Origin of the sequence: Streptomyces cucumeris (assembly GCF_024295805.1) — a bacterium.
GTDB lineage: Bacteria > Actinomycetota > Actinomycetes > Streptomycetales > Streptomycetaceae > Streptomyces > Streptomyces cucumeris.
On sequence record NZ_JANCLX010000039.1, the window covers coordinates 1 to 82,834 of the forward strand.

Consider the following 82,834-nt stretch of genomic DNA (forward strand, 5'->3'; position numbering starts at 1 on the left):
CGGCCGCGCGCACATGCACAGCGTCCCGGTCCGGATCGGCGTAGACGGCCACGCTCGCGATCCCGGCATCCCGACAGGCACGGGCAACACGGACAGCGATCTCGCCACGGTTGGCGATGAGCACCTTCTGCATGCTCTCTCTTCCCTCTTCCCATCAGAAGTACCGCCCGGCGAGGACGGTCAAGGTTGCTACCCCAGGGCCCGCTCGAGGAAGTCCAGCACCACGCTCGCGTACGCCTCGGGATCGGTCTCCAGACCGAGCAGATGCCCGGCACCCGGCAGAACGTGGGTCTCGGCCTGCTCATAGCGTTCGGCCAGGGCGTCCACCGAGGACGGCGGCACGATCGCATCGTGCTCGCCGGACATGAACAGCAGCGGGATCTTGGCGAACGTGCCGGTCACCGGAGGCGGCCACTCGGCCCGCACCATCGCCGGGCCCACGGTGCACAGGGTCCGGGTCACCACCGAACGGGACGGCTCCGCGCTCAGCGGGGCGGGCACCGGCAGTGCCTCCGCCTCCAGGAACTTGCGCAGCAGCGGCGCCACATCATGTCCCGGCCCGCTGTCGCACACCAGCGCGTCGACTTCGAACCCGTCGTGCGTCAGCGCCCACATGGCCGAGAAGCACGAGAAGGCGAAGCCGTAGACGGCTATCCGCGCGGTGGCATAGCCATGGCGTTCGCGCAGCCGCTCCACCACGGCTATGACATCGCCGGCGAACCGGTCACCCAGGCCCAGCAGCGAGCGGTCATCGCCGCTGGCCCCGTGGTTGCGGTGGTCGAAGAGGCAGACCGTGTACCCGGCGTCGTGCAGGAACCGCGCGTGGCCAAGGCTGTGTTCCTTGCTCGTGCCCAGGCTGTGCCCGAGCACCACCACCCGGTCCGTGGCCCCGGGGCAGAGCCAGGCATGGACGTGCTTCCGGGGGCTGAACGGGATCTTCAGCTCGGTGTACGGCAGTCCGTGGTCGCCGGGGTTCGCCTGCTGTGCCCGGTTGCGCGGATGGAAGGCCAGATACGCCAGGGAGGCCCCGTACAGCGGGGCCACCGGAAGCACCGCGGCCGAGAGGGCGCGGGCCGCCAGCGAGGGCGGCCGCGCCGACTTCTGGCGAGGCTCGGGCATCTGCGTCCTCCAGGAGGGGATGGAGTGTCCGTCGGCGGTCAGGGCGGTCTCGTCTCAGATCAGGACGGGTGGGGGGTCGGTGGCCCGCGAGCGGCGCGGCGGCCTGAAGGAGAGGGGGAGGCGGTGGGTACGGGTGTCAGCCGCACCCTCCGGCATGCCCGTGGTCTGCGGAGCGGACCACGGCGGCACCGGCGCCGCCGGGTACCTCGTCCCCGGACGGCGGACCGGTCGCCGCGGTGGCGGCGGACCGGGCGCGGACCGCGTCGGCGAAGACGGCCAGCCGGTCCACCCCCCAGTACTTGTCGTAGCCCAGGGTGAAGAACGGCACGCCGAACGCCCCGTCCTCGCTCAGCGCGAGCAGGGCCGCGAGTCCGCGTCCGCCGCGCAGTTCCGCGTCATCGGCCGCGTCCGCCAGCGGACCGGCCGGGAGTCCCAGCTCCCCGGCGATCTCCGCGACGGTCCCGCGGTCGCAGATGTCCCGGCCCTCCTCCCAGCGCGCGCGGTAGACCCGTTCGACGTAGGCCGGGCCGAGCCCCGCGTCGGCGGCGAGGAAGTACGGCAGATGCGGCACCTCCCAGACCGGGTCCACATCCACCGGCCAGGTGACCGGCAGACCGCGGTCGGCGGTGAGCCTGCGCACGTCCTGGAGGACGTACAGGTGCTTGTCCCGCGACATCGCCGTGTACGGGAAGCGGCGGCGCCGCTCGGCCATCCGGCGTTCGCCGTCCGCGTCCGGCTCCCACCAGGGATGCCACTCCACCGCCTCTGCGACATCCGGATAGCGGTCCATCAGATCACGGTAGGCGATCCAGCTGTACGGGCTGCGGAAATTGAAGTAGAAGCGCGGCACTTTGCTGCGCTTGGCTGCCACGTCCGTCCCCCTCGTCGGTCCGTCGGGTCCTGTCCGGCTCGATCAGATGACCACACCGCCGTCCACCTGGAACACCGCGCCGGTCACATACTCCGCGGTGGTCAGGTACGCGACCATGTCGGCGACCTCCTCGGGACGGCCGAAGCGACGGAGCGGAATGCTCTGCTCGGCATCCTTGCGCACACTGTCCGGCAGCGACGCCGTCATGTCCGTCTCGACGAAGCCGGGGGCGACCACATTGGCCCGGATGCCGTACCGTCCGACCTCCTTGGCGAGCGACCTGGTGAAGCCGATGATCCCGGCCTTGGAGGCGGCGTAGTTGCTCTGGGTGGCGTGGCCGTGCACCCCCGCCACCGAGGATATGGTCACCACACACCCGGACTTGCGCTTCATCATTCCGAACACCACGGAGCGGCAGACATGGTAAGTGCCGTCCAGGTTCACATCCATGACATCCCGCCACTCCTCGTCCCGCATCAGCAGCAGCGGATTGTCCCGTGTGATGCCGGCCGAGGTCACCGCGACGTCGACGGGGCCCAGCTCGTCCTCGGTGAACGCGACCAGGTCCCGGACCGCCGCCATGTCCCGGACGTCCGTCTGTCTGCCGACCACCCGGCCGCCGTCCAGCTTCGCCGCCTCCTCCTCCAGGGTGCGGGCCGCCTCCGGGCCGGCGCCGTGGCAGAACACCACGTCGAACCCGTCCCGGGCCAGGCGCAGTACGGTCGCGCGGCCGATGCCGCGGGAGCCGCCGGAGACGAGTGCGACCCGTCGCTCGTTGTCGGACATGCGGTGTGGTTCCTTCCTAGGCGCCCGGGGCGTCGGTGAGCTCGGACGCCGGGCGCATCGTCATGGTCAGCCGCCCGACGGTCAGGGCGGTGGCGTCCCCGACCAGGCTCTCGCCCTCGAAGACATAGGTGTCGCCGACCCGGCGGGCCAGCCGTACATGGTGCTCCACCACGTCGCCGGGGAGGACGGGGCGGTGGAACGCGGTGTCGGTGACCCCGCCGAGCAGCATGGCCATCCCGGTGCGGACGTCCGGATTGGGCCGCTCCCGGGCCACCAGCACCCCGGCCACATGGCACCAGGACTCCAGCAGGACGGTCCACGGGTAGTGGTAGTCCTCCTCGGGTGCGTCGTCCGGCACCTCCGCGTACCAGGGCTCGTTGCAGGTGACCGCCTTCAGTCCGCTGGCCCGTTCGCCGGGGACGAGTTCGGTGACCCGGTCCACCAGCAGCATGGGATAGCGGTGCGGCAGGATCCGCTTGATCTCGCCGACCCCGATCATCCGGCGGCTCCCCGGCCGGTGAAGCGCAGCCGGATCTGGGCGGCGGGGCCGCGGCCGGTGGCCGCCTTGGCCCGACAGCGCCAGTCCTCGCCCTCCCGGGTCCAGCTCAGTTCAACGCTGAGCGTGTCCCCGGGGTAGACCGGGCTGAGGAAACGGGAGGACTCCAGGGCGGCCAGCCGCCACTGCCGGACCGGACCGGGCAGGGTGGCGCGGGCACCGCGCTGGACGTACTCCACGACGCACACCCCGGGCAGGATCGGGAACCCGGGGAAGTGCCCGGCGAGCACCCGCTCCGTCTCCGGGACCCGGACCTCGCACCGGGCGGGGCGCTCACCGGGAGCGCCGGGTTCGACGACGTCCACGGTGCCGTCGACCGGTCCGCACGCGGACGCCGTCGTCATCACTTCGCCAGCTTCGCGACGAGCAGGTCGTGCACCTTGCGCAGACAGGTGATGTCCTTCATCTCCCGCTCGTCCAGCTTGACCCCGTACTTCTTCTCCAGGACGACCATGACCTCCAGGGCCATGAGCGAGTCCACGCCGAGGGTCTTGACGAAGTCGGCGTCGTCGGTGAGGTCCGCCTCGTCCACGTCCAGTACGTCCGCGACGAACGTGCGCAGTTCTTCCTTGTCGAGGGTGGTGGTGTCAGCCATGGGGGTGTCTCCTTCCGCCGCGTCAGCGGGGATCGGTGGTGAGTTTGGCGAGCGCCTCGGGCGAGTCGACCGGGAGGGTCACGGCCCCCTCGACGGTCCGCCGGATCATCCCGGTGAGCTGGCGGCCGGGGCCGAGCTCCATGAACCGGGTACAGCCGAGATCCCCGGCCAGGGTGCGCACACCCGCCTCCCAGCGCACCGGGTGGGTGAGCTGGTCGAGTTCGAGCTCCCGCCAGCGGGCGCCGGTGCGGTACGCGCGGGCGTCCACGTTGGCGACCACGGGCAGATGCTCGGGGGCGAAGTGCACGGCGGCCAGGGCCTCGCGCAGTTCGTCGGTGGCGGCGGCCATCAGCGGGCTGTGGAAGGCGCCGCCGACGGCGAGCCGGATCACCTTGCCCTCGGCCTCGACGGCGAGCCCGGCGAGCCGGTCCACGCCCTCCGCGGTGCCCGAGACCACGATGGCACCGGGCGCGTTCACATTGGCGACCCAGATCTCCGGGCCCTCCTGCCGCACCGTTGCGACCAGGTCCTCCACGGTCTCCGGGCCGAGCCGCACCACGGCGGCCATGGTGCCCGGTGAGCGCTCGGCACAGGCGCGCATGGCCCGGCCGCGGGCGGCGACCAGCCGGGCGGCGTCGGCGAGCGGTACGGCCCCGGCCGCGTAGAGCGCGGTGTATTCGCCGAGGCTGTGCCCGGCGCAGGCCACCACCTCGCCCAGCACCCCGGCCTCGCTGGCCTCCCGGTGCACCAGCACCTCGGTGGTGAAGACCGCTATCTGCGCGAGATCGGTGCGGCGCAGCGTCTCGTCGTCCGCCTTGAGCAGCAGCTCCTCGACGTCGATACCGGTGTACTCGGAGATCCCGGCCACCAGCGGCCAGGACGTGGCGTCCCGCCAGGGCGCGCCCATGCCCGCCTTCTGCGCGCCCTGTCCGGGGAAGACCAGGGCGGTGCGTGGTGGCGTGTCCGCCGCTTCCCCGGCGGCCGTCTCACGGTCCGTCATGTCCATCAGCTCCTTGTGCGTGCGCTCGGGGCGGCCGGGGTCACCGGATCCGCAGCAGGGCCGCTCCGACGACGCCGTCCCGGTCGGCCGAGGTGACCAGGGCGTGCCCGCCGGTGGCGAGGTCCTTGCGCTCGGCGAGCGCGAGGACGGCGGCGATCTGGAAGGCCGCCGAGGCGGCGCAGGTGTCGCCGATGAGGTCGGCGGCCGAGATCACGGGCGGCGTTCCGCCGTCGAAGACCTCGGCGAGGGCGGCGCGTTCGGCCTCGCCCTCGGCGCCGGGGGCCCGGGAGTCGGCGAGCAGCCGCACCTCGCCGGGGGCCACCCCGGTACGGTCCAGCAGCCGCCGGACCACATCGGCGAGCACGGTGCGGACGGCGTCGGCGCCGGGTGCGCAGCCGAACTCAAGACCGGTGATCTCGGCGAGGGCCCGGCGGCCGTGTCCGGTGGCGGTGGCCTCCGGCTCCAGCAGCCAGACGGCCGCGCCCTCCCCGAGCACCGCGGTGGCGTCCTCGTCGGCGCGGGTGTGCCACTCCAGCCAGGCGCGGGCGGAGGAGAACTCCTCGACCGCGCCGCACAGCACCGGGCCCGCGCGTCCGGCGCGCTGGAGCCGCAGGGCGTACTGGAGGGCGAGCAGTCCGGTGGCGCGGCCCCCGGCGATGGTGGTGTTGGGGCCCTTGAGCCCGTGCCAGATGGCGGACTGTCCGGCCGCGCAGTTCATCACCGTGTTGGGGAAGCGGGCCGGGTCGACGAAGAAGGGCCGCTCGCTGACGAGCGAGTCACGGGTGAAGTCCATGATGCTCTGGGCGCTGCCGGTGCTGGTGCCCAGGGCGAGTCCGGTGTGCTCGTCCACGCCCGGCAGCCGTTCGCCCGCGCCGCTGCCGCCCTCGGCGGTGTGCTCGCCGTTCCCGCCGTACAGCAGCGCGCGGAGGGCGGTCACCGCCAGACCGGTGGCCCGGTCCATCGAGCGGGTGCCCTTGCGGCCCAGGATCTCCCGGATACGGAAACCGGGGACGAGGCACGCCTCCCGGAACGGCGCGGACCACTCCTCGGGGTCCAGCGCGGTACCGGCCTTGCGGCCGGACCGCAGCCCCGTGGTGAAGTCCGCCCCGCTCAGGCCCAGGGGCGAGACGGCGGTCCAGGCCGAGATGACCGGGACGGCCCCGGCGGCGGTGTTCATGGGTCCGTGGACTCCTTCGGTGGTGGCTTCGGTGGTTGCGGGCGCGGCGGGGACGGCGGGCGCGGTCACAGGAACCACACCTGTTCGTAGGCGGGCCAGCGGGACGCCAGCGCGCCGCCCTCGATGACGCGGACGCCCGGCAGCAGCCGGTCGCGCGCGGTGCGCCCAAGCGCGGTCAGCCCGTCCTCCTCGACCATGACGGTCACCCCGGCCGCCAGCACCCGGGTCACCGAGGCGGCCGGATCGGGCAGCGAGGCCAGGGTCCGGCCGCCGATGCGCAGCTCCGGGGTGAAGTCGGTGGTGAGGGCGTACCCGGCGGCGGGGCCGCGCAGCACCAGATCGCATCCCCCGCTCTGCCGGTGGAGTTCGGGGACGACGTAGAGGGCGTCGGCGTACCGGGTCTCCACCGAGCCCCGGTACGCCTTCTCCACGATCAGCAGCCAGCGTGCCTGGTCCGCCATGGCTCAGCACACCCCCATGAACAGGGTCTTGCCGGCGGCGCGGACATGCTCGGCGTAGACGAACAGCGACCGCTTGCGCACCTCGGGGATCTGCTCGGCCGCTCCGCGCTGATCGGCGCAGAAGCGGCAGACGTACCAGTACAGCCGGTCGGGGTGATCGGTGATCAGGTCGCGGATGACACGCGCCACCGAGGGGTGTTCACGCCCCGGGTCGGACAGGTCCCGCGGCGTGGTGTCGCCGAGCGCGGCACCGGTCAGCCGGGTGGCGTCGCCGCACACCCAGATCTGCACCCGGGCGCCGCGGTCGAGCAGCGCGGTCGCCAGCCGCAGCGCGGAGGTGACCAGATCGGTCTGGTGCGGTGCGCCGTGCAGGTTGAGCAGCACATCGGTAGGGGGCACGGGCCGGGGCATCAGTGCCACACCGCCCGTACCCGGGGCTCCAGCAGTTCGGCGGCCACCTCGTCCATCTCCACCATCCGGCAGGCGGGCAGCAGATCGGCGGCGGGCAGGGCGCGCTGGGCGGCCGAGAAGGTGTCCACCCAGAGCTCGCCGCCGTCCCGCAGCAGTGTCTCCACGGCCGGTGAGGCACCGGGCAGGGCGGCGGTCACCCCGTTCTCCACGAGGAACAGCACCACCCGGTGGCCGTCCCCGGCCAGCCGCACCGCGTCGCCGACGAACCGCTCGCAGGCGGGCCCGGTCTGCGGTCCGCCGGTCTCGATGAGCAGATGGTCAGTCATGTGCGTGTCCCGTCAGGTCAGGAGCTCGCCGCCGTCGACCCCGATCACATTGCCGGTGATCCATGAGGAGTCGGTGCGGGAGAGCAGGGAGACGGCCTCGGCCACGTCCTCGGGCCGGGTCAGCCGCCGGTGCGGATTGAGCCCGGTGGCGTAGGCGGCGATCCGCTCGCTGTCGGGGATCCGCTCCATGGACGGGGTCAGGGTCACCCCGGCGCGCAGGGCGTTGACGGCGATCCCCGACGGCGCGAGCTCCAGGGCGAGCTGGCGCACATGGGACTCCAGCGCGGCCTTGGCGGCGGACACCGCGCCGTAGTGCGGCATCACCCGGGTCCCTCCGGCGCTGGTCATCGCGTAGACCTTGGCGCCCGCTCCGAGCAGTCCCGCGGTGAACAGGTCCTGGGTCCAGTAGACGAGGGAGTGGGCCATCACATCGAGCGTCATGTTCATCTGACGTGAGGACAGCCCCTCGTCGCCGTCCTGCGCGATGTACGGCAGCAGGGTGCCGAAGGCCAGCGAGTGGACGACGATACGGATCCCGGTGTCCCCGGTCAGCTCGGCGAAGCGCGGCAGCAGCTCCTCACGGGTCCGCGCGGAGGCGGCGTTGGCGTTGAAGAAGTGCGCCTGGACGCCCTGGGCGCGCATCTCCTCGCGGGCCACCGCCGCCTTCTCCTGGCCGTCGGCGGTGTCGAAGTGCACGCCCAGGATGTTGACGCCCGCGCGGGCCAGCTCATGGCCGATGGCCAGGCCCATTCCGCTGGAGGCGCCGAGCACCAGGCACCAGGATCCTTCGAGTGAGGTGATCATCGGTCGTCCGCCCTCCGCGGTGTGCTCATCGGCTCTCCGTCCGCACTCACCCCGGCGCCGCCCGGGGTGACCAGGCAGACGGCGAGATGTCCCTCGGCGGCCGCGGTGACGACCGCGTGGGCCCGGCCCGGGGCGCCGTCCAGCGCCGCGGCGGCCCGCGCCACCGGGGCCAGCGCGCCCGCGCCCGCCGCGACCCGTTCGTACTTCTCGTCCGCCGTGAGCTCCTCCAGCGCCGCCGCGACCGCCTCCCCCACCGGGGAGCCGTCCAGCACGGCGGTGGCGCCGAGCGGGACGCCCGGCCGGTGGCCGAGGGCATCGAGCGCGTCCCGGACCAGCGCCGCCGCCCGTCCACTGCCGTCAGCGGCGGCGGCCATCGGCGGCGGCAGGAACGAGGTGCGGACGCCCAGCCGCCCCAGCGCCCGGCCGCCACGGGCCGCGACCGAGGCCGCGGGCTCCAGCAGCAGGGCCACCGCCCCGGCCTCCGCGGTGTCCGCGCCCGGCTCCCCCTCGGGCAGCGCCTCCTCGGTGGCCCCGGCGATCAGCAGCCGGGCCCGGCCCGCGGCCAGCGCGCGCTGACCGGTGCGGAGCGCCTCGAACCCGGCCACCCGGGGGGTGGTGAGGGTGAGGTTGAACCCCTTGAGGTCGTGTTCGGTGGCCAGCCGGCTGCCGAAGAGGTTGATGGAGAAGTAGGGCGCGGTGACCGGGCTCAGCCCCTCGGCCCCGCCTTCGGTGACCGTACGGTCCATGGCCCGGTGCAGCGCCAGGGCCGCGCTGTTGGTGCCCACCGCGGCGCCCCGCCGCTCGGGCTCCGTGGCCTCCAGCGCGTCCGGACCGGCCCCGGCCAGTGCGCGCTTGGCCGCGGCCAGGAAGTACTGGCTGGCCGGGGGCAGGTACTTGTAGCCGCGGCGGCCGAGCGCGGCGCGGAAGTCGAAGCCGTCGGCGCTCACCGTGCCGACGCCCGCGACCACCAGATCGGTGCCGCTCATGACCCGGCCTCCCCGAAGACGAGCGAGATGTTGTTGCCGCCGAACGCGTAGGCGTTGACCAGTCCGTAGGGCGCGGTGACCGGGGTCGGTCCGGCCGGCAGCCGCACCGGGCACTCGGGGTCGAGCGCGCCGACGGGCACATTGGACGGCACGGTCCCGTGGTGCAGCATCAGGACGGCGGCCAGCGCGGCGAACGCGCCCGCCGCCCCGCCGGTGTGGCCGATCAGCGCCTTCAGGCTGTACAGCGGCGCCCGGCTGTCGGCGCCACCGGCCAGCGCGTCCAGGATCCGGCTCTCCACCACGTCGTTCAGATCGGTGCCGGTGCCGTGCGGCACCACGAAGCCCAGGCCGCGCTCGCCCGGCGCGGCGGTCACCCCGGCCTGCCGCAGCGCCTCGCGCATCGCCCGCTCGATCTGGGCGCCGCCGGGCTCGGGCGCCGTCGGGTGGTGCGCGTCGCAGCTCCATCCGGCACCCGCCAGACGGCCGTAGACGGTACGGACGCCACGGGCGCGGGCGTGGGTCGCGGACTCCAGCACCAGGACGGCCGAGCCCTCGCCGAACAGGGTCCCGCCGCGGTCGGCGGCGAACGGGCGGCAGCGCTCGGGGTCGATCGCGCCCAGCCGGTTGAAACAGGCCAGCGCCACCCGGGAGTACGCTTCGGCGCCGCCCGCGATGACCACGTCCGCCTCACCGGAGCGGATCAGGTCGGCGCCCTCGGACAGTGCGTAGCCACTGGCCGAACAGGCGTTGCTGACACAGGTGGCGGACCCCTGCGCGCCGGTCAGCGAGGCGACCGCCGAGGCCATCGGATAGACCGGCGCCCAGCGGGCGGAGTCCGGCTCGGTGCCGGTCCACCAGCGCTCGTGGAGATCGGTGTCGCCCATCCCGCTGCCGAGGATCACGGCCATCCGGCGGGGGTCGGGCACCCCGCCCGCGCCGTCCAGCCCGGCGTCCCGGACGGCTTCCCGCGCGGCCTCCAGGGCGAACTGCGAACCCCGGCCGAGCGGGAGGCCGTCCAGCTCCTCCGGTCCGTCCGGCAGATCGGCCTCGGGCACCAGGTACATCAGCGGGTGGTCCATCCGGGCCAGCGGATCGGGCACCTTCACCGGAGCGGTGTCCGCGGTCCCCATCCCGCGCCAGAAGGCATCGACGCCCGAGCCCAGCGGGGACAGCGCCCCGAGCCCGGTGATCAGCACATCGTCCATCAGGGGGCACTCGCCTTCCCGCCGATGGCCTCCAGCACCCGCTGGTCGAAGGGGACCAGCCGCCAGTCACGGCGGTTCTCGATCAGCGCGTAGCCGTGCACGATGCGGCCGGTGGCGGTGAGCGAGAGGGCGCCGTCGCGCAGGACGTAGCAGTCCATCCGGGCGGTGTAGGTGAGGTCCTTGAAGACCTCCTCCACGGTGTAGACCGTGTAGAGGTCCTCCTCCATCAGCGCCTCACCGGTGATCCGCAGATCGGACCGCGGGACCACGGGGATCCACCTGCGGTCGTCCAGCAGGGTCTTGATGGAGATGCCGCGGGCGCCGACGAAACGGTCCTTGGCCTCCTCCATCAGCCGCAGATAGCCGGACATCTGGAGCCGCTCGGTGAAGTGGCAGTACGGGTAGGGGATCGTCCACTTCCAGGCATGGGCGTTACGGCCCTCGGTCAGCGCGGTGAGCACGGCCCGCTCGTCGGCGTCCGCGGGCAGCGCGGGCACCGGCACCCCGGCGGGCGGCGCGTCCGCGCCCAGCCGCGCGGTGGTGAAACGGGCCAGCTCACCGGGGGGCGGGCCGGGCGCGTCCAGGTAGGTGTCGGTGCGCAGCGCGACGCGCACGGTGGCGGTGACGGCCTTGAGGGACGAGCCGTCCCGGGTCACCCGCAGGACGACCCGGAAGCCGAGGGTGGTGTCGCCGTCGGAGGTGTCCGGGACCACCTCGGCCTCGGCCTCGTCGTCCATGTGGAAGGCGTGCAGGATCCGGGAGTTCAGGGTGACGATGTCCAGCCCGAGGCCGTGCTCCTCGAAGAGCAGCCGGGCGGGCGCCCCGCACCGGGCGAAGTGGATCAGCACGGCTTCCTCGACGAGGTAGTTGACGTGCTTGAACCCGATCCAGGTGCAGATGTTGGAGCCCTCGTAGCGCGGACGCAGCCGCACGCTGGTGGTGTCGGCCAGCAGGGCTTTGGTCCGCATCGGCGGGGCGGCGGCTGTCATCAGGGGCTCTCCATCGCTGAACTCGCTGAAATCGCAGATGTCACGGAACTCACCGCGCAGGGAGCGCCCGGGCCTGGGCCCCGGCCGGTGACCGGGCGCAGCAGCAGCCCGGCCACGGCGTCGGCGGTGTCGTCGCCGCAGGTGAGGAGGGCGTCCCCGGAGCCGCCCGCGGCCAGCCAGCCGACCGCGGCGGCGCACTGGAGGACGCCGAGGGCGCCGGAGGCGCGGCCGAAGGCGCGGCTGAGGTCGTGCCGGGGCACGGTGGCGGGCACCGGCCCTCCGGCGTCCGCGGGCTCCTCGTGGCGCTCGGGGGTGAACCAGATACCGGGGGGCGGGCCCTGGGGCAGCAGCGCCGCCACGCACGGGCCGAGCCCCGACCGCCGCTCGTACGGTCCGAGCACGGCGGCGGCCCGCGCCCCGCGCTCGCGCGCCCAGCGGGCGTCCTCCACGACGACGGCGGCGGCACCGTCCAGCAGCTCCGCGGCCGGGGCTCCGGTCAGGTCCTCCACGACCGGGTTGTGGGTCTCGACGCCGACCACCACGGCCCGGCGGACCCGTCCGGCGGAGACGAGCGTGGCGCCCCAGTGAAGGGCGTCAAGACCGGAGGTGGGCCCGTTGCACAGCATCAGGTTGGGGCCGCGCAGTCCGTGCCGGATCGCCACCCAGGAGGCGATCACATTGCTGGAGGCGTTGGGCAGGCTCATGGGGCTCAGACCGCAGGCCGACTCCTCGGCGATGGTGGCGGCGGTGAGACATGCGGTGTCCAGGTTGCCCAGGTTGGAGCTGCCGACCACACCCACGGTGACGCCCGGGACGGCCAGCGCCGCGTCCTCGCCGGTGACCAGGGCGGCGTCCCGCAGCGCATCGAGGGCGGCGCACAGCGCCAGCCGGGTGGCGCGGTCCTTGTAGCGGTGGCCGCGGTGGCCGATCCGGGGGGCGGTGTCGAAGGGTCCGGCGGCGGGGGCAGGTGCGCGAAGCAGCGCGTCCGGGGTGTCCGCGCCGGGCAGGGCGAGGCCGGCTCCGGTGACGACGACCGTGCCGGGGGCGGCGGTCACCGGCCGGCCCTCTCCACCACGGCCACCGCGTTGACCCCGCCGAAGCCGAACGCGTCGACCTGGGCGAGCTGCAGCCCCGCGCCGCTGACCGGCTCCCGGACGAAGCGGAACTCCGCGGCCTCCGGCAGCGGTTCGCTCAGATGCAGGGTGGGCGGCACCTGGCCGGTGGCCAGGGAGCGCAGCGCGACGATCAGGCTGAGCAGTCCGGAGCCGCCTGAGGTGTGCCCGGTCATGGACTTGATGGCGGTCATCAGCGGTCCGCCGACGTCCGTGCCGTAGACATCCGCCAGGGCGGTGGCCTCGGCGGTGTCATTGAGCTGGGTGCCGGTGCCGTGCAGCAGCACCAGGTCGATATCGCGCGGTTTGACGCCGGCGCGCCACTGCGCCTCGTGGACCGCCTCGGCGATGCCCTGGGCGTCGGGGGCGGTGACATGACGCGCGTCGCAGTTCATGCTGACGGCCAGCAGCCGTCCGAGCGCGGCGGTCGCGGCGCCGGGTTCCTCGCGGCGCAGCACCACCGCGGCGGCGCCGTCGCCCATCAGGACACCGCGGCGGGAGCGGTCGAAGGGCCTTACCCGGTCCGGGGGTTCACTGTTCACCCGGTCCAGCAGCCCGTACATGCTCTCGGTCAGGGTGTCGACCCCGGCGACGACGACGGCGTCCGCGGCGCCGCTCGCCAGCAGGTCGCTGCCGAGCGCGAGGGCGTAGAGCGAGGCCGAACAGGCCCCGGCGAAGGTGTGGGTGCGCACCGCGCCGAAACGCTTGTGCAGCGCGGGGCCGAAGTGCAGCCGCCCGATGTCGAACCCGGTGCGGTCGCGCCAGGCCAGCTCGGCCGAGCGCAGCTCCCGCAGCCCGGTGCCGACCAGCACCGGGACCTCGCTCAGGTCCTCGCCGAGACCGGCCTGGGACACGGCCTCCTCCACCGCGCGCAGCAGCCAGGCGGTGGCGCGGCCGGGCACGTCCGTCCCCGCGGTGGGGCGGTCGTCGATCTCATAGGCGTGGCGGCCCCGGTACCGGTCCTGGTCGAAGCCGCGCAGTTCATGGAGTCCGCTGGTGCCGGCGCACAGGGCCCGGAAGATCTCGTCGACGCCCTCGCCCACGCTCGCCACGGCGCCCGCGCCGGTCACCAGCTGGCTCATGATCCGACCGAACCGTGCTTGCCGAAGATCACCACGGCGTTGTTGCCGCCGAAGGCCAGACCGTTGTTCTGGACGACCCGCAGATCGGCCTCGACGGCCTGGTTGGGCACACAGTCCAGGGCGCATTCGGGGTCGGTCTCGACGTGGTTGATGGTCGGCGGGATGAACCCCTCGGTGATGGCGAGCGCGCAGGCGATGGAGGCCAGCGCCCCGGCCGCGCCCATGGAGTGGCCGATCATCGACTTGACGGAGACGGTGCGCGGTGCGGTGCGCTCGCCGAAGACCTGGTGGATGGCGCGGGCCTCGGTGATGTCATTGGCCCGGGTGCCGGTGCCGTGCGCGGAGATGAAGTCGACCTCGTCCGGCTTGACCTGCGCATTGTCCAGGGCCAGTTGCATACAGCGGGCCACGCTGTCCTGGTTGGGTGCCACCGGGTGGTCGGCGTCGCAGTTGAGGCCGTAGCCGAGGACCTCGGCATAGATCCGGGCGCCCCGGGCGAGCGCCGATTCCAGGCTCTCCAGCACCAGGATGCCCGCGCCCTCACCGGTGAGGATGCCCTTGCGGTCCTTGTCGAAGGGCTGGCAGCGCTCGGGGGCGATGGTGCCCAGCCGGTAGAAGCCGGTGAAGGTCTTGCGGCACAGGGCGTCGGCGCCGCCGCACAGGGCGATGTCCACGTCCCCGCCGCGGATGGCGTCGAAGCCGTAGCCGATCGCGTAGTTGCCCGCGGCGCAGGCGGTGGGCAGGGTGACGGCCTCGGCGCGGGTCAGGCCGAACTCATGGGCGACGGTGGCCGACAGCCGTCCGGCCGGGACCCGCCGGGCGATGACCGGGTCCATCTGCTCCGGGCCCAGGTCCACCTCCACCTCGACCAGGTGGTCCAGGTCCCTGGACTCACCGTCGGTGGTGCCCACGGATATCAGACAGGGCCGGTCCCGCAGTTCGTCCTCCGGGAGCCCGGCGTCCGCCACCGCCATCCGGGCGGCGGAGACGGCGAACTGGCTCGCCCGGCCCAGGGTGCGGGGCCGCACATTGCGGATCCACTGCTCGGGGTCGAAATCCGTGACCTCACATGCCACGGCGTGTTCGAAGCCCTCGGTGTCGAAGGCGGTGATGGGCTTGGCCGCGCTCTTCCCCGCGCGCAGCCCGGCGAGGAATTCGGCGGCGCCGATGCCTATGCCCGACACCGCTCCGAGACCCGTGACGACCACCCTGCGACCCGGCTCACCACGCATATCGCTCTGCCTTCCGACGAATCCGCCGAGAGTCCGTCACCAGCCCGCCGCGTCGGAAACCACCTCGTAGACGCCGCGCAGATTGACCATCCGGCTGAGCTCGGACTGATTGATGACAACGTTGAAGTTTTTCTCCAACGCCGCGAGAATTTCAATGGCGCGCAGTGAATCCGCGTCGTGCTCTTCCTTGAAGAGGCTGGCCTCTGTGACCTCGTCGGGATCTATCTCAAGGATATCCGTGACGATTTCCTTGATGGTTTCCCGGCGCTCTTCGACGATGGCGGACATTACCGCGCACCTCCATTTTTGGGCATGGGCAAAGCGGCGAACCTGCCAGTGACGCTATGCGCCGGTACCGGAGCCGACAACCCCAGAGTCCACTACCTGTCATGTGCCCGGGGAACCTTGGCGGTTGTCTGACACGGCTGTCATGAAGCTGCCGGAGGCGGCCGGTTACCGAAGCGTATGATCGCGGTTCGCGCAAGAAAGTGTCAGGAAGCTGACGCGCAGACCGTACATATCACCCGGAATCCGACCGCCCTCGTCGGCGGAGCTCAGTCGCCGTCGGGCTCCATGAGCCCGGCGCGCGCGGCGCGCACTCCGGCCTGGAACCGTGACTCGACCTTCAAGTCACGCATGATGTCGGCCACATAGCGCCGGTAGGTACGCACCGACAGGCCCAGCTTGCGGGCCGCCGCATCGTCCTTGTAACCCTCGGCCATCAGCGTCAGCACCTCGCGCAGCACCCGGCCGCGCGCACCGCCCTCGAAGGACAGCGGCCGCATCGGACGCTGGGCCGTGTCCCACATCCCGCACAGCAGTTGGTGCAGCATGTCCGCCACGGTCGAGTTCTGGATCATCGAGGCCCGGGATCCGCCCGGTTCCCCCGGGGAGGCGTCGGGCGCGATCACCGCTCCCCCGTCCACCACCACCAGTTCCTGCCGCACCCCGTCACAGACGCGGACGTCCAGCCGCTCCACCGTGCCGACCGAACGCTGCCAGGCGGCCCCGCGGATCACCCGCGCCGGGCACAGCATCCGCGTTCTGACGCCCTTGCCCGCGAGCTGGGTGAGCGTCTGCGCGATCAGCCGGGCATGCTCCTCGGACGCCACCTCCGGCAGACTCCAGATCACATCGCGCTCGGCCCGCAGCACCAGCCGCGCCACCCATCCGGCCACCGCTTCCCCGGCCACCGGCAGTTCGGCGGTGGCGGACGCCATGGCGCTGCGCCGATGATGGTGAACAGCCGACTCCAGCAGGCGTAACGCTTCGCCCAGAGCCCGCTCCAGGTTGTCCGACCTCGTGTCCGGCTCCCGGCGGACCGGTCCGTCCGTACCGCCCCCGTCAATAGCGTCGATACCGTCAATGCCCGTACGGTCGTTTAGTTGAATTCCGAAATGGCTCAAAGGACACCCCCGCTCCCTATTGCCGCACAGTAACGAGCCACCCCCCGCACGGCAAGGAAGATCGTTACTTATAGGACAGTTCTCGCCGGGAAATGCCCTCGCGTTCCGGGCGCTGAACAGGCCGGTGTCACCAAGGGGCTGCGCCTCAGCTCGGCCGATTGGTAACTTCCTCAATGAGCCAGCGCATGAGACAGCAAGCCGTCCCTTGACGTACGACGCGGACCCCCCTCCACCACCGTGGTCCCGAAAGGCGCCGCCCCCATGGCTGCACAGAACGCCGCGACGACCGACGCCGCACCGGCCGAACCACCGTCCTCACCGACCGGCCGCCAATGGCTCGCACTCTCGGTGCTCGTCCTGTCCCAGCTCGCGGTCTGGCTCGACAACACCGTGCTGAACGTCGCGCTCAAGACCCTGGCCGACCCCGACGAGGGGCTCGGCGCCAGCCCCAACCAGCTCCAGTGGAGCATCAGTTCCTACACCCTGGTCTTCGCGGTGCTGCTGTTCACCGGCGGGGTGCTCGCGGACCGCTACGGACACCGCAGGCTGCTGCTCACCGGCATGCTCGTCTTCGGCGCCGCCTCCGCCTGGGCCGGATACGCCGGCTCGGCCACCGAACTCATCATCGCCCGGGGCGTGATGGGCGTCGGCAGCGCGCTGATCATGCCCGCCACCCTCGCACTGCTGGCCCAGGTCTTCGACGAGCGGCACCGCGCCACCGCCATCGCCATCTGGTCCGGCTCCAGCGGGATCGCCATCGCCACCGGGCCGATGCTCAGCGGGGCGCTGCTGGACCACTTCTGGTGGGGTTCGGTCTTCCTGGTCAACGTGCCGATCGTGGTGCTGTGCGTGGCCGGGTCGCTGGTCTTCCTGCCCGGGGTGGCCCAGCGGGTCCGGCAGAAGTTCGACCCGCTGGGTGTGGTGCTCTCCACCGCCGGGCTGTTCGCCATCGTCTGGGGCGTCATCGAGGGCGGCCACCGCAACGACTGGACCGATCCGGCCATCCTCGCCGCGCTCATCGGGGGCGCACTGCTGGTGGTGGTGTTCGTCCTGGTCGAACTGCGGGTGACCAACCCCAGCTTCGACGTACGGCTGTTCCGCGACATCCGGTTCACCGGCGCCAGCGTGGCGGTGATGCTCACCTTCTTCGGCCTGAACGGCTCGATGTACTACACCAGCTTCTATCTCCAGGGGGTGCACGGCCAGACCCCGCTGGAGTGCGGACTGTCCATCGCCCCGGTGGCCCTGGGCGTCTTACTCGGTGCCCCGCTCTCCGCCAAGCTGGTCCGGGCGTACGGGGTCCGGGCGGTGGTCACCACGGCCATGCTCATCGCCACCACCGGCTTCTTCGCCTATGTCTTCCTCGACGAGCACAGCGGACTGCCGCTGTTCTGGGTCTTCCTCGTCCTCCAGGGCCTGGGGATGGGCGCGGCCGTGGCCCCCACCACCGAGGCCATCATGTCGGTGCTACCCACCGACCGCACCGGCGCCGGATCGGCCGTCAACAACGCGATGCGCCAGATCGGCGGTGTCCTCGGGGTCGCCGTCCTCGGCTCCGTCCTGGTCAGCGTCTACCGTGGCCAGATCACCCCCGGTCTGGACCGGCTCCCCCGGGGCACCGCCGACTCCGCGAAGGAGTCCCCCGAGGCCACCCGGATGATCAGCGACCGGCTGCGGATGCCGCATCTTTCCGACCTCGCCGACCAGGGGTTCGTCCACGCCATGCATGTCGCCTCCGTCGTCGGCGCGATCGCCGCGGCGGCCGGGGCCGGCATCATCTGGTGGACCTTCCGGCGCACCTCCTCGGCGTCAGGTTCCGGCCACTGATCCTTTCTTGCCACGGGTGACGCCGCGGCATAGCCTCCGGGCACAACGTCCTTGATCCGGAAGGCAGTTCCCATGCGCACCGCAGTCATCACCGCGCCAGGCCAGGTGGACATCAGAGAGATTCCTGTGCCCGACGTGGGCGACTCCGAGGTGCTCGTACGCATCGCGGCGTGCGGCATCTGCACCATGGAGGCCAATCTGTACGCCGGGCGCATGAACGTTTACCCGGCCGCCGCCGGCCATGAGATATCCGGCTGGGTGGAGAAGGTCGGGCCCAAGGCCGCCGATCTGGAGGACATGCCCGCCGTCGGCTCCCTGGTCACCCTGGACGGGCTCCCCCGCTGCGGCACCTGCCGGGCCTGCCGCCGTGGCCAGTCCGCCATCTGTGTCGCCCTCCAGGGCCAGGTCCGCGAGGACGGCGCCATCGCCATGGGCGCGGGCCTGGGCGAGTACATCGTGCTGCCCGCCTCCCGGGTGTGGTCCGTGGGCGACACCGACCCCGCCGTGGCCGCCATGGGCGAACCGCTGGCCTGTGTGGTCCACTCGCTGCGCCGCGGCGGATTCCGCGCCGGTGACCGGGTCACCGTGATCGGCGCGGGCTACATGGGCCAGCTGCACCTGGCCGTCGCCCGGCACCTCCAGGCCCGCGGCGTCTGTGTGGTCGAACGCGACGAGCGGCGGCTCGCCGCCATCGCCGGGGCCGGAGCCGACGCGGCCGTCACCCCCGGGGACGTCGACAGCCTCCCGCCCGCCGACGTGGTGTTCGTGACCATCGCGTCCCGGGAGTCCATCGCCTCCGCCCTGGCCGCCGTCGCCGACGGCGGCACCATCGTGCTCTTCGGCGGCGGCCCCGACGGCCCGCCCGCCGAACTGCCCGGCTACGAGGTGCACCGCCGCCAGCTCACCGTGACCGGCTCCTTCAGCCACGAGCCCGACGACTGGCGGGCCGCGGCCGAACTGCTGCGCGGCGGCGGCCTCTCCGAACGGCTCGAGTCGCTGGTGACCGCCCGCTACGCGCTCGACGAGGTGGAGAAGGCGCTCCGGCAGACCGCCGAGACCCCCGTCTACCGGGTCGTCGTCACCCCGTGACGGGGCGGCGTCCCGCACCCGTGACGGGGCGGCGTCCCGCACCGCGGCCGAACCACCCGAGCACCTCCGAGAAAGGACCGTCGTGTCCCTGCGCGTAGGCGTACAACTCCACCCCCAGCACACCGGTATCGCGGAACTGCGCACCGCCTGGCGCGAGGCCGACGACCTCGGCGTCGACTCCCTGTGGACCTGGGACCACTTCCTCCCGCACACCGGCGATCCGGCCGGACGCCACTACGAGTGCTGGTCGCTGCTGTCCGCGATGGCGGTCGAGACCCGGCGGGCCGCCATCGGCCCCCTGGTGAGCTGCACCGCCTTCCGCAATCCGCAGGTGCTCGCCGACATGGCCCGCACCGTGGACCAGCTCAGCGGCGGACGGCTGGTGCTGGGCCTGGGCGCGGGCTGGTTCGAGGCCGAGCACACCGAGTACGGCATCCCCTTCCCCGGTCCGGCCGCGCGCATGGACGCCTTCGCCACCGCCGTACGGACCGTCAAGGAGCGGCTGGCCCGGCTCAACCCCGGGCCCGCCGGGAAGCTGCCGGTGCTGATCGGCGGCGGCGGACGGCGGCGCACCCTGGAGCTGGTCGCCCGCGAGGCCGACTGGTGGAACTGGTACGGCTGGGCCTCCGAGGACCCGGTCGCCGAGTTCCGCGAGCTGAGCGGGGTGCTGGACCAGTGGTGCGAGCGGGTCGGCCGCGACCCCGGCGAGGTCGCCCGTACGGTCATGGTCAACCCGGACCAGCTCCCGCTGGTCGAGGGGTTCGCCGAGGCCGGGGCGGTGCACGTGGTGCTGTCCCTGCCCGCGCCCTACGACCTGCGCACGGTCGAGGAGCTGCTCAAGGTGCGCGCCGCGCTCGGCACGTGACCGGCACCGAATCCGGGGTGTCCGAGACCCGGTCCGCCGCCCGTACCCCCCTCGGGCGGCGGTTCACCCTGCTCATGGGCGTACTGCTGCTCTCCAGCGTGGGCAATGGGCTGTGCTTCCCGTTCACCTCGATCTACATCAGCCGGATGCTGGGGCTGGGCTCCGGGGCCGCGGGCGGCTACTTCATCGCGATGGCCGCGGCCAGCTTCGCCGCGGCCCTCCTCGGCGGTCCGCTGGCCGACCGCCGGGGCCCGCACCGGGTGGGGGCGATCGGCGGCGCCGCGCTGGCGGTGGGGTACGGACTGCTGGCCCCGGCCGACGGGGTGGCCCTGGTCCTGCTCTCCGGCGCCTGTGCCGGGGTCGGCTTCGGGCTGTTCTACGCCTCGGTCGTGGGCGTGGTGGACCTGGCCGTCCCGGAGAGCGGCCGCCGGACGGCGTTCACCGTCCGGCATATCGTCAACAACGCGGGGATCGGGTTCGGTTCGGTGGTCGCGGGCCTGGCGCTGCACGGCGCGGGCACCCCGGCCGGAATGCTGCGCTGGCTGTATCTGGCCAACGCGCTCGCGGCGGTGCCCCTCGTGGTGGTGATCCGGGCGCTGCGGCCGAAGGAGGCCGTCCGGGACCGGTCCGCGGAGCCGGGGACCGGCGGCGCGGCCGGGCCGACCTACCGCGCCCTGCTGCGGATCCGGCCGATGGCGCTGCTGGTCGTCGCCCAGGCGCTGTTCGCGATCGTCGGCTTCACCCAGATCGAGGCGACCGTACCGCTGCTGATGCATGACCATATGGGCGTCACCCTGGGCTGGGTGAGCGCCGTGGTGGCGGCCAACTCCTTCGCCCTGGTGGCCCTCCAGCCCGTGCTGAGCCGCCGGCTGGAACGGCTGCCGGAGACCGTGAGCCTGGCGGCCGGACCGGTGCTGTGGGCCGGGGCGTTCGGCTGTGGTCTGGGGGCGGCGCTGGCCGGTCCCACGGCCCCGGCCGCGCTGCGCCACGGGCTGCTGCTCGCCTTCGCGGTGGTGTTCGCGGCGGGTGAGCTGATGTACTCCTCGGCCTTCTACCCGCTGCTGCTGCGCTGGTCGGGCGAGGAGGCGACGGGCCGGGCGAGCGCGCTGGCCTCACTGGCCTGGAACCTGGGCACCGCCTCGGGCCCGGCCATCGGACTGTTCGTGATCTCCCAGTCCTCGGCGACGGGAAGCTGGGTGGCGCTGGCGGCCGGGGCCGGGGCGGCCTTCGCGGTGTCGGCGGCGCTGCACCGGCGGGCGGCGCACGGCGAACGGGCGGCGGGCACCTGAGCGCCCGCCGCCCGCGGCGGTCACCGGCTCTCCGGGCCCTACCGGCCCCGGCTCCGGCTCATGACTTCGGCAGATATGCGTTGTCGTAGGCGTCCTCGGGGGTCACGGCCTCCCCCAGCAGCCCCTGGTCGTACATGAAGTCCGCCATCCGGGTCCAGGTCTGCGGGTCGTTGACCCCCACCTCGCCCTGGTCGTTCTTCATCATCGGGATGGTGGCCTTCAGCACCGCCCGCGCGTTCTTCTGCTGCTTGTCACCGCGCAGGGTCGGTACGTACTTCTGGCTCAGCTCGATGGCCTCGTCCGGGTGGTCCGCCATGTACTGCAGACCGCGCAAGGAGGCGTCGACGAACTTCCGCATATCGTCACCGCGCTTGTCCAGCGTGCTCTTCTTGGCCCCCAGGCCCACGCCGACCAGCGGTTCTCCCTCATCGCCCGAGTCGAGGGTAATCGCCCGTACCGAGGTCCCGGCCTCCTTGAAGGCGATGGCGTCGTTATTCAGGTAACCCATCACGCCCTCGACCTTCTTTCCGGTCAGGGCGGCCTGCTGGGTGAAGCCGATGTTCTGGACCTTCGCGTCCTTGGCGGAAAGGCCGCCCTCCTTCAGGAGGGCCAGCAATCCGAAATAGGTCTCGCCAAAGGGGCCGGGGGTGCCGATCTTGCGGCCCTTGAGGTCCTCCGGTTTCCGGATGTCGGAGTCCTTGGGGACGATCAGACCCACCGGGTATTTCTGGTAAAAGGTGGCGATGTCCACGACCGGCACATTCTTGGAGCGGGCCTGGAGCATCTCGTCGCCGCCCGCGTAGACCGCGTCCTCCTTGCCCGACTTCAGCGCTCCGAAGAGGTCTTCCGCCGCACCATGATGACGTAGCGTCACCTGGAGTCCGGCGTCCTTGTAGAAGCCCTTTTCAGCGGCCACGTAAAACGGTGCGAACTGGATGTTGGGCGTGTACGTCAGCCCTACGGTGATGCCCTCGCCGCCCTTGCCCCCCGCGCTCTCCGGCTCCTCGGCGCATGAGGTCAGCATGGCCAGTGCCACGACCGACGCAAGAGCCGCCCCCGTGACCCGGTGTCTGCGGGCACGGCTCGTGGAGGTCTTCACAGAACGCACTACGTCTCCTCTTGAGTGAACGATGTCAGTCGCGCTGGACGAACTTCTCGGCCAGCCGGACGACCGTGTACTGGACGGCCGCGAGCAGGCAGAGCATGAGGAGCGTGGAGAACAGCCCCTCGGTGTCGGCCTCCTGGCGCTGGACCGTCATGAGCTGGCCCAGCCCCTCCCCGCCCATCACGAACTCACCGACGACGGCGCCGGTGATGGAGAGCGTGAGGCCGTTGCGCACCCCCGCGAGGATGCTGGGCAGGGCGAGCGGCAGCTCGATGTACCAGAGCATTCCCCACCACCCCACACCGTCCACCCGCGCGGCCCCCATCACGTCCTGGTCCAGTGAGCGCAAGCCCAGCGCGGTGTTGACCAGGATGGGGAAGAACACCAGCAGGGCGCAGAGCACCGCGATGGGCAGCAGTCCGTAGCCCAGCCAGATGGCGAACACCGGGGCCAGCGCCACCGCGGGCACGGCCTGCGAGGCGGCCACGTACGGCTCCAGCGCCGCGGCCGCCAGTTCGCTGCGGGCGATGAGGTAGCCCAGCGGCAGCGCCACCGCGATCCCCAGGCCGCCGCCCGCAAGCGCCTCCCACACCGTCTCCTTGGTGTAGTCCAGCAGCAGACCGTGTTGCACCTCATCGAGGAAACGGTCCGCCAACGCACCCGGGGCGGGCAGATAGAACTCCGCGATCATTCCGGTACGGGTGACGATGTCCCATACGAGAAGCAGCAACAGCCCGAATACCAGTGGCGGAAGCACCCGCTGGAAGATGGACCGGCGGCGCTTCACGGGAACACGACGGCCATGCGCGCCCCTGTTGTTTTGCCGTCCCCTGCCTCCGCGATGTGCGTTTCCGGCGGTGTTGCCGGACTTTCGCGCGCGTCCCGGTCGGGGTGAATGCGGCGCCGTGGTCCTCGGCCCGCCGCCCGCGGCCGCCGTGGCGGTCGCACCCCTTCCGTCCCCTTCGGTCATCCCCAAATCCCCTTGCATTACCGGCTGTTGCCTAGTCGGCACGCCCGCGTGCAACCTATCGCCCGTACGCCGCGGATTACAATGTCGTCGGGGAAAACGAAATAGTCACGTCGGTGGATTTCCATGTTTTCGCGCAGGCAGCGGGGCATGTTTGGTGCGCAGCATCTCCAGCGCCGCGATGAGGGTCTGCCGGGTGAGTGCCGGATCGATGACATCGTCCACGAGTCCGCGCTCGGCCGCGTAGTAGGGATGCATCAGCTCCGCCGCATACTCCTTGACCAGCTGGCCGCGTACGGTGCCGGGGTCCTCGGCGGCGGCGATCCGGCGGCGGAAGACCACATTGGCCGCGGCCTCGGCGCCCATCACCGCGATCTCGTTGGTCGGCCAGGCGAACGACAGATCGCAGCCGATGGAGCGGGAGTCCATCACGATGTACGCCCCGCCGTACGCCTTGCGCAGGATGAGCTGGATACGCGGCACGGTCGCGTTGCAGTACGCGTAGAGCAGCTTGGCGCCGTGCCGGATGATGCCGCCATGCTCCTGGTCCACACCGGGCAGGAAGCCGGGTACGTCCACCAGCGTGACCAGCGGGATGTTGAACGCGTCGCAGAACTGGACGAACCGGGCCGCCTTCTCGGAGGACTCGATGTCCAGCACCCCGGCCAGGGCCAGCGGCTGGTTGGCGACCACGCCCACCAGCCGGCCGTCCAGCCGGGCCAGGGTGCACAGCACACTGGTGGCCCAGCGCTCGTGCACCTCCATGTGCTCACCGTCGTCGACGATCTCCTCGATGACCGCGCGCATGTCGTACGGCTGGTTGCCGTGCAGCGGCACCAGGTCCAGCAGCGCGTCACAGCGGCGGTCGCGCGGATCGTCGCACGGCACCGGCGGCGGGGTCTCCCGGTTGCTCGCGGGCAGCAGCGAGAGCAGATAGCGCACCTCCTCCAGACAGCTCGCCTCGTCGTCGTAGGCGAAGTGGGCCACCCCGGAGGTTTCGGCGTGCACATCGGCGCCGCCGAGCCCGTTCTGCGAGACCTTCTCCCCCGTCACCGCCTGGACCACATCGGGTCCGGTGATGAACATCTGCGAGGTCTCCCGGACCATGAACACGAAGTCGGTGAGGGCCGGGGAGTACGCGGCGCCGCCCGCGCACGGCCCGAGCATCACGCTGATCTGCGGGATCACCCCCGAGGCACGGGTGTTGCGCTCGAAGATGCCGCCGTAGCCCGCGAGCGCGGAGACGCCCTCCTGGATGCGTGCGCCCGCGCCGTCGTTGAGGGAGACCAGCGGTGCCCCGGCGGCCAGCGCCCGGTCCATCAGCTTGTGGATCTTCTGGGCGTGGGCCTCGCCGAGCGCCCCGCCGAAGATCCGGAAGTCATGGGCGAAGGCGAAGACCGTACGGCCGTGCACCGTGCCCCAGCCGGTGATCACACCGTCGGTGTACGGCCGCTTGTCCTCCAGGCCGAACCCGCTGGCCCGGTGCCTGCGTAACGGCTCCAGCTCGGTGAACGACCCCTCGTCGAACAGCAGCGAGAGCCGTTCGCGCACGGTCAGCTTGCCCTTGCCGTGCTGGGCCGCGGTGGCCCGGGGGTCCCCCGCGCGCACCTCGTCCTTGAGCCGGTGCAGCGCGGCCACCCGGGTCCGGGCACCGGCCGTGTCGCTCTCCGCCATGAGACATCCCCCCGTGGATCTCCGGGCGCGCACGGTGTGCGGCCCGTCGTCAGGGTAGGAACGGGCTGTAAGCCGCTGGTAGAGAATCGCTCGAGGATGACCGCAAGAGGCCACCGGACCCCTTGCGCACCGGAGGGTGATGGCCACCGGATGTCAGCGGGCCGCGCTGTCGGGGGGCGAGGGGGGCGGCTTGGGCGGTTCGCCGAGTATGCCGAGTTCACCGGCTCGTACCCCCGCCTGGAAGCGGGAACTTGCCTCCAGCAGCTCCAGGATCCCGGTGACGTAGCGGCGGTAGGTGCGCACCGAGATCGCCAGATCGCGGGCCGCGGCCTCGTCGGTGACACCGTCCCGCAGCCGGGCCAGCACCCGGCGCACCATCTCGGTACGGGCCCGGTTGCCGAAGTCCAGGGGGCGGGCGGCGGGTACGGCGCCCGCCCAGATGGTCCCGAACATGCCGTACAGGGAGCCGACCACCAGCGGGTCCTGGACCACCGAGGTCCGCCGCCCCTCCTCGGTCTCGGTGCACACCAGCGCGGTCCGGCCGTCGGCGATGACCGCGGTGGGCAGGGCGACGGCCGCGGTACGCACCTGCGGGGGGCACGGGTGGGGGCTCCGGCCCCCGACACCCCCGCTCCCGCCCGCGCCCCCGCCCGGGTTTCCGCTCCCGCCCGCGCCGGACGTTCCGGTACGCGCCGCCCCGGAACCGGCCGCGCCGGACGCCCCGGACGCCCCCGCCGCGCCGTCCGCCGTCCGTTCGGCCCCCGGCAGCGGTACGGACACCGGGGCGGGCCCCGGCGGCGGACCGCCACCGGGGCCGGATCTGCCGCGCAGCACCCGCACCCGCACCCCGCCGTCGAGATCGGTCAGCAGCGCGCCCAGCGCCCCGTGGACCGGTGCCATCCGCGCCGAGGCGTCCGGGAACACCGCGTCCACCCCCCGCCGGGCCTGCGTGATCACTTGCTCAGCGGCGGCCAGAAAGGCGGAATCCTCTATTCCCACCTCGGTGAACTGCGCATGCCGGGAGCGCCGGGCGCGGTGTTCCACCACGGTGGACTCGATGAGCGCCCGCACCTCCCGCAGCGTCCGGTCCAGCACGTCCCCCGTATGCGTGGCCTCCGGCCCCGGATCGCGTCCGCGGTCGTCCATCTCCCCCACACTTCTTGCCCGAGTTCTGCCCGATGACGTGGTCAAGGTCGCGAGCACTGTCAGGGACGGCTGGGCAGCAGCCCCATTTCCACCGCCCGTACCCCTGCCTGGAAGCGGGAGTTGGCCCCCAGCTCCCGCATGATCTCCGCGACGTAGCGCCGATAGGTGCGCAGGGAAACCTGCATCTCCCGGGCCGCCACCTCATCGGTGTGGCCGGTGCGCAGACATTCCAGTATTTGGCGGGCCGAATCCCGGCACAGCCGTCCGCCGAGCCGCGGATATTCCGCGAGCCCCACCGCGTTCCCCCAGGCCCCGGTGAACATCAGCTCCAGGGCCCGCACCGTGGCGGGGTCCTCCACCAGGGTCGCCTGCCGTCCGCCGCCCCCGCCGCGTACGTAGACGAGCTGACCGTCGATCAGCAGGGCCTCGGTCGGCCCGCCGTCGCCGACCCGGACCTCGCACCGCGGATCGGTGCGCGCCAGCGCGCGTATCGCGTTGGCGGAGGCGGCCCGCTCCCTGCAGAGCAACCGCACCGCCACATTCCGGCGGGCTCCCCTGGCGGGCCGGGCGAGCGCCGCGCAGACGGCGTCCGTCTGCTCCTCGCCGCCCGACATGACCACCTGTACGGTCCGCTCGGCGCCGTCGACGAGTGTGTCGACGACCTCCGCGAGCGGCACCTTCTCCAGAGCCGTCCCCGCCCAGGAGTCCTGGGCCAGCTCCCGGCGGTGCCGTACGACCGTCGACTCGATCAGGTCGCGCGCGGCGAGCAGGGCGCGCTCCACGTAGTCGGGGGCCATGGCCGGAGCGGCTGCCGCACTCTCGGAAGGACGCTCGGATACGCGGACAAGACCTACCATGACTTCCCCAGAGGGCTTCAGAGACTTACTCTTTCAAATACCGGCCTGGTTCTCGTATTTCCATTGCCTCAAATAGCGAGGCAGCATTGCGCGAAATCAACATCGACAGTAATTCGCACACAGCGACGGCGTCAACGCGGGGCGTAAGGTAAAGAGTTGACCAAACGGTGCGTGGCGATCCGGCGTACATGACTCCGTACGCACCCGGATGATTCCAACTGTCAACAAGTTACGGGAACCGCGGGGGCGTACGCGGGGCGGACGCACACAGTGCAGCGGGCCCGCGACACCCCGCGACCGGCCGTGACCGGTCCTGTCCGGTTGCTGCCAGGGCCGTAACCAATGGGAGATCACCCCCGTCCGGGGGTGACAGCAGAGACTCGCGGCCCCTGCGGGCCTGGGGGTCAGCGGCCGCCGAAGCTGATCGGCCCGTTGAAGTCCCGGCCCTGGATGACCGGACCGGTGATGTGGGCGTCCCCGGAGACCGTGTTGTACACCGTGCTCGTCTCGTCCTCGCCGTCCGCAGCGCCGTACCGGCGCATCCACGCCGCGAGGTCACGTCCGAAGTCCGGGTCCTGACGGGCCCGTTCGGCCAGCAGCTCGGCCAGCCGGCGCAGCCGCTCGGCGTCGTCGCGCGGAATGACCACCGGTCCGGGGTCGTCGGCCGTGCCGTCCTCACCGCGCCGCAGCGCCCTGCGGGCCAGTGCGCCCAGGGAGTCCAGAGCTCGCCGTCCGGCCTCGCCCCCGGCCCCCGACACGGCCGCGTTGACCGCCGTGACCAGCGCGCCCGCCGTCACCGGATCCATGGTCCACCCCCTGCTTCAGGTCGCGGACACCACGCTACCGGCGCCGTGGGTCAGGGATCCACCGCTTCGGCGCGGAGGGTGAACCAGACCGTCTTGCCGGTGGGGGTGAGATCGGTGCCCCAGGTGTGGGCCGTCTTGCTCAGCAGGAACATCCCGCGCCCGCTCTCGGACAGGAAGTCGGGCTCCTTGACCACCGGCAGCCCCGACTCGGTGTCGCTGACCGCGGCGTATATCCCGTGCGGCCGCTCCTCCAGGGCGAGTACGCAGTCGGGCGAGGCGGCATGCTTGTGCACATTCGACAGCAGCTCGGTGACACACATCGCGGCGGCGGTGATCAGCTCGTCACGACCCCACAGACGCAGCCGCGCGCCCACCGCGCGGCGCACATCGGCGAGGGTCTGCGGATGGACGCGGAGGCGCAGTTCGTATCGCTGCCAGGTGTTCTCAGCCATATGGTCCGGGGCCCCTCCAACGCACGGCGCGTGCCGCCTCACCTGAGCGATCCTGTCCCATGCGCGTGCGACTCGCAATGTTTCGACCCGGCGGCGCAAGACTGGCATATGCCCTCAGCGCACCCCTTGTTGGCGATACGTCAGACTGGCGACATGTCCTACCAGCCAGTGCCCACGGTCCGGCGCAGGCGCCTGGGGTCCGCACTGCGCAGGCTGCGCACGGAGGCGGGGATGACGCTGGACGCGGCCGCCGACGCCCTGAACGCCGAGCAGAACGGCTCGGCGCACGCCCGCCACTGGACCGCGCCGAAGCTCTCCCGGATCGAGAACGCCAACGCCACGCTCCGCACCGCCGAGGTCGGCACCCTGCTGCGGGCGTACGCGATCGACGACGCCGACGTCCGTGCCGCGCTTGAGCTCCTGGCCGGCCAGGCGGCCAAGGACGCGGCGCAGCGCGGCTGGTGGCGGACCTACCGCGGGGTGGTCGCACCCGCCTACGCCGACTACATCTCCCTGGAGTCGGACGCGGAGTCCGTCCGCGACTACGCCCCGCTGGTCCTGCCGGGTCTGCTGCAGACACCCGACTACGCGCGCGCGACGATCGCCGCCCAGGCGGTGCCCCGCAGCGCCGCCGAGGTCGACGCGCTCGCCGAGGTGCGGCTCGCCCGCCAGGCCGTGCTCACCCGGCCGACCGCCCCGCTCAGACTCTGGGCCGTCATCCACGAGGCCACCCTGCGCCGCCGGTTCACCGGCCGCCCGGCCCTCATGGCCACCCAGCTCGGACGGCTGCTGGAGATGGCCCACTGGCCCACGGTCACGCTCCAGGTGATGGCGCTGGACGCCGCCCCCAACCCCGGTGACGCGGGCGCGTTCACCCTGGTCGGCTTCCGGGGTCCGCTGCCGGACGTGGTCACCCAGGAGAACGTCTGCGGTCCGACCTATGTCGAGGGCGCCGACGACGTCCACCTCTTCGCCGACGCCTTCGGCCGGATCGTGGACAGCGCGCTGTCGGCGGAGGCCACCGTGGCGCTGATCGCCGGCCTGGCCGGTGACGGTGCGGTGCCGTCCGGACGGCACCGCACCCCTGGCTCCCGCCTCGCTCAGAACTGGACGTCCGAGCAGGCGGAGGAAGCCTTGCCGGTGTGCGCGACCGTCCACACGGCGAGGATCAGATGCCTACCGCTCTTCCCGGCCGGCAGTGTGCCCGCATGGGAGAGCGAGGACGGCGGCCGCTGACCGTGGTACGGCACGGTCAGGAACGGCTGCGGCTCCAGGCTCGAACGGGACAGCCGCCGGCCGGGATCCCATCCGTTCCTGGTGATGTAGTAGCGGAAGTCGGTGGTCGCGTGCGAGGCGGTGAAGCGCCAGTTGAACGTGTAGCTCTGCCCCGCGCCGACCCGGGTCGCGGGCCAGTTGCCGCCCCGCGGATCGTCGAGCTGCGCGAACCGGCTGTTCCCGCCCGCGCAGATCAGCCCGTCCGCGGGCCCGCCCGCCGGGAACCCCTTCGGGCCCTCGACGCTCTGCGGTTCGTACTGGATGGCCCCGCACCCGGTGACGGTGCCGTTGGCACACAGCTTCTGGCGGCTGATGGGTGAGTCGGTGTACCCGTGGCTTGAAGCGCTGCCGCCGGTCGCGAGGACGGAGACCGCCGCGAGACCGATGCCGATGACAGCAGCGCGGATCTTCTTGCGCATGCTTCGCTCCTGAAGACGTGGGGAGTCCATGAGCCGTGCACTGCGGTCTAGACCAAGTCCGAGATTAGCGAGCAGTTTTGGACATGTCCATACCAATGAGCCGACCCCGCCCCTGACCCGACCCCACTGGTCAGGAGCACCCTCCGGGGTCCGGTAGGATTCACACGTCAGCAGGCGCCGCTAGCTCAGTTGGTTAGAGCAGCTGACTCTTAATCAGCGGGTCCGGGGTTCGAGTCCCTGGCGGCGCACCTTGGCTTACGCCACTGACCTGGGGTTTCTCGGTTCACCGAGAAACCCCAGTCGCATTTCCGGCCCCCACCGCCGACCCCGGCGCACCTCACCCCACCCCCCACACCACCTTGCCGTGCGCCGCCACCCGTATACACTCCGTGACGACCCTGTGCACGGCCATATCGAGTGGGGGATGAGATGGCACGGACCTGGGAGGCGGACCCCTCCGCGTCTCCCCGACCCCCCGCGCTCGCCCCCGAACGGGGCGAACGGCTCACCCGCGACGCCTACAAACGTGACTTCCGGGAGCGCGAGGCGAGTGTCCGCGACACCGCTTCATGGAAGCTGGAGCGCCGTCAGCACTTCGAGGAACAGGGCAGCCCCAGCCGGGAGGCCCTGCGACGGGGCGCGTGGGAGGAGGCACTCGCGCTCCTCGAAGACCGCCGCGACACCTTGCGCACGGTCGCCGAGGAGGACGCGCGGCGCGGCCACGCCTTCCACCGGGTGCGGGTGGTCGACCAGCCGCTGACGCCCTATGTGCAGTGGGAGCTCCACTCCCACCGTCAGCATGCCGAGCACGGGGAGCGCATCCGCGTCGTCACCACCGAACAGGTGGCATCCGCCGAAGCCGGCGGTCCGCTGCCGGAAATCGTGGTGCTCGGCGGCAGCACGCTCTTCCAGGTGCTCTACGACGACACCGGCGCCACCATCGGCGCGATCCGCTGGACCGACCCCGACGCCATCAAGCCATGGGCCCGGTACATCGAGGAGCTCTACGGCGCGGGTGAGGACATCGCGTCGTACTTCGACCGTGAGGTGACACCCCTGCAGCCGCCGCGATGCGGCACGGGCCAGGGCGGCTGACGTGGTGGAGCCCCGGCGCGCAGGCGCCGGGGCTCCGGGGTGTCCTGGTTCTGGATCAGCAGGAGGGGCAGGGGTCGCACTCGCGGACCCGGACGTCGTCGAGGACCGGTCCGGCGGATGTGTTGGTGGTGCTGGCGAACGACAGCGTCATGGTGGTGCCGGTGGCCACGAAGGACACCTCACGGGTCACATAGCCCATGTTCGTCGTGGACTTGCCCGTGGTGTCGAAGGTGAAGTCCTGGAAGTTCTGCCCGTCGACCAGGACCTTCCCGGTCTTCACGGCCGGACCGCCCCCGGGGTTGCCCGCGAGGGAGTACGTCACCGTGTACCGCTTGCCCGGGACCGTCGTGAACGTCTGCGACACGGTTCCCCCACTGGTGCCGCTGAGGTCGACCGACTGGTCGCCCTCGGCCGCCTGCCAGTACCCGGCACCGATCAGATCGACGCTCCCGGACGTGACCTTCCACGGGCCGATGGAACCGCCCGTGTTCAGCGTCTGGAACGAGTTGGCGGGCGCCCTGGGAGTCTCGAAGCTGCCGTCGTCGAAGCGGCTGGCGGCCACGGCCGAGGCTCCGGTTCCGGTACCGGCGAGAACCCCGGCGGCGACGACGGCGACGACTAACGCACGAATGCGCGACATATTCCCCTCCTGGAGGAAAGATGCGTGAGGGTCACGATTGACCCGCCGATGAATTTCCCGCATCCGGGGACCGGCGGCCAAGACCGGAACCCCGGCGCACCGGGGTGTGCGCCAGGGTCGGCCGCGCTGGTCACGCGGGGCGTGTACCCCTACGGATCTCGTCCTTCGAGCATGCCTCAAGTCGGTGCCCTGCCATGTGGGCCCGGCCCAGCTCGGCTACGACAGCAGGAGGATGCAGTCCCAGGTGTCGTTCGGTCCGGCTGACAACAGCCCGCTGAAGTCGGCGAGAGCCAGTGCGGTGCCTGCGCGCCCGGTGAGGAATCCGTGCGGGCGCGCATTCGTGACCTCGGCCAAGGTGGTGTGAGCGGCCGAGTCCGCCAGAGGGAGGCAGGAGAGGCGGAGAGCGCTTTGCAGGATGCCCGCGCTGCCATGGCAGAGGGCTGTGCCTTCGGTGTCCCAGTGCCCCGGCGCCCTGGCGGCGAGGCTGTTCATGGCCGCGCCGGCGGCGCGGTGGAGTGCCGGAAGGCCAAGGGCGTGGCTGGCGTTGGTGAGAGCGGCGGCGATGCCCGGGGTGCCGTAGCACCAGGCGGTGGTGCGCCCTATCAGGGGAGTAGCAGCGCCATGTGGGCTGTTGTCCAGGGTGGTACCGCTGACATGGGGTGGCCATGTCTGCTGAGGCGTTTGCCAGGTCAGGAGCCACTGAGCCGCGGTGTGGATCGCGTCGTTCTGGCCGGGAACGGTGTGTCCGGCCTGATGGGCTGTGGCCAGAAGGGTAAGCGGGCCGGCGATGCCGTGAGCGAGCCCGGTGGTGGCTGCGCCTGAGGGAGGAACCCGCACGGTGGGTGGATGAAGGTCTGCGGGCAGCCACCAACCTGGTCGGGTTCCGACGGTGTTGACAGTCAGGTGGGTGAGGGCTGTCAGAGCGGCGTCCAGTCCTGGTTCGGCTTCGGCGCTGTGGCCGCGGGAGTGGGCAGCGAGAAGGACGCGCCCAATGCCGGTGAGCCCCTTGATGGCGTCGTAGACCGCCCAAGGGGTTGCTTCCCCACGGGCGGCGCGTCGGTAGTGGTGGCGAGCGAGCGCGACGGCACGGGCAGAGAGCCAGGCTGTTGCGCGGGGCAGCAGGGGGTGGCGCTGGTCGTGAAAAGCCAGGTAACCGGTACCGATGATCAGGGAAGCGGCGAGGGCTCCGGGGCCGGTGTGGATGCCGTCCGGAGGTGCCCTGCCCAGCAGTCGGGCCGCGGCGTCCCAGTGGGCCGCAGCCGTCTCGGCCGAGCCGGGTTCCACCTCGGCAAGGCAGGCGTGCAGGAGTGCCGTACCTGCGAGCCCGTAGCACAGGGTGTGGGCGGCGCGGTCCGACAGGGAAGCGGTGACGTCGCCGGGAACACGTAGGTCGTGGGCGATGTCCAGGGCGCATGTGGCGGCCCGGGCGCGGAGGTCGGCTTCCATCAGTCGTGCAGGAGGTCGGCGGCCAAGGTCCGCATGATCCGTTCGGCTCCTCGGTCGAGGGAGAGCATGCGGTTGGCGTGCAGGTGGATCACATCACTGGCACAACGGGCGGCCAACCGCTGGGGAACGGCGTCACGGTAGGCGGTCAACGCGGCACGGACTGCCGCCAGATCGAAAGGGATGGGCGTCTCGGACTCGCCGACGGGACGGACGCGTAGGGCATCACGGTGACGGCGCTGCTCCCGGGTGAGGCGGCCAGGGTTCAGGGCCGAGCGGGCCTGGTCGGGAGCAAGAGTGCGGGCGATCTCGGCGGCGCCGGCGGCAGCGGCGAGGAAGCGCACGTCCTCGGTGTGGGCGAGGGCGGCCAGGGCGAGACGGCTGTCGGCGCAGAACAGGCGCTCGGCGGCTGTGATGGCCTGCGGTCCGCCGTAGCGTTCGAGCTCCTGCTCATACGGCTCCAGGCGCAGCATGCCGGGGCTGAGTAGGCCGCGATGCTGCAATCGCTCGGCTAGACCGGCCAGTTGTGGCTGGATGCGGGTGGCGAGCGTATGAGGGTCGGCGTGGAACCGCAGACGCAGGTGGGGCCCGAGAGCTGGGGTGCTGTAGCGCAGCCAGAACCAGCGGTCGACGTTGTCGGGGAGGCCGGCCAGCAGTGGGGCGAGCTCCGTGAGCACTGTGTCGTGGAGGCGACCGGGTGCACAGAGCACGGCGGAGAGCCAACAGCTACCCGGCAGGTGAGTGCCGGTGCCGACGGCGCGCAAAGCGGACCGCGGGTCGATGGCCACATGCTGGGGAGTGTGGCGCCGAGCGAGAGGGACGACGAGGTCGACCAGGTGGCCGGTTCCGTTCGGCCCCTCGACCACGGCCAGTTCATCGGGGGCGGCAAAGGGCTCTGCCAGCGTGCGGGTGCCACGGCGAATGCTGCGGCGCAGTAACTCGCGCTGATCGGACTGACGCAGGTCGAGCGGGAGGTGGCGGTCGGCCTCCTCGGCGACCAGGACGGGCGGCGGCGTCGGCCGCGTGTGGGTGCGCCACGCCATGAGGTGTGTTTCGAAAGTGACACGCTGGCCCGCGGATGCGGCGAGGGCGTCGGGCAAGCGCCAGCGGGCAGGGGCCAGAAGGACGTCGCGGTAGCGCACGCGCGGGGTGTAGGGCCAGCAGGACAGCGCGCCCCAGTTCCACGGGTGCCACGGCCGGGTTCCCGAGTGCCCGAGGAGGTGGAGGAAGTACGCGGCCGAGGGCAGGAGCCGGGGCGCGATGCGGTTGTGGAGCACCGGTATGACCGGCCGATCGTGGTGGGTGGACCACAGTTGCAGGTGCGTTCCGGTGGTAACGACAGCGAGGTCGTGGGGAAGGAGGTCGCGGGGGTGGGTGGGGACATCGATCGGGATGCGCCAGGGAGCGGAGCCGGTTTCGGCCGCCAGTCCTCCAGCGGCGGTACGGGGCCGGCAGACGATTTCCGCGATCATGGGGCCGCTTCCGGTGTCGGGCTGCTCCCGGGGGGCGAGGTCAGGGAGCCACCTGGCCCAGCGGCCGGGTGCGGCTCCGGCGTTCTGGGAGCCGGTACCGGGGCAGACCGCGATGCGCAGTCCGTTCGCGTCGCGCAGCAGTCGGATGTGGATCTCGGCGGTGCGCGGCGGCGGCAGGGGCGACGGGTTGGTGAGCCGGTCGATGTGCTGCTCGGTGAGGACGAGTTCGTCTTTGCCCTGCGACAAGGCGTCGGAGAGCAGTCCGGCCAGTGCGGCGGTGCGGTGTGCGTCGGGAACCCCGTCGGTACCGATCACGTCATGAGGTCCGGGTGATCCGAGGCCGGTGACGGGGTCGAGGACATCCAGCAGCGGCACGAGCCGATGGTGGCCGTAGGTGGCGCAGAAGCGCCGGTGATAGTCGGTCAACGGACCGGTCCGGTGACCGGTCCGCCAGAGCAGCGAGGCGGCTTCTGCGGCTTGCTCACCCACCGCGGGAGGCACGGCGATCTCGGCATCGGCAAGGGTGTCGACAACCAGCGGCCGACCCGTGCGATGCAGCGAGTCGGCCAGATCACAGGCTTCCTCCAGCAGCTTCCGCCTGCGCCGGTCGCCGGGCGGGTGTGCATCGCACTGGTTCAGCAGCTGGTCCAACCGGGTCAGAGAGGTCCGTGCTGACGCTGTGGCCGGGAGCTTGTCCAGCAAATGCCTCAGTGGGTCCGCGCGCATGTCGGTCGGGAGCAGGTCGGTCAGCAGCAGACCGGTATCGATCATGTCGACCAGGGCTCGCACGGCCTGGTGAGGAGCGGCGCCGGGATGGCGGCGGAGAAGGTCGGCGAGAAGGTCAGCGGCCGACGCCCCGGAGCGGCTGGCTTCCAGTAATCGGCACGAGACCTCGGTGGCTCGCACGCTGGCGAACCGTGGCCCTGCGGAGGAGGGGTTCTCGACTTCCAGACGATCCCCTCTGATGGCGGCTGAGGACGCGGCGGTCAGGGTGAGCGCGGGCAGCAGATCGGGCTCTTCGTGAAGCAGCCGGCCCGCTATGGCGGTCAGCCAGACCGGGCTGAGGGTGGTGACGGTCCGGTGGGCATCCCCCAGCCGCATGCTGGGAACAGGCGCGGCGAGCACAGCGGGGGCGACCCCGGCGAACACCCCGTGCGGGGTGGTACGCGTACGGGAGCGCAGATCGTAGGCACAGCGCGTCGCTCGCCCGCGATCCGTGCCCTCGTCAACCGCCTGAGCAACGCTCCGGCCGACCAGGAACACGCCTTCATCCAACACACCGTCACAGTCGCTGCCGACGGGATCGAGTAAGGGGCGTAGCGGAATCCGGGCCATCGCCACGGAGCAGGGGTCGAAGAGCCTTCGCATCACACCATCCCGTCGATGGGCCTGCCAGTGGCGGGCCGGGCGCGGTTGTGCACGCCCGGCCCCGGAGTACCGTCAGCAGCCGGTCGTCGGGCCCTGCGGTGGCGATTCCCCGCAGCCGTCCCCGGTGGTGTCGCCCTCGTCGTCATCACCGTCGCCGCCGAGCCAGACGCCCAGCCTGCCGATCTCCTCCTGGACAGGGTCCAGGTCGAAGACGTCCGCCAACCCTGCGGGAAGTCCGGCCAGTTCCTCAGTGGTCGGTGCTTGGGGTGTCGGTCGTGCCATCTTCACTCCCTCCACTCGGGCCTCCCGGGCTCGACCCCGGGAGGCGTGGGTCCGGACCGTCCCCGCGGGACCGTCCGAGTCTTCAGGTGATCACCAGACGCACGCTGGGCTTGTCGACCGTCACTTCACCCCGACCGGGGACCTGACCGTCACGGCGGTAGGCGCGCACGACGGGCTCCCCCTCGTACCTGGCCGCGTGGTCGAAGCGGACGACAGCGTCGGTCAGGCGGGCCGCGAGGCACTCGCGGTCCGGGCCGTGGGCGATGATCCCCAGTTCGTAACGCTCCTCCGCGGCCCGAGGGGCGTGGCGCAGCGTGACATACGCCAGCGAATCGCGGTCCCACACCGCGGGCGCCCCCCTGCCCAGCACCCAGCCGACCAAGCCACGCTCGGCCGCTGCCTGCGTGGCGCGTAACCTGCCATACGGGGCGACCGCGCCCGCGAGCCATACGTCCAGCCGCGGCAGCAGCCCTTCCGAGCCGCTCAGCTCCACCCCTGTCCACCGCTCATGCCGGGGGCCGGTGAACGCGGCGGTCAGCCCGTCGGCCTCGGCAGGCTGGTCCTCGTCGACCACCAGTCGCACGTCGCGCCCGGCCAGGCGTACGACACGTGGCGCATGCGCGCTGTCGCCCTGTATGGCGACAAAACCGGAGACGATGAGCGTGTCGCTGCGGAGATGATCCCGTTCGCGGGCGAAGGCGATGGTGCGGGAGAGCCCGCGGAACCGCAGTGGCACCACGAGCCTTCCCGCTGATGCGAGTTGGTCCAGCCAAGCCGACGACAGATCGGAGGCGCCCACAGTGACGACAATGCGATCGAATCCCCGGGCCGGAGCGTCCTGGAGCGGCCGGGCACCGTCCGCCTCCCTGACGCGCACCTGGCTGTAACCGGCTTCGGTGAGCAGCCTGCGCGCCCGCGCGGTGATGTCCGGATCGATGTCCATGGTGGTCACCGACCCCTGCTCACCGACCAACTCCGCCAGCAGCGCGGCATTGCACCCTCCGGAACCGATCTCCAGCACTCTCATGCCGGGAACCACTTGCGCCGCCTCCAGCATCCGGGCGTGCAGCCACGGAGCCGAGACCGAGCTGACCGGCTTCCCTTGCTCATCGCGCTTGGTGAAGACCGCCTCCGGTGCCCCGTAGGCTTCTTCGGCAGGCACCTCGGGGACGAAGAGGTGCCGCGGAACCCTACGGAAGGCGGCCTCCACAGCGGCCGAGGTGAGTGCCCCTCGCTCGCGTAACCCCTCCACCATCCGCTCGCGCAGCGCGGACGCCTTTGTGTCCGTACCGGCCTCGGCCATGTGGAACTTCCTCTCCGGGCGTCCTCACAGGCTCTCGTCACCGTACTGACGAGAACGTCGACGGGAAAGCCGCCATAGAACCACGCGCCGGGGTCCGCAGCACCACTTACCGGACATCCCGCGGCGCCGGCGGGCGGTAGACCGGGGCACGGCTACAACAGCACCCGGGCCCACACCGTCTTCCCCGGGCCCCGCCGGTCGCGGACGCCCCAGCGGTCGGCGAGGGCCTCGACCAGGAGCAGACCGCGGCCCTGTTCGTCGTCCGACGCGGGCAGTTTGGGGATGGGCTCCGCGTCATGGGTGTCGGAGACCTCGATCTCCAGACGGCCCGCCTCGTCGTCGTACCGCAGTAACAGGGTGAAGTCCCGCCCGGGGACGCGCCCGTGCAGCGCGGCGTTCGCAGACAGCTCGGCGACGATCAGCACGGCGGCGTCATGGCCGCCCACGATGCCCCAGTCGGCGAACTGCTGGACGGCCAGTCGCCGGGCGAGCCGGGCCCCGCGCCGAGTGGCGGAGAAGCGCTGCGCGAACGTACGTACGGTGACGGGGACTTGGCCCTGTGGTGCGGTCATGGCGGAAGCGTTCCGGTGACGACCGTCCGCCGGCCAGGTCCGACACCCACCCAGTTCGCGTTGTATCAGTTCACGCACTGGACGGGGTCGGTCACCGCCCGTGACGATGGACGGATGGCAGCAGACAACGGCGGCAGCCCGAACAGCGAACCCGAGATGTCGGACACGCTCAAGACCTTTGGCGCGGTTTTGAAGGCGCTGCGAGACGAAGCGGGCCTGACCCAGGAGCAGTTCGCCCCACGCGTGCAGTACTCGGTGCCATACATCGCCAAGATCGAGCAGGGCAAACGGTTCCCGCCGAGGGAGCTGATCGAACGGGCGGAGGAGGTGTTGGGTGCTCCAGCGGCGCGTGTGCTGGGCGCCGCCCACCGCAGTCTGACACGAAGGGTGGGACTCGCGTCATGGGTGCGCCACTGGGCAGGGATCGAAGAGCAGGCGGTGTCCCTCCTCGCCTATGAGTGCACGGTTGTACCAGGCTTGCTTCAGTCCGAGTCATACATTCGCGCGATCTTCGACCGCTACATCCCGCACACCCCTCAGGAACAGTGCGAACAGCAGGCCACCGCTCGGCTGGCGAGGCAGCGGCTCTTCACGGACTTGCCGAACACCTCGTTCTGCTTCGTCATCGAACAAGCCCTGCTGGATCGGGGATTCGGTGGGGTCGACGTCACCCGCACGCTTCTGGATCACCTCCTCGCGCAGCAGCATCGCCGGAATGTGGAAATCCAGATCATGCCGCGCCAACAGGAAGAACACTCCGGCGCCGAGGGTTCCATGCGTCTCGCCGAAACCATGGACCACCAGTGGGTTGGGTACGTTGAAGCGCATGACACGAGCGTCCTGATCACTGATCCAAAAGCCGTCAGTGCGATGCTCCAGCGCTATGGCAAACTGCGCTCACAAGCCCTGAGCCCTCAGGCCAGTACGAGCCTGCTGGAGCAGATGCGAGGAGCACTATGAGCAGCACCGAAGGCGACTGGTTCAAGAGCAGCTACAGCGGCGGCGGAGGCGGCGAGTGCATTGAGGTCGCCATAGACCCGGCCGTCGTCCGCATCCGCGACTCCAAGGACGTCGCCGGCGGCTCACTGGTCGTCACCCACGACGCCTGGACCGCCTTCACCGCCTTCGCCAAGGAACCCCGGTGAGCGCCGCCGAAGGCGACTGGTTCAAGAGCAGCTACAGCGGGAGCGAGGGCGACAACTGCGTCGAGGTCGCGATACGCCCCGACGCCGTCCACATCCGCGACTCCAAGGACACCACCACCGGCACCCTCGCCGTCACCCACGACGCCTGGACCGCCTTCCTCGCGCGGCTCTGACCGGTGTCGGCGCATACGCGGGGGATGGCCAGGGACCTCCAGGAACGCATCAAGCGGCTGATCGTCGACCGGCGGCTGACGTCGGGGGCTCCGCTGCCCACCGAGACCGAGCTGATGGAGCTGCTCGGGGTCAGCCGCAACTCCGTACGCGAGGCGCTCAAGGCGCTCCAGGCGATGGGGATCGTGGAGATCCGGCACGGCTTCGGGACCTATGTCGGACCCATGTCGATGGCCCCGATGATCGAGGGGCTGATCTTCCGCACCGTCGCCGGGCACTACCGGGGCGAGGAGAGCCTGCTCCAGTTGCTGGAGTTGCGCGAGGCCGTGGAGACCGGGCTGATAGCGCGGCTGGCCGGGCGGATACCGGAGGCGGACCTCGCCGAGCTGGACGCGCTCGTCCGGCGGATGGAGGCGGAGGCCGAGGGCGGGGCCGTGCGGGCGGAGACGGACCGGGCGTTCCACGCCGCGCTGTACCGGAGCCTGGACAACACCCTGCTGAGCGAGGTGCTGGAGGCGTTCTGGGACGCCTTCCACCGGGTGCGCACCGATCTGGTCGACATCCCGACCGACCCCAGGGTGACCTGTGCCCAGCACCGGCGGATCCTGGAGTCGGTGCGCTCGGGTGACGCGATGTGCGCGGAAGAGGCCGTCCGCGAGCACTTCGGAAACATCCGCACACGGCTCCGCTCACCGTTCTCCGGCGCCGAACAGCCCCCCGAGTAGTCGATTTTCGGCCACCGCGTGGCCACCTCCCCGTCATGGATTTGCCACCCCCGTCCCGGTTCGCCCCGGCGGCCCAGTGAATCCGGCCATCACGGGAACGAGTCGTTCCGTCACCCAACAACGACTCGCAACAGCAAAGTTGGTGGTCGAGGCGCTACCCGGACATGCGGGATCGACTTGTCAAGGATTTACTCAGCAAATAACCAGAAGATATTCCTTCCGCATCCGTACAGGTGTGTGCCTCCACTACTGTGCCGCCTACGGCCGAGGGGGGCGGTTCCGGCCGAACAGCACCGACGACACGCGCGCACGACCGCGCGCGTGCGGGGGGAATGACTCATGACGTCGACGCCTACCGGCGCCCGGCAGCCCGCGCACGAGCCCATCGAGCGGCAGCAGCCGTACGACTCGTCCACCACCACCCGCCTGCGGCTGCCGCGCCCGCTCCGGAACGGACCCGTCCGGCACCGGCGACGGCCCCTGCCGAAGTACGACTACGAGCACTACAGCAGGCTGGCCGGACCACTCACCCGGCCCGAGCCGGACCGGCCGTACCGGGTGCGCTACCGCAGTCTGCTCGCGGACGAACCGCACCGGGTGCGGGCCGCGCTGCTGCTGGGCGCCGCCCCGCTGCTGTCCCTGGGGCTGCTGATCTGGCTGATGCAGCCCTCGCACTGGACCCAGCGGGAGGGCGCCGGCTCGACCCTGGTCGTGATGGACACCGTCATGCTGGTCTCGATCGGGCTGATCGAGCTGTTCCGCACGATGAACGTGCTGTCCAACGCCCATGCCACGCTCGTCGCCCGCGACCCCGTGCCCGTCATCCCCGAGACCGGGACCAAGGTCGCCTTCATCACCACCTTCGTACCCGGCAAGGAGCCGCTGGAGATGGTGACCAAGACGCTGGAGGCGGCGATCCGGCTGCGCCACCGCGGCGTACTGCACATCTGGCTGCTGGACGAGGGCGACGACCCGGAGGTCAAGGAGGTCTGCCGGAGGCTGGGCGTCCATCACTTCTCCCGCAAGGGCGTGGCCGAGTGGAACCAGCCGAAAGGCCCGCACCGGGCCAAGACCAAGCACGGCAACTACAACGCCTGGCTGGAGGCCCACGGCGACGCCTATGACTTCTTCGCCTCGGTCGACACCGACCACGTCCCGCTGCCGAACTACCTGGAGCGGATGCTCGGCTACTTCCGCGACCCGGACGTGGCCTTCGTCGTCGGCCCGCAGGTCTACGGGAACTACGACACGGCCGTCACCAAGGCGGCCGAGAGCCAACAGTTCCTGTTCCACGCGCTGATCCAGCGGGCGGGGAACGCCTACCGCGGTCCGATGTTCGTGGGCACCAACAACGCGGTGCGGATCAGCGCCATCAAGGCGATCGGCGGACTGTACGACTCGATCACCGAGGACATGGCCACCGGTTTCGAGCTGCACCGGCACCGCAACCGGGCCACCGGCCGCCACTGGACCTCGGTCTACACCCCGGACGTCCTGGCGGTGGGCGAGGGCCCGACCGCCTGGACCGACTTCTTCACCCAGCAGCTTCGCTGGTCACGCGGTACCTACGAGACGATCCTCAAGCAGTTCTGGAAGGCGCCGTTCAGCCTGCCGCCGGGCAAGCTCTTCAACTACACCCTGATGGTGATCTTCTATCCGATGTCGGCGCTGAACTGGATCCTGGCCGCGCTGAGCTGTGCGCTGTTCCTGGGATTCGGGGCGTCCGGCATCGAGATCGACCCCGCCATCTGGATGATGCTCTACGGCAATGCCTCCGCCCTCCAGATCGGCCTCTACATCTGGAACCGCAGGCACAACGTCTCCCCGCATGAACCGGAAGGCTCCGGCGGGGTCGCCGGAATGGTGATGTCCGCGCTGGCCGCGCCGGTCTACGCCCGTTCGCTCTTCGATGCCGTACTGCGCCGCAAGAGCCGCTTCGTGGTGACCCCCAAGGGCGACTCCTCGAGTCCCGACACCCTCTTCGGTACGTTCCGGATCCATCTTTTCTTCCTGGTGGTCTTCGGCGGGTCGCTCGCCTCTTCCTTCTACTTCGGCCACAGTCATCCAGCGATGACCGTTTGGGCATCACTCGCCCTGGCTGTCTCAGCCGCGCCGATCATCGCCTGGTGGTGGACCGTCCGCCAGGAGAAACGGAAAACGCAGCCCGCCCTTGGGGGACGATAGAAAGTGAAGTACCGACCGAGTCGTCGCACCCGCCGCTTCGGGATCGGTGCGGCGGCGATCATCGTGGTGGCCGGGATGAACGGCCCGGCCCTCTATCGCTTCAGCTCCGAGAAGTACCACACCTACAAGATCAACCAACCGGAGTACAAAGCCGAGAACGGCCACTGGGACGTGGTGAACGTCCCGGAGGAGTACCGCATCAACACCATCCACGCGGCATTGCTCCACACGGGGAAGGTGCTGCTGGTCGCGGGCTCCGGCAACAACGCCAAGAACTTCGACGCCAAATCCTTCCGCAGCGTGCTGTGGGACCCGGAGAAGAACACCTACAAGAACATCCCGACCCCCAAGGACCTCTTCTGCGCCGGGCACACCCAGCTCCCGGACGGGAAGTTGCTGGTGGCGGGCGGCACCCAGCGCTATGAGAAGCTCCGGGGCGATGTCGAGAAGGCGGGCGGACTGATGTTCGTCCACAACGAGAACCCGGACAAGCCCAAGACCTTCCCGGCCGGCACCCGCTTCACCGGCAAGGAGACCGGCAGGACCTTCGAGTCCAAGGACCCGGTCCTGGTCCCGCGCGCCAAGAAGACCAAGAGCGCCAGGACCGGAAAGGTCAAGGTCTCCCCCAGTACCGCGCGGGTGTACGTCGAGGCGCTGCGGAAAGGCAAGAAGTACCAGACCGGCACCGAGGACAATTTCCGGATCGCCGGGCTCAAGGGCAAGGACAAGCGCAACTTCTACGGCATCGCGCAGAAGCTCTCGTTCGACAAGAAGGACTTCCAGGGCATCAAGGAAGCCTATGAATTCGATCCGGTGGCCGAGCGCTACATCACGGTCGACCCCATGAACGAGGCCCGCTGGTACCCGACGCTGACCACCCTTCAGGACGGCCGGGTGCTCTCGGTCTCCGGACTGGACGAGATCGGTCAGGTCGTGCCGGGCAAGAACGAGATCTACAACCCGAAGACCAAGAAGTGGAAGTACCTCAAGAAGAAGCGGTTCTTCCCGACCTATCCGGCGCTCTTCCTCACCGACAAGGGCCGCATCTTCTACACCGGGTCCAACGCCGGATACGGCCCCGACGACAAGGGCCGGGTCCCCGGCGTCTGGGACCTGAAGAGCAACAAGTTCGACGTGGTGCCGGGCATCAGTGACCCCGGGCTGCTGGAGACCTCGATGTCCGTACTGCTGCCCCCGGCACAGGACCAGCGGTACATGGTCCTCGGCGGCGGCGGGGTCGGCGAGGACTCCCGGGCCACCGCCAAGACCCGGATCGTCGATCTGCACGCGAACGATCCGCGCTTCAAGGACGGTCCGGACCTGTACGCCGAGGCCCGCTACCCCAGCAGTGTGGTCCTCCCCGATGACACCGTGCTGACCACCAACGGCTCGGGCGACTACCGCGGCCGCGGCGACAGCAACGTGCTCAAGGCCGAGATCTACGACCCGCGGACCAACACCTCGCGTTCGGTGGCCGACCCGCTGGTGGGCCGGAACTACCACTCCGGCGCGCTGCTGCTGCCGGACGGCCGGGTGATGACCTTCGGCTCGGACTCGCTCTTCAGCGACAAGGCCAACACCAAGCCGGGCGAGTTCCAGCAGCAGATCGACATCTACACCCCGCCGTACCTCTACCGGGACTCCCGGCCGAAGCTCACCGACACCGGCCCCCGGACGGTCCGGCGCGGCGGTACGACGACATACGCCACCTCCCGCCCCTCGGCGGTCAAGAAGGTGCGGCTGATCCGGCCCAGCTCCTTCACCCATGTCACCAATGTGGAGCAGCGGTCGATCGCGGTGGACTTCGAGCGGAAGAAGGACGGCATCACGGTCCGGCTGCCCAGGGAGTCCTCGCTGGTGCCGCCCGGCTGGTACATGCTCAACGCCGTCGACAAGGAGGGCACTCCGTCGGAGGCGGTCTGGGTGAAGGTGCCCGGCGGCAAGGCCGCCAAGGCCAAGGCCAAGGCGAAGAAGGGCGCCGGAGCCGGACGGGACTGAGCGGACCCGGCGGACAAGGTGGCGCCGTTCCGGCCGGAACGGCGCCACCGGCGCTCATGCGGCGTTAACGCCCATACGGCGTCGGCGCTTATACGGCGTCGGCGTTACGGACGAGGTCGAGCGCGTACCGCGGCCACCACTGACCGGCCTTGGGGCCGCCCTTGCAGGTGCCGTCCGACTCGCCCGGACGCTTGATCCACAGATAGGCGTCGACCCGGTCGTCCCCGGTGTCGGTGGTCGGGGACTCACCCAGCGCGCGGCCCGTGGGGTTGCACCACGCCTGGTGGTCCTTCCCCGGGGCCGGTCCGTTCCCGTTCCGGCTGGTGTCGATCACGAACGGCTTGCCGCCGACCATCGCCGACAGCTTCTTGCCGTAGGCGATGTTCTCCTTCGTGGTCTGGTAGTTGGAGATATTGAGCGCGAAGCCGTCGGCCTTGGCGATCCCCGCCCGCTTCAGCGGCTGCGCCATCCGGCGCGGATCGGTGATCCAGCGCGGGTTCCCGGCGTCCAGGTAGACCTTGGTGCGCGGCAGCCCCTTGAGCTTGTCGATCGCGCCGGTCAGCAGGTCGTACCGCTCCTCGTGGAACTTCTTGGGCGTACAGCCGTCCACCACGTGCGGCAGCGCGTCGGGCTCCAGGATGACGGTCGCGGAGCGATTGCCGATCCCACGGACCGCCTTGTCCAGCCAGGCGCGGTAGGCATTGCCGTCCGCGGCGCCGCCCTTGCTGTACTGCCCGCAGTCACGGTGCGGGATCTCGTAGAAGACCAGCAGCGCGCTGCGGTCGGCCGCGGCGGCGGCGTGGGTGAAACCGCTCGCCTGCCCCTCGGGGTTGTCCAGTCCGAGCCACTCCGCGACCGGCTGGTCGGCGATCTTCTCTATCAGCCGCGCCTGGCCCCGCTCGCCCTTCTTGCGGTACGCCGCGACCTGCTTGGCGGCGCTCCCGTCCGGGTTCACCCAGTACGGCACGGTGGCCTTGGGCCGCTGCCGGGACCGCTCGGCCGAGGCGGATCGGTCGCCGTCACCACCGCCCGAGGAGCCGAAGCAGCCGGAGAGCGTCACCAGCGACAGCAGGGCTCCGGCCGTCGAGACGGCACGGGTACGGCCACGGGCGCGACGGCTGCGAAGACGGACAACGTGATGCCGACGGCGCGTGTAACTGCCGTACATCCACTCCCCCTTGGGTGCACGCTGCGAGGAACACGCCGTGGTCCCCCGGCGGGACAAGACCGGTCGAATCAATCCTTACACAACGCGCCGGAGGCTCGGGGACGCATCGGCGACCCCGGCCCGCGTTTTCGCCCCGCCGCACTAAAAGCCCCGCGGGCGGAACCGTGACGTGCCGTCATACGTCCGCGCCCGCGTCACGGCTGGTCGAGCCCACGCGGCGGAGCCGGTACCTCCGCACAGCCCCGCGCCCCTCCGGGGTGCGACCGCCGGGCCTGTGCGTGGCGGGTCTCACACCGGGCGGTGGGGAGAACCCCGTCAGCGTGAGTCACCGCCCGCGGCGCCCACCGGATGCGCCGGCTTCCCGTCCGTACCCGTCAGATACGCGGAGACCACCACATTGGCGCTGTAGGACCGGGTCTCCGGGTCGAACCGGCCCCCGCAGGTGATCAGCCGCAGTTCGGCCCGGTCCCGGGTGTGCGCCCCGTACGCCCGCCGGGCGTCGAAGCGTTCATTGGGCATCAGCTCGACGCTCTCCACGGTGAACTCCGCCGTGGTGCCGTCGGTCCGCGCGATCCGCACGGCGGCCCCGCGCCGGAGGTCGCCCAGCCCGTGGAAGACCGCGGGCCGGGACCGAGTGTCGAGATGACCCACCAACAGGGCGGCGCCCGCGGAACCGGGTTCGGGGCCTGCGCGGTACCAGCCGACCGTACCGGCCCGGTCGTACGGCGGCGGTTTGAGCGCGCCCTCACGGTCCAGACCGCCGGCGACGACCGGCGCCCGGATCCCCGCCGCCTCGATCTCGACGCTCTTCGGGCGCGCGGACGGCAGCGGGGCGTGCGCCGGGGGCAGCGGATGCGCGGGCGGGCGTCCGACCGCGGCCACATCGCCGGTCATCGGCACCGATCCGCCCGTCCCCTCCGTGGTGTCCCGGCCCCACATCCACAGGCCGAGCAGCAGCACCGCCCAGGCGACGCCCATGGCCAGCCGTCCGGCGCCGCGGAACCTCCGGGCCCCGCTCCCGCCGTCCTCGTCCCCGGAGCCGCCGCCCCGGCCGCTTCCCGTTCCGTATCCGTATCCGTCCATCACGCCCGGCCCACCCTCGGACCGGAGGGACGGCGGCGGCGCCGGTGCACCGCGAGTCCGCCCACGGCGAGCGCCGTAGCGCCGGAGAGCGCCAGGCCGTACGCCTCCGCGCCGCCGAAGTCCTCGCGCATCCGCTCACCGGCGGGCGCGCTGCCCCCGCCGCCCGCGTGCGCCGGGGCGATGGGCGAGGGCGGGTGCTCGACGGCGACGGACACCTTCTCCCGCGCGTCCGCGGCGCTCGCCGGGTCACCGCAGTCCACGGTGACCCGGTGGGCGCCGCTCGTCGCGGTGGAGCGGATCGTCGCCTCGCTGAACAGCCCGTCCCCCTCCGGCGTCAGCTCGGCGTCGTCGACGAACACCGCGGACGAGGCGGTGGCCACCTTGCCGGGACAGCCGAAGGCGCGCACCTCCACCTCGGCACCGGCGGGAACGGCGAGCGGGCCGACCCGGATCGTGGCGGAACCGTCGTGCCGCTGACCGGCGAGAGCCGGAGCGGCGACGGAACAGAGAGTGACGGAGCCCAGAACGACGGAACAGAGAGTGAGGGCGACTGAGCGCATGGTGAACCTCCTCCACTCACGAGGCTCACGCGCCCGGCCGGGGCCCGCATCCGCTGCGGACCCCGAGTGCGCCGAACGGGTCGCCCGGCGTTCCGCGGAGGTTCAGGGAGGTCCGGACGAGTTCAGGGGTCCGGAGAGGTCCGGGGCGTTCAGCGGATGCGATCGACCAGGTCGGCGATGGAGTCGACCACGCTGGACGGCCGGTAGGGGAACCGGTCGACCTCCTCGCCCTTGGTGACCCCGGTGAGGACGAGGAAGGTCTCCATACCCGCCTCAAGCCCGGCCCGCACATCGGTGTCCATCCGGTCGCCGATCATCGCGCTGGACTCGGAGTGCGCGCCGATCACATTCAGCCCGGCCCGCATCATCAGCGGATTGGGCTTGCCGACGAAGTACGGCTCCTGGCCGGTCGCCCGGGTGATCAGCGCGGCCACCGACCCGGTGGCGGGCAGCGCGCCCTCGGCCGAGGGGCCGATCTCGTCGGGGTTGGTGGCGATGAACCGCGCACCGTCGTTGATCAGGCGGATGGCCTTGGTCAGCGACTCGAAGCTGTAGGTACGGGTCTCCCCCAGCACTACGTAGTCCGGCTCCACGTCGGTGAGGACGTAGCCGATGTCGTGCAGCGCGGTGGTCAGCCCCGCCTCACCGATGACATACGCGGTGCCGTCGGGCCGCTGCTCGTCCAGGAACTGGGCGGTGGCCAGCGCCGACGTCCAGATGTTGGCCACCGGCACATCGAGCCCGATCCGGGCCAGCCGGGCCTGGAGGTCGCGCGGGGTGTAGATGGAGTTGTTGGTCAACACGAGGAAGGGCGTACCGGTCTCCCGCAGCCGCTTCACGAAGGCGTCCGCACCCGGGACGGGTATCCCCTCGTGCATCAGCACGCCATCCATGTCGGTGAGCCATGACTCGATCGGCTTGCGCTCTGCCACTGATTGCTCTCCGCTCGGTTCGACCACTGAGGGCACTGAGGGTCGGCACGACCGCGGGGACCGGGCCGACCGGCTGGCGACGCCCTCAGCCTAACCGGGCAGGACAGCGGGGTAACCGGCCGCGTCACGGTGGGCCGCGGCCGTCCAGCGCGACAGACCCGCACAGGTGTCTGATCCTGAGGAGGGGTGGCTTCCGCCCCGAGGGGTGGCTTTCGCCCCTGGACGAGCCGGACCGTAAGGAGACCGTCATGGGCATGATGGACAAGCTGAAGGGCGCGCTCGGCAAGCACCCGGACAAGACCCGGCAGGCCGCGCGCAAGGGGGCCGACACGGCGGACAAGAAGACCGGCGGCAAGTACTCGGACCAGATCCAGACCGGCTCGGACAAGCTCGACGACGAGCTGCGCCGCCGGGGCGAGGGGCCCCGGGGCCAGTAACCGCCGTATCCGCCGTATCCGCCGTAGCCGCTCTCACCGCTCGGGGCGGCGGGACTTCACCAGGAGGACGGTGCCACCGGTCAGGAGCGCGACGCTGAGCGCGCCGAGTCCCGCGAGCACGGCGCCGCGGCCCGTCTCGGCGAGCTCGGGCGGCCGGTGGTGGGACTGGTGGTCACCGTCCTCCTGTCCGCCCTTGTCATAGCCGCCGTCGTCGCCGGTCCCGGTGTCTCCGGTGTCACCGGTCCCGGTGTCGCCGGTGTCACCGGGGTCGGTGGTGCCGGGGTCTTCCAGACCGGGGTCCTCGGTGCCGGTTCCGGTGTCTCCGGTGTCACCGGGATCGGTGGCGTCAGGGTCCTCCGTGCCCGGGTCTTCGAGGCCCGGGTCTTCGGTGGCCGGGTCTTCAAGGCCGGGGTCCTCGGTGGCCGGGTCCTCGGTGCCGGTTCCGGTGTCGCCCGTGTCACCGGGCTCGGTGGCATCGGGATCCTCCAGGCCCGGGTCCGTCGTACCGGGGTCCTCGACTCCGGTGTCGGTCTCGGGATCGATGCTGACCCCGGTGTCCTCGTCGTCACCGGTGCCGTCCGTGCCGGAGTCCTCCGGTGTGGTCTCGGACGTGGTCCCGGTGTCGTCCCCGTTCTCCGTCCCGGTGTCCGTGCTGGGCGGCACCGGGGCGGGGCTCTCCTCCGCGGTCCCGCTGCCACTGCCGCTGCCACTGCCTGACGACGCGGACGGACTCGGGCTCGGAGCCGACGGCTTCACGCGGGGCGAGGTCAGCCCCCGGGTGGACGGCGCGCTCGGGGCGGCCGTGGCCTTGGTGTCGTCAGGGTTCGCGGTACCGCTGGTGCTGCCGGAGTCCGCCGTACCGCCGGTACCGCCGGAGTCTCCCGCACCGCCGGGGTCAGACGTACCGCCCGTACCACCGGAGTCCACCTTGCCGCCGTTGTCACCCGTACCACCAGGGTCCGCCGTGCCACCAGTAGCGCCGGGATCCGCCGTACCGCCCGTACCACCAGGATCCGCCGTACCCCCGGTACCGCCGGGATCCACCTTGCCGCCGTTGTCACCCGTACCACCAGGGTCCGCCGTGCCACCGGTGCCACCGGTGTCTCCCGCACCGCCGGGGTCCGCCGTACCGCCCGTACCGCCAGAATCCTTGGGCGGCGTCGTGGCATCGGAGCCGGTGCCGTCCGTTCCGTCCGTCCCGCCGGAGGCATCCGCATCCGCATCCGCATCCGTGTCGCCGACGCTGAACTCGTAGTCGTTGGACTGCCCGACCCAGTCGCCGTCGTCCTCGCGGCGCTGAACGGCGATGACGTTGGCCGTCACCTTCCCGCTCGACGCGGCAGCGCCGAAGCGGGTCCGCACCGGTACGTCCACGGTCTTGCCCGCGGGCACGGTGAAGCCGGCGAACCGGTCGTCGAAGACCCCGAGGTTCTCGTCCTGGTCCGTCGTCTCGAAGGAGACCGGCCGCCAGGTGCCGCCGTCGGCCGTCCGGTCCAGGAACTCGAAGCCGATGTCCTCGGGCCGCAGCGCACGGGCCCGGTCGACGAGCACGGCGATGGGGTGGACGGCCCGGCAGCCGGTGTCCGTGGTGTTGCGCAGCTCCAGGTACCAGGTGCGCCAGCCGCCGCCGCGCGCGTAGCGGTCCGGCCCGTCGTGGAGGCGGGCGGCGATCGGGAACTCCGTGCTGCCCTGGCCGCCGCAGACCGGCGCGGCCACCGCCGCGGCCCCGGGTCTGGTGTCCGCGCCGGTGCCGGCGGATCTGGGCTCGGCCTCGGTGTCGGCCGCGTCCGCGTGGGGCGCGAGCCCGTACAGAGCCGGGACGAGCGCGATCGCGGCCGCCGGGAGGACGGCGCGCAGGGACAGTGCGGTGGAACGGCGCATGAGTGAACCTCTGGAGTCCTACGGCGTTTCCCCGAGCAGTCCGTTCCCTTCCACCTCCGCACGGCGACACACCGCGAAGAGCGCCGATTGCCCTCGTCTGGCGGTCAACAACCCACACGATCGGCCCAGTCGGACCCGCCCCGGCTCGCCCCCGGGTCAGCCCCGGGTCAGCCGCGGGCGAAGAGCGGCGCGAGTACGAGTTCGGCCGCGCCCTCCACCACCGCGCGGTTGCCGCGCTCCACCACCTCCACCGGGACGATGGGGCGGCCGGCCCGTGCCGAGTCCTCGGCCAGCGCCGTGGAGACCCCGCGGACGTACGGGGCGGGGTCGGCCAGCACCACCCGGCCGCCGAGCAGCACCCGGTCGATGTCGAGCAGCCGCACCAGGTTGGTTGCGCCGACGCCGAGCAGCCGGGCCGCCACACCCGTCTCGCCGCCCGCGACGGCGGCGAGGCACAGCGCCTCCAGACAGCCGTGGTTACCGCAGCCGCAGCGCGGTCCGTCGAGCTGGATCACCTGGTGGCCGAACTCCCCCGCGTCCGTCCGCGCGCCCCGGTAGACGCCTCCGCCGAGCACGAGTCCGGCGCCGAGGCCGGTGCCCAGGTGGAGATAGGCGGAGGACTCGGCGGTCCCCAGGCCGAGCGCGGCGGCGTTGGTGTCCTTGTCGAGCACGACGGGGATGCCGAGCCGCCGCTCCAGCGCGTCGCGCAGCCGGAAGCCGTCCCACTGGGGGAAGCCGGTGACGCGGTGCAGCACCCCGGAATCGTGATCGAGCGGACCGGGCGCGGCGACGCCCACGCCGAGCAGCCCGCCGTCCGCGGCCAGCAGCTCACCCGCATCCTCGATCAGCGCCCGGACCTGCGTCGAGGCGGCGGTCAGCGCCCGCTCGGCCCCCGCGCCGAAGTCGAAGTCGGCGGTCCGTACGGCCACCGGGGTGCCCGCGAGGTCGACGAGGACGGCCGTCAGCTCATCGCGGTCGAGGTGCAGCCCGATGGCGTGGCGGGCGCCGGGGACCAGCCGGAGCACGGTGCGCGGCTTGCCGCCGGTGGAGGGGCGGTGCCCGGCCTCGGCGGCGAGACCCTCCGCCCTCAGCCGGGCGGTGATCTTGCTGACGGCCTGTGGGGTGAGGCCGGTGTGGGCGGCCAGCTCCAGCCGGCTGGCGCCGTCCTCGCCCGCGGCCCGCAGCAGACCGAGGACCAGCGCGGCATTGTGGCTGCGCAGGGCGGACAGATTGGCGCCGGGTCCGGCCGCCCCGGAGATGGAACCGTTCACCTTTCCATTGTGGCGCGCGCTTGCACTTTCGCAACAGCGTTGTCAAAGTGGCTGTCATGGACGACCACCACAACAGCGCCTTCCGCGTAGCACTGATCGGCTACGGCCTGGCGGGCTCCGTCTTCCACGCGCCCTTGATCGCCGCGACCGACGGTCTGGTCCTGGACACCGTCGTCACCTCCAGCGCCGAGCGGCAGCGGCAGGCCCGCGCCGAGTTCCCCGGTGTGCGCCTGGTGGACTCGGCCGATGAGCTGTGGGGCCGCGCGGACGAGCTGGACCTGATCGTCATCGCCTCCCCGAACCGCACCCATGTGCCGCTCGCCCGCGCGGCGCTTGAGGCGGGGCTGCCGGTCGTGGTGGACAAACCGCTCGCCGCGACCGCCGCCGAGGCGGAGGAGCTGGCCGCGCTCGCGGACGCGCGCGGGCTGCTGCTGAGCGTCTTCCAGAACCGCCGCTGGGACAACGACTTCCGTACCCTGCGGAAGCTGATCGCCGACGGCACACTCGGCAGCGTCCAGCGCTTCGAGTCCCGCTTCGAGCGGTGGCGGCCGCAGCTCAAGGGCGGCTGGCGGGAGTCGGGCGACCCGGCCGAGGTCGGCGGACTCCTCTACGACCTGGGCAGCCATCTGGTCGACCAGGCGCTGACCCTCTTCGGCCCGGTGCTCTCCGTCTACGCCGAGGTGGACGTACGCCGTCCCGGGGCGCGGACCGACGACGACACCTTCATCGCGCTCACCCACGCCGACGGCGTCCGCTCCCACCTCTGGATGAGCGCCACCACCGCCCAGCTCGGTCCGCGCTTCCGGGTGCTGGGCAGTGCGGCGGGCTATGTGAAGTACGGCCTCGACCCGCAGGAGGCCGCCCTCCGCGAGGGGCTGCGCCCCGGCGGTCCGGACACCGGCCCGTGGGGCGCCGAACCGGAGAGCGCCTGGGGGCGGCTGGGCGCGGGAGAGTCACCGCTGACCGGGGGCGGCACCCCCGTCGCGACCCTGCCCGGCGCCTACCCGGCCTACTACGCGGGCGTGGCCGCCGCCCTGCGCGACGGCGGCCGTCCACCGGTCACCGCCGCCGAGGCCGCGGCGGCCCTGCGCGTCCTGGAGGCGGCCCGGCTGTCGGCCGCCGAGCACCGTACGGTCCATCCGGAGGGCACGGCATGAGCACGGAGCAGACCCCCGGCCGACAGGCCGACGCCGACGGGGACGGTGACCTGATCGCCCGGCTGGAGGAGCAGGAGCGACGGCTGCGGCTGCCCCGGCTGGACAACGACGACGCCTGGCGGCTCGGCTGTCTGATCGCCGACCTCGCCCAGGAGCGCGGCGCGGCCGTCACCATCACGGTGCGCCGTGCCGGACAGCGCCTCTTCCACCGTGCGCTGCCCGGCACCAGCGTGGACAACGACGCCTGGCTGGACCGCAAGTGCCAGGTGGTGGAGCGCTACGGCAACGCCTCGTACCTCGTCGGCGCCCGCTTCCGGGCCAAGGGCACCACCTTCGAGGAATCCTCCCGGCTGGACCCGGACCGCTACGCGGCCCACGGCGGCGCCTTCCCGCTGCATGTGACGGGCACCGGGGTCATCGGCGCGGTCGCGGTCTCGGGCCTTCCGCAGGCAGAGGACCACGCACTGGTGGTGGAGGCACTGGAACGCCATCTGTCGGCCACGGCCTGATGCCCGTAGGAGGACGTCAGGTGTCCTCGCCTGCCTCTACGACCTTCTCGTAGCGCTGTTCGGCGGGCAGCGTGGGGTTCGCCGCCGCGGCGGGGTACGGCTTGGCCTGCTTCAGCGCCTCTTCGATCTCGGAGAGGCCGGAGCCGTTGAACTTCTGGGCCATACCTTCGACTTCATTGGCGGGCGGCAGGCTTTCACGCGTCTTTCCGTCGATTTCCCCCAGACCGACAGTGCCCTTGTCGTACGGCAGGACACCGCCGAGGACAGCGGCCTCGAAGCCCTGCACATCCTCATCCCAGACCAGGACGGCAATGTAGGCGTGCCCGGGCTCGATACGGGAGGTGCCGCGGAAGGTGAACTCCTGGGTACCGACGCCCTCCTCCCACCACAGGCCGGGCAGTTTCATGGTGAAGGAAGACGGCAGTCGGCGGGCCTCGGGGCGGTTGTAGAGGACATCGTCGATGACGACGCGGCCCGTACGGCCGACGTGCCCTTCGCCGCGTTTCTTCGCCGCGTCCGGGACAGGTTCGGTCTTCTCGTCGTCGACGTGGATGACCGCTACGTGATCCCCGTAGGAGACCCAGTCGGTCGTGTTCTCCAGCGGGTACCCGGCCAGAGCCTCGGCCCGCACCGGTCCGCGAGGCTTCCCGTCCGGGCTTGAGCCGAAGGTGCCGGACAGCGCCATCGCTCCCACCGCCACGGCGGCAACCCCGCATACCAGCCCGGCCACGACGGCAGGCCGACGCACCGACCAGGAGGAGGTGTGCTTCACGGGGGTGTTGCGCGTGGACCGTACTTCGTCGGCCACCCGTGCGTGGACGCGCTCATCCACGTCTTCGGGGACCATGGCGTCGTGCGCCGGGTCCATCGACCCGAGCCTTTCACGCAGCCGTTCGATCGACGTCACGTTGCTTCCCCTAACTCTCTCTCGAGGCGTCTGCGCGCTCGGTGCAGGCGCAAGGTCATGGCAGGCGTGGAACAGCCGGCTGCTCGCGCGGCGTGCGCGGGGCTCAGCCCCTCCCACGCGATCAGCAGCACTGCCTCACGTTCGGCGTCGCTCAAGCAGCCCAGCGCCGCCAGTGCACCGCTGCGCGCGGCAGTCTGCTCCTCGGCGCTGTCGGCAACCGGCAGCGTCACAGGCGTCGGGGATCCAGTACCTCGGTGAACGTGCGCCAGGGTGCGCGCCACCACGTGCCGGGCGATGCCGTACAGCCAGGGCAGGGCGGGGCCGCGCAGGCTGTGGCGTGAGGCCCAGGCCTGGCTGAATACTTCGGCCAGCGCGTCCTCGGCGTCCCGCTCGGGCATGCGCCGCATGAGGTAGCGCCAGACCTGGTGCCGGTGTTCGCGGTAGACACCCTCGAACCAGACACTGCCGCGCTGCCCCACCTGTCCCCCTCGGGTCTCAGCCGCCCGATGCCGCACCGGGCTTGTGTCTCCTCTGTGCGCCGCGGGCGGCCGTTTCTTTCACCCGCCCGGAAGAATGGTCAGTACGCGCGGTTGATCGCCGAGGTGTCGTCGTCGCATTCGACATAGTGCGGCCCGTGCCGGGCCGGGCCGCGGCGTCAGCTCGTACCGCGGTGCAGCAGGGCCCGCTCCACCGCTGTCCAGGTGGTGCTGGTCGCGAGGTACAGACCCGCCGCCAGCGGGACCAGTGCCGCGGTGAGCACGGTTCCGAAGGACAGCAGCGGCAGCACACGGGCCAGACCCGGCGCGCCGGGCACGGGCGTTTTGCGGGCGCGCCACCAGGTCCATGTCGCCACCGCCGCGATCAGCCCGAAGAGGGACAGGTAGACCAGGCCCTGCGAACCGTCCAGCGCACCGTCCCACCGGCCGCCCAGCGGGGCACCCATCAGTGTGTGGTCCAGCAGGTCACCGGCGCCGCTGCCGGTGGAGAAGACGTGGTACATGACGAAGAAGACGGGGAGTTGGACGAGGGCCGGGAGGCAGCCCGCCATCGGCGAGGCGCCCTCCTTGGCCCGCAACTCGCCCAGGGCGCGCCGCAGCCGCTCGGGGTCGTCGCGGTGGCGGCGGCTCAGTTCGGCGAACCGCGGGGCGAGTCGGGCGCGTGCCTTCTCCCCGCGCACCGCCGCACGGGTCAGCGGGTGGAGCGCGGCGCGGACGCAGAGGGTGAAGACCACGATCGCGGCGGCCGTGGCGGACGCCCCGAACAGCGGGTCGAGCCGGTCGGCGAGGGTGGACAGCAGACTGCCGAGGAAGGAGAAGAGGGACAAAGGAGAACTCCGCGGATCTCGTCGTGCCGGACGGCCGGATGGCCGGATGGGATGGATCGGCGTGACGAACCGCGCGGCGTGGCGGTACGGATGAGGGGGCGCCGGTGACGCCTTCGGACTCCTACGCCTGCGCGGCCGTCTGCGGACGACGGCCCGGCGCTCGCGGCCTCGGACGTCCCGAGGCGTCCGGGTCCCGCTGTGGAAGGAAGGCGGTACGCCGCTCACGGTCCCTGATCGCGGTGCGGATCCGGCCCGGCGGTGTGGGCACCCGGCCGTGGGAGGCCAGCAGCACGCAGGTCAGCAGCGCGGCGGCGAGGGCGGCGGTGGCGGCCGTGGTGGCGGCGAACGCGACGGCGCTCACCAGACCGGTCTGGGCCAGCAGGGCCCCGGTCAGCAGGAACAGACACACGCCCAGGTGCATCCGCAGCCGCTCGAACCGGTGGGTCATCCCGCCGCTCCCCCTGTCCGTTGCCCGTTCGCTTCCGTGCCGTCCAGTGTAGGCGCCCGCGCGCACTACCCCGCCGTGCGTGGTACGGCCGTCTTCAGCCGCCCCCACACCACCAGCCGGTAGCGGGAGGTGAATTCGGGGGTGCAGGTGGTGAGGGTGAGGTAGTAGCCCGGTTCGGTGAAGCGCTGCCCCGGATGGGCCGAGCTGTACGGCACCTTCGCGGTCACCGTGCCGTCGCGGGGCGAGGTCCGCGGCAGGGTGCGCTCCACCACATAGGTGTAGCGGGCCGCCGCGGTGTCGATGCGCACGGTGTCCCCCCGGCGCACCTCGTCGAGCTGCCGGAACGGTTCGCCGTGGGTGTTGCGGTGCCCGGCGAGCGCGACGTTCCCCGCCTGTCCCGGCTGGGCGGTGCCCGGATAGTGGCCCACGTAGCCCCGGTTGAGCACGGCCGACCGGCTGACGCCCTCGGCGACCGGGACCGTCAGCCCGATCCGCGGGATGCGCAGCACGGCGTAGGACTGGTCCCGCCGCGGGGCGCGGGCGGTCCCACCGGAGTCCTGCCCGGTGCGGGTGGCGCCGGCACGGTCGCGCTCCGGGCCCCGCCCGGCCGGTCCCGAGCCCGAGGGGTCCGCGTCCGGCGCGGAGCCGTCCGGACCCCGCGTACGCCACTCCCGCTCCAGGGCCGCCACCTCGCGCTGGGCGCCCTGCCGCGCCTGGCGGTTGGTCCACCACACCTGGTGGACGACGAAGAGCAGCATGACGACCCCCAGGGTGACCGCGAGCTCACCCCCGGTCCACAGCACCCGGGCGGCCGTCGCGCGCCGCCCCCGGCCCCGCCCCGCGGCGCCCCGCCGTAACCGCCGCTGCCGCGGCCCCTGGCCTCGTTGACGTCGCACAGCGGTCTCCCTCCGGGGAGGGGCACCATAGGGCCTGCCGTCCGCACCCGCCAGAGACGCGCGCCGGTCAACCGCCCAGCGCGCGCGAGACGGTGTAGATGACCAGCCCGGCGAGCGCACCGACCACCGTGCCGTTGATCCGGATGAACTGGAGGTCGCGCCCGATATGGGCCTCGATCTTCCGTGAGGTGTGCTCGGCGTCCCACCCCGCCACCGTGTCGGTGATCAGCGAGGTGATCTCGTCCCGATAGGTCGTCACCACATAGACGGCGGCGTCCTCCAGCCAGCCGTCCACCTTGCCGCGCAGCCGGGTGTCCGTCACCATCCGGGTGCCCAGCGACAGAATGGCCTCCCGCGCCCGGCGCCGCAGTTCGCTGTGTTCGTCCTCGGCCGCCGCGACGATCATCGAACGCACCGACGCCCAGGCCGACGCGATCAGGTCCTGCACCTCGGGGCGGCCCAGCACCTCCCCCTTCAGCCGCTCGACCCGGGCCCGGGTGTCGGTGTGCGACTGGAGGTCATGGGCGAAGTCGGTGAGGAAGCGGTCCACGGCGCCGCGCGCCGGATGGGCGGGCATGTCACGCATCTCACTCACGAAGCGCAGCAGTTCCCGGTAGACCCGCTCGCCCACCTTGCGGTCCACGAAGCGCGGCGTCCAGCCGGGGGCGCCGCCGGTCACCGCGTCCATCACCGAGGTGTTGTGCTCGACCAGCCAGTCGTGGGCCCGCATGCAGACCAGGTCGACGGCGCGGTGGTGGCCGCCGTCCGCGACGATGTGCGAGAGCAGCTTGCCCAGGCCGGGCGCGATCTCCTGGGTGTCGGCCCGCCGGGTGATGGCCTCGCCCACCACCGCCTGTACGTCCGAGTCCCGCAGCACCGTGAGCGCGCCGCGCAGCGCGGTGGCCAGCTCGTCCGTCACCCGGTCGGCGTGCGCGGGTTCGGCCAGCCAGGTGCCGAGCCGTCCGGCGATGCCGACGGAGCGCAGCCGGGTCCGCACCACGTCACCGGAGAGGAAGTTCTCCCCGACGAACTCGCCCAGGCTGGTTCCGAGCTGGTCCTTCTTGGTGGGGATGATGGCGGTGTGCGGGATGGGCAGCCCCATCGGCCGCCGGAACAGCGCGGTGACCGCGAACCAGTCGGCCAGCGCGCCGACCATGCCCGCCTCGGCGGCCGCCGCGACATACCCGGCCCAGCCTCCGGCCCCGGAGGACGCTGCCCATTTGGCGAGGGTGTACACCAGCGCGACGGCGACCAGCAGACCGGTGGCGAGCACCTTCATCCGCCGTACCCCGCGCCGTCGCTCCTCGTCGAGCGGGGTGTCGGCGGTCAGACCGCCCGGACCGCCGCGGGGCGGTCTGTGCGTCTTCTCACCCGCTGTTGTCCGGTCCATGGGCTCCACCCGGTCGCGCCGTCCCCTCATGCATTGTCTCTTTCCTGTTTCGGTCGCCCACTTGTGGAACGAACCCCGGGTTCTTGTCGTCTCTCCGGGAGAGCAACCCTGCACACTTGGGGGCAGGCCGACGGGCGGAGCCACAGCCCGCCATGGGATCATGGGGGGACCACCCGGACCCTTGCGGCGCTGCTGACACACTCGCAGTTCCCGTCCACGTATCGGAGCCTCGGGCTCCGTCGCCCGAGGAGACACCCGCCCATGAGCGTGCCACCCATGCCCAGACGCACGGGCTACACCGTGCTCGCTGCGCTGGCGGCCGTGGTGATCCTCGTCTCCACCGCGATATTCGTCGGGGTCGGCGGTGACGAGGACGACATGGACACCGGTGCGCGTACCCGCGGCTCCGCCGATCCGGCCTCGTCCGGCTCCTGGGTGGGCACCTGGTCCACCTCGGCGGCCGCCGCAGAGCCGAGGACCACCCTCCGCGGCATGTCCGGCATGTCGATACGGAACGTGATCCGTGCCAGCGTCGGCGGCAGCAGCGCCCGGATCCAGCTGTCGAACTTCTACAGCGCCCGGCCGCTGCGGATCACGCATGCCTCGGTGGCGCTGGCGGCAGCCCCCAGCAACCCGACCGCGGCGGCGGGCACGATGCACCGCCTCACCTTCGGCAACCGCTCCTGGGTGACCATCCCGCCCGGCAAGGCGGCCACCAGCGACCCGGTCCGGCTCAATGTCCCGGACGCCGCGGACCTGCTGGTCACCACCTACGCCCCGGAGGCGTCCGGCGCGGTCACCTACCACCCGCACGCCCGCCAGACCTCGTACATGGCGCGCGGCGACCGCACGGAGGACACGGCGGGCGCGGCGTACACCGAGCAGAGCCCGTACTGGCGCTATCTGACCGGTGTGGACGTGTGGTCCAAGGAGGCGCAGGGGTCGGTCGCCGTCATCGGTGACTCCATCACCGACGGCATCACCTCCACCGCCGGGGCCAACCGCCGCTGGACCGACTTCCTCGCCGAGCGGCTGCGCACCGAGCCCGGGGCGCCCCGGCTGGGCGTGCTCAACCAGGGCATCAGCGGCAACCGGGTGCTGAGCGACGGCACCCAGTACCCGCCCAACAACCCCAGCGGGCTCTCCCGGTTCCACCGTGACGTGCTCTCCCGCACCGGCGTCAAGGCCGTCATCATCGAGCTGGGCATCAACGACATACTCCGCATCCCGCACCAGACCGACCCGAACAAGATCGTGGCCGGGCTGAAGCGGATGACCGAGCAGGCGCACGCCCGGGGGCTGCGGGTGGTGGGCGCCACGCTGACGCCCTTCTACGGCCACCGCGGCTACACCCCGCGGCTGGACGCCGTACGGGAGCAGATCAACGCCCAGATCCGCGCCGGGAAGGTCTTCGACGAGGTCGTGGACTTCGACAAGGCGCTGCGCGATCCGGTCAGCCCGCTGCGGCTGCGGCCCACCTTCGACTCGGGCGACCATCTGCACCCGAGCGACGCGGGCTACCGGGCGATGGCGCGGGCGCTGAACCTGGACCATCTGAAGGGCACCGCGGCAGCGGAGCTGTGAGACCGCCGGGGCCGCCGGGGAGGGCGTACGGCGCCGCCCCGGCCGGACCTCGGTGACCTCAGTCCTGAGGCCGGTCGCTCCGGGGCAGGTCCTTCTCCAGCGACACCGGGCCCGCCGGTCCGGTCCCGGGGTCCGTACGCCGTTCCTGGCGCTCCTCCCGGCGCTCCCGCCGCTCGGCCCGCTGCAGTTCCTTGTGCTCCGCCTTGAGCTTGCGCCGCTCGGCCTTCAGCCGCCGTGCGTCCGCCTTGCGCAGCTTGCGCTCGACGCCGACCCCGCCGAAGACCGCCAGCCCGGTGACCGTCACCCGGGGCGCGTCCGGATCGCCGTCGCCCTCCCCGCTCTGGTCGAAGCCGCCCATGATGCCGACGCCGCCGACGTGGGTCTCGACCTCGGGCGGGACGATGACCTGCACCCCGCCCATGAACGCGAAGCAGCGGATCACCGTCTCCCGGCCCTCGAACCGCGCCTCGCGCAGATCGATCTCCCCGCCGCCCATGAGGGTGAAGGCGGTGAACCTGCGCGGTGCGGTCCAGGTGCCCTTGCGCTGGAAGCCACCCATGATCGCGACGGCCACGCGGGAGGTGGGCGTGCCCCCGATCCGCCCGTCCCACTCCTCGCGGCGCTCGGGGACGGAGAGCGCGCCGGTGGTGCCCGCGGGCACCGGGAGGTCCCGGACCAGCGGCTCCAACTGGGCGTGGGTACGCGCCCGCAAGGCCGCGTCCAGGCGCTCCTCGAACTCCTCCATGTCCAGGCGGCCTTCGGCGACGGCTTCCCTGAGCGCCTCGGCGACGCGCTCACGCTCGGCATCGGAGGCCCGCATCCGGGAGGGGTCCGGAACGTCGGGGCCCTCCCCCTGGGAAGATCCAGCGCTTGTCATACGGACAGCGTAATGGGGCCCGGCGGGCGCGGGCGGTGTCATGTTCCGGGGGCTCCGGCCGCGTCACCGGCGGGGTCGGCGACGACGCCGGCACCGGCACCGGGCACCGCGGCGGGGCGCTCGCGCCGGGCGGACTCCAGCATCCGCGCGATGACGTCCTCGATATCCGGCTCCCGCAGCGAGAGGTCCACCAGCGGATAGCCGTCGGCCACCGCGGCCACCACCGGCGCCGCGCTGCTCGTCGCCGGGAACGCCAGCCACTGCCGCGGCCCTTCGACCCGCACCGTCCGGGCGCCGGGGATCTCGATGGGCGCCATCTCCCGCTCCAGGTCGACCACCAGGGTGCGTTCGCTGTCGCCCACCGCATGCAGCGCGTCCAGCCCGCCGTCATGGACCAGACGGCCGTGGTCGATCACCATCACCCGGCGGCACAACTGTTCGATGTCGGTGAGGTCATGGGTGGTCAGCAGCACGGTGGTGCCGCGCTCGGCGTTCAGGTCCCGCAGGAACTCCCGCACCTTGGCCTTGCTCACCACATCGAGCCCGATGGTCGGCTCGTCCAGGTACAGCACCTCCGGATCGTGCAGCAGCGCCGCCGCGATGTCCCCGCGCATCCGCTGGCCGAGTGAGAGCTGACGCACCGGCACCTCCAGCAGCGCGCCGAGGTCCAGCCGTTCCACACAGCGGTCCAGGTTCTCCCGGTACCGGGCGTCCGGGATCCGGTACATCCGCCGCACCAGGGCGTAGGAGTCCCGCAGCGGCAGATCCCACCACAGGGTGGTGCGCTGGCCGAAGACCACGCCGATACGGCGGGCGAGCCGGGTCCGCTCCCGCGAGGGGTCGATCCCGGCGACCCTCAGCCGCCCACCGCTGGGCAGCAGAATGCCCGTCAGCATCTTGATGGTGGTGGACTTCCCGGCGCCGTTGGGCCCGATGTAGCCGACCATCTCACCGGCCCGCACCCGGAAGCTGATGCCGTCCACGGCGCGCACCTGGCGCCGCTCGCGGCGCAGCAGCCCGGCGCGGCGGCGCACCTCGAAGACCTTCTCGACACCGTCCAGCTCGATCAGGGCCTCGCCGGAGCCGCCGGTGCCGCCCGGCCCGTCCGTCCTGTCCATCCCTCAGCTCCCCGTGCTCTGGTAGGCCCGCAGCCCCGCCCGCCAGGCCAGCCCCGCCACCGCCGCGCATCCGGCCGCGACCAGCGGTGCGGCGAACCCGATCCAGCCGGGCAGGCCCAGCGGATCGGGCCGGCCCAGGATGTGCAGCGCGGGCAGCCAGTTGACGAAGGCGAGCGGAATGACGAAGGTGACGCCGCGCAGCAGCTCCTTGGCGAAGATCGTGGGCGGGTACTGCAGCAGGGTGTTCCCGCCGTAGGTCACCGAGTTCTGCACCTCACTGGCGTCCGTGGCCCAGAACTGGAAGGCGCCGCCGAGGACGAACACCGATCCGAAGATGGCGCCGCCGCTCAGCAGCATCACCGGCACCAGCAGCACCCGGTCCACCGTCCAGTCGATGTCCAGCCGGACCAGCGCCCAGCCCAGCAGCGCCGCTCCCTGGGTGATCCGGCCGAGCCTGCGCAGCGCGAACCGGTCGGCGGCCACCTGGGCGAGGATCGGCACCGGCCGCACCAGCAGGGTGTCCATCGTGCCGTCGCGCACCCGCCGGCCGATCCGCTCCATATTGCCGAGCAGCAGATCGGCGAGGCCGAAGGCGGTGCTGGTGGTGCCGTAGAGCAGGGCCACCTCGGGCAGGGTGAACCCGCCGAGGGTCCGGACGTGCGAGAACATCAGCGCGATGGCCACGAAGTCCAGCGCGGTCGCGGCGAGGTTCCCCAGCGTCATGATGAGGAACGAGGTGCGGTACGCCATCGTCGAGCGCACCCACATCCCCACGATCAGCCCGTAGGCGCGCACACCCTGGATGAGCCGGGAGCCGTCCCCCCGGTCGGCGGTACGGTCACCCACCCTGGACCACCACCTTCCGGGTGGCGACCGACTGGAGCAGTCGTCCGGCCGCGAACAGCACCGCCGCCCACGCGGTCTGGAAGCCGAACGCCCACAGCAGTCCGGACCCCCGGTGCCGCTCCAGGAAGACATCGGCGGGCACCTGGAGGATCGCCGACCAGGGCAGCGCACGGGCCACTTCGCCGAGCTGCCCCGGGAAGACGTGCAGCGGCAGGATCATGCCGGAGAAGAACAGGCACAGCAGTCCGCTGAGCATCGTCAGCCCGGTGCCGTCGAGCAGCCAGAAGGCGGCCAGCGCCACCAGATAGCGCACCGCGAACCCCACGCACACCCCGAGCGTCACCGACACCAGGAACCACAGCCAGGTCAACGGTGAGGCGGGCAGGGTGAGCCGGAAGGCCAGCGCACCGAGGAGCAGCGGCACCACACCGCGGGCGAGAAGCTGGAACAGCGCCCGCCCCAGGTCCCCCGCCAGCCACCAGAGCTGGAGGTCGACCGGACGGTAGAGGTCCACGGCGATGTCACCGGAGCGGATGCGCTCCTGGAGCTCCTCCTGGAAGCCGCCGCCCATCAGCGCGGTGGCCGCGAGCAGCGCCTGCCCCAGCCAGACGAAGGTCAGCGCCTGGGCGAGGTCATAGCCGCCCAGGTGCGGGCGTTCGTCCCACAGCGCGGTGTAGGTGTACGCGAGGATGAAGCCGAAGACGGTGTTGGTGAACACCCCGGCCACGGTCGCGATCCGGTAGGTCGCGTAGCGCTTGAAGGCGCTCACCGCGACGGCCGCGTACAGCCGCATCCGCCCGTTCCCCCCTCCGTGGCACCAAAGTTCAGGAGCCTAGTCCTGGCGCGGGAGATGGGGCCACGGGTTTTTCACCGGAAGGTGTGAGGGAAATCATCCTTTCAGGCGGTCACAGACCCATCACGGGTGCGTGCCCGGGCCGCGGGCCGGAACGGATGATGCGACAGTGTTTTCTGGGGCGTACGACGTGAATCGCCCATCCATGTACGATTCCGCCGCGGCGCAACCCTCGACGGCGGCCGAGGAGTCTCAGAAGACATGAGCGACGAGCCCCAGCTGATCGTCGGCGGCGCAGCCGGCACAGGCGGCCCGAGTGGCAGAGGCAATAGCGGCGGCATGTCCGGAAAGTCCCGTAAGGGAAGAAAAGGTCGTCCCCGCCGGACCGGCTGGCGCCGTCTGATCCCCACCTGGCGGATGGTGCTGGGCGGCTTCCTGCTGATCGTCGCCCTGGTCGCGGGCGGACTCGTCACCGGCTATCTGCTCGTCGACATCCCCCCGGCCAACAAGGCCGCCATCGCCCAGAGCAATGTCTTCCTCTACTCCGACGGCAGTCCGCTGGCCCGCGAGGGCAAGGTCAACCGGGAGAACGTCCAGCTCAGCCAGGTGCCCAAAGCCACCCAGCACGCGGTGCTGGCCGCCGAGGACCGGGACTTCTACTCCGAGTCGGCGATCAACCCCGTGGCGATGGTCCGGGCCGGCTGGAACACCGCCACCGGCAAGGGCAAGCAGTCCGGCTCCACCATCACCCAGCAGTACGTGAAGAACTACTACCTGGACCAGGAACAGACCGTCACCCGGAAGGCCAAGGAGTTCTTCATCGCGATCAAGCTCGATCGCGAGGTGAGCAAGGACAAGATCCTCGAGGGCTACCTCAACACCAGCTACTTCGGGCGCAACGCCTACGGCATCCAGGCCGCCGCCCAGGCGTACTACGGCAGGGACATCGACCAGCTCGACACCGCCCAGAGCGCGTATCTGGCCACCCTGCTCAACGCCCCCAGCGCCTATGACGTCATCGCCCACCCGCAGAACAAACGGCAGGCCGTGGCTCGCTGGAACTACGTCCTGGACGGCATGGTCAAGAAGGGCTGGCTGAGCCGGGCCGAGCGGCAGGAGATGACCTTCCCCGCGCCCACCGCGGCCCGCGCCGCCTCCGGTCTCTCCGGCCAGCGCGGCTATCTGATCGAGGCCGTCCAGGACTACCTCACCAGCAACGGGATCATCGACGAACAGACCCTGGCGCGCGGCGGCTACCGCATCACCACCACGATCGACCCCGACCGGCAGGACGCCTTCACCGAGGCCGTGCGCGACCGCCTGATGAGCAGGCTCAGCAAGGACCGGAAGGTCGACTCCTACGTCCGCGCGGGCGGCGCCTCGATCGACCCCAAGACCGGTGAGGTGGTCGCGCTCTACGGCGGCATCGACTACACCAAGCAGTTCGTCAACAACGCCACCCGGCGCGACTACCAGGTGGGCTCCACCTTCAAGCCCTTCGTGTTCACCTCGGCGGTGCACCACGGGGCCACCACCCAGGACGGCCAGACCATCACGCCGGACACCCTCTACAACGGCGACAACAAGCGCGAGGTGATCGGCCGGGACGGCCCGACCGGCTACTCCCCCGCCAACGAGGACGATGTGGACTACGGCGACATCGACGTCACCGCGGCCACCGACAACTCGGTGAACTCGGTCTACGCACAGATGGCCGAGGACGTCGGCCCGCGCAAGGTCAAGCAGACCGCGCTCGACCTCGGCATCCCCGAGAAGACCCCCGATCTGCACGCCTCCCCCTCCATCGCGCTGGGCCCGGCCACCGCCAGCGTGCTGGACATGACCGAGGCGTACGCGACCCTCGCCAACCACGGCAGGCACGGGCACTACGCCCTGGTGAAGGAGATCACCAAGGACGGTGCGCAGGTCACACTGCCGTCCCGGGACACCCGCCAGGCCATTCCGCGGGCCGCCGCCGACTCCACCACCCAGGTGCTGCAGAGCGTCGTCGACGGCGGCACCGGCACCGCGGCGCAGGCCGCCGAGCGCCCGGCGGCGGGCAAGACCGGCACCGCGGAGGAGGACAAGGCGGCCTGGTTCGCGGGCTACACCCCGGACCTGGCGACCGTCGTGGCCGTGATGGGCCAGGACTCCAACACCGGGGTGCAGAAGCCGCTGTACGGGGCGACCGGACTGGACCGGATCAACGGCGGCGGCTATCCCGCCGAGATCTGGGCCGAGTACACCGGGAGCGCACTGGAGGGAGAGGCCGCGACCGAGTTCGACCTGCGGCTGGAGGACGGCAGCGGCGCCCCGGACGACGTCCCGGCCACCCCGGACACCCCGACCAGCCCGCCGCCGGTGGTGACCACACCCCCGGACACCACCCCGCCGGACACCTCGGTCCCCGAGTTGCCCACCGACCTGCCGGACCTGCCCACCGACATCCCGACCTTCGACCCGCCCACCGGACTGCCGACCGGTGAGCCACCGGTCGAGGACCCCGGTGGCGGCGGCGAGGGCGACGAGGGCGGCGGCGAGGAGGATCCCGGCGGCGGCCAGGACGACGGCGGCGGCTGACAGACGCGACGGAGGGTGGTGACCAGGTCACCACCCTCCGTCGCGTGGAACGGACCGCTCTTTCGTCCGCTACAGATACAGCCCCGTGGAGTCCTCCGCGCCCTCCAGCCGCTCGGCGGCCACCGCATGCAGATCGCGCTCCCGCATCAGCACGTAGGCGACCCCGCGGACCTCGACCTCGGCCCGGTCCTCCGGGTCGTAGAGCACCCGGTCGCCCGGCTCCACGGTCCGTACGCTCTGCCCGACCGCGACCACCCCGGCCCAGGCCAGCCGCTTGCCGACCGCCGCGGTCGCGGGGATGACGATGCCGCCGGTGGACCGGCGCTCGCCCTCCGGGATGTCGGTACGGACCAGCACCCGGTCGTGCAGCATCCGGATGGGCAGCTTGTCATGGGACGTGTTCGTACTCACGACATGACCGTACCTGGCCGCGGGGCACGCCGAAGCCCCAGGGCGGGCCCGGCCCGCACCGGAACCGGGGCGGATCAGCCCCGGCGGCGCCGCGAGGACATGGTCAGCAGCCCGACCAGCCCCACCACGACCAGCGCGACCGGCACGATCCGCTCCATCCGGGGCGCGCCGTCCTCGCCGACGAGCTGGCCGCGCACATTCGTGACCATGCGGTTCGCCGAGACATACGCCCGCCCGGCGGTCCGGTCCACGGCCGACGCCGCCTTCGCCTTCGCGTCCCCGACGATCGTCTTCGGGTGCAGCCGCACCCCGATCTCGTCGAGCGTCACGGCGAGCTCCTGCCGCCTGCGGACGATGTCCGCCTCGATCTGCGCAGGGGTCCTGGCATCCGACACCGCGCTGCCTCCGTCAGTCTCGATGATTCCGTGATGGACAGTCTGTCAGCTCCTCCCCGGAGCCGCCCCATGGCACCCCCGGTCGCAAAGCTGGCTAATGTCGGTATGTACCCGATGCCACGAGGAGCACCCGAACCATGAGCGAGCGTCTTCAGCCCGGCGACACCGCCCCCGCCTTCACCCTCCCCGACGCGGACGGCAAGGAGGTCTCGCTCGCCGACCACGCCGGCCGCAAGGTCATCGTCTACTTCTACCCCGCCGCCCTCACCCCCGGCTGCACCAAGCAGGCGTGCGACTTCACCGACAACCTCGCCTTCCTCTCCGGCCACGGCTACGACGTCATCGGCATCTCCCCCGACTCCCCGGAGAAGCTGGCGAAGTTCCGCGAGAAGGAGAACCTCAAGGTCACCCTGCTCGGCGACCCCTCCAAGCAGACCCTCGAGTCCTACGGCGCCTACGGCGAGAAGAAGCTCTACGGCAAGGTCGTCACCGGCGTCATCCGCTCCACCGTGATCGTCGACGAACACGGCAAGGTCGAACGCGCCCTCTACAACGTCAAGGCCACCGGCCACGTAGCCAAGATCATCAAGGACCTGGGGCTCTGACACCCCTTCCAGGAAGGTCCCGCCCCGCTCGGGGGCGGGACCTTCTCTTGTGTGCGTGACCTTCCGAATGGCGATTCGTTACTCAGTGCGAGAGTGCGACAGGTGGTCGCATACGGGGAGGGACGCCATGGCCGCCAGGTATACGCGCGAGACGCTGGCAGAGGTGGTGGGGACCGCGCGCACGATCGATGACGTCATACGCCGGTGCGGTGGCAGGCCTACACCCGGCAGCCGGAGCTACCTCCGCCGCAGGCTCGCCGAGGAGGGGATCGGCACCGCCCACCTCCGGACCTCTTGGACGCGTCACAGCGACGGAACGCTCCGGGACCTCGTCGCACGCTCCAGCAGCGTGGCGGAGGTCGTGCGCCATCTGGGAATCAGCCCGGTAGGTGGCAACCAGGCCCATATCGGGCGGCGTATCGCCGCCCTCGGGGTCGACACCTCACACTTCTCGTCCCAGCCTTCCCGGCGCCCCAGGAGAGCGACCCGGGACCGGCTCGTACGGGGATCGCCGTCGGACGGAAGGATTTCCGGGGCACGGCTGCGGAACGAGCTCCTCCGGCGCGGGCTTCCAGAGACGTGCGCCCTCTGCGGGACAGGGCCGGAATGGAATGGAAAGCCATTGCGCCACGAGGTTGATCACATCAATGGCGAGTGGTGGGACAACCGCCCGGCAAATCTGCGGCTCCTCTGTCCCAACTGCCATGCTGTGACCGACACATACCGAGGCCGCAAGCGGCCGGGGGCGACGTGAATCAGCGCTCTGTGTACACCCCGGACCTGCTGGCTCGCGCGGCAGCCGAATCCCGCAGTCTGGTGGACCTGATGCGCAGGCTCAACGTCCCCCTGGGCAGCGGAGCACGGCGCTACCTGCGCGGCCGCCTCGACCACTACGGCATCGACACGACCCACTTCATCGAGGAGCCGTTGCCGATACGGCCGCGAGCGGTCTACACCAAGGACCGCCTCGAGGAAGCCGCTGTGCGCAGTCACAGCGTCCGCGACATGCTCACGTTCCTCGGCATCCCGTACTACGACAGCGCGTACAGCCATCTCAGAAGGAAGCTGGACCAATTCGGCATCGACACGACGCATTTCACGGGCCGCCGAGGACGAGGTCCGCAGCGGATACTTCCCCGGGACTCGTTGGAACACGCCGTCTCGCATTCTTACAGCCTGGCGGAAGTGCTTCGCCGTCTCGGGATCCCGGTCGGCGGCGCGGGGCGTGCCCTGGTGCGGCGGAGCATCGCCTCTCACGCGATCTCCACCAATCACTTCGTCGGCCAAGGACATCAGCGCGGCCGCCCCTCGCCCCGGCGCAAGCCTCCCACCGCGATCCTCCGGAAGCTTCGACCGGGAGCCGCACGCACGAAGACCCCGCTGTTGCGGCGGGCGCTGGACGAGAGTGGCGTCCCCCGCGTCTGTGTCGCGTGCGGAACGGGCGACCGCTGGCGGGGTCGGCGGCTCGTGCTGGAGATCGATCACGTCAATGGCGACCGGCTGGACAACCGCATCGGGAATCTGCGGTATCTCTGCCCGTCCTGCCACAGCCAGACCAGGACCTTCGCCACCCGGCGAGCAGGCACTACCACGTGGCGTCAGGGAATCGGCACGCAGTAGAGTTGCGCCGCGGGCCCGTACCCCAGCTGGCTAGAGGGCGCCGGTTTAGGTCCGGTGTGTCGTGGGTTCGAGTCCCACCGGGCCCATCGCGGAAGGCGCGGCACCCAGACGGGTGCCGCGCCTTCGTCGTCGCTCAGCCCAGCAGTTCGCGGACCACCGGGGTGATGGCGCGGAAGGCCTTGCCGCGGTGGCTGATGGCGTTCTTCTCCTCAGGGGTCAGCTCGGCGCAGGTGCGCGTTTCGCCGTGGGGCTGGAGGATCGGGTCGTAGCCGAAACCGCCGCCGCCGGTGGGCTTATGACGGAGCGTTCCGCTGAGGCGGCCGGAGACGACGCGTTCGGTGCCGTCGGGGAGGGCGAGGGCGGCGGCGCACGCGAAGTGCGCGCCGCGGTGCTCGTCCGGGACGTCGGCCACCTGGGCGAGCAGGAGCTCCAGGTTGGCACGGTCGTCACCGTGGCGGCCGGACCAGCGGGCCGAGAAGATCCCCGGGGCGCCGCCGAGGACGTCCACGCACAGGCCGGAGTCATCGGCGATGGCGGGGTGTCCGGTGGCCTGGGCCAGGGCGTGCGCCTTGAGGAGGGCGTTCTCCGCGAAGGTCACGCCGGTCTCCTTGACATCCGGGACCTCCGGATAGGAGTCGGCGCCCACGAGTTCCACATCGAGCCCGGATTCACCGAGGATCGAGCGGAGTTCGGTGATCTTGTAGGCGTTGCGGGTGGCCAGGATCAGACGGCGGGGGTGCGGGGGTTGTCCCTCAGAGCGTTCCATAGCTCTCGATTATCGAGGGGCGATCAGGGGCTGCATTCCTTGGTCAGCTCGCTCGTGGCTTCCTTGACCGCGGTCATATCGGGGGTGTTGCCCTTGTCGAGGTCCTTCTTGACGTTGTGCACGGCCGTCTGGAGGTGGTTGACGGCCTTCTTGACGTCCTCGTTGTCGGTGCGGTCGTCCAGCTTGTCGATGTCCTTGTCGAGGCTGTCGACGGCCTCGTTGGCCTGGGTGGGGTCGGACGCCACACCGCTCACGGCCTTCTGGAGCTTGTCGACGTCGTTGGATATGTCGACCGCGAGCTGGGCGCAGTCGAAGGCCTTCTCCACGGCGCTGCACCCCACGGCCAGGGGGACGGTGAGGGCGACGGCGGCGAGAGCGAGGGTGGCGGTGGTACGGCGATGGGGACGGCGCGCGGCCATGGAACGGTTCCTCCCGTGAAGCGGCCCCGGGGCGCGCGGACGCGGACCCCGGGACCGTGGATCGGTCTGTGTGCTACCTGACTACACGCCGGGGGCCCGGGTGGGAGTTGCCCGGTCGATTACTCAATCTCCCGCGTTTCCCTAGTCCCGCCCCCGCGGGGGCTCAGCCCTCGTCGGAGAGCGCCGCGCGCTGCATCCCGGCCAGCGAGCCGCAGCCCGCGACGGCGAGGTCGAGCAGGGCGTTGAGCTCGTCACGGGCGAAGGGCTCGCCCTCGGCGGTGCCCTGCACCTCGACGAAGCGGCCGTCACCGGTGCAGACGACGTTCATGTCGGTCTCGGCGCGGACGTCCTCCTCGTAGCAGAGGTCGAGCATGGGAACGCCGTCGATGATGCCGACGCTCACGGCGGCGACGGTGCCGGTGAGCGGCTGCCGGGACGCCTTGATCAGCTTCTTGCCGCGGGCCCATTCGAGGGCGTCGGCGAGGGCCACATAGGCGCCGGTGATGGCGGCGGTGCGGGTACCTCCGTCGGCCTGGAGGACATCGCAGTCCAGTACGACGGTGTTCTCGCCGAGCGCCTTGTAGTCGATCACGGCACGCAGCGAGCGGCCGATGAGGCGGGAGATCTCATGGGTGCGGCCGCCGATCTTGCCGCGGACCGATTCGCGGTCGCCGCGGGTGTTGGTGGCACGCGGGAGCATCGCGTACTCGGCGGTGACCCAGCCCTCGCCACTGCCCTTGCGCCAGCGCGGCACGCCCTCGGTGACGCTCGCGGTGCACAGCACTCGGGTGTCGCCGAAGGAGACGAGGACGGAGCCCTCGGCGTGCTTGCTCCATCCGCGTTCGATGGTGACGGGGCGGAGCTGATCGGGGGTGCGGCCGTCGATACGAGACATGGGATGAGCCTATCGGGAACGCGAAGGGCCCCGGTCCGGTCGGAACGGGGCCCTCACAGGACGGAGCCGTGACTCACGGGGTGGTCACATCATGTCCTCGATATCGGCGGCGACGGGGTCGGCGTCGGTGCCGATGACGACCTGGATCGCGGTGCCCATCTTCACCACACCGTGTGCGCCCGCGGCCTTCAGGACGGCCTCGTCGACGAGGGAGGGGTCCTTGACCTCGGTGCGCAGGCGCGTGATGCAGCCCTCGACCTCGATGATGTTGTCGAGTCCGCCGAGCCCCGCGACGATCTTCTCAGCCTTGCTGGCCATGTCCACTCCTGTTGTCTCGGCCCTTCGGGATTCCGGGATACCGGCGAGCGGTTCATCCACGTTAACCACGCCGGCCCACCTTCGCAGGGCCATGATGGTCGCCCTCCCAAGTGGTCTACACCATTATGCGGGTTGATACCCGGGATGGCACCCTGACCCCCTGGACATCGGTGGTTCAGACCACAAGGAACAATGGATTCCTTTATCGGATCCTCACGTGCTACAACAGGTCTACACCACTTGTGGTGTAGACCATACTGCGGGCCGCCCCCCTTATCGAGAGCCCGCCTCACCAGGAGGAATCCGATGAGTACGGCCACCGCCTCGGCTGCGCCCGCCCAGAAGCGGGGTGCCGGTCTGATCAAGGGTATGCAGAAGATCGGCCGCAGCCTCCAGCTGCCCGTCGCCGCACTGCCCGCCGCGGGCATCCTGAGCCGTCTCGGCCAGGACGATGTGTTCGGCAAGGAGGGCCTCGGCTGGAACAAGCTGGCGGAGATCTTCGCCCACGCGGGCGGCGCGCTCTTCGAGAACCTGGCCCTGCTCTTCTGCATCGGCGTGGCCATCGGCTTCGCGAAGAAGTCGGACGGCACCACCGCCATCGCCGGCCTCGTCGGCTTCCTCGTCTACAAGAACGTGCTGACCGGCTTCGTCAGCGACGTCACCGGCAAACCGCAGGACCCGGGCGTGCTCGGCGGCATCGTGGTCGGCATCACCGCCGCGGTGCTGTGGGAGAAGTACCACCGCACCCGGCTCCCGGACTGGCTGGGCTTCTTCAGCGGCCGCCGCTTCATCCCCATCCTGATGTCCTTCGCGGGGCTGCTCTACGGTGTGGCCTTCGGCTACCTCTGGGCGCCGATCGGCGACGGCCTCAACAACTTCTCCGAGTGGCTCTCGGACAACGGGGCGGTGGGCTCCGGGATCTTCGGTGTGGTCAACCGGCTGCTGATACCCGTCGGTATGCACATGCTGCTGAACACCTACGCCTGGTTCCAGTTCGGTGACTTCACCTCGGCGGGCCACACCTGGCACGGCGACAGCGCGCGCTACTTCCATGACGACCCGACCGCCGGAATGTTCATGACCGGCTTCTTCCCGATCATGATGTTCGCCCTGCCCGCCGCCGGTCTGGCCATCGCGCACTGCGCCCGCCCCGAGCGCCGCAAGGCCGTGATGGGCATGATGCTCTCGGTCTCGCTGACCGCCTTCGTGACCGGTGTCACCGAGCCGATCGAGTTCTCGTTCATGTTCATCGCGCCGGTGCTCTACGGCATCCACGCGGTGCTGACCGGTGTCTCCATGGCGCTGACCTGGGCGCTGGGCATCCGCAGCGGCTTCACCTTCTCCGGCGGCCTCTTCGACTACCTGTTGGGGTGGTCGCACAGCGAGAAGGCCTGGATGATCATCCCGATCGGACTGGCCTTCGGCGTCCTCTACTACGTGGTGTTCCGCTTCGTGATCACAAAGTTCAACATCCCGACCCCGGGCCGGGAACCGGACGACACGGTGGACGACGCCGCGGCGACCGCCGAGAGCGGCAAGAAGGGCTGACGCCCCGCCGGTCACCCCGTGAACTCCCCTCGCCCCGCCCCGGGAACCGTCCCGGTGCGGGGCGAGTCGCGTCCGCGGCCCCAGCGGGGCCGCTACCCACCGCCCGTGGGCAGGGAGAGTCCGGCGTAGACCTGATTGAGGACGGTCGGCAGCAGGGCGATGGCGGTGGCCCGGCCGCCGGGCGACACGGTCAGGTTCGTCCAGATCACGAGGGTGACCCGATGGTCCGGGTCATAGCCGATGAAGGAGTTGTACCCGGGGAGTTCACCGCCGTGGTAGTACATCGCGGCGTCGGGGCCGAAGCGCTGGTGGGCGATGCCGTACCCGTACTCCTGCCCGTCGCGCGCGCCCGGATCCTCGGCCCGCGGGCTGTGGAGCCACTGCCGCTGGAACGCGTGGCCGAACACCTTCCCCGTCACCAGCGCCCGGATCCAGGTGGACAGGTCGTCCGCGGTGGAGATGACGCCCCCGGCGGCGGTGGCGTAGGAGGGGTTCTGGTGGGTGTAGTCCACCGGGCGGAGCTTCCCGGACCTCGCCGCCGCCCGTACGTCTGCCGGATAGGGCCGGTCGACCAGCGCGTAGGCCGTACCGCCGTACATATAGCCGTGTGCGTAGGGAGCGGGGAGGGACCGGTCCTCGACACCCGGCAGCGAGGTCCCGGTCAGACCGAGCGGGGTGAACAGCCGGTCCTGGAACTGCCGGGCCAGCGGGCGCCCGCCCGCCTTCTCGGCGACGAGGCCCAGCAGTACGTAGTTGGTGTTGCTGTACGCGTAGGACGTGCCGGGCGGGAAGTCCGGCGGGTGGCGGAACGCGATGTCCAGCATGGCCCGCGGCGTCCTCGCCCTGCCGGGGTCGACGTCCAGGGACGTCGCGAGTCCGGGTGCGTCGGTGTAGTTGTAGAGACCGCTGCGCATCGTCAGGAGCTGCTCAAGGGTGATGCGTTCGCCGCCCGGCACCCCGGGGACGTAGTCGGACACCGGATCGCTCAGCCGGAGCCTGCCGTCCTGGGCGAGGAGACCGATCAGCGCCGCGGTCATGGTCTTGGTGTTGGAGGCGATCCGGAAGTGGTCACGTGTGGTGGGCGGTTCCGCGACGCCCCGCTCGGCCGTGCCGACGGCCGCCCGGAAGTTCCCCTGGGGGGTGCGGAGTTGGACCACCGCGCCGGGCACCATCAGCTTCTTGGCCGCACGCTCCACGGCGGCCCGGAACCGGGCCGGATCGATCGGCCTGAGCGCCGGTGAGGTGGGTCCGGATGCGGTCTCCGCCGTCGCCGCGGGCGGTGACGCGGGGCCGGAGAGGGCCGTGAGAGCCGGGGGTGCGGCACAGCCCCCGATCAGCAGGGCCGCGCACGACACCAGGGCGGCCGTGCGTCGTGCGGTACCGGCTCGGAAGCGGCTCATGGCGGAAGGCGATACGAATAGACCAGAGATGTCAGCTTCGGACTGAGATGTCTGATTTTACCATTCGGTGTCACACCGGGGCCGGCTAGACCTCGTAGACCGCGCCCGCCTTCGCCAGCTCCACCGGGCCCCCGAAGACCACCTGTGCGTCCCGCTGGTTGATCTGCGGATCCGTCCACGGCGGGATATGCGTCAGCACCAGCGAGGCCGCCTCCGCGCGCCGGGCGTGCTCGCCCGCCTGGCGCCCGTTGAGGTGCAGCCCCGGGATGTCCTCCTTGCCGTGTGTGAAGGCCGCCTCGCACAGGAAGAGGTCCGCGTCCCGGGCCAGCCCCACCAGGGCCTCACAGGGACCGGTGTCGCCCGAGTAGACCAGCGTGCGCCCGCCGTGCTCGATCCGGAAGCCGAACGCCTCCACCGGGTGGCAGACCCGTTCGGTGCGCACCGTGAACGGGCCGACCTCGAAGCTGCCCGGCGCCAGGGTGCGGAAGTCGAAGACCTCCCGCATCGCCTTCTCGTCGGGCACGTCGTCATACGCCTGCACCAGCCGCCGCTCGGTGTCCTCCGGTCCGTACACGGGGATCGCCTCGGCGCGTCCGCCGTCGTGGCGGTAGTAGCGCGCCACGAAGTATCCGCACATGTCGATGCAGTGGTCGGGGTGCAGATGGGAGAGGAGTACGGCGTCGAGGTCGTAGAGACCGCAGTGGCGCTGCAACTCGCCGAGGGCGCCATTGCCCATGTCGAGGAGCAGCCGGAAGCCGTCGGCCTCTACGAGGTAGCTCGAACAGGCCGATTCCGCGGACGGGAACGACCCTGAGCATCCGACGACGGTGAGCTTCATGGAGCAGGAACCTCCTTGAGGGGTCCCCATGCCGATGGCCATGGGCGGGTGCGGGGGGTCATGCGGTGCCCACGAGCGTAAGGCGCTAAAGCCCAGGTAGCTCCTCCATGGGCCCGCGTTGTGGGCGGAATCACCAGGACGGAGCCGAAGGGACCCGGCTTCCGCCGCCCCCCGCGGCCCCTCCGCGGTCCGCCAGGGCCCGCGCGGCCCTCCCGCGGTCCGCTACGCCCAGAGCTGGCCGTGCAGCGTCTCGATCGCCTCCTCGGTGGTGGCCGCCGTGTAGACGCCGGTGGACAGGTACTTCCAGCCACCGTCGGCGACCACGAAGACCACGTCGGCGCTCTCGCCCGCCCGCTCCGCCTTGCGGGCCACCCCGAGGGCGGCGTGCAGCGCGGCACCGGTGGACACGCCCGCGAAGATGCCCTCCTCGGCGAGGAGTTCACGGGTGCGGGAGACCGCGTCCTCGGAGCCCACGGAGAAGCGGGTGGTGAGGACGGACTCGTCGTACAGCTCGGGGACGAACCCCTCGTCCAGGTTGCGCAGGCCGTAGACCACGTCGTCGTAGCGCGGCTCGGCGGCCACGATCTGGATGTCCGGCTTGTTCTCGCGCAGGAAGCGGCCGACGCCCATCAGGGTGCCGGTGGTGCCGAGTCCGGCCACGAAGTGGGTGATCGAGGGCAGGTCGGCCAGGATCTCCGGACCGGTGGTGGCGTAGTGGGCGCCCGCGTTGTCCGGGTTCCCGTACTGGTAGAGCATCACCCAGTCGGGGTGCTCGGCGGAGAGCTCCTTGGCCACCCGGACGGCTGTGTTGGAGCCTCCCGCGGCGGGCGAGGAGATGATCTCCGCACCCCACATGGCGAGCAGCTTGCGCCGCTCCTCACTGGTGTTCTCCGGCATCACACACACGATGCGGTAGCCCTTGAGCTTGGCCGCCATGGCGAGCGAGATACCGGTGTTGCCGGAGGTGGGCTCCAGGATGGTGCAGCCCGGGGTCAACCGGCCGTCCTTCTCGGCCTGTTCGATCATGTGGAGCGCGGGGCGGTCCTTGATCGAGCCGGTCGGGTTGCGGTCCTCCAGCTTCGCCCAGATCCGCACGTCGGAGGAGGGCGAGAGCCGCGGCAGGCGGACGAGCGGCGTGTTGCCGACCGCGGCGAGGGGACTGTCGTACCGCATCAGCGCATCCCGCCGGCGACTGCCGGGAGGATCGTCACGCTGTCGCCGTCCGAGAGCTTGGTGGAGATGCCGTCCAGGAACCGGACGTCCTCGTCGTTCAGGTAGACGTTGACGAAGCGGCGCAGCTCGCCGCCGTCGACCAGGCGCTCCTGGATGCCGCCGTGCCGGGACTCGAGGTCGGCGAAGAGCTCGGCGAGCGTGGTCCCGCTGCCCTCGACCGCCTTCTGGCCGTCGGTGTAGGTGCGGAGGATGGTCGGGATGCGGACCTCGATGGCCATGTCAGGGGCTCCTGTCGGAGGGCGGGGTGGAAGGCGGGTCCCGGAGGGGCTCCGGGCGGGCGTGAGGGGTGCGCACGACGGCGCCGGGCAGGGCTGGCTGTACGGGTGCCGCGGGGTCAGGCGGCCACGGCGCGGTGCGGACAGATCGCGCTGGCGAGCCTGCACAGGTCGACGTGGAGCCGCGCCACGAGCAGCATGCCCGGCGTCTTGTCGCTCACATCATCGAAAACCATGGACTCATCGTATCGATTCCCGCTCGGGCCCCAGGAAGCGCGTCCCGGGATACGGACGGGTAGGTATCGGCATCCGGGATCGCCGGGCCGCGGGTCCGGGCTCAGTACGCCTCGACGATCTCCACCTGCTCCTCGGTGACCTCACAGTCCACGATCCGGAAGGAACGGAACTGGAACTCCCCCGCACCGTCCGCGTCGGCGGTGGAGACCAGCAGGTAGTGGGCGCCGGGCTCATTGGCGTAGGAGATGTCGGTGCGCGAGGGGTACGCCTCGGTGGCGGTGTGCGAGTGGTAGATCACGACGGGCTCCTCGTCGCGGTCGTCCATCTCACGGTAGAGCTTGAGCAGATCGCCGGAGTCGAACTCGTAGAACGTGGGCGAGCGGGCCGCGTTCAGCATGGGGATGAACCGCTCGGGGCGGCCGCTCCCGGCCGGGCCCGCGATCACGCCGCACGCCTCGTCGGGGTGGTCGGCGCGGGCGTGCGCGACGATCTGGTCACGGAGGGCCTGGGTGATGGTCAGCATGGCCACAGAATAGGAAAGCGGACCGGAGGACACGAGAACGGGCCCCGGACGGCGGTCCGGGGCCCGTTTCGCGGCCGGTGCCCGGGAGGGGCACCGCCGTGCGCTTACTTGCGGGCGAGTTCCTTCTCGCCCTCGGCGCCCTGCTCGGCCCGGGGAAGGGCGGAGGCATGGCCGCGGCGCTTGAGCACCATCCAGCCGATCACCAGGCAGACCGCCCAGCCGGCACCGACGTACAGCGAGACGCGGGCGTCCTTGTCGTACGCGATCATGCCGGTCACCATGATCAGGAAGATCAGCGCCACCCAGCTGAAGGCGGAACCGCCCGGGGCCGGGAAGGACGAGGCCGGGAGACGGCCCTGGACCACCGCGCGGCGGTACTTGATGTGGCTGACGAGGATCATCATCCACGCCCAGATACCGGCGGCGGTGGCGACCGAGGTGACGTAGGTGAACGCCTTCTCCGGGACGACGTAGTTGAGGACCACGCCGATGCCCATCAGGGCGACGGAGACGGTGATGCCCACGGCCGGGGTCTTGCGGGAGTTGAGCTTGCCGAAGGCCCCGGGGGCCTCGCTGTTGGAGGCGAGGTCACGCAGCATCCGGCCGGTGGAGTACATACCGGAGTTACACGAGGACAGGGCCGCGGTGAGGACGACGAAGTTGACGATGCCCGCCGCGAAGGGGATGCCGATCTTCGAGAAGGCGTGCACGAAGGGGCTCTCACCCGCCGAGAACTCGGTCCACTTCACGACCGCCAGCAGGACCACCAGCGCACCGACGTAGAAGATCAGGATGCGCCAGGGCAGCGTGTTGATCGCCTTGGGCAGGGTCTTCTCCGGGTCCTCGGACTCACCGGCGGTGACGCCGACGAGCTCGACGGCCAGGTAGGCGAACATGACGCCCTGGAGGGTCATCAGGCTGTCGCCGATGCCGTTCGGGAAGACGCCGTGGTGGGACCAGAGGTTCGAGGCGGCGGCGGTGTCACCGGCGTCGGAGAAGCCCAGGGTGAGCACACCGAGACCGATGACGATCATGCCGATGATCGCGGTGACCTTGATCATCGAGAACCAGAACTCGACCTCACCGAAGATCTTGACCGAGATCAGATTGACCCCGAAGAGCACCACCAGGAAGACCAGGGCGCTGACCCACTGCGGGATCGAGGGGAACCAGAAGTGGACGTAGATGGCCGCGGCGGTGAGCTCGGCCATGCCGGTCACCACCCACATCAACCAGTACGTCCATCCGGTGACATAACCGAAGAACGGGCCGAGGAACTCACGGGCGTACTCCGCGAAGGAGCCCGAGACCGGCCGGTAGAGGAGCAGCTCGCCGAGCGCTCGCATGATGAAGAAGATGATCACGCCGGCGAGGGCGTACATCAGGATGATGCTGGGTCCCGCCTTGGCGATGTTCGCACCGGCGCCCATGAACAGGCCGACACCGATGGCACCACCAATGGCGATCATCTGGACCTGGCGGCTGCCGAGGCCGCGCTCATAGCCCTCTTCAGGAGCCACTGAGGTCATATTGCTGCGCCTTTCCTTCTGTGGCGGCTGGCGATCGTGAAGATTTACCACGCCGGCAGCACTGATCCACTCAGGCGTTTGTGGGGCAGACCACAGGAAGAAGCGGACATAATGTGAACCGGAGGAACAAAATGAGCCACCGAGGTGACGCGATCGTTATCCGGACTTGAGCATCCTCTAAACGAACACTCCGTAACTACGACAGGAGCGTCTCCACGAGGGTCTCCTGGAGACCGCCGAGCCAGAAGTACGCCATCACCATCGGTTTGCGGGGATCCGAGTCCGGCAGCCCCAGCAGTTCGCCGCCGTCCTCGTCATCCGTCACCTCGAGCCGGGTGCCGATGGCCAGCCGCAGGTCATTGAGGGCGCCGAGCCACTGCCGGGCCTTCTGCGGCTCCAGCTCCAGGACGGCCGGGTCCCGGCTGAGCCCGGCCGAGGACAGCGCGTCCAGGTCCCGCACCATCGCCAGGGCGTCATCGCGCTTGCGCGCCCGCAGATCGTTCTCGGTGAAGCGGCGGAACTCGGCGGAGGCGGCCCGCGCCTCCTTCTCCTCGTCCACACCCAGCTCCGCGTCGGGCGCCATATAGGCGTCCGGGAACAGCCGGGCCAGCGCCGGGTCGGCGGGCGGTTTGCTGGGCCCCTCGGCGAACAGCGCGTCCAGCGGGTCGGACGGCCCCTCCGGCTGGTCGCCGGGGCCGATCAGCTCGGCGAGCTGCATCGCCAGGCTGCGCAGGATGGAGATCTCGACCTCGTCCAGGGCGAGCGCGGCACCGCCGCCGGGCAGTGGTTCGAATCGTCCCGACATCAGCGCTCCTGCTGGAGGGTCGCCCACAGGCCGTAGCCGTGCATCGCCTGCACGTCGCGTTCCATCTCCTCGCGGCTGCCGCTCGAGACGATCGCGCGGCCTTTGTGGTGGACGTCCAGCATCAGTCGGTGCGCCTTGTCCTTGGAGTAGCCGAAGTAGCTCTGAAAGACGTATGTCACATAGCTCATGAGGTTGACGGGGTCGTTGTGCACCACCGTCACCCAGGGAACGTCGGGCTCCGGCACCATCGACGGCGCTTCACTGGATTCTGGACGCTCGATCTCCACGGGGACGCTCACACCCCCAATGCTGCCACCCCGTACGGGCCGTCACGCACACCGGCACCCAGATCTCGTCACTCTGACGAGAAATGGGGTAGCATCGGGACCATGGACACTGCGGACTTGGGACTGCCGGTGGACGTGCCGTCGACCGCACTCTTCACCGACCGGTACGAACTCACCATGCTCCAGGCCGCGCTGCGGTCCGGCACCGCCGACCGCCGCTCGGTCTTCGAGGTCTTCACCCGCCGGCTGCCGGAGGGCCGTCGCTACGGAGTCGTCGGGGGAACCGGCCGCGTGCTGGACGCCGTCGAGAACTTCCGCTTCGACACAGCGGTGCTCGACTTCCTCGCGCACCACCGGATCGTGGACGAACCGACGCTCGCCTGGCTCGCCGACTACCGCTTCACCGGCGACATCTGGGGCTACCCCGAGGGCGAGGTCTACTTCCCCGGTTCCCCGGTGATGCGGGTGGAGGGCAGTTTCGCCGAGGCGGTGCTGCTGGAGACCGTCATCCTCTCCATCCTCAACCACGACTCCGCGGTGGCCGCCGCCGCGTCCCGGATGTCGGTGGCCGCGGGCGACCGCCCGCTGATCGAGATGGGCGCGCGGCGCACCCATGAACTGGCCGCCGTGGCCGCCGCGCGCGCCGCGTACGTCGGCGGCTTCGCCAGCACCTCCGATCTCGCGTCCGGCTTCCGCTACAACATCCCCACCGTGGGCACCAGCGCCCACGCCTTCACCCTGCTGCACGACACCGAGCGGGACGCCTTCACCGCCCAGGTCGATTCACTCGGCAGCGCCACCACCCTGCTGGTGGACACCTTCGACGTGGCCGAGGCGGTGCGCTGCGCGGTGGAGGTCGCGGGGACGGAGCTGGGCGCGGTGCGCATCGACTCCGGCGATCTGCTGCTGCTCGCCCACCGGGTGCGCCAGCAGCTCGACGACCTGGGCGCCAAGGGCACGAAGATCGTGGTCACCAGCGACCTCGACGAGTACGCCATCGCCTCGCTGGCCGCGGCGCCGGTCGACGCGTACGGGGTCGGCACCCAGTTGGTCACCGGCAGCGGCCACCCCACCTGCTCGATGGTCTACAAGCTGGTCGCACGGGCCGGTTCGGACGAACCCGGGTCGCCGCTGCTGCCGGTGGCCAAGAAGTCCATGGGCGCGAAGAGTTCACTGGGCGGCCGCAAATGGGCGGCGCGGCGGCTGGACGCGGACGGGGTCGCCGAGGCCGAGGTGGTCGGCGGCGGCGCGCTCCCGCCGGAGCTGGCCGGACAGGAGCTGCTGGTGGAGCTGGTGCGCGGCGGCGAGATCGTCGGGCGCGAGCCGCTGGACGCGGCACGGGACCGGCACCGGGTGGCGCGGGCGGGGCTGCCGCTGTCGGCGACCCAGCTCTCCCGGGGCGAGCCGGTGCTCCCCACCGAATACCCGCGGAACTGAGGGGGCGACAAGGCTCATGCCCACTGCCGTATCCGGCGCCGAGTGTCTACCCTCGGTGACAGCCACTACCACATCACCCGCTTCGGGCCGAGGCGTTTCCCGGTCCTGTCCGTCCTCCGTCGGAAGGCATGTGTCATGCACCGGGCACTGATTGTCGTCGACATCCAGAACGACTTCTGCGAGGGAGGCAGCCTCGCGGTGAAGGGCGGGGCCGATGTCGCCGCCGCCGTCACCGATCTGGTCGGGGCCGCCACTGCCGGTTACCGCCATGTGGTCGCCACTCGTGATCACCACATCGACCCCGGTGACCACTTCTCCACCAACCCGGACTATCTGGACAGCTGGCCGCCGCACTGCGTCGCGGGCACCGAGGGCATCGGCTTCCATCCGAACTTCGCGCCCGCGGTCCTCTCCGGGGCGATCGCCGCGGTCTTCGACAAGGGTGAGTACACCGCCGCGTACAGCGGCTTCGAGGGCAAGGACGAGCACGGCACCCTGCTGGCGCACTGGCTGCGCGACCGCGGGGTGACCGAGGTGGACGTGGTCGGCATCGCCACCGACCACTGTGTGCGGGCCACCGCGCTGGACGCCCGGCGTGAGGGATTCCGCACCCATGTCCTGCTGGACCTGACCGCCGGGGTCGCCGAGAAGACGACCCGGCGGGCCGTGGACGAGATGCGGGCCGCGGGGGTGGAGCTGACCGGCACCCCGGTCGTCTGACCCGCGGTAACAGCCACGAGGGCCCCAGGCCGCCGAAGCGGCCGGGGGCCCTCACGCGGTCCCTCAGGACGAGATCTAGGTCGCCTGCGCGGCCGGGGGCCTGAGCAGGGCGGCGATGGGGTGCCAGAGCTCCCCGCCGCCGTCCGGCGCGGTGCGCCAGACCAGCCCGTCCGGATGGTGCAGGACCGCCGTCACCTCATCCGGTGTCGGCGGTGCCGCGTTGCCGCGCAGATAGACGGCGCGGAGCCCGAGATTGCGCAGCCTGGTCAGGGCGCGCTGTCGGTTGGCGGCGTGGACCAGGACGCGGACGCCGCCCTCGCCCAGCGGGCGCGGCAGTGTGATCGCGACCACCACACTGCCGCCGGGCAGCTTGGTAAATCCTCCATCGGCCATTGCGGTTCATGTCCCCCGTGAGACGTCGTGTCAATAAGAAGGTCGTAGGGGCATCTAAACGCGTACGGCCGCCGCCCGCTAGGGGGCGACGGCCGCTACCGTTTTGACCTGCGAAAACGCAGTTTTGTTGAACTATGAAGCTGACGGTCCGACGCGTACGGTCATCTTGGAGCCGTCCTTGCGCTCCTTGAG

Annotated in this window: 89 protein-coding genes, 2 tRNA genes and 1 pseudogene; 25 read left to right on the forward strand and 67 right to left on the reverse strand. The window is 71.1% G+C overall.

All coding sequences use genetic code 11. The annotated features are described in order from the left end of the window. From NMK44_RS35920 to NMK44_RS36020, 21 genes are all read right to left on the reverse strand, one after another. On the reverse strand, window positions 1–133 hold a 133-nt coding region (locus NMK44_RS35920; RefSeq protein WP_254751324.1), incomplete at its 3' end, for a biotin carboxylase N-terminal domain-containing protein. A 56-nt stretch (window positions 134–189) separates the two neighbouring features. Then, window positions 190–1,119: an alpha/beta hydrolase gene (locus tag NMK44_RS35925; protein ID WP_254751158.1), complete on the reverse strand. Its 930-nt coding sequence runs from the start codon at window positions 1,117–1,119 to the stop codon at window positions 190–192. A 136-nt stretch (window positions 1,120–1,255) separates the two neighbouring features. Then, a complete protein-coding gene (locus NMK44_RS35930) occupies window positions 1,256–1,990 on the reverse strand; it encodes a 2-hydroxychromene-2-carboxylate isomerase (RefSeq protein WP_254751160.1) in 735 nt (244 codons plus the stop codon). A 42-nt stretch (window positions 1,991–2,032) separates the two neighbouring features. Beyond that, a complete protein-coding gene (gene fabG / locus NMK44_RS35935) occupies window positions 2,033–2,776 on the reverse strand; it encodes a 3-oxoacyl-ACP reductase FabG (protein ID WP_254751162.1) in 744 nt (247 codons plus the stop codon). A 16-nt stretch (window positions 2,777–2,792) separates the two neighbouring features. Then, window positions 2,793–3,275 carry a 3-hydroxyacyl-ACP dehydratase FabZ family protein gene (locus NMK44_RS35940; protein ID WP_254751164.1) on the reverse strand — a complete coding sequence of 161 codons (483 nt, stop codon included), beginning with the start codon at window positions 3,273–3,275 and terminating at the stop codon, window positions 2,793–2,795. Continuing rightward, window positions 3,272–3,676 carry a 3-hydroxyacyl-ACP dehydratase FabZ family protein gene (locus tag NMK44_RS35945; protein WP_254751166.1) on the reverse strand — a complete coding sequence of 135 codons (405 nt, stop codon included), beginning with the start codon at window positions 3,674–3,676 and terminating at the stop codon, window positions 3,272–3,274. The genes NMK44_RS35940 and NMK44_RS35945 overlap by 4 nt, the downstream gene beginning before the upstream one ends. Continuing rightward, window positions 3,676–3,927, reverse strand: coding sequence for an acyl carrier protein (locus NMK44_RS35950; RefSeq protein WP_254751168.1), 252 nt, complete (start codon window positions 3,925–3,927; stop codon window positions 3,676–3,678). Before NMK44_RS35950 ends, NMK44_RS35945 begins: the two co-directional genes overlap by 1 nt. Before the next feature lie 22 nt (window positions 3,928–3,949). Then, complete coding sequence (locus NMK44_RS35955) at window positions 3,950–4,927, reverse strand: ACP S-malonyltransferase (RefSeq protein ID WP_254751170.1); 978 nt, start codon at window positions 4,925–4,927, stop codon at window positions 3,950–3,952. Window positions 4,928–4,967: 40 nt separating this feature from the next. Next, window positions 4,968–6,104, reverse strand: coding sequence for a beta-ketoacyl synthase N-terminal-like domain-containing protein (locus tag NMK44_RS35960; RefSeq protein ID WP_254751172.1), 1,137 nt, complete (start codon window positions 6,102–6,104; stop codon window positions 4,968–4,970). A gap of 65 nt (window positions 6,105–6,169) precedes the next feature. Beyond that, the gene (locus NMK44_RS35965; protein ID WP_254751174.1) at window positions 6,170–6,565 is read right to left on the reverse strand and encodes a hypothetical protein; all 396 of its coding nucleotides are present in this window, start codon (window positions 6,563–6,565) and stop codon (window positions 6,170–6,172) included. Between the two features lie 3 nt (window positions 6,566–6,568). Then, window positions 6,569–6,964: a DsrE family protein gene (locus tag NMK44_RS35970; protein ID WP_254751176.1), complete on the reverse strand. Its 396-nt coding sequence runs from the start codon at window positions 6,962–6,964 to the stop codon at window positions 6,569–6,571. An 11-nt stretch (window positions 6,965–6,975) separates the two neighbouring features. After that, window positions 6,976–7,302, reverse strand: a complete 327-nt coding sequence (locus tag NMK44_RS35975) for a DsrE family protein (protein WP_254751178.1) — start codon at window positions 7,300–7,302, stop codon at window positions 6,976–6,978. 12 nt (window positions 7,303–7,314) lie between these two features. Further along, window positions 7,315–8,106, reverse strand: coding sequence for an SDR family oxidoreductase (locus NMK44_RS35980; RefSeq protein ID WP_254751180.1), 792 nt, complete (start codon window positions 8,104–8,106; stop codon window positions 7,315–7,317). Continuing rightward, window positions 8,103–9,092 (reverse strand): beta-ketoacyl synthase N-terminal-like domain-containing protein, encoded by a 990-nt coding sequence (locus NMK44_RS35985; RefSeq protein ID WP_254751182.1) that lies wholly within the window; start codon window positions 9,090–9,092, stop codon window positions 8,103–8,105. Before NMK44_RS35985 ends, NMK44_RS35980 begins: the two co-directional genes overlap by 4 nt. Continuing rightward, window positions 9,089–10,297 (reverse strand): beta-ketoacyl-[acyl-carrier-protein] synthase family protein, encoded by a 1,209-nt coding sequence (locus NMK44_RS35990; protein ID WP_254751184.1) that lies wholly within the window; start codon window positions 10,295–10,297, stop codon window positions 9,089–9,091. The genes NMK44_RS35985 and NMK44_RS35990 overlap by 4 nt, the downstream gene beginning before the upstream one ends. Then, complete coding sequence (locus tag NMK44_RS35995; RefSeq protein WP_254751186.1) at window positions 10,297–11,286, reverse strand: acyl-CoA thioesterase family protein; 990 nt, start codon at window positions 11,284–11,286, stop codon at window positions 10,297–10,299. The genes NMK44_RS35990 and NMK44_RS35995 overlap by 1 nt, the downstream gene beginning before the upstream one ends. Then, complete coding sequence (locus NMK44_RS36000) at window positions 11,286–12,341, reverse strand: beta-ketoacyl synthase N-terminal-like domain-containing protein (RefSeq protein ID WP_254751188.1); 1,056 nt, start codon at window positions 12,339–12,341, stop codon at window positions 11,286–11,288. Before NMK44_RS36000 ends, NMK44_RS35995 begins: the two co-directional genes overlap by 1 nt. Then, window positions 12,338–13,480 (reverse strand): beta-ketoacyl-[acyl-carrier-protein] synthase family protein, encoded by a 1,143-nt coding sequence (locus NMK44_RS36005; protein ID WP_254751190.1) that lies wholly within the window; start codon window positions 13,478–13,480, stop codon window positions 12,338–12,340. The genes NMK44_RS36000 and NMK44_RS36005 overlap by 4 nt, the downstream gene beginning before the upstream one ends. Further along, entirely contained in the window at window positions 13,477–14,712 is a 1,236-nt protein-coding gene (locus NMK44_RS36010; protein ID WP_254751192.1) for a beta-ketoacyl-[acyl-carrier-protein] synthase family protein, read from the reverse strand. Before NMK44_RS36010 ends, NMK44_RS36005 begins: the two co-directional genes overlap by 4 nt. Before the next feature lie 36 nt (window positions 14,713–14,748). Next, window positions 14,749–15,000: an acyl carrier protein gene (locus NMK44_RS36015; protein WP_254751194.1), complete on the reverse strand. Its 252-nt coding sequence runs from the start codon at window positions 14,998–15,000 to the stop codon at window positions 14,749–14,751. A gap of 266 nt (window positions 15,001–15,266) precedes the next feature. Next, the gene (locus tag NMK44_RS36020; RefSeq protein ID WP_254751196.1) at window positions 15,267–15,932 is read right to left on the reverse strand and encodes a helix-turn-helix transcriptional regulator; all 666 of its coding nucleotides are present in this window, start codon (window positions 15,930–15,932) and stop codon (window positions 15,267–15,269) included. A gap of 447 nt (window positions 15,933–16,379) precedes the next feature. Here NMK44_RS36020 and NMK44_RS36025 point away from each other — a divergent pair, with 447 nt between their 5' ends. The 4 genes from NMK44_RS36025 (at window position 16,380) to NMK44_RS36040 (ending at window position 21,188) form a co-directional block, all read left to right on the forward strand. Beyond that, window positions 16,380–17,945 (forward strand): MFS transporter, encoded by a 1,566-nt coding sequence (locus tag NMK44_RS36025; protein ID WP_254751198.1) that lies wholly within the window; start codon window positions 16,380–16,382, stop codon window positions 17,943–17,945. Between the two features lie 72 nt (window positions 17,946–18,017). Then, window positions 18,018–19,034, forward strand: coding sequence for a zinc-dependent alcohol dehydrogenase (locus tag NMK44_RS36030; protein ID WP_254751200.1), 1,017 nt, complete (start codon window positions 18,018–18,020; stop codon window positions 19,032–19,034). An 82-nt stretch (window positions 19,035–19,116) separates the two neighbouring features. After that, a complete protein-coding gene (locus NMK44_RS36035) occupies window positions 19,117–19,899 on the forward strand; it encodes an LLM class F420-dependent oxidoreductase (RefSeq protein WP_254751202.1) in 783 nt (260 codons plus the stop codon). Then, window positions 19,896–21,188 (forward strand): MFS transporter, encoded by a 1,293-nt coding sequence (locus NMK44_RS36040; RefSeq protein ID WP_254751204.1) that lies wholly within the window; start codon window positions 19,896–19,898, stop codon window positions 21,186–21,188. The genes NMK44_RS36035 and NMK44_RS36040 overlap by 4 nt, the downstream gene beginning before the upstream one ends. A gap of 58 nt (window positions 21,189–21,246) precedes the next feature. Here the strand turns inward: NMK44_RS36040 and NMK44_RS36045 are convergent, their stop codons facing one another. From NMK44_RS36045 to NMK44_RS36075, 7 genes are all read right to left on the reverse strand, one after another. Beyond that, entirely contained in the window at window positions 21,247–22,296 is a 1,050-nt protein-coding gene (locus NMK44_RS36045; RefSeq protein WP_254751206.1) for an ABC transporter substrate-binding protein, read from the reverse strand. Window positions 22,297–22,321: 25 nt separating this feature from the next. Then, entirely contained in the window at window positions 22,322–22,885 is a 564-nt protein-coding gene (locus NMK44_RS36050) for an ABC transporter permease (RefSeq protein ID WP_254751326.1), read from the reverse strand. A gap of 483 nt (window positions 22,886–23,368) precedes the next feature. Beyond that, window positions 23,369–24,934 carry an acyl-CoA carboxylase subunit beta gene (locus tag NMK44_RS36055; RefSeq protein ID WP_254751208.1) on the reverse strand — a complete coding sequence of 522 codons (1,566 nt, stop codon included), beginning with the start codon at window positions 24,932–24,934 and terminating at the stop codon, window positions 23,369–23,371. A gap of 153 nt (window positions 24,935–25,087) precedes the next feature. Then, window positions 25,088–26,080 carry a DNA-binding response regulator gene (locus NMK44_RS36060; protein WP_254751210.1) on the reverse strand — a complete coding sequence of 331 codons (993 nt, stop codon included), beginning with the start codon at window positions 26,078–26,080 and terminating at the stop codon, window positions 25,088–25,090. Window positions 26,081–26,139: 59 nt separating this feature from the next. After that, the gene (locus tag NMK44_RS36065; RefSeq protein WP_254751212.1) at window positions 26,140–26,877 is read right to left on the reverse strand and encodes a helix-turn-helix transcriptional regulator; all 738 of its coding nucleotides are present in this window, start codon (window positions 26,875–26,877) and stop codon (window positions 26,140–26,142) included. A 464-nt stretch (window positions 26,878–27,341) separates the two neighbouring features. After that, entirely contained in the window at window positions 27,342–27,743 is a 402-nt protein-coding gene (locus tag NMK44_RS36070) for a hypothetical protein (protein WP_254751214.1), read from the reverse strand. A 50-nt stretch (window positions 27,744–27,793) separates the two neighbouring features. Next, complete coding sequence (locus tag NMK44_RS36075) at window positions 27,794–28,195, reverse strand: ATP-binding protein (protein WP_254751216.1); 402 nt, start codon at window positions 28,193–28,195, stop codon at window positions 27,794–27,796. Between the two features lie 153 nt (window positions 28,196–28,348). Here NMK44_RS36075 and NMK44_RS36080 point away from each other — a divergent pair. After that, window positions 28,349–29,221: pseudogene (locus NMK44_RS36080) on the forward strand (DUF5753 domain-containing protein); the annotation flags it as partial. Between the two features lie 74 nt (window positions 29,222–29,295). Here NMK44_RS36080 and NMK44_RS36085 read toward each other — a convergent pair. Further along, window positions 29,296–29,889: a lytic polysaccharide monooxygenase auxiliary activity family 9 protein gene (locus NMK44_RS36085; RefSeq protein WP_254751218.1), complete on the reverse strand. Its 594-nt coding sequence runs from the start codon at window positions 29,887–29,889 to the stop codon at window positions 29,296–29,298. A gap of 174 nt (window positions 29,890–30,063) precedes the next feature. On the opposite strand from NMK44_RS36085, the gene NMK44_RS36090 reads away from it, so the two are divergent. After that, window positions 30,064–30,137, forward strand: a tRNA-Lys gene (locus NMK44_RS36090). A gap of 181 nt (window positions 30,138–30,318) precedes the next feature. Further along, on the forward strand, window positions 30,319–30,984 hold the full coding sequence (locus tag NMK44_RS36095; RefSeq protein WP_254751220.1) for a DUF6879 family protein: 666 nt from the start codon (window positions 30,319–30,321) through the stop codon (window positions 30,982–30,984). Between the two features lie 55 nt (window positions 30,985–31,039). Here the strand turns inward: NMK44_RS36095 and NMK44_RS36100 are convergent, their stop codons facing one another. The 6 genes from NMK44_RS36100 to NMK44_RS36125 all read right to left on the reverse strand — a co-directional run bounded on the left by NMK44_RS36100 (window position 31,040) and on the right by NMK44_RS36125 (window position 38,064). Beyond that, entirely contained in the window at window positions 31,040–31,624 is a 585-nt protein-coding gene (locus NMK44_RS36100) for a choice-of-anchor C family protein (RefSeq protein ID WP_254751222.1), read from the reverse strand. Between the two features lie 216 nt (window positions 31,625–31,840). Beyond that, window positions 31,841–33,070, reverse strand: coding sequence for a lanthionine synthetase C family protein (locus NMK44_RS36105; RefSeq protein ID WP_254751224.1), 1,230 nt, complete (start codon window positions 33,068–33,070; stop codon window positions 31,841–31,843). Then, complete coding sequence (locus NMK44_RS36110; protein WP_254751226.1) at window positions 33,070–35,817, reverse strand: lantibiotic dehydratase; 2,748 nt, start codon at window positions 35,815–35,817, stop codon at window positions 33,070–33,072. The genes NMK44_RS36105 and NMK44_RS36110 overlap by 1 nt, the downstream gene beginning before the upstream one ends. Window positions 35,818–35,979: 162 nt before the next feature. After that, window positions 35,980–36,189, reverse strand: coding sequence for a hypothetical protein (locus NMK44_RS36115; protein WP_254751228.1), 210 nt, complete (start codon window positions 36,187–36,189; stop codon window positions 35,980–35,982). Between the two features lie 82 nt (window positions 36,190–36,271). Beyond that, entirely contained in the window at window positions 36,272–37,492 is a 1,221-nt protein-coding gene (gene fxlM / locus NMK44_RS36120) for a methyltransferase, FxLD system (RefSeq protein WP_254751230.1), read from the reverse strand. Between the two features lie 152 nt (window positions 37,493–37,644). Next, complete coding sequence (locus NMK44_RS36125) at window positions 37,645–38,064, reverse strand: ATP-binding protein (RefSeq protein ID WP_254751232.1); 420 nt, start codon at window positions 38,062–38,064, stop codon at window positions 37,645–37,647. Between the two features lie 114 nt (window positions 38,065–38,178). Here NMK44_RS36125 and NMK44_RS36130 point away from each other — a divergent pair, with 114 nt between their 5' ends. From NMK44_RS36130 to glxA, 6 genes are all read left to right on the forward strand, one after another. Then, a complete protein-coding gene (locus NMK44_RS36130; protein ID WP_254751234.1) occupies window positions 38,179–39,024 on the forward strand; it encodes a helix-turn-helix domain-containing protein in 846 nt (281 codons plus the stop codon). Continuing rightward, on the forward strand, window positions 39,021–39,209 hold the full coding sequence (locus NMK44_RS36135; protein WP_254751236.1) for a DUF397 domain-containing protein: 189 nt from the start codon (window positions 39,021–39,023) through the stop codon (window positions 39,207–39,209). Before NMK44_RS36130 ends, NMK44_RS36135 begins: the two co-directional genes overlap by 4 nt. Beyond that, on the forward strand, window positions 39,206–39,382 hold the full coding sequence (locus NMK44_RS36140) for a DUF397 domain-containing protein (RefSeq protein WP_254751238.1): 177 nt from the start codon (window positions 39,206–39,208) through the stop codon (window positions 39,380–39,382). The genes NMK44_RS36135 and NMK44_RS36140 overlap by 4 nt, the downstream gene beginning before the upstream one ends. 24 nt (window positions 39,383–39,406) lie before the next feature. Then, window positions 39,407–40,105, forward strand: a complete 699-nt coding sequence (locus NMK44_RS36145; RefSeq protein WP_254751240.1) for a FadR/GntR family transcriptional regulator — start codon at window positions 39,407–39,409, stop codon at window positions 40,103–40,105. A 339-nt stretch (window positions 40,106–40,444) separates the two neighbouring features. Continuing rightward, window positions 40,445–42,289, forward strand: a complete 1,845-nt coding sequence (locus NMK44_RS36150) for a glycosyltransferase family 2 protein (RefSeq protein ID WP_254751242.1) — start codon at window positions 40,445–40,447, stop codon at window positions 42,287–42,289. Window positions 42,290–42,292: 3 nt separating this feature from the next. Next, window positions 42,293–44,287, forward strand: coding sequence for a radical copper oxidase GlxA (glxA, locus tag NMK44_RS36155; protein ID WP_254751244.1), 1,995 nt, complete (start codon window positions 42,293–42,295; stop codon window positions 44,285–44,287). An 88-nt stretch (window positions 44,288–44,375) separates the two neighbouring features. Here the strand turns inward: glxA and NMK44_RS36160 are convergent, their stop codons facing one another. From NMK44_RS36160 to NMK44_RS36175, 4 genes are all read right to left on the reverse strand, one after another. Next, window positions 44,376–45,455 (reverse strand): glycoside hydrolase family 6 protein, encoded by a 1,080-nt coding sequence (locus tag NMK44_RS36160; protein ID WP_254751246.1) that lies wholly within the window; start codon window positions 45,453–45,455, stop codon window positions 44,376–44,378. A gap of 315 nt (window positions 45,456–45,770) precedes the next feature. Beyond that, window positions 45,771–46,433, reverse strand: coding sequence for a class F sortase (locus NMK44_RS36165; protein WP_254751329.1), 663 nt, complete (start codon window positions 46,431–46,433; stop codon window positions 45,771–45,773). A gap of 104 nt (window positions 46,434–46,537) precedes the next feature. Continuing rightward, complete coding sequence (locus NMK44_RS36170; protein WP_254751248.1) at window positions 46,538–47,098, reverse strand: hypothetical protein; 561 nt, start codon at window positions 47,096–47,098, stop codon at window positions 46,538–46,540. A gap of 149 nt (window positions 47,099–47,247) precedes the next feature. Next, the gene (locus tag NMK44_RS36175; RefSeq protein ID WP_254751250.1) at window positions 47,248–48,030 is read right to left on the reverse strand and encodes an HAD-IIA family hydrolase; all 783 of its coding nucleotides are present in this window, start codon (window positions 48,028–48,030) and stop codon (window positions 47,248–47,250) included. Between the two features lie 248 nt (window positions 48,031–48,278). On the opposite strand from NMK44_RS36175, the gene NMK44_RS36180 reads away from it, so the two are divergent. After that, window positions 48,279–48,467, forward strand: coding sequence for an antitoxin (locus NMK44_RS36180; RefSeq protein ID WP_254751251.1), 189 nt, complete (start codon window positions 48,279–48,281; stop codon window positions 48,465–48,467). Window positions 48,468–48,500: 33 nt separating this feature from the next. Here NMK44_RS36180 and NMK44_RS42270 read toward each other — a convergent pair whose 3' ends face one another. Both NMK44_RS42270 and NMK44_RS36190 read right to left on the reverse strand, forming a co-directional pair. Then, on the reverse strand, window positions 48,501–50,348 hold the full coding sequence (locus tag NMK44_RS42270; protein ID WP_302889025.1) for a hypothetical protein: 1,848 nt from the start codon (window positions 50,346–50,348) through the stop codon (window positions 48,501–48,503). 167 nt (window positions 50,349–50,515) lie between these two features. Then, window positions 50,516–51,619 carry an ROK family transcriptional regulator gene (locus tag NMK44_RS36190; RefSeq protein WP_254751252.1) on the reverse strand — a complete coding sequence of 368 codons (1,104 nt, stop codon included), beginning with the start codon at window positions 51,617–51,619 and terminating at the stop codon, window positions 50,516–50,518. A 56-nt stretch (window positions 51,620–51,675) separates the two neighbouring features. On the opposite strand from NMK44_RS36190, the gene NMK44_RS36195 reads away from it, so the two are divergent. Next, entirely contained in the window at window positions 51,676–52,776 is a 1,101-nt protein-coding gene (locus NMK44_RS36195) for a Gfo/Idh/MocA family protein (protein WP_254751254.1), read from the forward strand. Beyond that, entirely contained in the window at window positions 52,773–53,285 is a 513-nt protein-coding gene (locus tag NMK44_RS36200) for a heme-degrading domain-containing protein (protein WP_254751256.1), read from the forward strand. The genes NMK44_RS36195 and NMK44_RS36200 overlap by 4 nt, the downstream gene beginning before the upstream one ends. Window positions 53,286–53,301: 16 nt before the next feature. On the opposite strand, the gene NMK44_RS36205 is transcribed toward NMK44_RS36200, so the two are convergent. From NMK44_RS36205 to NMK44_RS36230, 6 genes are all read right to left on the reverse strand, one after another. After that, complete coding sequence (locus NMK44_RS36205) at window positions 53,302–54,192, reverse strand: hypothetical protein (protein ID WP_254751258.1); 891 nt, start codon at window positions 54,190–54,192, stop codon at window positions 53,302–53,304. After that, complete coding sequence (locus NMK44_RS42520; RefSeq protein WP_254751260.1) at window positions 54,189–54,671, reverse strand: RNA polymerase sigma factor; 483 nt, start codon at window positions 54,669–54,671, stop codon at window positions 54,189–54,191. The genes NMK44_RS36205 and NMK44_RS42520 overlap by 4 nt, the downstream gene beginning before the upstream one ends. 176 nt (window positions 54,672–54,847) lie before the next feature. Continuing rightward, entirely contained in the window at window positions 54,848–55,516 is a 669-nt protein-coding gene (locus NMK44_RS36215; RefSeq protein WP_254751262.1) for a YidC/Oxa1 family membrane protein insertase, read from the reverse strand. 121 nt (window positions 55,517–55,637) lie between these two features. Continuing rightward, window positions 55,638–55,964, reverse strand: a complete 327-nt coding sequence (locus tag NMK44_RS36220; protein ID WP_254751264.1) for a DUF6412 domain-containing protein — start codon at window positions 55,962–55,964, stop codon at window positions 55,638–55,640. Between the two features lie 65 nt (window positions 55,965–56,029). Beyond that, the gene (locus tag NMK44_RS36225; RefSeq protein WP_254751266.1) at window positions 56,030–56,860 is read right to left on the reverse strand and encodes a class E sortase; all 831 of its coding nucleotides are present in this window, start codon (window positions 56,858–56,860) and stop codon (window positions 56,030–56,032) included. A 67-nt stretch (window positions 56,861–56,927) separates the two neighbouring features. Further along, a complete protein-coding gene (locus tag NMK44_RS36230; RefSeq protein ID WP_254751268.1) occupies window positions 56,928–58,280 on the reverse strand; it encodes a DUF445 domain-containing protein in 1,353 nt (450 codons plus the stop codon). A 246-nt stretch (window positions 58,281–58,526) separates the two neighbouring features. On the opposite strand from NMK44_RS36230, the gene NMK44_RS36235 reads away from it, so the two are divergent. Then, window positions 58,527–59,834: an SGNH/GDSL hydrolase family protein gene (locus NMK44_RS36235; protein WP_254751275.1), complete on the forward strand. Its 1,308-nt coding sequence runs from the start codon at window positions 58,527–58,529 to the stop codon at window positions 59,832–59,834. Between the two features lie 58 nt (window positions 59,835–59,892). On the opposite strand, the gene NMK44_RS36240 is transcribed toward NMK44_RS36235, so the two are convergent. From NMK44_RS36240 to NMK44_RS36255, 4 genes are all read right to left on the reverse strand, one after another. Further along, window positions 59,893–60,711: a DUF1707 SHOCT-like domain-containing protein gene (locus NMK44_RS36240; RefSeq protein ID WP_254751277.1), complete on the reverse strand. Its 819-nt coding sequence runs from the start codon at window positions 60,709–60,711 to the stop codon at window positions 59,893–59,895. Between the two features lie 38 nt (window positions 60,712–60,749). Beyond that, window positions 60,750–61,829: an ABC transporter ATP-binding protein gene (locus NMK44_RS36245; protein ID WP_254751280.1), complete on the reverse strand. Its 1,080-nt coding sequence runs from the start codon at window positions 61,827–61,829 to the stop codon at window positions 60,750–60,752. 3 nt (window positions 61,830–61,832) lie between these two features. Continuing rightward, the gene (locus NMK44_RS36250; protein WP_254751332.1) at window positions 61,833–62,597 is read right to left on the reverse strand and encodes an ABC transporter permease; all 765 of its coding nucleotides are present in this window, start codon (window positions 62,595–62,597) and stop codon (window positions 61,833–61,835) included. Window positions 62,598–62,667: 70 nt separating this feature from the next. Next, a complete protein-coding gene (locus NMK44_RS36255; protein WP_254751282.1) occupies window positions 62,668–63,468 on the reverse strand; it encodes an ABC transporter permease in 801 nt (266 codons plus the stop codon). 261 nt (window positions 63,469–63,729) lie between these two features. Between NMK44_RS36255 and NMK44_RS36260 the strand changes: the two genes are divergently transcribed. Then, the gene (locus tag NMK44_RS36260) at window positions 63,730–66,048 is read left to right on the forward strand and encodes a transglycosylase domain-containing protein (protein WP_254751284.1); all 2,319 of its coding nucleotides are present in this window, start codon (window positions 63,730–63,732) and stop codon (window positions 66,046–66,048) included. Window positions 66,049–66,117: 69 nt separating this feature from the next. On the opposite strand, the gene NMK44_RS36265 is transcribed toward NMK44_RS36260, so the two are convergent. Next, window positions 66,118–66,420, reverse strand: a complete 303-nt coding sequence (locus NMK44_RS36265; RefSeq protein WP_254751336.1) for a GroES family chaperonin — start codon at window positions 66,418–66,420, stop codon at window positions 66,118–66,120. Between the two features lie 113 nt (window positions 66,421–66,533). Then, window positions 66,534–66,854, reverse strand: coding sequence for a DUF3618 domain-containing protein (locus NMK44_RS36270; RefSeq protein WP_254751286.1), 321 nt, complete (start codon window positions 66,852–66,854; stop codon window positions 66,534–66,536). A 137-nt stretch (window positions 66,855–66,991) separates the two neighbouring features. On the opposite strand from NMK44_RS36270, the gene bcp reads away from it, so the two are divergent. From bcp to NMK44_RS36290, 4 genes are all read left to right on the forward strand, one after another. Then, window positions 66,992–67,459 carry a thioredoxin-dependent thiol peroxidase gene (gene bcp / locus NMK44_RS36275; RefSeq protein ID WP_254751288.1) on the forward strand — a complete coding sequence of 156 codons (468 nt, stop codon included), beginning with the start codon at window positions 66,992–66,994 and terminating at the stop codon, window positions 67,457–67,459. 127 nt (window positions 67,460–67,586) lie between these two features. Next, entirely contained in the window at window positions 67,587–68,213 is a 627-nt protein-coding gene (locus NMK44_RS36280; RefSeq protein WP_254751290.1) for an HNH endonuclease signature motif containing protein, read from the forward strand. Window positions 68,214–68,224: 11 nt separating this feature from the next. Next, entirely contained in the window at window positions 68,225–69,079 is an 855-nt protein-coding gene (locus NMK44_RS36285) for an HNH endonuclease signature motif containing protein (RefSeq protein ID WP_308358728.1), read from the forward strand. Window positions 69,080–69,090: 11 nt separating this feature from the next. After that, window positions 69,091–69,165 (forward strand) — tRNA-Leu (locus tag NMK44_RS36290). Between the two features lie 47 nt (window positions 69,166–69,212). Here the strand turns inward: NMK44_RS36290 and rdgB are convergent. The 4 genes from rdgB to NMK44_RS36310 form a co-directional block, all read right to left on the reverse strand. Further along, window positions 69,213–69,845, reverse strand: a complete 633-nt coding sequence (rdgB, locus tag NMK44_RS36295; protein WP_254751292.1) for an RdgB/HAM1 family non-canonical purine NTP pyrophosphatase — start codon at window positions 69,843–69,845, stop codon at window positions 69,213–69,215. 23 nt (window positions 69,846–69,868) lie between these two features. Next, window positions 69,869–70,264, reverse strand: a complete 396-nt coding sequence (locus NMK44_RS36300) for a hypothetical protein (protein WP_254751294.1) — start codon at window positions 70,262–70,264, stop codon at window positions 69,869–69,871. Between the two features lie 163 nt (window positions 70,265–70,427). After that, on the reverse strand, window positions 70,428–71,159 hold the full coding sequence (gene rph, locus NMK44_RS36305) for a ribonuclease PH (protein WP_254751296.1): 732 nt from the start codon (window positions 71,157–71,159) through the stop codon (window positions 70,428–70,430). A gap of 84 nt (window positions 71,160–71,243) precedes the next feature. Then, window positions 71,244–71,570 (reverse strand): PTS sugar transporter subunit IIB, encoded by a 327-nt coding sequence (locus NMK44_RS36310; RefSeq protein WP_302889026.1) that lies wholly within the window; start codon window positions 71,568–71,570, stop codon window positions 71,244–71,246. A 213-nt stretch (window positions 71,571–71,783) separates the two neighbouring features. Here NMK44_RS36310 and NMK44_RS36315 point away from each other — a divergent pair, with 213 nt between their 5' ends. Further along, window positions 71,784–73,025 (forward strand): PTS transporter subunit EIIC, encoded by a 1,242-nt coding sequence (locus NMK44_RS36315; RefSeq protein ID WP_254751300.1) that lies wholly within the window; start codon window positions 71,784–71,786, stop codon window positions 73,023–73,025. A 92-nt stretch (window positions 73,026–73,117) separates the two neighbouring features. Here the strand turns inward: NMK44_RS36315 and NMK44_RS36320 are convergent, their stop codons facing one another. From NMK44_RS36320 to clpS, 9 genes are all read right to left on the reverse strand, one after another. Further along, window positions 73,118–74,425 (reverse strand): serine hydrolase domain-containing protein, encoded by a 1,308-nt coding sequence (locus NMK44_RS36320; RefSeq protein WP_254751302.1) that lies wholly within the window; start codon window positions 74,423–74,425, stop codon window positions 73,118–73,120. Window positions 74,426–74,510: 85 nt separating this feature from the next. Then, window positions 74,511–75,263, reverse strand: a complete 753-nt coding sequence (locus NMK44_RS36325) for an MBL fold metallo-hydrolase (RefSeq protein ID WP_254751304.1) — start codon at window positions 75,261–75,263, stop codon at window positions 74,511–74,513. A 222-nt stretch (window positions 75,264–75,485) separates the two neighbouring features. Then, a complete protein-coding gene (locus NMK44_RS36330; protein WP_254751307.1) occupies window positions 75,486–76,436 on the reverse strand; it encodes a PLP-dependent cysteine synthase family protein in 951 nt (316 codons plus the stop codon). Beyond that, a complete protein-coding gene (locus NMK44_RS36335) occupies window positions 76,436–76,714 on the reverse strand; it encodes a MoaD/ThiS family protein (protein ID WP_254751309.1) in 279 nt (92 codons plus the stop codon). The genes NMK44_RS36330 and NMK44_RS36335 overlap by 1 nt, the downstream gene beginning before the upstream one ends. Before the next feature lie 116 nt (window positions 76,715–76,830). Then, window positions 76,831–76,947, reverse strand: coding sequence for a putative leader peptide (locus NMK44_RS42825; protein WP_362444060.1), 117 nt, complete (start codon window positions 76,945–76,947; stop codon window positions 76,831–76,833). 101 nt (window positions 76,948–77,048) lie between these two features. Then, complete coding sequence (locus NMK44_RS36340; protein WP_254751311.1) at window positions 77,049–77,471, reverse strand: M67 family metallopeptidase; 423 nt, start codon at window positions 77,469–77,471, stop codon at window positions 77,049–77,051. A gap of 104 nt (window positions 77,472–77,575) precedes the next feature. After that, the gene (locus tag NMK44_RS36345) at window positions 77,576–79,000 is read right to left on the reverse strand and encodes an amino acid permease (RefSeq protein WP_254751314.1); all 1,425 of its coding nucleotides are present in this window, start codon (window positions 78,998–79,000) and stop codon (window positions 77,576–77,578) included. A 196-nt stretch (window positions 79,001–79,196) separates the two neighbouring features. Next, complete coding sequence (locus NMK44_RS36350; RefSeq protein WP_254751316.1) at window positions 79,197–79,805, reverse strand: DUF2017 domain-containing protein; 609 nt, start codon at window positions 79,803–79,805, stop codon at window positions 79,197–79,199. Beyond that, a complete protein-coding gene (clpS, locus tag NMK44_RS36355; RefSeq protein ID WP_254751341.1) occupies window positions 79,805–80,113 on the reverse strand; it encodes an ATP-dependent Clp protease adapter ClpS in 309 nt (102 codons plus the stop codon). The genes NMK44_RS36350 and clpS overlap by 1 nt, the downstream gene beginning before the upstream one ends. Window positions 80,114–80,194: 81 nt before the next feature. Between clpS and NMK44_RS36360 the strand changes: the two genes are divergently transcribed. Further along, window positions 80,195–81,529, forward strand: a complete 1,335-nt coding sequence (locus NMK44_RS36360; protein WP_254751318.1) for a nicotinate phosphoribosyltransferase — start codon at window positions 80,195–80,197, stop codon at window positions 81,527–81,529. A 135-nt stretch (window positions 81,530–81,664) separates the two neighbouring features. Continuing rightward, on the forward strand, window positions 81,665–82,249 hold the full coding sequence (locus NMK44_RS36365) for an isochorismatase family protein (RefSeq protein ID WP_254751320.1): 585 nt from the start codon (window positions 81,665–81,667) through the stop codon (window positions 82,247–82,249). Between the two features lie 75 nt (window positions 82,250–82,324). On the opposite strand, the gene NMK44_RS36370 is transcribed toward NMK44_RS36365, so the two are convergent. Continuing rightward, complete coding sequence (locus NMK44_RS36370) at window positions 82,325–82,642, reverse strand: hypothetical protein (protein ID WP_254751322.1); 318 nt, start codon at window positions 82,640–82,642, stop codon at window positions 82,325–82,327. Between the last annotated feature and the right edge of the window lie 192 nt (window positions 82,643–82,834).

Excerpts from the sequence above, each read along its gene's own strand:
- NMK44_RS35925 (WP_254751158.1), bottom strand. The coding sequence starts at position 1,119 with ATGCCCGAGCCTCGCCAGAAGTCGGCGCGGCCGCCCTCGCTGGCGGCC.
- fabG (WP_254751162.1), bottom strand. The coding sequence starts at position 2,776 with ATGTCCGACAACGAGCGACGGGTCGCACTCGTCTCCGGCGGCTCCCGC.
- NMK44_RS35940 (WP_254751164.1), bottom strand. The coding sequence starts at position 3,275 with ATGATCGGGGTCGGCGAGATCAAGCGGATCCTGCCGCACCGCTATCCC.
- NMK44_RS35945 (WP_254751166.1), bottom strand. The coding sequence starts at position 3,676 with ATGACGACGGCGTCCGCGTGCGGACCGGTCGACGGCACCGTGGACGTC.
- NMK44_RS35950 (WP_254751168.1), bottom strand. The coding sequence starts at position 3,927 with ATGGCTGACACCACCACCCTCGACAAGGAAGAACTGCGCACGTTCGTC.
- NMK44_RS35955 (WP_254751170.1), bottom strand. The coding sequence starts at position 4,927 with ATGACGGACCGTGAGACGGCCGCCGGGGAAGCGGCGGACACGCCACCA.
- NMK44_RS35960 (WP_254751172.1), bottom strand. The coding sequence starts at position 6,104 with ATGAACACCGCCGCCGGGGCCGTCCCGGTCATCTCGGCCTGGACCGCC.
- NMK44_RS35965 (WP_254751174.1), bottom strand. The coding sequence starts at position 6,565 with ATGGCGGACCAGGCACGCTGGCTGCTGATCGTGGAGAAGGCGTACCGG.
- NMK44_RS35975 (WP_254751178.1), bottom strand. The coding sequence starts at position 7,302 with ATGACTGACCATCTGCTCATCGAGACCGGCGGACCGCAGACCGGGCCC.
- NMK44_RS35980 (WP_254751180.1), bottom strand. The coding sequence starts at position 8,106 with ATGATCACCTCACTCGAAGGATCCTGGTGCCTGGTGCTCGGCGCCTCC.
- NMK44_RS35985 (WP_254751182.1), bottom strand. The coding sequence starts at position 9,092 with ATGAGCGGCACCGATCTGGTGGTCGCGGGCGTCGGCACGGTGAGCGCC.
- NMK44_RS35990 (WP_254751184.1), bottom strand. The coding sequence starts at position 10,297 with ATGGACGATGTGCTGATCACCGGGCTCGGGGCGCTGTCCCCGCTGGGC.
- NMK44_RS35995 (WP_254751186.1), bottom strand. The coding sequence starts at position 11,286 with ATGACAGCCGCCGCCCCGCCGATGCGGACCAAAGCCCTGCTGGCCGAC.
- NMK44_RS36005 (WP_254751190.1), bottom strand. The coding sequence starts at position 13,480 with ATGAGCCAGCTGGTGACCGGCGCGGGCGCCGTGGCGAGCGTGGGCGAG.
- NMK44_RS36010 (WP_254751192.1), bottom strand. The coding sequence starts at position 14,712 with ATGCGTGGTGAGCCGGGTCGCAGGGTGGTCGTCACGGGTCTCGGAGCG.
- NMK44_RS36015 (WP_254751194.1), bottom strand. The coding sequence starts at position 15,000 with ATGTCCGCCATCGTCGAAGAGCGCCGGGAAACCATCAAGGAAATCGTC.
- NMK44_RS36020 (WP_254751196.1), bottom strand. The coding sequence starts at position 15,932 with ATGGCGTCCGCCACCGCCGAACTGCCGGTGGCCGGGGAAGCGGTGGCC.
- NMK44_RS36025 (WP_254751198.1), top strand. The coding sequence starts at position 16,380 with ATGGCTGCACAGAACGCCGCGACGACCGACGCCGCACCGGCCGAACCA.
- NMK44_RS36030 (WP_254751200.1), top strand. The coding sequence starts at position 18,018 with ATGCGCACCGCAGTCATCACCGCGCCAGGCCAGGTGGACATCAGAGAG.
- NMK44_RS36055 (WP_254751208.1), bottom strand. The coding sequence starts at position 24,934 with ATGGCGGAGAGCGACACGGCCGGTGCCCGGACCCGGGTGGCCGCGCTG.
- NMK44_RS36060 (WP_254751210.1), bottom strand. The coding sequence starts at position 26,080 with ATGGACGACCGCGGACGCGATCCGGGGCCGGAGGCCACGCATACGGGG.
- NMK44_RS36065 (WP_254751212.1), bottom strand. The coding sequence starts at position 26,877 with ATGGCCCCCGACTACGTGGAGCGCGCCCTGCTCGCCGCGCGCGACCTG.
- NMK44_RS36070 (WP_254751214.1), bottom strand. The coding sequence starts at position 27,743 with ATGGATCCGGTGACGGCGGGCGCGCTGGTCACGGCGGTCAACGCGGCC.
- NMK44_RS36075 (WP_254751216.1), bottom strand. The coding sequence starts at position 28,195 with ATGGCTGAGAACACCTGGCAGCGATACGAACTGCGCCTCCGCGTCCAT.
- NMK44_RS36085 (WP_254751218.1), bottom strand. The coding sequence starts at position 29,889 with ATGCGCAAGAAGATCCGCGCTGCTGTCATCGGCATCGGTCTCGCGGCG.
- NMK44_RS36095 (WP_254751220.1), top strand. The coding sequence starts at position 30,319 with ATGGCACGGACCTGGGAGGCGGACCCCTCCGCGTCTCCCCGACCCCCC.
- NMK44_RS36100 (WP_254751222.1), bottom strand. The coding sequence starts at position 31,624 with ATGTCGCGCATTCGTGCGTTAGTCGTCGCCGTCGTCGCCGCCGGGGTT.
- NMK44_RS36105 (WP_254751224.1), bottom strand. The coding sequence starts at position 33,070 with ATGGAAGCCGACCTCCGCGCCCGGGCCGCCACATGCGCCCTGGACATC.
- NMK44_RS36115 (WP_254751228.1), bottom strand. The coding sequence starts at position 36,189 with ATGGCACGACCGACACCCCAAGCACCGACCACTGAGGAACTGGCCGGA.
- fxlM (WP_254751230.1), bottom strand. The coding sequence starts at position 37,492 with ATGGCCGAGGCCGGTACGGACACAAAGGCGTCCGCGCTGCGCGAGCGG.
- NMK44_RS36125 (WP_254751232.1), bottom strand. The coding sequence starts at position 38,064 with ATGACCGCACCACAGGGCCAAGTCCCCGTCACCGTACGTACGTTCGCG.
- NMK44_RS36130 (WP_254751234.1), top strand. The coding sequence starts at position 38,179 with ATGGCAGCAGACAACGGCGGCAGCCCGAACAGCGAACCCGAGATGTCG.
- NMK44_RS36135 (WP_254751236.1), top strand. The coding sequence starts at position 39,021 with ATGAGCAGCACCGAAGGCGACTGGTTCAAGAGCAGCTACAGCGGCGGC.
- NMK44_RS36145 (WP_254751240.1), top strand. The coding sequence starts at position 39,407 with ATGGCCAGGGACCTCCAGGAACGCATCAAGCGGCTGATCGTCGACCGG.
- NMK44_RS36150 (WP_254751242.1), top strand. The coding sequence starts at position 40,445 with ATGACGTCGACGCCTACCGGCGCCCGGCAGCCCGCGCACGAGCCCATC.
- NMK44_RS36160 (WP_254751246.1), bottom strand. The coding sequence starts at position 45,455 with ATGTACGGCAGTTACACGCGCCGTCGGCATCACGTTGTCCGTCTTCGC.
- NMK44_RS36165 (WP_254751329.1), bottom strand. The coding sequence starts at position 46,433 with ATGGGCGTCGCCTGGGCGGTGCTGCTGCTCGGCCTGTGGATGTGGGGC.
- NMK44_RS36170 (WP_254751248.1), bottom strand. The coding sequence starts at position 47,098 with ATGCGCTCAGTCGCCCTCACTCTCTGTTCCGTCGTTCTGGGCTCCGTC.
- NMK44_RS36180 (WP_254751251.1), top strand. The coding sequence starts at position 48,279 with ATGGGCATGATGGACAAGCTGAAGGGCGCGCTCGGCAAGCACCCGGAC.
- NMK44_RS42270 (WP_302889025.1), bottom strand. The coding sequence starts at position 50,348 with ATGCGCCGTTCCACCGCACTGTCCCTGCGCGCCGTCCTCCCGGCGGCC.
- NMK44_RS36195 (WP_254751254.1), top strand. The coding sequence starts at position 51,676 with ATGGACGACCACCACAACAGCGCCTTCCGCGTAGCACTGATCGGCTAC.
- NMK44_RS36200 (WP_254751256.1), top strand. The coding sequence starts at position 52,773 with ATGAGCACGGAGCAGACCCCCGGCCGACAGGCCGACGCCGACGGGGAC.
- NMK44_RS36220 (WP_254751264.1), bottom strand. The coding sequence starts at position 55,964 with ATGACCCACCGGTTCGAGCGGCTGCGGATGCACCTGGGCGTGTGTCTG.
- NMK44_RS36230 (WP_254751268.1), bottom strand. The coding sequence starts at position 58,280 with ATGAGGGGACGGCGCGACCGGGTGGAGCCCATGGACCGGACAACAGCG.
- NMK44_RS36235 (WP_254751275.1), top strand. The coding sequence starts at position 58,527 with ATGCCCAGACGCACGGGCTACACCGTGCTCGCTGCGCTGGCGGCCGTG.
- NMK44_RS36240 (WP_254751277.1), bottom strand. The coding sequence starts at position 60,711 with ATGACAAGCGCTGGATCTTCCCAGGGGGAGGGCCCCGACGTTCCGGAC.
- NMK44_RS36245 (WP_254751280.1), bottom strand. The coding sequence starts at position 61,829 with ATGGACAGGACGGACGGGCCGGGCGGCACCGGCGGCTCCGGCGAGGCC.
- NMK44_RS36250 (WP_254751332.1), bottom strand. The coding sequence starts at position 62,597 with ATGTGGGTGCGCTCGACGATGGCGTACCGCACCTCGTTCCTCATCATG.
- NMK44_RS36255 (WP_254751282.1), bottom strand. The coding sequence starts at position 63,468 with ATGCGGCTGTACGCGGCCGTCGCGGTGAGCGCCTTCAAGCGCTACGCG.
- NMK44_RS36260 (WP_254751284.1), top strand. The coding sequence starts at position 63,730 with ATGAGCGACGAGCCCCAGCTGATCGTCGGCGGCGCAGCCGGCACAGGC.
- NMK44_RS36265 (WP_254751336.1), bottom strand. The coding sequence starts at position 66,420 with ATGCTGCACGACCGGGTGCTGGTCCGTACCGACATCCCGGAGGGCGAG.
- bcp (WP_254751288.1), top strand. The coding sequence starts at position 66,992 with ATGAGCGAGCGTCTTCAGCCCGGCGACACCGCCCCCGCCTTCACCCTC.
- NMK44_RS36280 (WP_254751290.1), top strand. The coding sequence starts at position 67,587 with ATGGCCGCCAGGTATACGCGCGAGACGCTGGCAGAGGTGGTGGGGACC.
- rdgB (WP_254751292.1), bottom strand. The coding sequence starts at position 69,845 with ATGGAACGCTCTGAGGGACAACCCCCGCACCCCCGCCGTCTGATCCTG.
- NMK44_RS36300 (WP_254751294.1), bottom strand. The coding sequence starts at position 70,264 with ATGGCCGCGCGCCGTCCCCATCGCCGTACCACCGCCACCCTCGCTCTC.
- rph (WP_254751296.1), bottom strand. The coding sequence starts at position 71,159 with ATGTCTCGTATCGACGGCCGCACCCCCGATCAGCTCCGCCCCGTCACC.
- NMK44_RS36310 (WP_302889026.1), bottom strand. The coding sequence starts at position 71,570 with ATGGCCCTGCGAAGGTGGGCCGGCGTGGTTAACGTGGATGAACCGCTC.
- NMK44_RS36315 (WP_254751300.1), top strand. The coding sequence starts at position 71,784 with ATGAGTACGGCCACCGCCTCGGCTGCGCCCGCCCAGAAGCGGGGTGCC.
- NMK44_RS36320 (WP_254751302.1), bottom strand. The coding sequence starts at position 74,425 with ATGAGCCGCTTCCGAGCCGGTACCGCACGACGCACGGCCGCCCTGGTG.
- NMK44_RS36325 (WP_254751304.1), bottom strand. The coding sequence starts at position 75,263 with ATGAAGCTCACCGTCGTCGGATGCTCAGGGTCGTTCCCGTCCGCGGAA.
- NMK44_RS36330 (WP_254751307.1), bottom strand. The coding sequence starts at position 76,436 with ATGCGGTACGACAGTCCCCTCGCCGCGGTCGGCAACACGCCGCTCGTC.
- NMK44_RS36335 (WP_254751309.1), bottom strand. The coding sequence starts at position 76,714 with ATGGCCATCGAGGTCCGCATCCCGACCATCCTCCGCACCTACACCGAC.
- NMK44_RS42825 (WP_362444060.1), bottom strand. The coding sequence starts at position 76,947 with ATGGTTTTCGATGATGTGAGCGACAAGACGCCGGGCATGCTGCTCGTG.
- NMK44_RS36340 (WP_254751311.1), bottom strand. The coding sequence starts at position 77,471 with ATGCTGACCATCACCCAGGCCCTCCGTGACCAGATCGTCGCGCACGCC.
- NMK44_RS36345 (WP_254751314.1), bottom strand. The coding sequence starts at position 79,000 with ATGACCTCAGTGGCTCCTGAAGAGGGCTATGAGCGCGGCCTCGGCAGC.
- NMK44_RS36350 (WP_254751316.1), bottom strand. The coding sequence starts at position 79,805 with ATGTCGGGACGATTCGAACCACTGCCCGGCGGCGGTGCCGCGCTCGCC.
- NMK44_RS36360 (WP_254751318.1), top strand. The coding sequence starts at position 80,195 with ATGGACACTGCGGACTTGGGACTGCCGGTGGACGTGCCGTCGACCGCA.
- NMK44_RS36365 (WP_254751320.1), top strand. The coding sequence starts at position 81,665 with ATGCACCGGGCACTGATTGTCGTCGACATCCAGAACGACTTCTGCGAG.
- NMK44_RS36370 (WP_254751322.1), bottom strand. The coding sequence starts at position 82,642 with ATGGCCGATGGAGGATTTACCAAGCTGCCCGGCGGCAGTGTGGTGGTC.